Origin of the sequence: Phytobacter diazotrophicus (assembly GCF_052061655.1) — a bacterium.
Lineage (GTDB): Bacteria > Pseudomonadota > Gammaproteobacteria > Enterobacterales > Enterobacteriaceae > Phytobacter > Phytobacter diazotrophicus.
In genome coordinates this window covers 3084296-3199638 of sequence record NZ_CM125428.1, presented here as the reverse complement: position 1 = coordinate 3199638, position 115343 = coordinate 3084296, and the positions used below count along the sequence as shown (strand labels likewise).

The following is a 115343-nucleotide window of genomic DNA, read 5'->3' as shown; positions in this document are numbered from 1 at the left end:
TTACGCAGAAAACGACAAGTCGTTTCCCCCGGATACAGGCAGAGAGATGTTTAATGCCTATCAGCAGGGTAAAAGCCCGGCCCGGTTCGCCGTCATGCCTCCTTATGGGAAGGATGGTCATGTCTTTATGGATTCTGCGCCGGAGAGTTTCTGGTGGAATACCGTTGCCACTTTTCTTGAGCAGTACCATCAGCCGTTTCAGGAGATAATCAGGCTTCCCGTCGTAAAGCTCATTGAACCGCCAGCCCTCAATGCTGCCGGAAAAAAAGCCTTTTCCGAGTATGAAACAACGCAGCGATATGAAAAAGCCTTTGCCACCGATCCGGACGGAGACTGGGGGGCTGCATACTGGGCCAGAAACAGTCAGGAAGCGGCCGCAACGGCACTTAATATCTGTACAAAGGAACAACGCAAAGGGGCACCTCAATGCACTCTGTACGCTATCAACAATAATTACGCCGCAGAGAAAAGACACTGAATTAAGCGGATAGAACCGCGGTCCTGGACCAGCGTGGCTGACACCAGTCTGTTTGCGTTATGCATAAAAATCAGGTTTCACTCTGAATTAACGCGATGGTGTCGTTTTTTTCCCGGCTGCCTCATCGAAGGCTTTTCGGGACGCCTCAATATCCTGCCATGTATCCCTGATCCAGTCGGTGAATCCGGCGAAGGGTTTTAGCATCGAATGACCACGATCAGTGAGCTGATATTCCACCCTGGGTGGAAGCTCCGGGTAATAATAACGGTTAACGAGGCCATCTCGTTCCAGGTTGCGTAGCGTCAACGTCAGCATACGCTGTGAAATATCGGGGATGCCGCGTCGGATGGCGGCAGGCATCACGCTTGCCGTCGGTAATCTTTTTGACAGGGCTTCCATTGAACGGGCAATGGTAGGCATCACGGGGGTTTTCAGTGTTCAGACCAGCTCTCCGCAGGGAGAGATAAGTGATGAGCAGGAGATCATTCAGGGAAAAGCCATTGCAGACAGCGCTCTGGAGGCTGGTGTCAGCCATCTTGTTTATTCTTCGTCCGGCGCGGCGGGGAAAGGCCCTACAGGTATGGGGCATTTCGACAGCAAGACGGAAATAGAAAATTATGTCCGCTCTTTGCCACTTGGCTGGACGATCACGCGTCCGGCCAGCTTTATTGAAATGCTGATGCTGCCCGGTATGGGGCTGAACACCGGGAATTTTTCCTTCTTCATGCAGCGTAACCAGCCGATGCAAATGATTACGCTGGACGATCTCGGGCGTATCAATGCCCGTATTCTGTGTAACCCGCAACCGTTCGCCGGAAAAGTGCTGGAAATCTCCAGCCAGACGCTGACAGGGGAGGATCTGGAGCGTGCTTTCTCAAACGCCGCAGGTTTCCCCATCCACTATCAGCGCTTTCCCGACGCACTATTAACACAAAACAGCTTCCTTCGTCGGCTTACCGAACTGGTAGATAATGGCATTGTCGCGGGCGTTGCCGATATTCCGGCACTGGAAAAGGTATTTGGTGACATGATGAAATTGGATCAATGGCTTGCGGGACCAGGAAAACAACACTTTCAGGCTGCACTTAACGCTCCACAGGCTGAAATCGCGCTACGATAAACCTTTATCGGCAACGCTCTGGCTCACCGGCCACGTTATTCCAGCGTGGCCTTTGCTAACGGCACATCCGAAGTCGCGCCCCCCGTCATCTGAGCCGGGACGGCGCGAAAGGGATTCATTGAGATTGCATAGCCATAAGTTTGCCGGAAACGCACCGCGAACAGCGATCAGAAACGGTATGTCACCTTCAGGCTTCCGGTGGGCGATGTTTTTCGCTGAACAATGGGGCTATTACGTGCATCCCCCGTCAACTGCATAAAGCCCGCTTCGGTAATCACGCTCCAGTCCTGATTAATCTTGTACGTCCAGTCAATATTCGCAGACCAGGCATAAATGCCGGAACCGGCATCATATCGTGTAAAGCCCGATGCGGCCGACTGCGATGCGCTTACCCCGTAGTATGTCTGCATATACTTGCTCGTCCCCCAACTGCCGGTTAGCGCCAGCGTCACGGCATTGCTCGATGACTTATAGAGCGGGCTGACAATGCCGAAATGCAAGGCCGTACCATTGTCTCGCTCAGAAAGGGGCACCTCAGCCTGCAATTGCACATTAAGCCAGTCGGTCACCTCATACCCCAGGGTCGGAACACCGATAGCTGAACCTTTGATATTGCCCATACCGCGCAAATAGTCGCTGCCGCCGTTTATCGAGTCGCTGTCCACGTCACGATCTTTACGGCCTGCACGGTAGCTCACCGCTGCGCTGTAATTAAATTTGCCGATGTTGTTGCCGTAACCGAGACCGCGCGTGGTGCTGACGAAGAAGCCATTTGCCATAGCGTAATCAACTACCAGGGCAGTGGTGACACGACTTTTATCCGAACCCGAATAGTAGGGCGCAACATCCACACCTCCACCCAGGGTCAATTCGTTGCTCTGTTTCTGTTCCGCCGCCAGTACCGGGGTGGTCAGTAATGCCAGGACAACGCCCGGCACCATTTTTTTCAGGCTGCGGCACGAAAATGAACAGGGGGGCTCAGGATGCAGGTTTCTGTTTTTCATTAAAGAAGTCCTTGTGGATTCAACTGATTACAAGACAAAAGGTTGTTAATCGCCAGAATGCTCAGTGTGAATGCTTACCCTAAAGTTCTCATGAGCCAAAAATGAAGAAATGCTGAAGCAAGTGCCAGTGCTGCAAACCTGATGGATTTCCTGCTACCGTCTGTTCTTCAGACGATCTTCATTCACTGTTGATACAGTAACCATTGTGAAAATTCTCCTAATCGAAGACGACCTGGATCTGGGCAACGGCGTGCGTATCGCCCTTGCAGATCAAGGGTTTGATGTCATATGGGTTCGCCGCAAAGAGGATGCGCTGCATCAGATCGATGCCTGCGTGCCGGAACTCGTGTTGCTTGATCTCGGGCTGCCCGACGGTGATGGCATGAGCCTGATGACGTACATGCGTCAGCAGCTCAAAGGGATCCCCGTCATCATCCTCACTGCGCGAGGTACGCTGCAGGATCGCCTCAGTGGACTGGATGCCGGTGCAGACGACTATCTCGTCAAACCTTTTGTTCTGGCCGAATTGTTGGCCAGGGTGAGGGCGCTTGCGCGCCGCAGTTACGGTTTTAAAAATGAGGTGATAGAGATTCGGGGGTTAACGCTTCATGTGCCGACCCGACGCGTGACAGTGAGCGAACGTCATATTGAATTGACGGCCAGTGAATACGCGCTGCTTGAAATTTTAATGTTGCGCACCGATCGCGTGCTGACACGCAGGTTTCTGGAAGAGAGGGTATTCGGCTCAAAAGAAAATATGAGCAACGCGCTTGATGTGCATATGGGCAATTTGCGTCGCAAAATTGGCGAAGGCTATGTGCGAACGGTGAGGGGCGTAGGGTATGTCATTGATACCGTGTCGATCCAGAAAGGGGAAGGTTGATGCGAAATTTCTGGCGACAACTGAGAACCCCAACGCTCGTGCGGCGAATTATGGTCGCACAGATGCTCCTGCTTACACTGCTTTGGTCTCTATTTCTGACCTTCGTCTTGTGGGAGGACTTGCGCAGCCCCTCAATACTCACGGGCAGTAAGACCTACGACGCCGTTTTTACCCTGGTTCAGAGTATGGACGAGCGGCCACAGGAGCGAACCGTCGTGCTTGACGCGTTCAGCAAGGCGTTGCGGGAAGGTTATGGCGGCGGTGAAGATCCTGAGCTCTCAATCAGCCTGATTGTTCGCAAGAATAAAGCACTCATTTATTCATCGGCTGGCGCGCCGACCGGGGTGATAAATACCCGGTTTGGGGAGATTCAGCGTATCCAGAGCGAAGGGCGCGCCTGGAGTGGCCATACGCTCAGGTCAGACAACGCTGACGTGGAGGTAACGCTTGTTACCCCTGCCGCAGGCTGGAATTTCTTTTTTTATCTGAACTCGCGTGGCTACTACATATTGCCGCTGCTGGTGTGCATTCCTTTTCTTTTGTTTCCAGCGTGGTTATCCATCCGTATTGCAATGCGCCCGTGGAACAAAGTGGTTAATGAAGTTTCCTTACGACCATCAGACGATCTCTCGCCCTTAAAAGAAGTGCCAAAGCACAAGGAGCTTCGCCGGATGGTTGATGCGATCAATGTCTTTCTTGCCAGGGTGCGGGAAAGCACGGAACGGGAACGGGTATTTATTGCCGATGCCGCTCACGAGTTACGTACACCGCTCGCGGCGATGCGTATCAATGTTGAAGCGTTACAGTCCTATGTCAGCAGCGGCAGGCAACAGGAGTTGCTGGCAGGGATTATTCGCAGCAATAGCCGTGCGGCGCGTCTCGTTAATCAATTGCTATTGCTGATGCACAGTGAAGCGCGCATTGACACGGTAATGGCGCCTGTGCCGCTGACGACGCTCATACAAGAGCGTATGGCGGCGTTGTCACCGCTGGCTGCTGAACGCCGGATTGAGCTTGAGTTTTATTCCCATGACGAAACCTGGGTGACCGGCGTCAGGGAACGCCTGATGTCGCTTATCGACAACGTCATTGAAAATGCCGTGAAGTACAGCCCGCAGGGCGGACGGGTTGAGGTAGAAGTCCGAACACGCGATGAATCCACGCAGCTACGTGTCTCAGACGCCGGCCCCGGCATTCCTGTTGAATTGAGGGAGCGCGTATTTGATCGATTTTTTCGCGATCCCAGGCAGATGCAAAGTGGAAGCGGCCTGGGCCTGGCCATCGTCAACGCGGTTGCGCAGCAACACAACAGCAGCGTAAGCCTCAGTACATCTGCAGAAGGTGGACTGATGGTGACGATTGACTTCCCAACCCCCAGGGACGCCTGAAACACAACATCTGCTCCCTGCCTGGCGGAGGGCCTCTACCAGAACAATGGAGTTGAAAGTGAAATACCTGTCTGTGACAACACTGTTCTTTTCAATCTTAATGAGCGGGTGCGCCATCACTGTCAGTGATTTAAAAAGCAGCCAGTCATCTTTTGATGGCAGTTTTACCAGCCAGACGGGGCCCTCCGATACCTATCGAACCTTACGGCTCATGGCAAGGCAGTGCCTGGAATATGAGGCCTATTCAGGAAATCCGGTTATCGTATTAAGTGAGTTTGACGCGGAGAACAAAGAAGGTGAGATCAACCAAAAGTTCCTTGCGGATGGACTGTTGATTAACAACACGCTTATTCAGGTGGAAAGTCAGGATAGCGACAACGCGAAGGTCAGCTTATATACCACCAAGAACATCCTGAGTGTGGGGATCCGGTCGCCAAAAATAGGTGATATCAAGCGCTGGACCGGCGGGGATAAAACGTGTTAGCTCAACACGTTTGTAGAGATTCAGGTTCGTACTCTCAGATGGCGTGGCGGGTCGTCATGCTGTGTTGACTTAATTAAACTCAACGGATTAACCCCGCCAGCTATATCAGGATCGCAAGATGTGTCCGGTTAATGAAAACAGATTTTGCCTGTGCTGGTATTTCAGGAAGAAGAAAAATACCCGCAGAATATCCGCTTCTCGCTCATTTCTCCGCTGACATACGCCGGGCCAGCCAGGCACCCCAGAACAAACTGGAAAAGAAGCGAATCGGGGCCTCAAATCCGGCGCCAAAGAGTAAGGCAAAGACATCATCTTCTGATCGGGGTGGCTCTGCGCCCTGCAGAATTTTGTTCATTTTAGACCGGACCTCTTCGGGTTCAGCGCCATTCATTCGCCAGCGATTTGCCCATGCGGCCATCAGCACGGGTTGTGATGCGTAAGCGCGATAGTTTCCAGCAACGACCAGCGGGGCATTCGGTTTCAGGCGCATCGCAATTTGGGTCAGAATATCGTGCTTTGCCTCATCGCCTGGTAGATGGTGCAACACGCCAGTCATGATGGCGGCATCGAAGGAGGGGGAAGTATCCAAATCAGAAACCGCACCGGGAACAGCTTCAACCCGGTCGGCTATTCCGGCACTGGCGATATTGGTACGGGCAAGATCCAGCATTGGTTGAGAGGGATCGACGGCGACAAAAGACCAGTGTGGCTCCAGTGTGGCAGTGGCGATGATCTCTCCGGCTGTTCCTCCGGCCCCCACCACCAGCACACGCGCAGGCTTCGCTTCACCCAGCGCGGCAGCGAGCATACATGCAGAAAGTTCGTGGCAGGCATCATATCCGGCCAGCGCAATCCGGCTTTGTTGTGCGTATTCCCCAGCGCGAGTGGCGTCGAATTTAGCAGCAGAATCTTGTGTCATGGCATCTCCAGGCAGTCATCCAGGTAATAGGTCATTCTCTCTCGTTGACGTAGAATAAAAGATTCTGGGTAATAAAGTTCGGGAAAGACATGATTGAAAGTCTGAATCTTCCACGAAGATATGATCGGTTGACGGCCTTCCTGCACGCTTTTCCGCTCCATGTGGAACAGTGCGATTCGCCAACGTCGGCAAACCTGCTGATTATCAATGTGAATTGCTCAGGCGGGCCGACCCATTTGCTCTACCGCGCCAGAACATCGGGTGGCCTGCCTGCCGGGGCGACGCTGTGTGCCGCCGCAAGGGTTGATTTTGGCGGCAGTGCGAACCCACTGGTTAGCGCATTACCGGACGAGCTGTGCTTTTCCATGGCGGAGATGCCGCAATTACTTGGCCTGGCTGAACTGATCGTGGCGGAGTACGATGTGAATCGTTGCGGTGGCGGTGCCGTCCAGACCCGGTTGTGCGAAGTCGTGGTGGTATTAGCCATTCGTCGGGCCATCGCGCAGGGAACCGTGGATGCAGGGCTGTTAGCGGGACTTGCCCACCCTAAACTGCACAGGAGCCTTGTCGCTATACACGATGATCCGGCGCGGAAATGGCAGATCCCCGACCTGGCTGCGATTGCCGAAATGTCCCGCGCGCAATTTATCGAGGTGTTCAGGAAAACGGTCGGCGCCTCGCCGGGGGCGTACTTGACGAACTGGCGGTTAGCGCTGGGCGCGGCCAAATTACGATCCGGACGGAGCGTTAAATCCGTCGCCGCGATGGTGGGCTTTGGCAGCGCTGAGGCATTCTCGCGCGCATTTATGCGTAAATTCGGCTATTCGCCTGGGAAGTGCAAAGTGCAAGGAAACCATAACGACGCGGCATAATCAGGCTGGTCTGCTGCAAACCGCTATTGTGGTCTGCTACTGGCTGGTTTATTCACATCTTTGAGGGACTGTAATGTCTCAAATGACGTTTCACTTTCAGTGAGCCAGTCAGACCGCGTCATCCGGTACGGCTGGTGGGCTATCCGGCTCCCAGGAAATAATATCGCCGGGCTGACACTGCAGCGCCTCACAGATTTTTCCCAGCGTATCAAAACGAATACCTTTAACCTTCCCGGACTTGAGTAGCGAGAGATTCTGCTCGGTGATGCCCACAAAGGCTGCCAGCGCTCTGGACGTCATTTTCTTCTCTACCAACACTTTGTCCAGATGAACCACGACAGCCATAATCAGATAAACTCCTTATTTTCTTCTTCCGCTCTGATCCCCTCAACCAGGGAGTGAAACGTCACAAGCAGCAAGCCGCCCGCTAATAACAGAACAATATCGCCAATCAGCAGAGTGACCTGGTAGAAATGTTCCGGCCACCAGACGACCAGAGGGATCAAAAAGCGGCACACTGGCAGGACGATCCCAAGACTTAGCATCACTATCGCAATTTTACGTACACTGTGCGCCAGCGCCTGAGTGAGGATCTGTTTTTGGCGTACCAGTTGCGTGACTTTCATACCTTGCCAGATAGCAAAAGCAAACAGCCCCGTCGGGAAATAGAGAATCACCAGCAAAAGTAGCTGGTTAAGTGACGATACCGTCGTGGTTGGCAAATTATCGCCCTGAATCTCGGCGAGCCTGAGCATACTGGAAATAAAAAACGACGAACCCGTGAAGTACATCCACAGCGGTGTAATTACCTCCAGGATGAGAAATAGCGGTAGCACGCCGGTGATGAGCGCCAGGCTGATTTTATTTCTCGCACCTTTCACATTGAACCTTCCTGAATAATACGCACTATTTTAAGACCAGTATGCTAAAGCATGACATAAGCATCAGCGCGATAGCAATCTTGCTGGCGTTCAGACCTTTAGCGCCGCGTTTTAGCCAGGGATTTGGCCATACGCGGTAGACACCAAAAGCGATATATGATGCCTGAATCGCCCAGGTCAGCATTCTGAATAAGTAACCTGGCTTACTGAGATGCGTTATTGTCTGCAGCATCTCCACGCAGTAAATAATAATGCCAACGGTCAGGATATAATTGACTAAGCGAAGTTTGTAATGCGAAGCCCAGTTTCCGCACACAAACAACATGGTCGAAGCAAAGGCGAGTATTGCCCAGAGAATATCAATCCAGTTCACGGTGTACCTCTGTTTCAGACGATGGCTGGGTGAGTAACAGCCGAACAGCCGGACCAATCACCGGCCATCCGGTGTCGGAGAGGATAACCACGGCGCTTTTACGCTGCGGATCCAGGGCGATAGCGCTGGCAAACCCCGAGGACTCGCCGTCATGCCAGGTGATATCGCGCCCATGTATGCGGGTTGTAAACCAGGCATAACCAATCCGTGAATCGGGATCGTCGGTGGCAAATCGTGGCGGCATCGCTTCGCTTCCTGCGAGTTTTCCTGCCAGTAATGCCTGCGCATAATTTGCCATATCGACAATGGTCGATCGTACCCCCGCGGCGGGGGTAAATGCGTGCAATACCCACGGCGCTTCGCTGAATCCGGAAACTGACCAGCCGTGGCTGAATGTGGAGGTGACGGGTGTCGAATCATCTGCGATGACGGAGCTTTCCATTTGCGCTTGCGCAAAAACCCGTGTGTGCAACAACGTGGCAAAAGATTGATGTGATGCGCGCGCCAGCGCCAATCCCAGCAGGGCATAACCGGTATTGGAGTAATCAAATACGGCGGATTTTTCAACGCGGGTGGTGTTCACCATCTCTATTAATGTCTCGTCATCGTAATCCCAGAAATTGTCACGCAGGATGATGGCCTTAATCACCTGAATTTTCTGTCGTAATGATGTCGCCAGCGGCGGCAGGCCAGAGCGATGTGATGCCAGTTGCTCAAGTGTTATCTCGCTCGCCGGGCCAGTGATTTCCGGGACGAGTTCTCCTACGCGGGTTTGTGCCGTTGCTTCGCCGCGTCGCTGCGCTTCAATCAGCAGGCTGCTGGTCATGGTTTTGGTCAGGCTGGCAATTTCATACTGTTTTGCATAATCACTGTTCCACAGCGCATATTGTACGCCTCGCGGGGTGATGAAGGCGGCGGCAACGCTGCCTCTTGATCCTTTCAGCAAAGGGGTTAAAAACGAGGCTACCGTTGCATCTCCCGTCTGATGCAAAGACGGTGAGCTAAATCCGGGTTGCAGGTAGATCCCCGCCGCTATCAGCGACACAAAAGCTGTACCGGCGGCTAACAACCGCGTACGACTGCGCACAGAGTGCTTCTTCATTGTTGTTCGCCTCAGAATTCATACTGAATCAGTGATGACAGGGTGTACTGCATTCGGCTTTTCACTAACGGACTTTTACCCGCCTCATCAAACAGGTATGCCGCGCGACCGCTCACCCCTGCGGCTACGTTTTCGCTAATGTGCCAGACCAGCCCGGTAGACACGCCACCAAGCTGGAAACCCGATGACGGGCGATAGACAGAAAAATCAGTGCGTTGCGCCTGGCTTGTGGTGACACCGTAATGGCGCTGCTGATAACCGCCGTTCGCCCAGGTGATATCGCCAGCGACTGAAAAATCGACATCCCGCCAGTGCCATAGCGTTGCCTTCACGCCACTGTTTAACGTCATGCCCGGATCTTGCGTTTCGCCCCCGTATCGGTGCTTTTGTGTTGCACTTAATGCGCGCAACCATACCATCCAGCCCTCACGTTGATACCGCAATTCCGCACCCGCCATGATGATGTCGGAAAGGTCTCCCATCCCTTGCAAGTCACGGTTTGTTCTGCCGGAAAATGGGTAGTTGAACACCTCTTTTCGCCCCTCATCCGGTGTTAACAGCAGGCTCACGGCAAACGGGGAATCCGCTGGCAGCGTCCATGTCAGACCGTCTGTAGACAGATCCCAATATCCCCAGCCATCACTCTTGAGGCTTACGCCACCTTTGAGTAACGGACCTGGCGCAGCGTGCTGTGACCCCGGATAGACGGGGCTGACTGCAACGCCGAGACCCGCGTACCCGGACAGATCCGCACTGTGTAAAGGAACGCAAAGCACGATTCCCGCAAGCGAAACGCCATATTGCAGACTTCTTTTCATTCGATGCCTCTCCTGGCAAAGGGTAGGTTGAAGTGTGTGCAGGCTAGCCTGGTGTTTATCGTTTTACAATAAATTTTTATTGTTTTATATTAAGTCAACTGAGCGGAAAGATGATTTCAGGAAATGGCGATGGCAGGGTGCACAGGTAAGAAATGTGTTGTGACAGGCGCGACGCTCAGCATTGCGCCTGGCGAGGCCCATTTGACGGTGCAGTGAGTGTTATCGCTGAAAACCGGTAGCTTAAAAATGGCTAACTATATGATCCAGAAAAGCGCGTACCGCAGGATTGGAACGTCGACTTTCATGCCACACAGCCGACATATCATGCCGCTCCACCGCGAAATCACAGAGCAGCGGAACAAGCTTTTTGTCGCTTACCCGGGACGCCGCCATAAAATTCGCGGCCATACCGATTCCGGCACCGGCAACAATGGCGGCAATGACGGCTTCGCTGGTATCCGCAATGATCGTTGACGACGGCACAATGTCTATCTCGCGCTCCCCGACGCGAAACGGCCAGCGAAAAAGCTGCCCTGTATTTTGATAACGCAAATTAATCGTGGTATGCCCGGATAAATCATTGGGATGCAGCGGAGGGACGCAGCGGGCTAAATAATCAGGCGAGGCATAACAACCTATCTGATAGGGCGGAAGGCGACGCAACAGGAGGTTGGAATCCGCGAGCTCGCCAAGTCGAATGGCAATATCAATATTCTCGTCAACGAGGCTTACTCGCTGGTCGCTCAGGCGTAGATCAATGGTCACTTTTGGATGAAGTGCGCAAAAGGCGGGAAGGAGAGGGGCAATTATATGGATACCCACCGGTAGTGACGCCGCAATGCGTAATATCCCAGCGGGCTCCGCGCGAGCGTGTTTCGCTATCTGTTCAATCTCCTCCGCATCCCGTAGCAACCGCAAAGCCCGCTCATGCAGTTCGCGCCCTTCGGCAGTTAACACCAGTGAGCGTGTCGTTCGGGTGAATAAGGTAATGCCGAGCTGCTTCTCAAGGCGCTGAATACTTTTACTGATGGCTGAGGGGGAAACAGAAAGCGAACGGGCAGCGGCACTATAGCTACCCAGAGCGCCTGCGCGAGCGAATGCAATAAGACCCGTGAGTCTCTCAAAACCGATTTGTTCCTTCATGGCATAAGTAAAGCGAAATTCAGCCATATTATCAACCTGGGTTATTGATCCTATGCTCTGTCACCTGAGGTCTTTTAGAGCGAGATGATGATGACTAAGATGATGAAAGCGGTACAACTCCATGCGTTTGGCGGGCCAGAAAACCTGCTTTATGAAGATGCACCCAGACCACATGTGGGTAACGATGATGTCCTGGTGCATATGCAGGCGGCCAGCCTTAACCCGCCGGACTGGTATCTGCGCGATGGCTTTCGCACACTGCCACCGGAATGGCGCCCCGATCCCGTTTTTCCCCTTATTTTGGGCACTGACGTATCAGGCATCGTTGCCGGCGTCGGTAAAAATGTGACGGCGTTTCGCCCCGGAGATGACGTCTATTCGATGGTGCGTTTTCCTGAGAAGGTGATGACGGGCAGCGGCGCCTATGCAGAATATGTCAGTGTGCCTGCATCCGAACTGGCACTCAAACCCCAGAGGATTGGGCATGTAGAGGCCGCCGCCGCGCCAATGTCGCTGCTTACCGCCTGGCAGTTTCTTGTCGACACGGGGCATGACGCGGTTAATCCCTTCCAGCCTTTTCCTCATAAAGCCGTGCCATTAAATGGCCGGACGGTGCTGGTCAATGGCGCTGGCGGCGGCGTGGGGCACCTTGCCGTGCAAATCGCCCGCTGGAAAGGGGCGAAGGTTATCGCTGTGGCCTCTTCGCGTCATGAGGCGCTGTTGCGTGAGCTGGGGGTCGACAAATTTATCGACTACACCACAACGGCAGCCGAGGAGGTGGTCAGTAATGTGGATCTGGTTCTCGATGCGGTGGGCGGGGCGCATATGGAACGCTTTCTGCGCTGTATAAAGCCAGGCGGGGCACTCTTTCTGGTTAACCCTTTGGGTTTTTCCGCAAGGGATGAGGCCGCGCAAAAAGCGATTACGGTCTCTTCCACCCAGGTACGCTCCAGCGGCGCGCAATTAAATGAAGCAGGCCGTCTTCTGGAAAATGGCCTTGTCCGGGTGGTTATAGACAGTACCTATCCGTTAGCCCAGGCCTGCGCTGCCCATCAGCGTGCTGCGATGGGCGGGATTCAGGGTAAAATTGTGCTGACAAACCTCTGATAATGACTCCCCTGGCGAGTTAATGAATACATCGCAGGGCTATGCGCCACAGGGGCATGACCCTATACTTATCAACGGTTCAGGTCAGGCTATACCGGGTCTCTGTATCGCCTGGCCTCCTTGCGGTAAAAATGGCTTTTCCAGCATACAGTGTGTGTGATGGTGAAAAACAGAAGATCTCAAGACTATGATAACAACCGATGAGATTCACTTTGCTGAATGGCAACTCTGGCCCCAGCTAAGGATTCTGTTGCACCGGGGTAAGCCGGTAAAAATTTCTGCCAGAGCATTTGATGTTCTGGTGGCTCTGATAAGGGCCGACGGTAAAGCGGTCAGTAAAGCGTCTCTCCTGACCCAGGTGTGGGGAAATGAAATCGTCGAAGAGAACAATCTTCAGGCGCAAATTTCAGCGCTTCGCCGCCTGTTGGGGCGAGACCGGCATCTCCTTGTTACTGAGTTTGGCCGTGGCTACCGCTTTAACACCAAGAATGAACCGTTGCAGGCATCTCCCGACCCGGAAATACCGCTTCCGCCTGTTACCCCCTTTCTGAGCTCGATTTTAGGGCGCGACCAGGCGGTGCAGGAACTCTGTGCCCTGCTAAATCAGCACCCTCTGGTGACGATAACCGGTCCAGGCGGCGTGGGTAAGACGCGTCTGGCATGGGAAGTGGTTAACCAGGTGCACCCGCAATTTCCCGATGGCGTCTGTGTGGCGGAACTGGCCCATATTACCGACGCATCCAGCGTGCTCTCCGTTATTTCTCAGGCGTTACATCTTCCCTTAGCCGGTCTTGAGCAGGATACCGATTTACGCCAACAGCTCGCGCGACGTCAGTGTTTGCTGCTTATTGATAACTGTGAGCACGTGACGAGCGAACTGGAACCGCTGATGACGCGGCTTCTGAGACTGGCTCCCCGGATCAAACTGTTATTGACCAGCCAGGTGGCGCTACAGGTTGCTGGTGAACAACAATATTTACTCCCGCCGTTGCAAGTCCCGCACGAAGAGGGTGCCGATAACGCCACGTTAATCTCTTTTGCCAGCGTCCGTCTCTTTATTGAGCGTGTCCAGGCCAGTGCGCATGATTTCCATCCCTCAGAGCATGAACTGGTGTTGATTGGCGAATTATGCCGTCATCTTGATGGCTTACCCCTGGCTATTGAACTTGCGGCCTCCCGTCTGCCCTTTATGAGTGTGAGTGAGATTTATCATCGGCTTGAGGACCGCTTCCCGTTATTGAGCAATACCCACCGTTCGCTGGAGCCCAGACATCAGAAAATAGTGACGACGCTGGAGTGGACTTATCAGTTACTCAACGCGCGTGAGCAGCGATTATTCAGGATGCTGGGCATTTTTACCGACACGTTTAGCGTAGCATCCGTCAGTGATTTTCTGCGTTCAAAGGACAACCATAGCTGGCAGGTTATTGACGATTTGCAGCGCTTGTTGTCTCTGTCGCTGATTCAGGTCAGTAGCCAGGCGCCTGTTACGCGTTTTCGCCTGCTGGAAACCATGCGCCAGTTCGCCTGCGCGAAGCTCCGCGAACAGGATGAATATGTTGCGCTTGCAGCCGATTTTGCCCATTACAATAGCGTGCTGGTGGAACAGGCGCAGAGTGACTGGCTTAGCTTGCCAACGGAGCAGTGGCGGGAGCGTTATCGTCCCATCCTTAATGATTTGCGCCGCGTTTTACAGCAAACATTAACTGAGGGGGGCGATCCCTCTACAGGGCTTGCGATCTTACAGGCGATGACGCCGTTCTGGATTGAATATTCACTCTATGATGAGTGTCAGCGTCATATTCACCCTCTGCTCAATGAAGATAACGCGCGGGTCGAATTAACGTTACACCAGAGAATGCATCTGTGCGCCGCAGCAGGTAAGGCATCGACCTGGGCAAAAGGCCCCACATCTGAAACCCATTTGGCCTGGCAAACCGCATTGACGCTGGCAGAAAAGCTCGATGACAAAGAGATACGTTTACAGGCGCACTATGGGTTATGGCTGTATTGCCTGCGCACGGGCGCTCCTGGTAAAGCGCGTGAACATGCGCAGTCTATGTGCGAACTGGCGCGATCCATCAATGATGCAGAAGCCCATGCCGCCGGGCTGCGTATTCTCGGTGTCTCCCTGCATTTTTTAGGTCAGCATAGCGAAGGCCGCCATTATCTGCTGCAATCTTTGGCCTGGTACGCGCAGGAAAGTATGAGCCACTCCTTCCGTTTTGGTCTCGATCAGGAGACCGCCGGCATGGCTTTTCTGTCTCGCTTACTCTGGGTTCAGGGGGAGTATAAGGCCGCAAAACAGATGGCGTTGCGCGGCGTTAAAAAAGCCGCGCGTTTGCAGCATGCCTGTTCCCTTTGCTGTGCGCTCGCCGAGGGCGCCTGTATGACAGCGGCGCTGGAACGCCGTCCGCGTTGGGTGGTCAGGGCCGCGAACTGGCTTGTTCAACTGGCAGAAAAACATGATTTGTATTTCTGGAAGACCTACGGAGAGCTGTTTCTTGTCTGGTCCCAACAGTTCGGTCATACCGATGTCAGTCAAACCACACTGTTCAGTTCGCTGCGGGCGACGGGATTAGACTGGCAATACTCCCCTTTATTGTCAGAAATTGATGGCGCGCTGGCGCAGAAAACCGCCAGCGAGGGGCAAGACAACTGGTGCGCGCCAGAATTGATGCGTCTTTGTGCCACGCAATCACCAGCCCAGGGGCGACGTTTATTGCTGACACAAGCGTTGAATAAAGCGCGTCAGCAGCAGGCCCACGGCTGGGCTCTGCGTATTGCCTGTTCACTGGCAACCGTTCAGGCCGAAGTAGGGGAAAACGGGGCGGCTAAGCAGTTAATTCAGAATGCCTTAAACGATGTCGATGGTTCACACCGGGCAACAGAGGTAAGAAATGCGCTGGCCCTGTGTGCCCGAATAGGGCGTTAACCTTTACGTCTTACGGCAATAAGCATCCCACAGAGTACGAGAGCGGCCCCCGCCGCAGAAATCAGCGTCCGGCTCTGCGTTGCCTGCCATAACCCGGTGGCTGTCAGGGAACCACAGGCGCCACCAATAAACATAACGCACATAAAGAGGGTGTTCAGACGGTTTCTGGCATCCGGGCGCAAAGCGTAAATGGTGTGCTGGTTCGCAATCAGTACACATTGTTCGCCCGCATCCAGCAAAAGAATGCCCACCACCATCCCCGCCATACTGTTCCAGCCCCAAAAAACAATCCAGGCCAGCAGCATGAGAATGACGCCCAACATTACCATCCTGAAGGGCCCCTGACGATCGCTGAAACTACCCGCCAGAGGGGCACACAGAATGCCGATTAACCCCAGCGCCGCCAGTGTTCCGGTTACCCCCGCGCCGTAATCGTAGCGATGGGCTAACCAGAATGGGAGTACGGTCCACAGCACGCTGAACGAGGCAAACAGCATGGCTTGTGTCAGCGTTGCTTTGCGCACCTGTGGTTCGCTTTTCCACAGTTGCCCGAGCGAACGCAAGACCGCCAGATAGTTAAATGTTGGCGCAGGCAGCGACTGCGAAGGCAAAATGCGCACGATAAAAACGACGGCCAGCAGCGTCATGATCGCGCCGAACAAAAAGACACCCCGCCAGTCGAAATACTGACCGATAAGACCGCCAATCGCCCGCCCGGCAAGGATACCGGCGAGAACGCCGCTCATCACGGTACCCACGATTTTACCCCGGCATAATGGCCCGGCGAGAGAGGCGGCCAGCGGCACGATTTGTTGGGCCACGGTTGCGGACATGCCCGTAATAAAAGAGAAAAACACCAGCACGGTCGCCGTTGGGGATAACATCATGCCGAGCAGCGCCAGGAAAAGCACCTGGGCCTGGCGCAGGATAAGCCGCTGACGTTCTATATAATCGCCTAATGGAATGAGAAAGAATAACCCCGCCGCATAGCCTAACTGGGTCGCCATGGGGATCAAAGAAACCGCATTCCGTTCATTGGGAAAGGCACCCGCAATCAAATTCAGAACGGATTGATTAAAATAAATATTCGCCACCACGATACAGCAAATAATAGCCAGCATCAGGATCCTGGCAGAAGAAAGCGCGTGGTTATGGGTCTGCATTGACCACTCCTTACCCTGAATAAAATGTTGCCGCAGTATAAGAAGAGGTGCTGCTTAACGCTTTGCGCGTTTTTTTCAGACGTCTGAATTCTGCTGCGCAAGCCCCTGAATGCGTTATTTGTTACTCATATTCTTCATCTGGTCATTGTGTTTAATATGAGGAACAACACATGGATTTAAAATTGACAGGAAAAGTGGCGCTGGTCACCGGAGCCCGAACCGGCATTGGTTTTAGCATTTGCGAAGAACTGGCGGTAAACGGGGTGAATTTAGTCATGGTATCCAGACAAGAGTCTGCCCTGATCCTGGCCGCGAAGAAGATTGCCGATAAATATGGCGTTTCGGCGCTGCCTGTTGCTGGTGATGTGACCGATCCCCACCTCCCTGCACGGGTGGTTGAACATGCAGAAACGGTTTTTCAGGGAATTGATTTACTGGTCAATAATGCCGGAAGAGCGCATGCAGGTACTCTGCTCACCACGTCAGAAGAGGACTGGCAATTAATGACGGAGACCAAATTCTCTGCCATGCGGCGCTTTTGTAAGGCGGTTATTCCCGGCATGCAGAAGCGAAACTGGGGGCGCATTGTTAATATTTCTTCCATCGGCGGTATTTATCCTAACCCGCAACTTACCGTCTCACATGCCCTGAGTGCGGCAATTAACAATCTGACCCGGAGCTTAGCGTTGAGCGTGGCGCCGGACGGTATCCTGGTCAATGCTATTGGTGTGGGCGCTGTCGCGACCGATAACTGGGCGCAGAATATGCTGCCGAATGTCCGCCATCGGCGCCCTGAACTGGCTGAAAAAACGGACGACGAGGTGATGACACTGCTGGGTAAAGAGAAAACCCCGGTGGGGCGCTTTGGGCTTCCTGAGGATATTGCGGCAATTACGGCTTTCCTGCTTTCAGACAGAAATCAGTTTGTTACCGGCCAGACAATTGAAGCGTCCGGTGGGGCAGAGCGATTTATGTGATTTTTTTCCACGTTTGGCTGAACCGCACCGCAAAGCCGGGGCGGTTCGTCAGCCGGATGGAGAGCAGTCAGTGCAATGTGAATAAAGAAAATGGCTGAGGATTAAAACCAGCGCGGGAAATAGCTGAGACAGTATGTGGTTTTAAATATGGCTACAATCGCAGACGCTTCTCTTGCATGACTGGCACGATAAACATTTTCGATAGTGATCAGCAAAAAGCCTGAGTAATGATAATTAATAACATGCCGAACAGTAACCATCGCAATATACATAGTTAGCGGAATATATTATATCTTTTAATTTTACGCAGTGGCAGTTGTATGAATAACTTTGCAGGCTCATGATTATCACGGTAAGAACACCGTGATATGCAGCGTTGTTCACATTATTTATGCAACGTTATTCATTTTTCTGAAATATATTCTCCACAGGTCTTTTTTTTGATTTTTCTATTAAATTAAATGACGCAATTGACGATAAGTAACGTGATGGCCCACTTTTTCTGACTCATTAAAAGAAATGAAAAAAACCGCAATCGTATAAGAAGTAAAAATGAAACCATTTTTTAAATATTAAAAAAGAACACTGAGGATACTGCTATGTCAAAGCTGTTACCGTCAATAAAAAATCTGCCTGTGGCTGCCAAACTTTTTGGCGGGTTTGCAGTTTTAATCGTCATTATTGTTTTGTCCTCACTTATCAGCATCCAACAGTCCGCGAGTATCCGTGAGCATGCCTTAAAAGGTAAATTAATCAATGAGATCAGCACCGAGCTCAATACGGCGCGACGTAACCGTTTAACTTATCAATTAAACCATGATGAAAAATCACTGCAGGCGAATAGAGTCGCCATTGATAAGATGGATCAAAAAGCGATTACGGGTCTCGACTTTACCTGGGACAGCGATGCCCGTGTTTTGTTTGATGAGCTGCGCACGACTATTCCTGACTATGCCACCCACCGTGATACGTTCGTTAAACTCGAACAGGTGACCGTCGCAAAATCACAGGATTTAACCTCTCCTGCTCTCAAAACCCTGCTCGATAAATTCAGTACCCGCCTTGAGCAACAGGAAACCATTTCAAAAGATGAAGTCGCGTTGCTCAATCGCCTCAATAACATCTGGGCTGCCGCTTATCAAATTCAGTCCTCTGCCGGTAAGCAGGGGATGGATATCTTTAAGGCTCAATACGATGAGGCGGCAAAGCTTATTCATTCCGAAAATGTCACTTTTACAGCCGAAGACAAAGAGATGGCTCAGACATTCCTGAACGGAATACAGGATAATGTTGCCGCTTATACGAAAGCCCAGAAAGAGTCGCAGAATGCCGCGACAGAGCTCACCGGCGTTGCAGAAAAAATTAATACTATTACGAATGATTTGGTAACTGGTCAGACTCAGAAAAATATCGATATTATTCAACGTGTGATGATCATTATGGGCATCGTCGCCGTGTGCGCAGTGCTGACAGGGTTACTGGTTGCCTGGCTGCTTACCCGCCAGATGACCCGCCAGATTAAACACAACCTGACGCTGGCGGAACGTATTGCCGAAGGCGACCTGACTGCGACCATTGAGCCGCAGTCAACCGATGAACTGGGCCGCCTGACAATGGCAATGGGCGTCATGAACGACAAGCTTCGTGACATGATCACCCAAATTAAAGAGTCAGTCATTCACGTGGCGAACGCCTCGTCGGACATCTCCGCAGGCAACACTGACCTTGCTTCCCGCACCGAAGAGCAGTCAGCCGCGGTGGTCGAAACGGCGGCAAGCATGGAAGAGTTGACCTCAACGGTTAAGCGCAACGCAGACAATGCGCGTGAGGCCAGCCAGCTTGCAGGCGTGGCGGCAGAGCATGCGCGTTCCGGTGGCAAAATTGTCTGGGATGTTGTCAACACGATGGAAACCATCACCGAAAGCTCCAACAAAATTACCGACATTATCAGCGTCATAAATGGTATTTCGTTCCAGACCAACATTCTTGCGCTTAACGCAGCCGTTGAGGCGGCACGCGCCGGTGAGCAGGGGCGCGGTTTCGCGGTGGTAGCGGGGGAAGTAAGAAGCCTTGCCCAACGTAGCGCCCAGGCTGCCAAAGAGATCGAAGGATTGATAAAAGAGTCCGTACAACGCGTGACGACCGGCTCAGAAATGGCGAACAAAGCCGGTACCACCATGGAGCAGATTGTCTCTTCGGTCACCAATGTGAGTGGGATCATGAACGAAATCTCCAGCGCCTCGGAAGAGCAGAGCAGGGGTATCGATCAGATTGGTAAAGCGGTAACGGAGCTGGATTCCACAACCCAGCAGAATGCCGCGCTGGTTCAGGAGTCGTCTGCGGCGTCATTATCACTGGAACAACAGGCCGAACAACTGGCGCAACTGGTTTCCGTATTCAAACTGAATTCAGAAACGGCTAAGCCGAAATACGCCCCAGCGGCAGCGCGCGCCAAGGTTAGCCTGCGACCCGCAGCATCAACAGCGAACGGCTCTGACTGGGAATCGTTCTGATAACCCGCCAAAAACGGTGCCCTCTAGAGCGAAGAGGGCACTGCTTAACACACAACGAGAGGCCCGGAAAACGCCGGGCACTTAACTACTGCACTGCATCCATGCATTCATTGGCTGAACATTCAGCCGGAATTCATCTCAGCTCGTCGGGCCACGCAATAGCGTAGCCAGTATCATTCCTGACAATGTTCGCAAACCCTCTCTGTCCCAGATGCATGCCAGCAATAAGCAGATTTTCACGCACGGCTTGTGCGAGGATCCTTTTGCGCGTGTCTTCGGCCTGTGCGGGGTCGGCATCAAACAAAATCGTCACGGCGGGCTGTGCCGTCTGAATATGCGGATAATGGACAATGTCGCCCCATATCAGCAGGCTTCTTTCATCCGCGTCAATGCGAAACCCGCAATGCCCCGGCGTATGACCCGGTAACCAGACCGGGGTAATGCCCTCTGCGATGTTGTCTGCGCTAAAAAAACGCATATTCTCTGCATAGGCATCCAGCGTTTGTCTGGCCAGACGGAAATTACGCTGACCGTGCGCACTCGCTTTTTTAAATTTGTCATCATCCCGCCAGTGACTCGCTTCGAGAGGATGCAAAAAGAGTTTCGCATGTTCAAATACAGGCCGTCCTTCGGCATCAAGCAGGCCGCCAATATGGTCCGGATGGCCGTGTGTCAATAATACGCTGTCCACATCGTTATGATTGACGCCGATAGCCGCGAGCCTGACTTTGAGCTGTCCCCCCGCGTTGTTCAACCCGCCTGTACCGGCATCAACCAGCATGGTTCGCCCCCGGCCGCGAATAAGATAGCAGTTGATATGGATATTGCCGGGCTCAGTCATTCCGGCCTGGCGCTGAATGGCTGCGGCATCCGCTGCTGCAATGCCTGACAATAAATCCAGGCTGACAGACATATCGCCATCACTCAGCGCCGTTACCTGAAAATCGCCAATCTGACATGATGGAAAGGAGGGCGCGTTCATCAGTATCTCTCCTGAGGATAAAATTCATCCCACTCTTGCTCGCTCTTTGGATCGGTATATGAGCACACCACGAAATACAACATTGTTCTGCCTCCGCATGAGTAACAGCAGACAACCACTCACTCTGCTTAATGATTTTTTATCATGCTATAAGGTGTTTTGTGGCCTGGAAATCGATAATATTTCATTGCTCAGTGACATTTACTCACTAAATGGCATGGTCAGTTGCGAAAGAGAGCCCTTTTTATGCGCAGAAAAATACCCAGTAGCACTTCCCTGCAGGCCTTTGATGCCGCCGCACGACACGGCAACTTTGCCAGGGCTGCCGAGGAACTCTCGCTGACGGAAGGGGCTATTAGCCGCCAGATAGCGCGCCTTGAATCGTTGCTCAACTGCAAATTGTTTGACCGGACAGGAAGCCGCGTAAAGCTTAATCCTGCCGGAGCACGCTATGCCCGGCATGTTCACGAAACGCTGGAGCGGCTCGAAAGAGACACCCAGTACATCATGGGATTACCCGATGGGGGCAAGAGTCTGGATATTGCCGTCCTGCCGACCTTTTCCAGTCGATGGCTGATCCCCCGTCTGAATAGCTTCACGTCGTTGTACCCGGACATAACCTTAAATATTGCCGCCAGCACCGACCCGTTTATTCTCACCGGAAGCGGCTTTGACGCCGTGGTTCATTTTGAACATCCCGCGTGGGCCGGTATGCGTACGCAGTTTCTGTTTCAGGAAACACTGATTCCGGTGTGTCACCCTTCGCTGTTATCGCAACAGGATATTTTTGAACAGTTAAACGCACTGCCGCGCATTCACCGACGGCAAAATCCCGAGGCGTGGCACCTGTATGCCCGGGAAAAGGGGATACACCTGGATAACCCAGGTCAGGGGGTTCGCTACGATCTGCACGAAATGGCAATAGCCGCCGCGATGGCAAGGCAGGGCGTGGCGCTGGTGCCGAGGATGTATGTTGAAAATGAATTGAAACATGGCCTGCTGGCTTCACCCTGGCCGGAATCCGCAACCCTCAGCAAACGTTTCTGTTTAGTCAAACCGAGCGAAACGGGAGCGAATAACGCCGCATTAGAGGATTTCGAGCGCTGGTTACTTGGCGAAATAGCACCCCATCCAGAAGAATTGGTGAGAAAGCCTTAATGGCAAAAGTTTCTGTCAGAAAGCATGCAGGGCCGGTCACTTAGCGTTGTGACACTACAAATATTAGGGATCGGGTGCGGATAGCTGACTGTTGACCTCAAGTGAACTTGAGCTTTTATGATGACTGCCACGGACCAAGAGGGAGTTATTCTGGATATGAAAGAAATTGATGTTGGATTCACCCATGTTGCTTTTATGGTCAGGGATCTGGAGAAAAGTATTGCGTTCTATCGCCGCTATGCAGGCATGGAAGTCGTACATCAGCGTGAACCCGGCATTCCGGATGCGCGCAAGGTCGCGTGGTTAAGCGATCATACCCGCCCGTTTGCGCTGGTGCTGGTTCAGGCGGACACCGTAACAGATACGCCGCTGGGCCATTTTGGTCACCTTGGCGTTGCCTGTGCAACCCGCGAAGAGATTGACCGTAAAACCGAGATGGCAATCGCGGAAGGTGTCTTAAGAAAAGCGCCGGAAAACCTGGGTGACCCCGTCGGTTACTATGTGTTTTTTGCCGACCCGGACGGCAATACGTTAGAACTGTCATTCGGCCAACGTGTTGGGCTTGAAGCGATCGCCTCTGTAGACCGTGGCACCCAGGCGCAGGAACGATAAACACAGAGCATACCGCCTCGCAAATTTTCGTTTGCGGGGCTTGCAACATATCGATGCGGCTCATCGCCCGGATGATTAACGATAAGAGAGGATGCATGACACAGGCGTTGCCGCTACTCACCCCGCGATTATTATTGCGCAAACTGACACCCGCTGATTTGCCGCAGCTTGCGCACTACCGCAACCTGCCCGAGGTCGCCCGGTTTCAGAGCTGGGATCATTACACTGAGCATGATGCGCAGACATTATATGCGCAGCAGTGTTCGCTGGCGTTCAACAGCGAGGGGACCTGGTATCAACTGGCCGTCGAGCGGCTGGACGTGGGGGCGCTCATCGGCGATATCGGTATCCATTTCTTTGATGAGGGAAGACAGGCTGAACTGGGTATGACCTTTGATGTGGCGTATCAGAAGCAAGGTTTTGCCAGGGAGGCAATGGCTACCCTCATCGCGATGCTGTTTAATGATTTTGCAAAGCACCGACTCACCGCTGTTGTTGATACCCGCAATACAGCGGCTGTGAACCTGCTGGAAAAACTCGGTTTCCGCCGCGAAGCACATTACCGGCAGAATATTTTCTTTAAAGGCGCGTGGGGTGATGAGTATCTCTATGCGCTGTTACAGAGCGACTATACCCAAGCTTCTGTTGCATCGCCCGTGTAAATCATCACCACGTCATCGTTTTGCCCGGCACGCGTCTTCGATGCCAGTTCGTTGCCGGGCACCCTGCTTACCGGCGCGCTGGGTTGCGGGCCTGTTATTTCTCTGGCACAGAGATGCGTCGCTATGGTCATATGAGTCATTACTCATTAACAGAGCGAAAAGCATGCGTAACCTTCCACCCACTGCCACCTTGCGCGCGTTTGAGGTCGCCACGCGCCATGCCACCTTTACCTCTGCCGCCGAAGAACTTTTCATTACCCAAAGCGCCGTCAGCCATCAGCTAAAAAATCTGGAGGAACTCTGGGGGTTGCAACTTTTTCAGCGTGGTAAAACCCTGAGCCTGACGCCTGCCGGTGCAGCGCTCGCGCCGCTGGTGCGCGAATTTTTCAGCAAACTGGATACGACTCTTGCCGATCTGCGTGAACAAAATGGTCGGGTAAGATTGCGTGTCAACACCACTTATTCGTTTGCGCTGAAATGGCTGTTGCCGCGTCTGCCAGCCCTGGCGCGGTTACACCCGGAGATTCTGGTGTCGCTGGACAGTTCGGACAAAGCCATCAATTTTGCGGGGAGCGAGTCCGATGTGGCCATTCGCTTTGGTCACGGTAATTATCCTGCGCTCTTTACCGAGTTTTTGTTTCGCGAGCAGATATTTCCGGTCGCCAGCCCGTCACTTTTGCAGCGTTTTGGTACGCCTGCTGAACCCGCCGAACTGCTGCGCTACCCGCTGCTAACGCGTGACGGCGCTGACCTGGTGCCAAAATGGGACGCCTGGTTTGAGCAAACTGGCGTCAATATCAACGTCCTGCATGAGAGCGTGCGCTTCGCGGATACCAATATGACGATTGAAGCCGCGCTTCTCGGGCAGGGTATTGCACTGGCGCGCAGCGGACATGTAGAAAAAGAGATTGCCGGGGGGACGTTGACGCGGCTTTTTGATATCCGGTTTCCTTCACCGGCCGCCTATTACTTTGTCTGCCCGCAGGGGATTGAAACCCAGCCGCATGTTGTGAAATTCCGCCACTGGTTACTGGATGAGTCACTGCAGGCGCAGCGGCGGTATCGTTAAGGCATGAGTATTTATTCATGCCGGGATGACAACACTTCACTGTTCATCGTGGTCAGGGCTGTTTAGCATCAGTGCATGCCTGTAACGATGATTTCGCTGACGCTATTTGCAGCCTTGCTGCATGCCACCTGGAACGCGCTCTTACACGGGGGCGCAGACAGGCTATGGTCGATGACCATCATGTGCGTTGCCATTGCGCTGACAAGCGCAGCCGCTGCCCTGTTTCTGCCGCTACCCGCTCGCGCAAGCTGGACATATGCGCTGCTGTCCGCGCTGCTGCATGTGGGCTATAACTGGTGTCTGGTACGCAGTTATCAGAGTGGCGAGCTAAGCCAAACCTACCCGGTTGCACGAGGCTCTTCGCCACTGCTGATCACCTGCGCGGCGGCGCTGTTCGCCGGTGAAAAAATCGCCTTTCATACCCTTGGTGGCATCGTACTCGTTTCGTCCGGGATCCTGATGCTGGCATTCAGGCAGCGTCGGCTGGCAATGCCGGGGGTAAAACAGGCTCTGGCGACCGGGGTTTTTATCGCCGCCTACAGCGTGGCTGATGGTATGGGGGTACGGCTTTCCGGCAATGCGCTCTCTTATACCGTGTGGATGAGCATGCTCTGGGGGCTGCTGATGCCGGTGCTTTATATCATCCTGCGTGATAGCCAAAGTTTGCTTCGTTGGCAGCCAGGCTTGCTGAGTGCGGCGGCAGGCGGGTTGGTATCACTGCTGGCTTACGGCATCATTATTTTTGCCATGGCCGCCTCACCGATGGGCGCCGTTTCCGCGCTACGTGAAACCAGCGTGCTGTTTGTGGCGATGTTCGGTTACCTGTTTTTCGGCGAAGCGTTGACGTTTAGAAAACTACTGGCGTGCGCGGTGATTGTCACCGGCACACTGATCATGGGCTAAGTGAATCAGGAGAATCAACGATGTCAGAAAATCCGACCATCGCATTAATTGGCCCCGGTGCAATCGGCACAACCATTGCTGCCGTGTTGCATGAAGTAGGCCGCGCGCCGCGACTTTGCGGACGTACTGCACATCCGAAGTTAGTGTTGCGTCACGATGAGGGTGAAATTGTGGTGCCGGGGCCGGTATTGACCGAGCCGACGAAGATCGATCATCCCTGCGATCTGGTTTTTGTGGCGGTAAAAACAACCCAGAACGCTGACAGCGCAGGCTGGCTGAGCGCGTTGTGTGATGAAAATACGGTGGTCTGTGCGCTGCAAAACGGCGTGGAACAAAAAAACCAGCTTGCGCCCTGGGTCAATGGCGCAACGGTACTGCCCTCAGTGGTCTGGTTCCCGGCGCAGCGTGAAGCGGATGCCTCCGTCTGGCTGCGTGCCAGCCCGCGGCTGACGCTGCCGGATGTCCCACAGGCAAAACGGGTCGTGGAGGCTTTGCAGGGGACGCGCTGCGCGGTTGAGTTGTCGGCAGATTTCTCCTCTGTCGCCTGGCGTAAGTTGTTGCAAAATGCGGCGGCCGGTTTGATGGTCCTTGCCAATCGCCGCGCCGGAATGTTCTCCCGCGAAGATATCAGTGAACTGACGCTGGCGTATTTGCGCGAGTGCCTGTCCGTTGCCAGGGCCGAGGGTGCGGCGCTGGACGATGTGGTCGCGCAGGAGATTCTGGCGGGTTTTAAACGCGCGCCAGCCGATTTAGGAACCTCGATTCTTGCTGACCGTCAGGCTAACCGGCCAATGGAGTGGGATATTCGCAACGGCGTCATACAGCGCTATGGTCACCGTCACGGTATTCCCGTTCCCATCAGCGATGTGCTGGTCCCTCTGCTGGCGGCGGGCAGCGAAGGGCCGGGCTGAACCGCGCCGAATTGATGATTGACCTCTGCGAGCGCCGCCTCTTTTAAGCCGTCTTCCCCGAAGACGGCCTCGTCGCGCGTCCTCAGCGTGAGCTAAACGGCGCATAATCCATCCCGCTGAGACGACCCTCAAGGACAGCAGAACTGAACCTGCGCAGACAGGCGTTATCGCCTTCCCCAAAAACTATCCTTTTCCTTTAAAATAAACTGGATATTTAACCAGGTAATTGTATACTAAATCTGCAAGTTGGTTGTTTTTTAGCATAAGTGGTGAACGCTATGGTGATTCCTTTGGACACTCTCAATTTGAACGATCGGTCGCCGAGGATGAGCAGCCGTGAAATCGCAAAGCTGACAGGGATAGCCCACAACGAAGTCAAACGCATGGTCAAAAGCCTCGAGACAACGCAGCGTTTGTCGCAACCGGTACAGATGCAGCTCTATGAACGGGAAGGGGAGATGCGTCAGGAGTTCCTGCTTAACAAGCGGGACTCCGTGTTGACCGTTGCGCGTATCTCACCCGGTTTTACCGCCGATATCCTGGACAAATGGCAAGAGCGCGAGCAGACCATGAATCTGCCGGACTTCACCAACCCTGCGGCGGCGGCTCACGCCTGGGCCGAACAGTATGAAAAGCGTCAGCAGGCAGAAGCGCAGCTCGCGCTGACACTGCCGAAGGCTGAGTTTTTTGACTGGTTCGTCAATGTTGATGAGTCGCTGGGTTTCCGCCAGCTTTGTAAAATGCTCAAGGCAAAAGAGCCCGAGTTTCGTCAGTTTTTGCTGGAGCGCAATATCATGCAGCGCGTCAGCGGGACGTTACTGCCGGCGAAGCAGTATAGCCAGGCGGGCTATTTTACGGTGCACGATGGCGTCGGTGAAAACCAACGCACCTGGTCACAGGCGCGCTTCACCGCGCGGGGCGTGAAGTGGATTGCCGGACTGTGGGCCGGGCATCTTGCCTCACGTCAGATAGATCTGCGCCCGCCTGAACGTACTGAACCCACCGCGCCAGGCCGCAACTGGCTATAGGTGCTGCGCTGAGGTGTCCGTACTTTTGTGAATGCCCATCGCCATTACCTGCGCCGGGTGGAATAGCGACAAGCTTTCCACCTGCGACAGAAGCAGGACTTTGCGAAAATCTACCGCCGCGCGCACGTCGATATCATGGGCGTCGTACCATGCGCTGTAGTTGTGCTCAACGTGCAGGTCCAGGGTTTCGCGGTCACGATAACCGCTCAGCATTGGGATCAGCACAATGTTATTGGCATCCGCGCTGTCGAAGGTGGCGGTGTGGATCATGCCAATATAGATGCGCTGCGACGTCAGGGTTATCCAGGCGAGATCGCCTTTCTCCATACACTGATATACCAGCCCCTCAACGCCGTTGGCGCGGGACAAATGCTTATACAACTCCCTGCGCCCGCTGGTATCAAGGCGGGCGGTTGGCGACCAGTTAGAACGCCACAAGCAAAAAACGACGGCGAAGGTCAGCATAATGACTACCGGTGCCTGGATGCCTAAAAAGGTCCAGTTCATAAACGTCATATGCCAGTGGTGATATTCCGGGCCAAAAATGCCGGGTAACGCATTGGTGACGAGTGAGCCTGTCAACAGCGCCAGCCATAAAACGGCGGTAGCCAGCATACCCTGCAAAACGAACACGCAGCCATAGAGGGCGACAAGGAAATAGACATCCCAGCCAAAGCTACGTTTGAATTTGAAACGGGTGGAGAGGTCGTGCGAGCTGTACCAGTAACCACAGACCATCAAAACCATAAAAATCGCTGTGCCCATCCCTAAGCCCTCTTTAACGCATCGACATGCCGTTTGAAATCATCCTGCACCTTCTGGCAGTGGATATTCACCGACGTGTTACCATCTGCGTCAACAACGATCCGCTCTCCATCCTCAATGGCGTCCTGAATTTCACTGTGGCTCATCACCTGCAATAAGGCGTCCGGGCTGGCAAATAAAGATTTAAAAAACGTTCTCATCAAAAGACCTCCGGCATTAAGTATAGAGGCAAGTGAAAACTCTTCTGGTTGCAGCAGGCGTGAAGAAGAGGATGAGAAGAAAATCCAGATTATCGCTACCCGGCGAAAACACCGCTTTACTGGTCTTCTTCACGTTTGTGGCGCAGCGCCAACAAAGGCGTCACCGATATGCCATGGATAAATACGCTGAGGGTAACAACCGTAATGGCAATATCCACCATCCTGTTTGCCTCGATTCCCGCCAGGCCATTAACCCAGGCATAAGCGATATAGTTCAGACTCCCGATGCCCCGGATACCGAGCCACCCGAGGCTTATGCGATGAAACAGCGATTCGTTTGCGCGCCATGTCAAAATGAATACCGCCAGTGGCCGGACGACCACAAAAATAATCAATGCCAGCATCAGGGCAGTGGCGTCCCAGTGTAATGCAAAGGTCACCCCCAGAACGATGACCAGCGTCGCCGCCAGCAAGCGCTCCACCGTATCGCCAAAAGACAACGCATCGCCGATGACGAGACCGACTTGCTTTATTGGGTTGCGCTCTTCCAGCGCATGTCGGGTATGGGGATTCACCTGCATTTCCGCAGGCAAATCATGGTTGTCCTCCTCAGAATGGCGTTTTTGCACGCTCACTTCCGCACTACGCAAGCCGACACCTGCGGCAAACGCCGCTAAAAAACCGGACGCACTCACCGACATGGCCAGCGAGAAGCTCAGACAGATAAGGGAAAGCGCGATGAAATCACTGGGGGCGACTTCCCCTTGCGCATGGCGGGAATGTGTGGCTGCAAGGCCAATGACTCTGCCAAGAAGAAAGCCGATCGCTAACCCGCCAATCAGCGCCCAGACCAGATCGACACTCACCCAGCGTAACCATTCATCGGCACCGATCGGACCGCCTGCTTTATACCAGACCAGCGCCAGCATCAGAAACGGCAGGGCGGTACCGTCGTTCAGACCGGCCTCGCTGGATAACGCGACGCGCAGCCGGTCGCCGTCGCGGGCGTCGTTGATTGCCACCAGACTTGCCAGCACGGGGTCGGTGGGGGCCAGGATAGCGGCTAATGCCAGCGAGAGGGGCCAGGAGAGATCTGCCAGAAAATGTGCTGCGACCATAATGCCTGCGATAGTTAACAGCATACCGGGCAGGGCCAGCATCCAGCCCATTTTCCAGTACGGGGAGCTGAGCGGCAGGCGAATTTTAAGGCCGGTAATAAACAACGATGCCGCCATCGCAATCTCGGTTATTCGGCTGGTTAAGGATGCGTGTTGGACGATATCAAGATTAATCAGGCCAAGACCCCAGGGGCCACAGCCGATACCGACGATAAGATACAGCCCAAAGACGGGGACCGGTACGCGGCTAATCCACCCATAGGACAACGACATCAAAAGTAATAAACCACCGGTTGCTGCGGTCCACGCCAGATATCCCATACACCTCCTCAATCCTCAGCACAGCATTTGTTCATCGAAAGGGTATAGCCCTTAACCGGGCGTTCTTCCAGCTCGGACAGTAAGTGCAAAGAACAAGCAGAGAGTTCATCTCTTTGAAAGTAAAGGGATTATATGCCCCTGATACTCCCGATTCTGGTTTTAAATACGCCTTATGTGAAATTTCCTAAGCTTTATTGACGTGAATTTACAAAAGAGGTGGGTTGTGTCACAGACTACATCGCCTTTATGGGCGCGAGTCACCGGTGTTCTGGTGGCCCTTTTCGGGCTCGCATTTTTGCTGCCTGGCGGCTGGCTGGCTTTTATTGGCGGTTCGCCCGGATATCTGCTTTTTGGCTGCGGCTTCCTGTTGAGCGGCGTGTTGTTGTGGCGAAAGCGTCTGGCCGGGGTCTGGATTTATCTTTTCACCTTTGTCCTGTGCGTCATCTGGTCTTTGTGGGAAGTCGGCCTGGATGGCTGGCAACTGATGCCTCGTTTACTGCTGCCTGCGATTTTGGGCTTGTGGGTAAGCATGCCCTGGGTGGTTCGCCCTCTGACGCGCTCTGCGCCAGGCAGACGAAATGGCAGCGCCATCGCTTTGGTGTACGTTGTCGCGATTATCGGCATTTTCTGGAGCGGCTGGCAGATTTCGGACGCGCGTTTTGTCCATCACCAGCCATTTCCGGCGGAGAAAACGCCCACCCTGACAGACGGCGAAAAGGACTGGAAATATTACGGGCGCACTGCTGAGGGGCAGCGATATTCACCGCTGGCGCAAATCACGCCTGAGAATGTCGCGCAACTGAAACTGGCGTGGCGCTTTGACTCAGGCGATGTCATGCAAAAGGGGGAGGACAAAGCCGGGCGTGAATTTAACCTTGAAGTGACGCCCATCAAGGTGGGTAATGCGCTCTATATCTGTACGCCCCATCGCCAGGTGATCGCGCTTAATGCCACGACGGGTAAGATGCTGTGGAGGTTCGACCCGCAGAACGATACCTCGGCCAATGAGTATCTGGCCTGCCGCGGTGTGGCATGGAGCGAAAATGCTGACGATACGATTTGCCCGCAAAAAATTATCACGACCACGGCGGATGCCCGTATGGTGGCGCTCAACGCACAGACGGGTAAGCCCTGTGCAAACTTCGGTAAGAATGGCTTTGTCAGCCTGACCGATCATCTGGGCGATGTGCCGCCCGGTTTCCATTTCATCACCTCACAGCCGATGGTGATGGATGGACGCATTGTGCTGGGGGGCTGGATATACGATAACCAGTCTACCGGCGAGCCCTCCGGCGTTGTCCGGGCCTATGATGTCAACAGCGGTGAACTGGCCTGGGCCTGGGATATGGGGCGTAACCCGCCCACCGCGCCGCTTAACCCCGGTGAGAACTATACGCGCGGGACGCCGAACGGTTGGGGAACCTATACCGCGGATGCTCAACTGGGGTTGATTTATATTCCGTTGGGCAATGCCACGCCCGATTATTATGGTGCGGGTCGACGCCCCTTTGATGACCGTTACTCCAGCGCCATTGTGGCGCTGGATATCCGCACCGGGGCGGAGCGCTGGCATTATCAGACGGTACATCATGATGTCTGGGATTATGATGTGCCCATTGGCCCAACGTTAATTGACCTGCCCGGTGAGGGGGGTGAAACGGTACCCGCGTTGGTGCAGACCACCAAAATGGGACAGTTGTTCTTGCTCGACCGTCGAACGGGCGCACCGCTGGCGCAGGTTAACGAAAAGCCCGTTCCACAGCATCCCTCGCTGCCCGGCGAGCGTTTATCGGCAACACAACCTGACTCCGTGGGAATGCCGGATCTCTCTCCGGCTGATTTGCGCGAAACCGATATGTGGGGTGCCACACCCTTTGATCAGCTCTGGTGTCGCATCCAGTTCCACCGTTACCGCTATCAGGGTAAATTCACGCCGCCTGCAGAGGGCACGTCCATTGCCTATCCGGCCTTTGACGGCGTGATTGACTGGTACGGCGCCTCTGTCGACCCGCGCCATCATGTGCTGATTGCCAATACCAGCTATATCCCGTTCACCATGCAGATAATGAAGAGTGAAGAGGCCATTAAGCAGGGATTAATGCAGAAATGGGCCGGTTGGGGAAGTGGAAAACCCTACCCCAAACCGAAGGAGTTTTCCGTCGGGCCGCAATATGGCACCCCCTGGGCGGCCATCGTTAAACCCTGGCTGGGCGCGCTGGATGCCCCATGCAACGCGCCGCCGTGGGGGAAAATCTACGCCATCGACCTGGTGAGCAAAAAGATTATCTGGGAGCGTCCGGCGGGAACCACCCGCGATATGAACATTTTCGGCACCCATACCAATCTGCCTCTGCCGACCGGGATTTTCATGATGGGGGGAAATGTCATCACCCAAAGTGGGCTGATTTTTACCGGCGCCACTGCGGATGATTACCTGCGTGCGTTTGACGAGGCCAGTGGCAACGAACTCTGGCGCGCACGGCTTCCGGCAGGAGGACAGGCAACGCCGATGACCTACCAGGGTGATGATGGCAAACAGTATGTGGTTATCGCTGCCGGTGGGCATGGGGGGCTGGGAACCCGCTCCGCAGACGCGTTAATGGCGTATGCCTTACCCTGATTAAACGCTGTCCTGGCCGTCATCCCGACGTCCTTGATTTTAATTTCTCAGACCTGCTTATTCGGCAGGTCTTTTTTATCGGGCCAGAAAAGGGGGAACTCTTAATGTAACCCTCTTTTCTGTTGGCCTTATTTCCACGCTATCTTCATGCAATACTTCAACAAGCGTAACGGTATTTTGGATTTAACATGGTGCTGCCGCCTGGCTTATTTTCCGTGAGGTCGTCTAGAGTTAATCTCTTATTGAAAACAGGAGGCGGTTTTTATGCTGTATATTGAGAAAGATGATCCCCGTGAAGCACCGGAGTCTGGTGATAAAAAACCTGATCCGGATAAAAAATAGAAGAGTCTAAAGGCCACGCTGTGTGGCCTTTTATATTTTATAGTCAATGAGTTGTGATTTTGTCGTGAGCGGGAGTCTTACGCATTTTTTGAGGGTGAGCCTGTCTGCACCATTTAGCTGATTCGGGTATCTATAATCAGATGCATTAACGCGGGCGAATAAACGGCATATTGATGCCATTACCGAAAGCCATTTTCTCTATCGCTCTGGCACAATTTTACCGCTTCGTTTTGTAACGTTTGCTCATACTCTTTTTTAGAGCGACAGTGTTTTTTTCACTACGATTTTTTAACAACAAACAGACAGACGGAATATTCCCGGCTTTGCCACTCGGTTTAGAAAAACTCTTTTTAACTGCCATAACAGATACGTCACCCATGGCGTGAGTAAAAACGCGTTATTCATGAGGATAAGACGTAACGCATTTTACCAAACGGGAGTGCGCGTACATGACTGGTCTGAGGAAGCAAAATGAGCCTGCAAAAATGTACCGTCATTTACGACGGCAAGGCCCTTGTCGGCCCGGCGGACATGCCGCTTATCGATTTTCTTGATGCCTGCCATATCACCTTGCCCCACGTCTGCTATCACCAGGCGCTGGAACCGCTGCAAACCTGCGATGTCTGCTGGGTTGAACAGGAGGGGACGCTGGTCAGAGGCTGTACATTGCGTAGCCAGGATGGGATGGTCATCAATAGCGCCGACCAACATGCGAGTGCCGCCAGAGAGGAGGGGATGGATCGCCTGCTGGCAAAGCATGAACTCTATTGCACCGTCTGCGAACACAATACCGGTGACTGCACGCTGCATAACACCATGGTGGACATGCATATCCCTATCCAGCGTTACCCTTTCCAGCGCAAGCCTTATGTGAAAGACGAATCCAATCCGTTTTACACCTATGACCCCGATCAATGCATCCTGTGCGGGCGCTGCGTGGAGGCCTGCCAGAACGTTGAAGTCAACGAGACGCTGAGCATCGATTACACGATGGAACATCCGCGCGTGTTATGGGACGGCGGTAACCGCATCGCGGGCTCAAGCTGTGTCAGTTGCGGTCACTGCGTCACGGTCTGCCCGTGTAACGCGCTGCTCGAAAAAACCATGCAGCCCGATGCCGGTCCGTTCACCTCTATGCGCCAGTCCCTGAAACGTCCGCTGATTGATGTTATCAAAACGCTGGAGAATGCCACCGGGGCAGAAATTATTTCCGGCATTTCGGTTATTGATACCCATCTGCGACAGCCGGAGATCAAACGCACCAAGACGGTCTGTACTTACTGCGGCGTGGGGTGCAGTTTCGAAATGTGGACCCGCGACCGGCATCTCCTTAAAGTGCAGCCGGTGATTGATGCGCCGGTGAATGGCATTTCGACCTGTGTGAAGGGCAAGTTCGCGTGGGATTTCATCAATAGCCCGGAACGCCTGACCACGCCGCTTATCCGCGAAAATGACCGTTTTCGCCCGGCAAGTTGGGAGGAGGCGCTCACCCTCGTCGCGCAACGCCTGCTGGCTATCCGTGATGAAACAGGGCCGGACAGCATTGGCTTTATAGGCTCCAGTAAAGGCAGCAATGAAGAGGCTTACCTGACGCAAAAAATCGCGCGACTGATCATCGGCACGAACAGTGTCGACAACTCATCGCGCTATTGCCAGAACCCGGCGACCGAGGGGCTTTTTCGCACGGTAGGTTATGGCGGCGATGCAGGCACGATACACGACCTGGAACAGGCGGAACTGATTGTGATTGTGGGCAGCAACACGGCAGAGAACCACCCGGTTATTGCCTCGAAACTGAAATCCGCCCGCAAACACCGTGGACAAAAATTGCTGGTTGTCGATCCGCGCCGTCATGAGATGGCAGAACGCGCCGATCTGCATTTGCGTATCCACCCAGGCACCGACCTGGTATGGGCATCCGCGATGTCGCGCTACATGTTTGACCACGGTTATGCCGACGAGGCGTTTCTTGCCGCACGCGTGAATGACGTGGAGGCGTATCGCCATTCGCTGGCCCCGTTTACCCTGGACTATGCCGCGCAAATTACCGGTATCCAGGAAAACACGCTGCGCGAAGCGGCGGAACTGATAGGCCTGGCGGGAAGCATGTGCATCCTGTGGGCGATGGGGATAACGCAACACAGTCATGGCGCGGATACCAGTACGGCGTTGTCCAACCTGCTGCTGGTGACCGGTAACTATGGCCGCCCCGGAACGGGGGGCTACCCGATGCGTGGTCACAACAACGTACAGGGGGCCAGTGATTTCGGATGCCTGAAAAATTTCTATCCGGGGTACGAATCGGTCAGCGACCCGCAGGTGCGCGAGAAGTGGGCGCGGGCATGGGGCGTGGCACCAGAAAAACTCTCACTCGACGTGGGTGAGGACAATTTTATGATGGTCAAGCTGGCGGCCAGCGATCAACTTCGCGCGATGTATGTTATCGGTGAGGAGACCGCCTTTTCTGACGCGGACACAACCAATGTGCATCAGGGCTTTACGGAGCTCGATTTCCTGGTGGTGCAGGATCTCTTTCTCAGCCGCACGGCGCAGTTTGCCGATGTGGTATTGCCGGGGTGCCCGAGCGTGGAAAAAGAGGGCACCTACGTCAATACCGAGCGACGCATCCAGCGGTTTTATCCGGTGATGCCGCCGCTCGGCGACAGCCGACCGGACTGGCTTATCCTCACGCAACTGGCCGCGAAAATGGGGTATGACTGGGGTTATACCCATCCGGGGCAGATCATGGACGAAGTGGCAAAGATTGCCGAAAGTTTTGCCGGGGTCAGCTACGCGCGCCTGGAAGGCTGGAAATCACAGATTTGGCCGGTGAGCCCTGAGGGCGTCAGTACGCCATTACTTTACACCGAGCGCTTTAAATTCCCCGACGGACGTGCCCGTCTTTATCCCCTGAGCTGGCAGCCGCCTGCGGAAGAGGCTGACGCCGAATTTGACCTTATCCTGAACAATGGCCGCATGCTCGAACACTTCCAGTCGACCAACCAGAGCGGCAGAGGGGGGCGGACGATCAGCCTCTCGCCCGAATGGTATGTAGAGGTGAGCCCCGAACTGGCGGCGGGACGCAGCCTGAATGAGGGCGACTGGGTGAGGCTGAGCTCGCGCAGGGGAACGCTTGATGTCCCGATTGTCGTGACGGACCGGGTGCAGGGTAACGTGCTTTTCATCTCTATCCATCAGGGCAAGCCGGGGATTAATCAACTGACCGGCGAGCATCACGATCCGGCGGTGAATACGCCTGCCTATAAAGAAATCGCCGTTCAGTTGCAGCCGCTGCAACGGCCTGCTCACCCTGGCCCCTTACCCGCACACAATTTCCGCCACGGCAAGCGCACCCCATTAACAAAGTGCCCGTGGAGGAGAAATGGCGTCGTGATGATTATGACGAGCCACCGGCGCATGAACCACATCCGGAGAGATTCTGATGGCGAAATCGATAGAGTATCAGCCGGAACCGGCAAAAATCGGGCCGGACGCCCACGACGAACTGGAACGTCTGCTGGAGACCTTGCACCAGCATGGTGTATTGCGTTTAGTCAACGATCTGGTGGCAGCGAATAACGAGGTTGCGCAGGTTCTGGTGAAGGGGCTGCAACGGGAAGGCACACTCAATGTCATCCAGAATGTGTCGGTCATTGTTCTGGCGCTCTCCTCTCTACCGCCGGATCGGGTCTATAAACTGGCTTTTGGCCTGCGGGATATGGCAGATGCGCTGAGCCAGCCTGAACAGACCCGCGAGCAAAAGGCGCCCGGCGTGCAGGGAGTCTGGAAAATGTTGCAGGATGACGACCTGTGGCGCTCGTTGCAGCCTGTTCTTAACGGGCTTAAAGCCTTTTCCCGCCGGATGGAGGAGCAGGTCGATAAGCCCATCTCTTCATATACCGGCAAACCCAGCGACGCCTAGCATGAGCCCGGAAACCGCACTGCTGCTGGCTCGTGGTCAGTTTGCGTTTACCATCGGCTTTCATATTGTGCTGGCCGCCTTTACCCTTGGGCTGGCGCAATTTTTGATGGTGCTTGAAGGTCTGTGGCTCTGGCGAAAGCAGCAGGTCTGGCTGAGCCTGTGGCGCTACTGGAGCAAAATATTTGCCCTGAATGTGGCGGTTGGCGTGGTGACGGGTGTGGTGATGGAGTTTTCCTTCGGCACCAACTGGAGCGGGCTTGCCAGCCGCACGGGGGCCGTGCTGGGCCCGATGCTCTATATGGAAGTGCTGGTGGCCTTTTTCCTTGAGGCCGGATTTATGGGGGTTATGCTATTCGGGATGGGCAAGGTACGCCCGTGGGTCCACTTTATGGCGACCTCTATTGTGGCGCTGGGATCGTTTTTCAGCGCCTTCTGGATCCTCGCGGCAAATTCATGGATGCAGACACCGGATGGCTTTGTGATAGGTGCAGAGGGGCGTTTTGAGCCTGTCGACTGGTGGGCGGCGATTATCAACCCTTCGTTTCCGTGGCGGATGGCGCATATGGTCGCGGCCGCCATGCTCGGCACCGCCTGCCTGGTGGCGGCCTGCGGGGCGTGGCATTTGTTGCGCGATGCACGCCATCCGGCGGCACGGCATATGTTTTCTCTCGCCATGTGGATGCTGGTCGTAATGGCCCCCCTGCAAATCGTATTGGGCGATCTGCACGGTGAAAACACGCGCGATCATCAGCCGGTGAAACTGGCGGCTATTGAAGGCAACTGGAACCCGCCGCCGCCCGGCGAGGGCGAGCCGATGCGCCTGTTTGCCATACCGGATATGGCGGCCCGCCGCAACCACTATGAGGTGGCGATACCGGATGTGGGTTCCCTGTACCTGCGCCACAATTTGCAGGGAACAATTCATAGCCTCAATCAGTACCCCCAGGATACGTTGCCCTGGGTTCCGTTGGTCTTCTGGTCGTTTCGGGTGATGGTTGGGTTGGGGCTGCTGATGACTTTTGCCGGGGTTGCCGGCCTGGTGGTGCGCCTGCGCCGCCGTCTGTTTCACACACGCTGGCTGCTTCGTCTGATGGTGCTGATGGCCCCGGCGGGGTTTGTCGCCATGCTGGCCGGGTGGGTGGTGACCGAAGCCGGGCGACAGCCGTGGACTGTGTACGGTCTGCTGCGCACGGCTGAGAGCGCCTCGCCCGTATCGCCATCGCTGGTGCTGGGTTCTCTGGTATGTATTGTGACGGTCTATCTCGCGCTGTTTGGGCTCGGGCTGTGGTTTTTGCTGCGCATTGTGTCACGCCCGCCGCAACGGGACGAAGAAGGGGCAATGCCGGATGTCGCCAGGCGTACAGGGCAGGGGGGCGCAGAATGAGTGAACTTCTGGGGCTGCCCTGGTTACAGACCCTCTCCGCTACGGCGCTGGCGGGGAGCCTGTGGGTCTATGTTTTACTTGATGGCGCCGACTTAGGTACGGGCATGTTATGCGCATTCCAGCGCGATGCCGACGCCCGCCATCAGCTTAATCTCTCCTTGTTGCCCGTATGGGATGGTAATGAAACCTGGCTGGTGCTGGCGGCAGGGGGCCTGCTGGGGCTGTTTCCGCTGGCCTATGCTATTACGCTTAGCGCGCTGTATGTGCCGGTCTTTATGATGCTGCTGGCGCTTGTGGCGCGTGGCATGGCCATTGAATATCGGCACTATGCGCCACGCCTCTTCGACACGATGCTGGTGGGCGGTTCATTACTGGCAAGCATCTCTCAGGGCGTCATCATTGGCAGTCTGATTATGGGGATCCCCAACGACGGTCAACAGTTTACCGGGACGGGGTGGGAATGGCTGAGCCCTTTCCCTCTCTTTTGCAGCATTGCCCTGATTACGGGCTACTGCCTGATGGGGGCAGGATGGCTGAACTGGCGTTGTACGGGCAGTCTGGAATACCGGGCAAGGCGCGCTATTCCCTGGCTTAGCGCACTGACGCTGGTTCTTGTGACCGGGTTACTGGTCTGGACCTTTTTTCTTCATGAGGCCTGGCGGCAGCATCTTCTGAACCCCTGGCTGTGGGGGCCGCTGTTAACCATTGCGGCTGCCGGGCTTGCCGTGCTGTGGATCGGTCTTTCAGGGCAACACCTGTTCTTGCCGATGGCGGCAATTCAGATACTGGTCAGTTGTGCGTTCGCGGCGCTGGCCTTTACGTTGTTCCCTTTTATTGTGCCCGTGAATCTCCTGATTCAACAGGCGGCGGCGCCGGTGCAGACGCAACAGTTTCTTCTCCTCTGTTTTGGCCTGCTGGCGCCGATAACCTTAGCCTATAACACCTGGGTCTTTCGCGTATTTAGCGGCAAGATACATTAGCTGCCTGCTAATAAAAAACAGACATTTTCGCTATGGTGAATAAATAGACTGATTTTTTCAAAACATATTCCGCTACGCTTGTTGTTTTTATTTTATTGTCTACGGGGAGGAACTATGAATGGAAACTTTATTTTTGTTCTATCCTTTATATTCTTAATGGGTAAATAAGATGGAGCGTAATCGATGCAGCCTTAATAAAAGGCGGCAGATAATTCAGATTAATACCTAACATTTACCGTTCTGTTTATTCAAAGCCGTTAATCAGGAGACGCGCCTATGAAAGCACTCGCCTATCATGGACCTCATAACGTTAAAGTGGATACGCTGCCCGACCCAGGTCTTGAGGCCCCGGATGATATTATTCTGCGTGTAACCGCAACGGCTATTTGCGGCTCAGATTTGCACCTCTATCACGGTAAAATACCGGGCACCCATCATGGTGATATTTTTGGTCATGAATTTATGGGCGAAGTGGTTGAAGCGGGCCCGGAAGTCAAAAATGTCAGTAAAGGGGACCGCGTTGTTATCCCGTTTGTGATTGCCTGCGGCGACTGTTTTTTTTGCCGACTGCAGCAATACTCCGCCTGCGAAAACACCAACAGCGGGAAGGGCGCCGCACTGAACCGTAAGAGCATTACGCCGCCCGCGGCCCTGTTTGGCTACAGTGACCTCTATGGCGGTATTCCTGGCGGGCAGGCGGAGTATGTTCGCGTCCCGAAAGCCAATACCGGGCCGTTTAAAGTCCCCGCACACTTGCCGGATGAAAAAGTGCTTTTCCTCTCCGATATCCTGCCAACGGCCTGGCAGGCTGTGAAAAACGCGGAGATAAAAAAGGGGTCAAGCGTGGCCATCTACGGCGCAGGACCGGTAGGACTACTGACGGCGGCATGTGCGCGACTGAATGGGGCCGAGCAGATTTTTATCATTGATCACAATGATTATCGGCTGGCGTATGCCCACCAACGCTATGGCGCCATTCCCATTAATTTCGATAAGAATGATGATCCCGCCGCCTGGATCATTGAAAACACGGCGGGGCACCGTGGTGTCGATGCGGTGATCGATGCGGTTGGCTTTGAAGCGAAAGGCAGCCTGACCGAGACCGTCATGAGCAACCTCAAGATTGAAGGCAGTAGCGGCAAGGTCCTCCGGCAAGCTATCGCAGCCGTGCGCCGTGGCGGTATTGTCAGCGTGCCCGGCGTCTATGCCGGATTTATCCACGGATTTATGTTTGGCGATGCCTTTGATAAAGGGCTGACCTTCAAAATGGGGCAAACCCACGTCCATGCTTTCCTGCCTGATTTACTTGAACTTATCGACCAGGGGCACCTCTCCCCGGAAGAGATTGTGACCCATCATCTTCCCCTTGAAGAGGCGGCGCGGGGCTATGAAATCTTCGATAAGCGCCAGGAGGAGTGCCGTAAGGTTATTCTGGTGCCGGGCATGAGCGCGGAGAAAGCAACCCTTTGATGGAAAACGGCGGTCGCCTGTGCAACCGCCATTTGCTATTTCAATGACAGGAGGAAAATAATGACAACACCCGCTTTATCTATCGCCAATGAACTGGGGCGCTTGCTCACTGAAAAGAAGTTACGATTGACGACGGCTGAATCCTGCACCGGTGGGTTAATCGCCTCGGCGCTCTGTGCTTCTGACGATACGCCCTCGTTTTATGGCTGTGGATTTATCACCTATACGGATGGCGCGAAGATCACGGTGCTGGGCGTCAAAGAAGAGACAATTTCAGCCCATACCGCGGTAAGTGAACAGACGGTGAAGGAGATGGCATGCGGCGCTATCGCCCATTCCGGCGCGGATGTCAGCCTGGCCGTCAGCGGTTATGCCGGGCCGGATGGCGGTGAAGATGGCACCCCGGCCGGGACGGTCTGGTTTGCCTGGCAACTTCCTGACAATGTCATTGTCGCTAAAGTAAAACATTTTGAAGGTGACAGTGAATCGGTTATAAAACAGGCCGCCAGTTATTCATTAGGCACCTTAATTATGCTATTAGCGGATGATCAGTAAGCGCATTTCTTTCGTCAGGTATGCAGACCTGCCATCGTCATCAATAATTTAATCAGTGTGCTGGCGATAAATAACGCCAGCACACTGCCAAACCACAGTAAAATAAACCACATCACTTTTTTCACTGCGCCGCTTTGTTTACTGTTCATCAATGATAACCCTCCCCATGTTCAATTTTCCCACGGAACACATAATAGCTCCAGAAGGTATAGACAAGGATGACGGGAATAATCAGTAGCGCCCCCACCAACATGAATCCCTGACTTTGCGGCGGTGATGCCGCCTGCCATAGCGAAATATCAGGCGGAATAATATTTGGCCATATACTGATGCCGAGTCCGCTAAAACCGAGGAAAATTAACCCCAGGGTCAATATAAAAGGCAGGGTATGGTGTTGCGGGTTATGTAAGGTACGCCATAACCCCACGCTTAAAATCAGTACCAGCAACGGAACGGGCGCAAAAAACCAGAGATTAGGGAAGCTAAACCAGCGCGCCGCGATCGCCTCGTGGGTGAGCGGTGTCCAGAGACTGACAATCGCCATGGCCAGCAGTAAACCGAGAAGTAATGTCCTGGCGGCCACCCGCATTTTTTGCTGCAACGCGCCCGCGCTTTTCATCACCAGCCAGCTTGCGCCAAGCAAGCCATAGGTAATCACCAGCCCAAGACCGCAAAACAGGTTGAATGCCGTAAGCCAGTCCAGCGCGCCGCCGCTAAAGGTGCGGCCCGTGACGGTAAAACCATTGATCACCGCGCCAACGACTACCCCCTGCGTAAAGGTGGCAAGCAGAGAGCCTGCGAGAAAGGCTTTGTCCCAAAAGGGCTTATGGTGGGGTGTCGCTTTAAAGCGAAACTCAAAGGCCACGCCGCGAAAAATAAGGCCGATGAGCATCAGCGTCAGGGGAATAGCCAGGGCGTCGGTGATCACCGCATAGGCGAGGGGGAACGCCCCAAAAAGCCCGGCGCCCCCCAGCACCAGCCAGGTTTCATTGCCATCCCAGACCGGTGCGACGCTATTGACCATGACGTCCCGTTCCCCTTCGTCCGTGATCAGGGGAAAAAGAATGCCAATGCCAAGATCAAAGCCGTCCATCACGATATACATCAGTGTGGCGAAGACAATAATGACAAACCAGATAAGCGATAAGTCGATACCCATTATTTTCTCTCCCCGGTCTGTAAGCTCTCGCCAGCCGCAGAGAGCGGGCGTGCAGGTCTGCCGTCGGTGGGGTGTTCATCCCACGGCTGCGGGCCTTTTTTAATCAGGCGTGCGATATAGCCATATCCCACACCGAAGACGGAGGTGTAGACGATAATAAATGTCGCCAGACTCAGGCTCATCTGCAATGTACTGTGTAACGAGACGGCGTCAATCGTACGCAGGAGACCATAGACCACCCAGGGCTGGCGGCCTGATTCCGTTGTCACCCATCCGGCAAGCAGGGCGACAAGACCAGCCGGCCCCATCCACAGCGCGAAATGCAGAAAAGGTCTTGAGGTATACAAGCGGTGTCGGTATCGCAGCCACAGCGACAGAATACCCAGTGCTATCATCAGCAGCCCCATCCCGACCATCAGGCGGAAAGACCAGAAAACAATAGTGGAGTTTGGCCTGTCAGCCTTCGGGAAGTCTTTTAGCGCCGGAACCTGGTCATGCAAGGAGTGAGTAAGAATCAGACTGCCCAGCGCGGGAATGGCAACGGCGTAACGTGTGCGCTCTTCCTCCATATCCGGCAGGCCGAAAAGTAATAAAGGAGTGGCTTCGCCTGGCGGGTTTTCCCAGTGTCCTTCAATGGCGGCTATTTTGGCCGGTTGATGCTCAAGGGTGTTAAGCCCATGCATATCGCCCACAAAGGCCTGCACCGGGGCGACGACCAGCGCCATCCACATCGCCATCGATAACATCTTTCTGATGGCGGGGGTGTCATTGCCCCGCAATAAGTGCCAGGCCGCAGAGGCGCCGACAAAGAGGGCGCTACTTAAAAAGGCGGCAATCGTCATATGCAGTAAACGGTAAGGGAAAGAGGGATTGAAGATGACCGCAAACCAGTCGGTGGGCACCACCTGACCATTTACAATCGAAAACCCCTGTGGCGTGTGCATCCAGCTATTGGACGCCAGGATCCAAAAGGTGGACATCAGCGTGCCGAGCGCCACCATACAGGTCGCGAAGAAGTGCAGACCGGGGCCTACCTTATTCCAGCCAAATAGCATTACCCCTAAAAACCCGGCCTCAAGGAAAAAGGCCGTCAACACTTCATAGGTCAGTAAGGGGCCGGTAATACTCCCGGCAAATTGCGAAAAACCGCTCCAGTTGGTTCCGAACTGATAGGCCATGACCAGACCGGATACCACCCCCATCCCAAAGTTAACCGCAAAGATTTTTAACCAGAAATGATACAAGGCACGCCAGTCAGGGTTTTTGGTCTTTAACCATAACCCCTCCAGCACCACGAGATAGCTGGCAAGCCCAATCGTGATAGCCGGAAAGAGAATATGAAAAGAGACCGTAAAAGCGAATTGTATTCTTGCCAGATGAAAGGCATCTAATTCAAACATCACGATCCCCTTATCAAAAAAACACCCCTTGGCTAAGGGGTGAATAACACAGGCATGCGACTGCTGATGTTATTTGGGTTGTGGTTCCCCATTTCCGAGCTCGGCTCCGGTAAGGGGGTCGACCGAAGGGTCAGATTGGGTACGTTTAGCCATGGCTTTCACCAGCGCCTGCTGCTCTTTGCTGAGCGTGACAGAGGCTAAACCATCGCCGCCGTCAACGGCAGGCTGCGGATCGGCAACGTACTCAAAGTTTTCATCACTATTCCAACTGCCACGCGGGTCGTCCCCTTCGGACATGTTGTAATAGACATTGGTGTACTGTTCGATAGGCGGCAATTTACCCGGCGGGAAATTGTTGCGAATCGAATAGAGCGCTTTCTCAAAGGAGAGCATATGCGCGGCTTCACGGGTCATTAAGAAACTCAGCGCGTCTTTCACTCCCGGATCATCAGTGACGTTAATCAGGCGCTCATAGATAATTTTAGCACGTGCTTCGGCAGCGATATTCGAACGCAGATCCGCCGTCACTTCACCAATGGTGTCAATATACGCCGCGGTCCAGGGATAACCCGCAGAGTTCGTTAAAGCCGGGCCGCCGCCGTAGAGCAGGGAGGTCACATGGCTGTCGTTCCCGTTCTGCGTTAACGAACGGTAAAGCTCTGCTTCGTTCTCCGTCCCCTCTGCAAGCTCGCCTTTTGCGCCTTTATTAAGCATTCCCACGAGAGAGCCGATGATTTCCAGGTGGCTCAGTTCTTCGGTAGCGATGTCCATTAGCATCTCTTTGCGACCAACATCATCATCCCCCAGCCCCTGGGTAAAATAACGGCAGGCTGCGGCTAATTCGCCTTGCGGGCCACCGAACTGTTCCAGTAAAAGGTTGGCCAGACCGGGATTCGGCTCACTGACGCGAACGGTATATTGCAGCTGTTTAACGTGTCGAAACATAGTCTCTCCTGATGTGTCGTGTTATTTTTTTGCTTCTACGCCGTCGGCGGCGTCACGCAGTAAAAATTGTTCGGTCACATCCGGCAGATGTTTAAGTGCCCAATCGGCCATGGCCTCTTCCTGGGCGAGGATTTGCTCAAAGGTCGCGACGCTTGCGGTGTCGCCAACCTTTTTGGCCGCGCTGATTAATGAGGTATAACAGGCGATTTCGAACTGCTCGAAAACGTAGCTGCTAATTGCGCCTTTTACGATCTCATCAGAGGCGAACATGCCGCCTGCGGCCTGACCCATGGCGCTCATTTTACTGGTGGCATCTTTCATGATGGAGCGGTTGATGCCGTTGCGATCAAGCACCTCTTCAAGGAGGGTGATCTGCCCCTGAGTCTCCGTCAGGTGTTGTTCAATTCGCGCACGCAGATCCGGATAATTATCGATACGCTTGCTCATGGCGCTGAGCATTGACTCGGCCTGTTTTTCCATCGCGTGGGCATCGCGCAACCAGTCGTGATAATTCTCTTGTGGGGTCATGTTCTTTTCCTTTCATCGTCGTCATTTTTACTTACCAGTAAGTGAAATTAAGCGAATGCATAACGAGGGCGTCTATTTGCCTTCGGCTTTTTTATTAATCGATGAGGTGGCAATTTTAGTGAGAAGATTATCGGTGGTTTTTTCTTCTTCAAGCGTCGCGGAAAGCAGGTCATAGGCTTTTTTAAGCCCTAATTGATTTGCCAGCGTACAGAGCGTGCCGTAAGAAGCAATTTCATAATGTTCAACTTTTTGCGCAGCGGCAATAAGCCCGGCATCACGAACACTGCCTTTTTCTGTGGCTTCGATAACTTCATTTGCTTCGTCAATAAGCCCTTCCATCGCATGGCATTTCATACGCTTGAGCTTGATATTCGGTTCGGCTTCAATGAGCTGGTCGAGACGCTCAATTTGCCCCTGCGTTTCTTCATAATGTTTTTTAAACGCGTCAGCGAGTTCAGCATTCGACGATTCGCGGGCAAGTTTCGATAATGCACGAGTGAGCTGCTTTTCTGCACTGTAAATATCAGACAGGCCATGGATAAAGAAATCAGTCAGTGAATTGATCTGCATAAATATTACCCTCGAGGTCAGCGAAAATAATAGCGAGCCGAAACCGACTCGCTATCTGTATCGCTATTAAACCAAACGTGAAATTTAATAAATCGGTGAAAAATTAGTCACCCGATTTGCGGCCGCCGCCATGGCTTTGTTGACCGCCTTTTTTACCTGCTTCAGAAGCGCGCTGCGGATCATTTTTAAAATTACCGCCGCTATGTTGACCACCTTTACGACCTGCTTCGGATGCTTTTTCACGATTTTCTGCGAAATTACCAGAACCGCCACGATGTTCAGCCATGTTATTTCTCCAGTTTCGTTGTTTAAATAAAACGACATATTTTGCATCTCATGTCGTCGGTGTTCGTATTCAAAACTAGCCGAGTACTGAAATTAGTCAAAGCGAAGCGGTAAACTTATTATCGAATAAAAATTAACCTCGTGGTTTTATTTTAAGCGGTAGTGGTATTTAGCATATATCTTTTCAAATAAGGGGGTTAAGTCAATGTTCAATGCAAAGTCATTAATAACGGACGTTACTATCTATTAAAACCAGGGATCCAGGTGACTTTTCTTGACATTAATTGACATTTCTCGCCTGTTTTTTGTCTGCGATTGATAACGTATTTTAATCATTTTAAGACTTATCTCAGTAGAGGGGGTGCCCAATAAATTACTGATAAATGACAAAGATACCTCTTTAGGGGTGGTTCATATCCTGCTCCGCAAAGTAAGCGAAACAGCAGAATTGGGTACGATCGCTAATAGAGGCACACAACCGCAGATGCAGAGGGATTTCCCCTGCATCTGGTGGTAATGACATGTTCCTTATGCTGATTAAGCAGGAAACTTACTAGCTGGTCGCATTCGGACAGTGCCTGAACCGGTCAGTAAGAGATAAATAAATGCGTGATGAGGCGCTAATCTGGTCCGGTATGCAATAAAACCAGGCCGTTACAGAATAATAAGGAGAAAGGGGGTGAGAAGAACGCTGAAAACCTGTTGCTTTTATTCTTCTTCATTCGATAGCTTACGATTGGCTAAACATTTCACCAGACGTAACTGCCATGGGGCAAGACGAAGCGGTATATCGTCGTTGTCGGAGTAGTGAATAGTGATGATAGCGGGTGAATTAACGGCGGTATTATCTGCGCTTATCAATTCATCTTGTGGTGGCGTATCTTTTGCAGGCATGAAAAGCCCTCTTGTTTTTTACGGTTTGGCTGCGTGTACATTGCAGTATCAGAGTCAATGACTTCATCTTATAAATTCCTTGCTTGCAGAGGGTTAAGTGTTATCAGTAAAGTCGTCAGTAAGCTTCTAAAAAAAGTAAACGAGCCGTTACCGACTCGTTTATTGACGCTCAATGAGTATTAAGCGTGGTGATAAAATAAACACTATTTTTTATCACCGCTGTGGCTGTTCTGGCCACCTTTTTTACCGGCTTCAGAAGCACGTTCAGGGTCATTTTTAAAATTACCCCCACTGTGCTGTCCGCCTTTTTTCCCTGCTTCGGATGCTTTCTCACGGTCTTCTGCGAAATTACCTGAGCCGCCTCTATGTTCCGCCATTCTATATCTCCCGTATGGGTTTTTGATATAATCGATACGACAACAAATACCGTATCAATCGCGTTCAGGAATTAACTCTAGCTGTTCGTGTAAATTCGTCAAAGCGCAACGCAGAAACATTTTGTCGCAAAGAGAGGAGAGTAATTTATTTGATTTCTAAAAATAAAAAGATGCAGCAAAAATAAAACGTTATTGAATCAATAGAGTTGGCGAGAAATTTAATTCAGGAATATTCATTACATTCGTTATTTGTTGTGGGATGTTACTGGTTTTTTCTGCCATTAAATCTGCATATATACAAATCTTTACAAATGTTGTGCGCACAAATTCTACGCTCAGTAAGAACTGTGTATTAAATCGATGGCTTATTGAATATGCCATTTTGCGTTTTTGACGTGTTACGCCTTTTTAATACGCCGTGGCTGAGTGTGACATCGGAACATAAGAAGTTGATTTTGCGTGAGAGGGCGAATGTCAGATGACGTGAGTCGCTTACCAACATGAGGAGACGAATATGCATTCCGAACATCAAGACTGTATCGATGCCTGTTATCAGTGTGCCATCGCCTGCGAGCATTGTGCCGCAAGCTGTCTGAACGAAGACGACCTTGCGATGATGCGAAATTGCATCAAGCTGGATGTGCAGTGTTCCGCGCTGTGTCGCCTGGTGGCTCAATTTATGACGCTGGAAAGCGACCATATTATGCCGCTTTGCCGAATTTGCGTGGATGTTTGCAGAGCCTGTGCGGAAGAGTGTGGCAGGCATCAGCACGCACATTGCCAGCAATGTGCACAGGCCTGTCGGGCCTGTGCGCAAGCGTGCCTGCAAATGGTCGCCTGAGATCCCGATATTAAGTTACTCGGGAACTGTGCCTTCCCCTTGTTGGGAAGGCCATTTCCAGTTTTGCACCTCAGGAAGATCCTCACCATATTCCCGAACATATTGATGGTGCGCGGCAATCTTCTGTTGTAACGCCTCCAGAATATCTTCCACATTTCCCTGCAAAGACGGTATGCGCAAAAGTGCCTCCTGTGCCAGATGGAAACGGTCGAGCCCGTTAAGTACCGTCATATCAAAGGGTGTCGTGGTGGTGCCTTCTTCCATAAAGCCGCGAACATGAAAATTTTGATGATTGTTACGCAGGTAAGTGAGACGGTGAATCAGACTTGGATAGCCGTGAAAGGCGAAGATAACCGGTTTATCACGCGTAAAAATCGCATCAAAAGCCTGTTCACTCAGGCCATGCGGGTGTTGCTCCTGCGTCTGTAGCGCCATTAAGTCCACCACGTTCACCACCTGGATACGCAGTTCTGGCAGATAACTACGCAGAAGGTTGACGGCAGCAAGTGTTTCCATTGTCGGCACATCGCCCGCACAGGCCATGACCACATCCGGCGCTTCGCCTTCCGATACCGTACCGGCCCAGTACCAGATGCCCATCCCGGCGGCACAGTGTTTTGCCGCACCATCCAGCGTCAGCCACTGCGGGGCGGGCTGTTTTCCGGCCACAATGACATTAATGCGATCCCAGGTTTGCAGGCAGTGCCCGGCTACGCACAGTAACGTATTGGCATCCGGCGGCAGATAAATACGGACAATCTCGGCTTTCTTGTTGGCGACATGATCGAGAAAACCCGGATCCTGATGGCTGTAACCGTTATGATCCTGCCGCCAGACATGGGAAGAGAGCAGGTAGTTGAGGGACGATATCGGCGCGCGCCAGGGCAGATGGCGTGACACCTTCAACCATTTGGCATGCTGATTAAACATGGAGTCGACAATATGAATGAACGCTTCATAGCAATTGAACAGACCGTGACGTCCGGTCAGCAGATACCCCTCAAGCCACCCCTGACACTGATGTTCGCTGAGGATTTCCATAACACGGCCATCGGGCGCAAGTTGCTCATCATACGATTTAAGCGGTTCCAGCCATGTACGGCTGGTGACGTCAAAAACGCGGCTTAGCCGGTTCGATGCGGTCTCATCCGGGCCGAACAGGCGAAAATTATCCGGGTTACGCTGAAAAATACCTGCAAGCCACGCTCCCAGTGCGGCGGTGGATTCTGCCTGGCTATCGCCCGGAGAGGTGACCTCTACGGCGTACGGCGCCAGCTCAGGTATGATCAGGTCTTTGCGCAGCCGACCGCCATTCGCCCAGGGCGAGGCTCCCATCCGTTTATCGCCTGTCGGGGCAAGGGCACGCAGTTCTGGATGCAGGCGTCCCTGCTCATCAAAGAGATCGTCGGGATGGTAGCTGCGCATCCAGTGTTCCAGGATGTGTCGGTGTTCTTCATTTTCGCGGCACGATGAAACCGGAACCTGATGCGCGCGCCAGAAATTCTCCACTTTTTTACCGTCAACCGTTTGTGGACCGGTCCATCCTTTGGGGCTGCGAAGGATAATCAGCGGCCAGCGCGGCACGGACGCTGCGGCACCGCCGTTTCGCGCCGCGTGTTGGTAATCACGAATGGTATCCAGCGCGTCGTCCAGCACCTGGGCCATTTGGTGGTGCATGATTTTTGGCTCGTGGCCGCTAACCAACAGCGGTTCGTAGCCATAGCCACGGAATAACTGGCGCAGGTCTTCATCGCTGGCGCGACCGAGAATGGTCGGGTTAGCAATTTTATAGCCATTGAGATGCAGTATGGGTAGAACTGCGCCATCGCGGGCGGCATTGAGGAATTTAATACCGTGCCAGCTTGAGGCGAGTGGCCCGGTTTCTGCTTCACCATCACCAATGACACAGGCGGCAATCAGCGTTGGGTTATCGAACACGGCACCGAAAGCATGGGAAAGTGAATAACCCAGCTCGCCCCCTTCGTTAATGGAACCGGGCGTTTCCGGTGCCGCATGGCTGGGGATCCCGCCGGGGAAGGAAAACTGGCGAAACAGCTTTTTCATGCCTTCGCCATCGGGGGTAACGTCGGGGTAGATTTCGCTGTAGGTGCCTTCAAGCCAGGTATTGGCCACCATACCCGGCCCGCCATGTCCGGGGCCGCACACATACAGCATATCGAGATCGCGCTGACGAATGGCACGGTTCAGGTGGGCATAAATAAAGTTCAGACCCGGCGTGGTTCCCCAGTGTCCCAGCAGACGGGGTTTGATGTGTTCTGGTTTGAGGGGCTCGCGTAAGAGCGGATTGTCCATCAGGTAAATTTGCCCGACGGAGAGATAATTGGCTGCTCGCCAGTAACGGTCAAGCAAGGTGAGATCATGGTCGGTAAGTGAGTTTATCTGGGTCATGCAATTCTCCATGCAAGGGGTTATGCGTGCCACGCAGATTCAGACGCAGTACAGGCCAAGTATAGACAGGGTGATTTTGGCGACGGCATCACGCCGCAAGGATGGAAACATCCGCACCGGCGTGCGGATTTGAACGAGGAGGGTGAGCGGTGGGGGAGCTTCGGATTGACAGCGGTCAGACGATACTCTGAAAGCCCACCTGCTGTATGGCCTGATCCCCGGTATTAAGCTGCTGTTGCACCGCATCGATATCCTTTTTCACGTCGCGGTCATCCTTGTCTTCATCGCGCATTTTGCTTTTGATCATCGACAACAATGAGCGCAGTTCACGCACGACATCTTTTAATAGCTGCGCATCTTTATGCCGTGAGTCGCTCTCCTGCAACTGTTCACGGATACCACTATAAAGCGATTGCGTCGGGCCAGTGCTATCACTGGTTTCGCTGTCATCACTCGCTGACTTGTGGTTTTCCTGGCCGTCGTCGGCGGCGTGTGCAGCGGCCACAGCGTCAGTTTTGCTCCCGGCATTGCCGTCTGTCAGGGACTGAATAGCACTGTACGCCGCCGTACCGCTGTTCGTTGTGTCGGCGCTATTGCTTGTACTGGTGCTGTCACTTTGCCCGAGTTGCGATGCCGCCTGACCCATCTGGGCCGAGAGTTGTTTAAGCTGTTTAAGGACGTAAGCAGAGGCATTGCCAAAACGCATCAGCATGGCTTTAAGACGTTCAATTTCTCGCTTTATCGCTTCCAGTTTTGCGCGCGCGTCGGCTTTGCGTGAGGCGGCGCTGAACTCATTCAACCGGTTAACGGCTTCAAGGTCGTTTTGCAGATTAGTGTAGTAATCTTTCGCCTGTTGGCTTAACGAGACCGTGCTATCCGCGGTGGCCGTTGTCTGCTGTGGCTGCGCGGACACTGGATTTTGTTCGCGGTTTCGGGACGTCGTGTCCGATGTCGCGGTGGATAACGAAAAGCGGGCATTACCTGTGAGGGTTGGTCGTAGCATGCGTATCACTCCGGAGGTCCATTCTTTCTGTTAACGGCACGCTTAACGGAATGCTTTAACACTATTCACACCCTCTCAGGGCGTTGCGCCAGGAGAGGATGCGAAAAGGCGGGGGAGTCAGGGTTGTGGCGGAAACTGACCTAACTGCATGAACAGACCGAGCCAGTCTTCCATATGCCAGGTGGTCGTAATCCGCTCACCGTTAAGTTGATGCATCTCATGCAGGCGAATGCTCACTTTTTTACCCGTCGCGGCAATCCCCATAAAGGTGCCTTTATGCGTACCGGTTATCTCGGCGCGCACGGCAATCTGCCCCGGAACCTGGATTAAGTCATGAATAACGATACGAACATCCGGGAACGCCGCGGTAAACATCGCTATGATTGGCTTGAGTCCTTCCGGTCCTGGTTGCTGGCCGGGCGCTAACGGGATATCGGACCAGTCTGCGGTAACGGCCTCATTAACTAAATCCGGCTGTTGCAGGCTAAAGGCCTGGTAGAGCGTTTCGACGGCTTTACGTTCTGTCAAAAGGCGATGGGCGATTTCTTCATGGTCTGACATGGTTTTACCTCTGGCTGGGACGCTTTTTGGGGAAATGCTTTAATACGCCGCCAGTATCCCACCGGTAGATGGTATAAATGAAATAGATAACAGATATAGAGGAATATTCGTTCTATGGATTTTAGAGGGCTTGATCTGAATCTTCTGGTGGCCTTTGATGCGCTGATGGAAGAGCAGAATGTCACCCGCGCGGCTATTCGGGCCTCGGTGAGTCAGCCTGCGATGAGCGCGGCGCTGTCGCGCCTGCGAAGCCATTTTGCCGACCCGCTCTTTATTCGCAGCGCCTCTGGTCTGGTGCCGACGGCCAGGGCGAAGGAGATTGCAGTCCATGTGACGAAAGCGCTGCAGGAGCTGACAAACCTGCTGACGCCGGATGACGCCTTCGCGCCGCAGGAGAAAAAAATCGCCTTTACGCTGGGGATGTCCGAGTACCCAACGCTGGTGTTGCTGCCGGGTATTATGCGCGCCATCAGCCAGCAGGCGCCTGGGGTGACGATCCATGTGCATACGTTTGTTGATCGTGATGAAGCGGTGTCGATGCTGGATGCCGGCAAAGTTGATCTGGTCATCGGCATCGCGCCGACCCAATCAGAAAGCCGCATCCTCTCACAGCCGCTTTTCAGCGATGAGTTTGTCACCCTGGTGCGGCGTGACAGCGATGCGGCACGCGATGGCATGACGCTCGAAACCTATCTCAGCATGGGGCACATCCTTGTCTCCCCGGAGGGGAGCCACTATGGCCTTGTGGACGAGTGGCTCAGGGCCAAAGGGTTACGCCGGGAGATCCGCCTGACCTTACCGGTCATGGTTGCTGTTTCCTCCATTGTTCAGCAGACCCATTATGTCGCGACGGTACTCAGGCGTAGCGTGCTCGCCAGCGAGCAGAGCAGGGATGTGGTGATGCTGACGCCGCCTGTCGCACTGCCCGCCATTGAGTTCAATTTGCTCTGGCACCGCCGTTCCGACGGGGGGAGTGCGCAAAAGTGGCTGCGTAAGCTGATATGCGCCTGTGCCAGCGAACTGATGTAACAAAAGGGGGACTAACCCCAGTCCAGCCCGCGCGGTGAGCTCGAAAAACCGACCTCCCGCAGCAGGGTAAAGAGCGGCATCTGGCGTACAGGCGTGTCGTTAATCTCCTCCAGCGTGAAGTGCAGACGCGGCTCCCGGTGCAGCGCAACCGCCAGCGCGCGGAAGACCTGCCCGGCGATGGCCTCGTCATCGTCCATCCAGACAATCATTTTTTTGCCGCCCTGAGCAAGGTAGAGGCGCAATATGCCCCCGGCAATCACAATCAGCGCGCCATTGCGGCGAGTCGGCACCAGCGAGGAAGGATGAGCCGGCCACGGCAGTTGCGTACCGAAGGGGGTCGCCGGATCACTGGCAGACAGCGCGACAGGCGTGAAGACGGCTTTTTCAGGTTGTGTCGTCGACAGTTCGCGCAGACGGTCAATGGTCAGCCGTTCGGCAAATTGCGTGCCGCCCATCCCTTCTACAAAACGCCCGCGCAGAATACGCCCGGCATCTTCCATATTGCGATAGACGGTCTGCATCGCCGGAAAACCGCCAGGCAGGTTCTCCATCATCACCGCCCGTCGGCTGACTATGCCGTAGCGGTCGAGCATATTGTCTGCCAGCGCAAGTAACCATTCGGTGTCACTGAGTTTATCGGCGAACAACAACGACCAGCGCCCGGCAAGTGTCGGCGTACTGAACGACATGTGCACCACCCTGGCCGGGTGGGGCGCCAGCGCCGGACGCCCGCGTCGGCTTCGAACGCGACGCTGAGATGACGGGCGGGACGTGCTCCCCATGCGGGATAACGCGCGCAGAGGCGACCAGATATCGGTGGTGATATACCCCAGCCAGACCAGCCCCCACAGCGCTTCATGCAGGGCATCCGGCGTCAGCGTCTCATCGTCTGGGGCGCGGTGCGAATCAATAAGCGCGCTAAGCTGATGGGCGAACCAGGCTCCGCCGTTGGCAAGTGCCGCCAGAATGTCCCGCTGTAGCGGAGAGAAAGCCGCGCTGTCTGCGTGCGGCACGCTCAGGGTTTCCGCTGCATACTCCTGGATATGCAGGGCGACCAGCCCGTCATCGTCACCGAGTTTCTTCTGCCCGGACCAGATCACTTCGCCCGTTGAAAGCAGCTCATCAAGCATCTCCGGGGCGTAGTCCCGCACGCGTGCGGGTAAAATCTGGCTTTCCCACAGCGTAGCCGGTAAGCCCAGTCCGGCCAGTTGCTCGATAACGCGCAGGACGCCGTCAACGCCTTCAAACACGCCGCCGGATAAGTTGCTATGAAACGCCGGGCTGCCATCAGACCCGGCAAGCAACCCCTGGCGCTCCAGCAGCAGGCGGGTAAAAGCCGTCGCCGGGACCGGGCGTGTCGCTTCGCGGGCCGCCTGCAGCGAGCGGATACGCAGGCGACGGAAAATCTCTTCACCCACCCAGTCTGAGGGGGAGCGCGCGTCTGGCTGTGCGGGTTTCCCGGCGCGCAGGCGCATCACTTTGCCCTGGCCGCGCAATTTTTCCAGCGCCTCTTGCGCCACGGCGACGCCAAGGCCGAAGGCGTGGGCGATCTGCTGGACGGTAAACAACGTGTGGGTCTGAACATAGCGCAAAAATAAGTCAGCGAGCGGGGTCGCCACCGGATTAAGCCAGATGTCGGGCAGATCCGCAGGCAACCGTACCCCCAGCGCATCCCGAAGCCGTGCGGCATCGTCCATACAGGCGATGCGCTGGCTTTCGCCAATCGTGACCACAAAGGCGCGCCGTTCCGCCAGCAGTTCCTCCAGCCAGAGGTTAACCGCATCCTGGCTCTCCCGGTGGCGCGCGGCGAGATCGTCTGGACTCATCGGGCCCAGTTCGCGCAGCAGGTCAAAAAGGCCTTCTTTGCCACGGGCTTTGCGATCGGGGGCCAGACGCTGCAACTCATCGTCGATCTGTCGAATGACCAACGGATCGAGCAGTTCACCTGGATCGGCCTGGCCCAGCAAGTTTCCCAGCAGTTCGCTATCCAGAGACAATACCGAGGCCCGGCGCTCGGCGAGCGGGGCATCGGACTCATACATAAATTCTGCCACATAGCCAAAGAGCAGGCTGGCGGCGAAAGGTGACGGAGTGGTCGTCGTCACCCCGGAAATCTGCACTTCCCCGGTGTTCAGGCGGCGCATCAGTCTGTCCAGCGCGGGCAGGTCGTACACGTCCTGCAGACACTCGCGTACGGTTTCCAGCAAAATGGGGAAATCCGCATAGCCGCGTGCGATCTCCAGCAACTGACCCGCACGCAGGCGCTGTTGCCAGAGGGGGGAGCGACGGCCAGGTGTACGCCCTGGCATAAGCAATGCGCGTGCGGCGCACTCGCGAAAACGGGCGGCAAATAACGCAGAGTTGCCTACCGCATCCCGGACAAGTCGGCCTAATTTTTCGGGTTCGAAAAGAAAAACGTCGGCGTCCGGCGTTTTTCCCTCGGTATCCGGTAGCCTGGCGACGATACCGTCATCACTGGCGACAATTGAGGCGTCTGCCCCCCATAACGCGTGAAGACGTCCGGCAATCGCCAGCGCCCAGGGCTCATGTACCCGACGGCCATACGGCGAATGCAGGATGACGCGCCAGTCGCCCATTTCATCGCGACAGCGCTCCAGCACCAGATGTCGGCTGCCCGGAATGATCCGCGTGGCACTACGTTGCTCCTCAATGAGCCCTTTGATGTTGGCAAGCGCGTTTTCATCGTGGCTTAACCCCGGCAAGGCGAGTGCATTGGGTGAGGCGAGAAATGCCTCGTCGGCAAGGGCATGCAGAAAATCGCCGATCAGTTCGCCGAGTTCGGCGGGACGCCCGTTCCCTTCGCCGCGCCAGAACGGCAGCCTGGCGGAGCGACCGGGGGCCGGGGTCACAATCACCTGATCGTGAGTAATTTGCTGGATGCGCCAGGAGGTGGCCCCCAGGGTGATGATGTCATTGACGCGTGACTCGTAGACCATCTCTTCATCAAGCTCGCCCACCCGCCGGGCACCTGGCTGTTCTTCCCCTTCCGGGAGCAGGACGCTGAACATTCCCCGGTCAGGGATGGTGCCGCCGCTGGTCACCGCCAGCAGATGCGCGCCGGGGCGGGCGGTGAGCTGGCCGCTCTCCCGCTGCCAGATAATCCGTGGCCGGAAAGCAGAGAAATCACCGGAAGGATAGCGTCCCGCCAGCATATCGAGCGTGGCGTCAAAGACATCCCGCGGCAGCTCTTTCCACGGCGCTGCGCGACAAACGGTGGCATACCAGTCATCCACATTCAGCGCATCCATGGCGACGGCGGCGACAGTTTGCTGGGCCAGCACATCAAGGGGATTTCGCGGCGGGGTCAGGGTCTCAAGTTTACCCGCCAGCATACAGTCGACCACGACCGTGGAATCAATCAGCTCACGCCGGGTGCGCGGATAGAAAAGGGCTTTCGATGTACCGCCCACCTGATGTCCGGCGCGGCCGATACGCTGCAAGCCGCTGGCAACAGAAAGGGGGGAGGCAATCTGAATCACCAGATCCACTGCCCCCATATCAATCCCCAGTTCAAGGCTTGATGTGGCGACCACGCAGCGCAATTCCCCGGATTTCAGCGCCTGTTCCGTGATGGCCCTTTGTTCTTTTGATACGGAGCCATGATGCGAACGGGCGATAAACACCTGCCCGGTTTGTGCACGGTTGGATGTCGCCCCGGAGGACGAAACAAAGTGCGCAGAGTCGCTTTGTTCTTCGGGCGCTTCTGCCATGCGTGAGGCATAGAGCTCATTGAGCCGGGCAGTCAGTTTTTCCGCAAGACCACGGGAGTTGGTAAACACAATGGTTGAGTTGTGGCTGAGTACCTGGTCGAGGATACCGGATTCGATATGCGGCCAGATGGAGCCTTCTCTGCCCGCGTGGCTGATTTCCCCGGTTCCGGCGCTGGTGGAGAGGACGTCATCCAGATTGGCAACGGGCACCACAATACGAATGTCCGGATGGCGAAGGGCTGGTGGGTTGACCACGGTAACAGGACGATCGCCCCCCAGAAACTGCGCAACATCGCCCGGTGAACGCACCGTCGCGGACAGGCCAATACGCTGGGCTGGTCTGGCAAGCAGGGCATCTAACCGCTCCAGGCTGAGGGCCAGATGCGCGCCGCGTTTGTTGCCCGCCACCGCATGGACTTCATCGACGATAACCGTTTCGACACCGCGCAATGTTTCACGTGCCCTGGAGGTGAGCATCAGGTAGAGCGACTCCGGCGTGGTGATGAGGATATCAGGAGGATGGCGTACAAGTGTTGCCCGCTCCTGAGAAGAGGTGTCGCCTGTGCGCATCGCCACGCGGATTGCCACTTCCGGCGCGCCGTGTTTTTTCCGCTGTTCGCTGATGCCCTGTAACGGGATCTGTAAGTTGCGCTGTATGTCGCTGCCCAGGGCTTTTATCGGCGAGATATAGAGAATGCGCGTGGTTTTTTTTCTCTCGACGGCCTCCTCAGCGGGGGCGTCACCTTCACGATAAAGCTGGTCCAGGGCGTAGAGAAAGGCCGCCAGCGTTTTACCTGAACCGGTAGGCGCGATGGCGAGCACATGTTCCCCGGCATTGGTTGCCGCCCATGTTTGCGCCTGTACCGGCGTGGGGTGCTGAAAAGCGCTGACAAACCAGTCGCGGGTGGCGGGCGAAAAGATCTCAGCCAGTACGGAGGGTAAAATGGTTTTCTTTGACATCTTTCCTGCTCCCTGTGATGTCTGCCGCGGCCGGAATAGTGATAAGGATAGAAGGATAAGTGTAACGCAGACGCCGGGGGTTGAGCCGATGGGTTTTTGCCCTTAATAACAATGACGTGATGGTTTACGCAGAATTTAATATACCCGGATAGACATTGCGGATATCGTAAATACGGCGTTTATTCGGGATGAGGGTTGAGATGAAGATCTACTGGAGTGGCAAAGATATTCCGGAGCTTGCGGGGCTGCCTGCCAGCGTCGGCCATAAAAATTACAAAGAAGCCCGATCGCGTGCCAACAGTCATGTGGAGACCTGGCTGGGGGGTGTTGTTTATTTGGGGGTGATGGTGGGGCTTTCTGTCGTTTTTGATCGCGTTTTCCCTGGCAAAGGGACATTCGCACACAGTTTTGTGACCATTATTTGCGCGTTGCTGCCCGCCATCTTTATCTGGAATCAGATCACGATTTATGTCATGCGCAAATATTACACGCATATCCTCGTACGCAGGTCGGCGGCGTGCGGAGAAGTAGAGAAAGCGGCGGAACGGCTGATGGATGAAGCTAATGAGCGTGAGTTTCAGCAATGGCGCGTGCTGCGGCGGTTTGGTCGGGGTGTGATGTTTATTGTGATGCTGGCGGCTATCTGTAGTCTGGCGACATTGGTGTAGCGATACGGCACCCGGATGGCGGCGCACGCGCCTGGTCCGGGCTATCACAAGCGTGAAGGTGAGCGAGTAGCCCCGGTAAGCGGTAGCGCCACCGGGGAGTGCCTTGCAGGGCGGGGTTAGTGGCCAACCAGCAGAGCGGAAAGACGCGCCTGCACATCGACGCAACCGGCCAGCACCAGATTGCCATTGATCAGCCCGTTATCGGCGAGAAACGCATTACTGGTGCCGCCTGCTTCAACGATAAGCAACAACCCCGCCAGCGCATCCCAGCTATTCATATGCTCCTCATAATAGGCGTGCACCTGCCCGGTGGCGACGTGGGCCAGCATCAGCGCCCCGGCACCAAACCGGCGATACTCCATACCGGCATTGATCACACGGGCAATCGTGCGGGTATAGTTTTCCACCGGCGCGCGGCTGGAGCGCCCCATCCCAATAACCACCGTATCCGGATCCGGTTCGCGTAGCGTCAAACGCTGCTCGTTAAGAAACGCTCCCTTGCCACGGCGGGCAAAGAAAAACTCATCACGATCCGGGGCATAGACAATCCCCAGTTCAATCACGTTTTGGCGAACATAAGCCAGCGAAATACACCAGTAATCCATCCCTTGAATATAATTGGTGGTCCCGTCGATAGGGTCGAGTACCCAGGTACCTTGCTCACCCCCTTGCAGACCACTCTCTTCCCCGAGGAAACCATCCTGTGGGCAGTGGCTGTTCAGCCAGCTTTTGATCTCTTTTTCGACAAACAGATCCGCATGAGAGACAAAATCCTGGCGGGCTTTTTTATCGACCTGTAACCCCGCATTACGTAATGCCTGCGCCTGTGCGCCCAACTGGCGAATCAATGCACATAATGACTGCTGCTGTTCTTCCGTCATGGCCTGCTCTTATTGAGATAATGGCGACGTGCGCCGATGAATTAATTGCACATCCACCCATGTCGTGCGCGAAGGCTGTTGCGGATCGTCGGCCCGTTCCAGCAGGCGGGTTAAAGCCTGGCGGGAAATTTCCGCAACATCCTGATGCAGGGTGGTCAGTTGATAACTGTATTGCGCCGTTTGTGGCGTATTGTCAAAACCAATGAGCTGAAAATCGTCCGGGGCGTTTCTGCCGCGCTGGCGCATCCCGTCAAGAAAACCGCAGGCGAGCTGCGCATTGGCACAGAAGATGCCCTCAAGATTCGCATCTGCACTTAAAGCCGCCTGAACACCCCCGTCGTACCCCTCCGTCGGGGCGATGAGCGACTGCAGATCGCGTGTGGTATCCACACCGAGCGCCTGCAACGCCTGATAAAACGCATCGCCACGCATCCGCCCGGCCCAGGTAGAGTGAGACGTATTGAGCCAGCCGAAACGTCGGCAGCCATTGCCGACCAGTTGCCCGGCGGCGAGCGTCGCACCGCAGACATTGTCGGAACAGACATAATCCACAAACGGGATATCCGGCTGACGGTTGATACCCACAACCGGGATCTGTTGCGAAACGCACTCGTTGACCAGTGATTCCGGTGGTTGCCCGGAGGTAACGATGACCCCGGAGACGCGAAACTGGGCAAAGCGGCGCAGCGTGCGGGCCAGATCCTGCTCGCTGCGAATTTCGCTCACCAGCGCCTGAAAACCGCGACGCTGGATCTCGCCAAGCAGAGCGTCAAGCAAACTACTGCGAAACGGATCGCTGATGCGCGAGACCATGACACCAATCAAATGACTGCGGCGGCGATTCAGCCCCTGGGCGAGGAAATTGACCTGATAGCCGAGCTCCTCTGCCGCGCGCAATACACGCTCACGGGTGTCGGGAGAGATACTGCCGTTATTGCTGAGCGCGCGGGAGACCACCGCCCGCGAGACGCCCGCCCGGAGGGCGACATCCTGCGCGGTCACGCTCTGTTTGCGAGGCAGTGCGCTCATGCCGGGCGTTCCTCACCGTCAATCTGAGGCGTATCCAGTGGCAACTGGAGGCCGTCGCGACTGACGAACAGGCCATCCCAGGGCTGACAGGCGGCCTTAAGATCATCGAGTATCGCGTCATAGCAGTGGTAGAGCCCAAAAGCCGGGATAGCCAGTTGCCGGAAAAGTGCCAGACAGGAGGGAAAATCGCCGTGGGAGGCATCGTCGCTGAGCGCAGTTAGTGAAGCACACTCCTGAAAGGCGAGGTCGGCCCCGGCCATTAACGCGATGGACGCCGCCGTTGGGCGACCGTCGCCGCTATAAAACAGCGTCCGCCCGACAAAGGTTATGCGAATGGCGCGGTTGGTCAGTTCATGCCGGGTTTCGGCGGTGCGAATATGCCAGTCGTGCCAGTGCCATGCGTCGGTGGTGTCGCGCCAGTCGAGATCGAAACTCAGGGTGGTCTGCGGCCAGTTAGCCAGCGCCGCCAGTTGCATCAGTACCGGGCGCTGCTGTGGCTGACAATAGATAACCAGCGGTTTCTGGCGCGAGAAGCTTTTCCAGTAGTTCAGCAGAGCCGTCAGCCCGACGCAGTGATCCGGGTGGACATGGGTGAAATAGATAACGTCGATATCGTTGATATCCCCTCCGCGCTGCCAGAGTGCACGGGGAATCGTGGGGCCGCAGTCAATCAACCATTGCCGGTTCGCCTCGTCAATGACTCGCAGCGCAGAGGTATTTTGTTCACGGGAGAAAGCGCTACCGCAGCCAAGAACATCGATTTTCATTTTTCCCTCACCAAAGATTTTTTAGGCTTCTGAGCACTGCCCTGGGCCAAACGGACAAATAAAATAGCCTGATGACCAGAGTCTTAATTAAATTGTCACAAATACCCGACAAAGTAGGCTCACATAATGTCGAGTCAACATTGCATTTTTTTTACATTCGAATGAACACGTGTTCATCGGCGTAAAAAAATAAGCAGCGATTTTTTGGGTAGCGAAAATGAGTTATTTACAGATAGGCGGTCTTAAAATTAGCTATGGCGATAAAGTCGTGCTGCATAATATCGATCTGCAGGTCGAAAAAGGGGAAATGATTGCCCTGCTGGGCCCCTCGGGCTGTGGAAAAACCACACTGTTAAATGCGCTGTGCGGTTTTATTCCGGTACAAAGCGGGGAGATTGCCGTTGCCCATCGCGATATTACTCACAGCGCGCCAGAGCAGCGCAATATCACCATGGTGTTTCAGAACTACGCGTTGTGGCCGCATCTGACGGTGGCGCGCAATATTGGCTACGGGTTAAAGCTGCGCAAATGGCGCCGCGACGACATTGACCGCCGGGTTACGGATCTGCTGAACATTGTCAATCTCAGCGGCCTTGCGGATGTGAAGGTGACAGAACTCTCCGGCGGTCAGCGCCAGCGTGTCGCCCTGGCCCGTGCCCTGGCGATCGAACCCGACGTGCTGGTGCTCGATGAACCCCTGTCGAACCTTGATGCCAAAGTCCGCCTAAATGTGCGCCATGAAATTAAGGCGCTGCAAAAACGCCTCGGATTCACCTCATTAATCGTTACTCACGATCAGCAGGAAGCGCTGGTCATGGCCGATCGCATTGCGGTGTTAAATAATGGCCGAATCGAGCAAATAGGCATCCCGGAGGATATTTATCAGCGTCCGGCAACGCCTTTTGTCGCCGATTTTATGGGAGCCGATAATAAAATTTCCGCAAACGAACTCTTTGCTGTGCAGGATATTTCCCTGCGTACCCAGGGGAAATATTCAGCCGACGATTTTCGTGACCGCACTCTTTATTTTCGCAGCGCCGATGCGGCACTCAGTGCATTAAGTACGGGCACCCCAGAAGAGGGGTTAACGCTCAATGGCGTTGTCGAGCAAAGTGCGTTTCTTGGCAATTTATATCGCCACAGCGTGCGCTGCCATGATCGACTGTTACTGGCGGATTCAACACAGTGCTGGCCCGCGCAGTCAACCGTCCGGCTCCACGTCCCGGCACCCGCGTTACATATTTTTCCATCATCACAAGCAAGTTGACATCATCGTGTTCATTTTGGGGATAGACCATGTTTATTAAAACGAAAGCTGCGGTAGTGACTGCATTGTTTCTGAGCTACGGCGCACAGGCCGACACCATCCTGAACGTTGCCACAGCAGGCGATCAGAATATGGTGGATTACGTAAAAACCTGGCTGGGGCCGAAATTTGAAGCGGCGCATCCTGGCGTCAAAGTTCAGGTGGTGGGCACCGGTCCTGGGGATGCCGGTTCGAACAAAATCATTGAGAAACTGACCGCGCAAAAAGAGAGCGACGCGAAGACCTGGGATATTGATGTGGCGGTCGTTCACCAAAAAGCCGGTGGCGAACTGGTGGAAAAGGGGCTGCTTGCGAAATACCGTCAGCAGATCAGCACCGGCAGCATGGTGAGCGCGGATAACGCGAAAAATGCCCTCGGCGTGAATGTCGACGGGTACGTCATGCCGATGTTTTTAAGCCAGACCGCTATCGCCTGGAACAGTGAGGCGATCAAAACCCCGCCTGCCTCCTACGATGAACTGGTGAACTGGGCGCAGAAAAACCCGCAGGCCTTTGGCTATAACGGGATCAAGAACGGCATGTCCGGCGTGAGCTTTGTGGTGGGCTGGATGTACGCCTATGGCACGGATGCTCAGCGTCTGTCCGCACTGCCTTACGACAAAGGCGTGGAGAAAAACTGGAGTCAGGCGTTCGAGAAGTTAAAGGCATTCAACAAGAACGTGACCTTCACGCCAGGCAATGCCGGGACCCTCGATATGCTCAGCCGTGGCGAGATCACGATGGGGCCGGTGTGGGTGGATATGTTCTATAGCTGGAAAGATCAGGGCAAACTGCCGCCGTCCATCAAACTGACGCTGCTTTCGCCGGGTATGCCAGGGCAACCGATGTACTACGTCACCCCGGCAAAGGCGGCAAATCCGCAGCTTGCGCGTGAGTTTATCGAGCTGGCAACCAGCCCGGACGTACAGGCGCAAGGCATTGTGAAACAGTTTAACTGGTATCCGGGTATTGATGCCGAACATGTGAAGCCGAAGCTGGATCCGGCGACCTGGCAGAAACTGTTTGCGGAAATCTCGCCGAAAGCGCTGGCGGATTATGGCAAAAGCTTCCCGATTACCCCTTACTTTGACGACATAAAAGAGGGCTATGAAAGCCAGGTCGCCAATTAACATGCCCGTCATACTTCAAGCTGCAGGTGCGTTGGCTACACGCGTTCACCCGAATCACTTACCGGCGTAAGCTCATCGGGATTTACTCGTTTGCCGCCTGCCTGCAACTGGAATTATTCAGGGTATACCGTCAATGTTCAGGCGCGACACGGCGTCGCCCTGAACTTTTTTTCTGACACCAGGTTTGCTATGCGCCCTTCGTTGAAATATCTGTTACTGGTAGCACCCGCCGCGCTGATGATCGCGGTACTCTTTTTATACCCGCTGGGGTTTTCGCTGATTGCCGCGTTTACTGACGATGCCCGAAAGCTAACGCTGGCCCATTTCAGTAAAGTCTACGCGCTCTATTCCAGCGATATCGCTTTTACGCTGGTGATTGTGCTGGTTTCAGTCGCGCTGCTGGCGGTGATTTCCATCACCCTCTCGGCGGTGATCACCTTGTCACCCTGTCGGCCCATTGTGCGCATGCTGGGGTTTTTGTACCGCCTGCCGCTGTTTATCCCCTTTATTGTGGCCGCGCAGATGATGCGCACGTTTCTGGCGAAAAACGGCCTGATGAACAATGCACTGGTGGCAACCGATCTCTTTACGCCGCTGGAGACCGTCTCCTGGCTGGGCTGGAAAGGGATCATCATCACCTTTGTCTGGAAACAACTGGCGTTCGCCACGCTGCTTATCTGCGGCGCGATGGCGGCGCTGGAGCAGTCACAGATACTGGCCGCACGAAATCTTGGGGCCTCGCGTCCACGTATTCTGTTCGACATCATCCTGCCGCAGGTATTACCCGCCATCGGCGTGGCGCTGGTGCTCTCCACCGTGACCATGATGTCGGTGCTGTCCGTGCCGTTGATGATCGGTGTGGGGACGCCAACGATGATGACCGTGGATATGGCGTTTCGCGTTAACTCCTACGGTGACTATGCCGTGGCAAACGCGCTTGGCGTGGTGTCGCTACTGATTTGTGGTGCGCTGTCGTGGTTCTATCTGCGCCACAGTTTGCAACAGAAGGGAGGCGAATGATGAAAGAGGCAACAATGACATTACCGGAAACATGGCTTGCGAAAGGGCGCAGGAAACTGAGCGCCAGCCTGCCTCTGCAAACGTTGCTGTTACTTTTTATGTTGCTGGCGATGTTTGGCCCGTTATTGAATTTACTTATCTGGACGGTGGCTGAGAGTTGGTTTTTCCCTCATGCGCTGCCCAGTCAGTGGGGACTCAAATACTGGTATCAGGTGTTCAGCCCCTACAGTGATGTCTCCGGCTCACTGCTCACCAGCGTGTTTATCGCCGTGTTGTCGGTGGCCGTCTGCCTGCTGATTTCGGTCCCGGCGGGGTATGCGCTCTCACGGCGCGGGATGCCGCTGCGGGTGCTGTTTATGCTGCTGTTTTTGATTCCGCAGGCGTTCCCGAACCTGACGGTATATATGAATATCGCCCGGCTGTTCTATCAGTGGGGGCTCAATGGCACGGTAGCCGGCGTGGTGCTGGTGCACAGCGTACACGGCCTGATGTACTCAGTATGGATCTGCGTGGCGGCGTTTTCCGCCGTGGATCCGCTGCTGGCGAGGGCGTCACGGAACCTCGGGGCCGGGCCAGTCTACACCTTCTGGCATATCGTGCTGCCGCAGGCCTCGCCGGGCATTATCGCCGCCAGTATTTTTGTCTTCCTCGAATCGCTCGATGAGTTTACCGGCACCTTTTTCGTTGGCGCGCCGGACATCACCACCTTACCGCTGCTGCTGTATAACGCCAGTATGTCGGGGAATTATCAGGTGTCGTCCATTACCGCCCTGATTTTGCTGGTGCCGTCGCTGCTGTTTATGCTGGTCATTCATAAATTTATGCGCCCGGAGATGTTGTCAAAACTGGGGAAAGGGTAAGCCCGAAATGGCCGGGCGGGAAACGGCCCGTGCCATTGCGCCTTCATCAAATAAATCACTACAATGCAAAATTATTATCGACGACAAATTGAGAATTTATGGAGCGCATCAGTGACATTTCGCTTTTCCTGCGGGTGGTGGATTTAGGCTCCATCAGCGCCGCCGCACGCAGTGAAAATCTCTCGCTGGCGGTGGCCAGCAAGCGAATACAGCGGCTGGAGGAGAGCCTGGGGGCCAGGCTCCTCAACCGTACAACCCGGCGTCTTTATCCCACCCCGGAAGGGGAATTGCTGGCATCACAGGGGCGGCCGTTGATTGAGGCGTTAAATGCCCTTGGCGAGAGTTTGCATACCAGCCGCTCCGAAGTGACCGGGACCATCAGAGTCACGATGTCAGCGTCCTTCGGGCGTTTATACATTTCGCCGCTGCTGGCAGAATTTCAGTCGTTACATCCGGATGTCAATTTTGTGGCGCACCTCAGTGATGAAGTGGTCGATCTGGTAAAAGGGGGGTACGACCTCGCTATCCGCATCGGCAACCTTAAAGACTCAAGCCTGGTAGCGCGACGGATCGCGCCAAACCGGCGCGTGTTGGTGGCGTCGCCGTCCTATCTGGCGCAACGCGGTGTGCCGCAGCATCCTGCCGGGCTCGAAGCGCATGACGGATTACTGATGACGGACGCCGACGGCAAGCGGGATATCTGGACATTGCTCACCCCTGGCGAGGGAACGTTTCGGGTAAAAATAAACAGTAAGATCGAGAGCAACTTCGGTGAATTGTTACGTGACGCGGCGGTCTATGGAAGGGGGATCTCACTCCAGTCTGTCTGGCATGTTGCCGATGATCTCAAGGCCGGGCGCTTGCAGATTGTCCTGCCTGATTATCCGGTGCAGGAGAGTTTTATTCACGCCGTCACACCCACACGCCTGATGCAGACGCCGCGCATTAAGGCCTTTATTGATTTTCTGCTGGAGAAGTTTGCCGAACCTGCCCCCTGGGAGCGATAAGTCGGGGGCGGCAACGCAGACCGGGAATGGCGCCTTTGACCCGGGCGGGCGTGCAGACTTTAGCGTTCTGTTGTCGCCCACCCGGTAGCGTTCATTTTCTGCTGGCCACGCGTTTTTCACCGTCACGGTGAGAAGGTGAGTTTTACAATACCTGGCCGGCAAAAATTATGTTGCGTCATTACAGACAATAACGGCATGCTTTTTATTAACGATTGGGTAATTCCATAATCTCTAAATTTTGTGATGTGTGTCGGTAATACAGTAAATGATTCCCTCCCTATAAAACGATTGCGCATGATATGTGGCAATATCCCTTTTTTCAGTAAACTGTTAGCAAAGAAGCCCACAATTTCAGGTGCTGAAACGTGTAATTCACCAGCCCCGGAATGAATAATCCACCTGCTGTGCATAGCCACCGGTAATGCCCTCATCACCATGACCTGGGCAGACTGCCTGCGCTCCCGGTCCGTCTGGGTTTTGAAGCAATCGGCGTTATTTCTATTATGGCGTAATGATATTTTTTTTATTTTCTTATGGCAAAATTAAAATAGTGAAGCTAACTTTTGTAAGCGTTTTTATTTATTTTATTGCTTGCCATAGCTGGAATTTTAATAAATAAAAATAGGAGGAAAGTATGATATTTTTTTATTTAGCCATGCATTTGTAGGTCTGGTGTGTTTATTAATTTTTCGTCATATTGCGGCAATAAATTAATGAAATGCTCACTTTCGATATAAAAGGTGCAGGGATGGTTATGGTTACTCTTCATCGGCGTGTTAATTCAGTGAAACGGTTTAAATCAGGAACCTGCTTATTTGCGGTGAGCATGATATTGCCATTTTTCGCCTATGGCGCGAACCCTGCCTACGATGAGCTGATTATTCAGGCACGAAAAGGGGATCGCCAGCCGCTGCTGACGTATCTCACTGCCCGCGAGCAAACTGCGCCGCTGACGCCAGAGCAAGTTGCCGACTGGCTACAGGTATCCGCGTGGGCAGATAACGATGCACAGACGCTGGAAGTATGGGGCCGCTATCAGGACAAAATGACCATTCCGGTCCGCGGACAAATCGCCGTGGCACGCGCCTTGCGCAATCTGAAAAAGTGGGATGAATCACTGAATGTCTGGGAGCGCGTTTTGCGTGAGGAGCCCGACAACAACGACGCGCGAACAGGATGGATAATGACCCTCGCAGATGCCCGGCGTAACGAAGAGGCCATCACCGCCGCACAGCAGTGGGCTGCGCAGGCTCCGGGGCCGGAACGCGATGCGCTGTGGGCTTATGTTTACAAGGCGCAGGGTAAAAACTGGGATGCGTTACTGGCCGCGACCCGCGTTGATTCGGATTCACCGGCAAGCAAAAATGTAGTGCCGACACTGCTGTCCGCCATGACGGCTAACCGGATAGCCGGCCCCGCGCTGTCCCTTTCCGAGCGCAACCCGCAGTCCGATGCGATCACCCGCCAGCTTGAACTCGATGCCGCCGCCCAGACAGTACGCGCGGCGTTTACGCCCGCCCGCAACGAAGAAGAGCGCTATCTGGTGGCCGATCAGGCGCTTGCCCGCTATGACGCCTTCATCGCTGCCTGGAAAGATAATCCCGAGGCGCAAAAGGATGTGCGGCGCGCCAGAATCGACAGACTGGGTGCCCTGGTGATTCGCAAACGCAGTGCTGAGGTCATTGCCGAATATGAAGCGCTGGAGGCCGATGGACAACACGTCCCCAATTATGCCCGGCGCTGGGTTGCCTCTGCCTGGCTTGCCGAGCGACAGCCTGATAAAGCGGAATCAATGCTGGAAGCGGTTTTCTACCCGCATGGCCCTGTCGCAGTGATGCCGCTCACCATGGATGACCAGCAAGACCTTTTCTATGCACGTCTCGACAATAATCACTTCGATAAAGCAAAGCAGCAACTGGACACCTACATCAGTAAAAGCCCTTACTTAATCTATTTCGAAGGTTCACCCACACCGCAGCCTAACGATAACTGGCTGCTCGGTCAGTCATTGCTTATCGACTATTTCACGGCAACCAATGACTTAGCTGCCGCACAAAAACAAGCGCAAACGTTGGTGAGTAAGGCCGCGGGTAATCAGGATCTGCGTATTGCTTTAGCGTCGGTTTTGCTGGCGCGGGGCCTCCCGCACGCGGCAGAACGCGAACTTAAGCTTGCTGAGGTCATTGAACCCACCAACCTGGCGCTGGAGAGACAGCAGGCGTCGACGGCGCTGGAATTGCAGGAGTGGCGGCAGGCCAATGAACTGACCAGTGATGTGGTCGCACGCAGTCCCGATGATTTCGCCACCCGTCAGCTTGAACGCCTGCTGGCGGTACACAATAAAGCGGAGCTGCGTATCAGCGGCACGCAGGGGATTTCGTCGGACAGCCCCATTAGCGGCAAACATGATTTCACCCTGAACACCACCCTGTACAGCCCGCCCATAAACGATAACTGGCGACTCTTTGCGGGCTATAACTTTGCCAGCGGTGAGTTTGAAGAAGGCAAGGGCATTAACCGCGATATCGGTGCCGGTGCGGAGTGGACCTCACGTGATAACTGGGCCGAACTGGAGGTGTCCGGGCATAACTATGGCGACGGGCAGAAAGTCGGTGGACGCCTGTCTGCCTGGCACGATTTTAATGACAACTGGCGGGTGGGTGGTTCGGCGGAGCGGTTGTCGCGTAATACGCCGCTGCGTGCGTTACGCAATGGCGTCAATTCCAACGGCGGCGACCTCTGGCTGCGTTGGTATCACAACGAACGTCGCGAATACCAGTTTTCACTGGCGGGCGCTCATTTTACGGATGGCAATGATCGCCTGGAGTACGGCATCAGCGGCAAAGAGAGGCTATGGACCCGGCCGCGTTTTACGCTGGATTTCATCCCCGCCATCAACGGTAGCCACAACAGCAAAGACAATGCGCCTTATTACAACCCCAAACGTGACGTTTCAGCCGTTGCAGGCCTGCGTGCGGAGCATGTGATGTATCACCATTACGATACCGTCTGGAAACAGCAGTTTATCGTCGGCGCGGGGGGCTACTGGCAACAAGGACACAACAGCGGTGCCATTACTCAGCTTGGCTACGGGCAGCGCATTCAATGGAATAACGTAGTGGATGCCGGGGTGACGCTCTCCTGGGACAAACGTCCTTACGATGGCAAGCGTGAGCGAAATATCGCCCTCGCTTTTGATCTGAATGTCAGATTTTAAGGACACGCATGTTTAAACACTGGCTACACATCGTCATTGTGATCGCAGGGTGGATACTGGCAAACGTGTGTGCAAGCGCGCCAGCGCCACGCTACCTTTCGCCCTCCGCGCGGGCGCCACTCTACGCGGAACAGCCCTGGCCAAAAAACAGCTTTCTGGTGCTGGCGTACCACGACGTGGAGGATAACGCGGCGGATCAGCGCTATCTTTCCGTGCGCACCAGTGCGCTTAACGATCAGTTTGCCTGGCTGCATGTTAATGGCTACCACCCGATAAGCGTGCAGCAGGTGCTCGATGCTCACGCCGGCAAGAGTGTCCTGCCGCCGAAAGCAGTACTGCTGACCTTTGATGACGGTTACAGCAGTTTTATCACGCGCGTCTTACCGCTGCTCAAATCCTATCAATGGCATGCCTTATGGGCACCTGTCGGTATTTGGGTAGATGCGCCAGCCAATGTTCCGATTGATTTTGGCGGGCTAAAGACGCCACGCGATAAATTTGCGACCTGGCAGATGGTACGGGAAGCCAGCCAGTCATCGCTGGTGGAGATTGGCGCGCACACCTGGGCTTCGCACTATGGGCAACAAGCAAATCCGCAGGGCAGTCGCGAGCCTGCCGCGGCAAATCGCGGATTCAATGACGCCACGGGGCAGTACGAAACCGATAGCCAGTTTGAGCAACGAATGACCGCTGATCTTATGCATATCAGCCGGAAAATTACCGAGGTGACCGGACATTCACCGCGCGCGTGGGTCTGGCCGTATGGCGCGGCGAGTGGCACCACGTTGAGGCTGGCGAAGCAGCAGGGTTATCAGATGGCTTTTACCCTCAATCAGGGACTGGCCAATGCGGCAAATCTGGACAACATTCCCCGGATGCTTATCACCGGTAATCCGTCGCTTCGTGAGTTTGCCGATCAGGTCGCGCAGGTCAGAGAGCCTGAGTCTATGCGGGTTATGCACATCGACCTGGACTATGTGTATGACAAAAACCCCGCGCAGCAGCGTAAAAATATCGATGCGCTCATTCAGCGTGTTTTTGATATGCACATCACGCACGTATTTTTGCAGGCCTATGCCGACCCGAAAGGGGATGGCAATGTGCAGGCGCTCTATTTCCCGAACCGCTGGCTACCGATGCGCGCCGATTTATTCAACTTTGTTGCATGGCAACTCCAGACCCGCGCGGCAGTGAGTGTCTATGCCTGGATGCCGGTGTTGGCTTTCAACCTTGATGCCTCTGTTCCACGCGTGATGGCATGGTCGCCGGGCGCCGGGCGTACAGCGCCTGACAGCAGGCACTATGGGCGCCTTTCACCCTGGAGCCCTGTGGCCCGTAAGCGTATCAACGATATCTATGAAGATTTGGCTCGCCATGCCAGCTTTCAGGGCATTTTGTTCCACGATGATGCGTTTCTGACGGACTATGAAGATGCCTCTCCGGCAGCGCTGGACGCGTATCGCGCCGCCGGTTTTCCTCACGACATTGCGCAAATTCGCGCCAATCCCCTGCTACTTGAGCGCTGGACGCGCTTTAAAAGCCGGGCGCTGATTGATTTCACCGAACAACTCACGCAAACCGTTCGATCCATACGCGGCCCGCAGGTGAAAACGGCGCGCAATATCTACGCGATGCCGGTGCTGGAGCCAAAGAGCGAAACCTGGTTTGCCCAAAATTTGAATGATTTCCTTGGCACCTATGACTGGACGGCACCGATGGCGATGCCGTTGATGGAAGATATTTCGCCGAAAGACGCGAACGACTGGCTGGACAGGCTGGTCGGGCGCGTGGCCCGTTACCCTGGCGCAATGGAGAAAACGGTCTTTGAGTTGCAGGCGCGTAACTGGCGCAAAGGGGCAGGGCAGGACGGCATCAGTGATGAAATGCTTATCGGGTGGATGCAACAACTTCGGTTGAGCGGCGCCAAAAACTACGGCTATTACCCGGATGACTTCATCAACGATCAACCCCGGATGGCGGAGATACGCCCCGCTTTCTCATCATACTGGTATCCACAAAAATGACCGATCGCATCATCGCATTCCTGATCCTTTGCCTGATGTTCAGTTTTCCGCTCGGTGTGGCGGTGGTCTTTACGGGTGAAGTGATTCTGGATTTCGTCTTTTTCTGGCCGCTGTTTATGTCTGCGCTTTGGATGAGCGGTGGCCTCTATTTCTGGTTTCATCGTGAGCGTTACTGGCCATGGGGAGAAGGGACACCTGCGCCAACGCTTGCGGGAAATCCGCTGATTTCCATTCTTATACCGTGCTTTAACGAAGGGCTGAATGCGCGGGAAACCATCGAAGCCGCCCTGGCCCAGCGCTACGACAATATCGAAGTCATCGCCATTAACGATGGTTCGAAAGACAACACGGGCGCCGTGCTGGATCAATTGGCCGAAGAGTATTCGCGGCTGCGGGTCATCCACCTGGCGGAAAACCAGGGCAAAGCGGTAGCGCTTGCGGCCGGAGCCGCCGCGGCGCGCAGTGATTTTCTGGTCTGCATTGATGGCGACGCCTTGCTGGATAAAGATGCGGCGGCATACATGGTCGCGCCACTGTTAAATCATCCGCGCGTGGGCGCGGTGACCGGTAACCCGCGTATTCGCACGCGATCAACACTTATCGGGCGGGTGCAGGTCGGTGAGTTCTCATCAATCATCGGCTTAATCAAGCGAACCCAACGTGTCTATGGGCAGGTTTTTACTGTTTCCGGTGTCATTGCCGCGTTTCGCCGTCGTGCGCTGGCAGAGGTGGGCTACTGGAGCCCGGATATGATCACCGAAGACATTGATATCAGTTGGAAGTTGCAACTGCGCCACTGGTCCATCTTTTTTGAACCCCGTGCGCTGTGTTGGATCCTGATGCCTGAGACGTTAAAAGGGCTCTGGAAGCAGCGTCTGCGCTGGGCACAGGGCGGTGCCGAAGTCTTTATTGTCAATATGCGTCGCCTGTGGGGCTGGGAATATCGACGCATGTGGCCGTTGTTTATTGAGTTTTGTATGTCCAGCGTGTGGGCATTTGCCTATGCGATGACGATTGTGCTGTTTCTCATCGGGCTTGTCGTCCCTCTGCCTGATTCACTGCATGTTCAGCATCTCTTTCCACCCGCATTTACTGGCCTGATGCTTGGCGTCGTCTGCCTGCTGCAATTCGCGGTCAGCCTGTTTATTGAACGGCGCTATGAAAAAGGCATTGCGGCGTCGTTGTTCTGGGTTATCTGGTTTCCGGTGGTGTACTGGATGTTGAGCCTGTTCACAACCCTGGTGGCTTTCCCGAAAGTGATGCTGCGGCGCAAACGCAGCAGAGCGCGTTGGGTCAGCCCCGACCGCGGTATCGGGAGAATTGAACCATGATCGAACCGTTAATTTTTACTGAACAGCGTCTGTTTCCGCGCATGCTTGATGTGTTTTTAACGCTTATTGCCTGGCTGGGATTTTGCTGGCTGATCTATAGCGGGTTGGTGGTGGCGATAAAACACGATCCCTTTATGGGCGTCCGGCCGTTTTATACCACGCTCAGCACCCTGAGCGTCTATCTGCTGGTGGCCTGTATGATCAGTCTGACACTTATCGGCTGGGCTAAATATAACCAGCTACGTTTTCGCGTTGAGCGTCGTCGGCGTCGCCCCGGCCTTGAAGAGCATGAAGTGGCGGCAAGCTTTAATATCACACCTGAACTCGCGCAGGCGATGAGTCGGGCCCAGGTATTTACCCTTGCCCATTATGACACCGGTGCAATTGACCGTGTGTGGATGGCAAAAATGCTGGCAGGAAACTAGGGCAGTCTTGTCGGGAGAAAGATCCACGCCGGGCGTGGATCTTTCTCAGTGGCCTGGGCCGTTATACGCAAAATACCGCTATGTCAGAGCGCGCCTTCGCCTTCGTAAGCCTGACGATAAAGCTCGATGACCTGCTCTTTCGTCGCTTTTCTTGGGTTGGTTAACTGGCAAACATCTTTTTTGGCGTTCTCCGCCATAATGGCGAAGTCTTCCGGTTTAACCCCCAGGCTTTTCAGATCGGCAGGGATACCGACCTGTTTGCTCAGACGACGAATGGCGGCAATCGCCCTCACGGCGGCTTCATCGGTCGACAGACCGGCGACTTTCTCACCCATGGCTTCGGCGATATCACGGAAGCGATTAAGGTTGCCGATAAGGTTAAATGATTCAACATAGGGCAGAAGAATCGCGTTACACACGCCGTGAGGAAGGTTATAGAAGCCGCCTAACTGGTGCGCCATCGCATGAACATAACCCAGTGACGCGTTGTTAAACGCAATCCCGGCGAGGTACTGGGCATAGGCCATATTGTCCCTTGCCTTCATATATTCACCGTTGGCTACCGCTTTGGGCAGGTATTGCGTGATCATTTTAATGGCTTGCAATGCGGCGGCATCGGTTAACGGATTCGCCATTGTCGACACGTAGGCTTCGATAGCGTGCGTCAGCGCATCCATACCGGTTGCAGCGGTAAGGGAGGGGGGCATGCCGACCATTAATTCCGGGTCGTTGATGGAAATTTGCGGCGTGACGCGCCAGTCGACGATCGCCATTTTCACCTTGCGTTCCGTATCCGTAATAATACAGAAGCGGGTAATTTCAGAGGCAGTGCCTGCGGTGGTATTAATCGCCATCAGCGGGATCATATCGTTGCTGGATTTATCCACCCCTTCGTAATCGCGAATATTCCCGCCGTTTGCCGCAACCAGGCCAATACCTTTGGCACAGTCATGGGAGGAGCCGCCACCGAGTGAAACAATCCCGTTACAGCCATGTTCACGATAACATTCGATGCCTGCCGCGACGTTTTTGTCCGTGGGGTTTGGCTCTGCGCCGCCAAAAATATGTACATCGATACCGGCTTCTTGATAAATCTTCGCAACATTATCAGCCATGCCGCTTTTTGCCAGAAATGCGTCCGTGACAATAAGGATTTTTTTCACATTTAGCGTTTTTGCCAACGTACCGGCTTCCTGAACACTACCTTCACCAAATACATTGCGTGTTGGTAGAAAATAATATGTCGACATTGATCATCCCCTGTTCATAAATGTGATTGTTAGAGTGTCCATGACTGCTTTTAAGCTCCTGGCAACGTATTCCTGCCGCAGAATAACGATACTCTGCTGATGCGAATAAAAGCGCTGACTGAACATGCGCAGGCAATGTTAAGGAAAAGCTGACAGGGAACAGTGAACAACCTCACAAAACACAAGGTTTTTTAACAATAAGCATCAAATTTATTTACAGAGGGGGTTTCTAATTATCACTTTATGTTATTAAATTGTTGTAAAAGAACGGGGTGAAAATGGCCATTAACCGGGGCGACCGGGCGACAGGCGTGGTGATGTAAGGGTTGGAATTATCCAACTGGCTGCCTGCTTTAAGCTGCTGAGAGGCTCTTTCGTGATCTGCATAAAGTGCGCCTGGTCGCGTTTAAGCCAGCGTTAAGACGTATGTTTTTATCGCTAAGTAGTGAAAGGCGCTAATTAATGCAAATGAGCGCTCTTAAAGAGGAAAGACATTTTCAAACAACGCTAAAGAATACATGATGTATACATTGAACGAGATAAATCGATTCTGTTATTTTTTTGCGTAATAAGCCTGTTCGTTACCGATGACCATATTGAGCTTGCTTATATGGCATGGAGGTGAAACGGTGATTGCGCGCTGAGGGAAATTCACCGTTTTTATTGATCGTGGCGGGGGCAATATGAATAAAACTCACTGGGATGAAAGTGGCTTATTTCAGGCAATCCTCGACAAATGTCCCGTCGGAATAGCGGTAATTGATTATGACGGGCTTTATCTCACTGTTAATCCGGCTTATTGCGATATCTATGGCTACACCCAAAGTGAGATGCTGAATCACTCCTTCACCATGATTTTCCCTGCCGCAGATAAACAGGCTGTTCTGGAACGTCATCATCAATTTATCAAAGAAGGCACCCGCCTTGGCGGAGAGTGGCCTGTTCTGCATCATGATGGATCGCAGATGACGGTCTTTTCGGAATCCGTGACATTTTATCCTGCCCAGGGACTGCCGGCCAGGCTGGTCTACGTTCAGAACATCACCGAACGTAAAAAAGCGCAGGAGCAAATGAAAATTGCGGCTGCCGTGTTTGAGGCGAGCCAGGAAGCCATTGTCGTGACCGACTGCGAAAATAATATTATTAGTATTAACCCTGCTTTCACCATCCTGACGGGGTGGTCTTTGGAGGAGGTGAAGGGGCACAATCCTCGAGAATTTAAATCGGGCCGCCATCCACGTTCTTTTTATACCGAGATGTGGCAGGCATTAAACGACAGCGGACAGTGGATGGGCGAGGTATGGGACCGGCATAAAGATGGCACTGAATTTCTCAAAGAGCTGAGCATTTCGGTGATAAAAGATCCTGCGGGTAATGTAATTAATTACGTTGGTATGTTTTCCGACATTACCCTACGTAAAAAACAGGAAGAACTCATCTGGCAACAAGCGAATTATGATGCGGTTACCGGTTTACCCAATCGTCATTTGTTTCAAAGTAAACTTGAACAGGCTGCCCGCCACGCCTCGCGCACCCACCGTATCATGGCGCTGATGCTCATCGACCTCGATCAATTTAAATCGGTAAATGACAGCATGGGGCACAGGGCGGGAGATGAATTATTAGGCCGCGTCGGAATGCGTTTACTTGAATGTGCCAGTAACGCCGAATGTATCGCGCGCCTGGGTGGCGATGAGTTTGCCATTATTATCTCGGATATTAACGATCCGTCCGAATGCACGGATATCGCCCGCAATATTCTCAGGAAACTGGAGATGCCTTTTACAATTAACGGCGAGTCTATGTTTGTCTCGGCCAGTATTGGCATTTCTCTTTATCCCACTGATACAGAAAACCTCGAAGATTTATTCAAGAACGCCGACCAGGCGATGTATGCGGTTAAAAATGCGGGTCGTAAAAATTTTCGCTACTACTCACGTGCCCTGCATGATGCGATTCATGCGCGTCTGCGAATGATGAGAAATTTAAGAAAGGCGCTCGAAGAGAACCAGTTTGTGGTCTATTACCAGCCGATTGTCTCGCTCACCACGGGGCAGATTACCCGAATGGAAGCACTGGTTCGCTGGCTCCACCCGGTACAGGGGATTATTAGCCCGGATGTCTTTATCCCGCTGGCTGAGGATACCGGTCTTATCGTCCCCATGGGCAACTGGATCGCAAACCAGGCCATCACACAACTGGCTTACTGGCGGCAAAAATATGATCCTCAACTCAAAATGGCCATCAATCTGTCACCGATACAGTTACGCAGCCAGGAATTTGAAGAAATCCCCTGGATTCGGGATCTACAGAACCACAAACTCAGTGGGGATGCTGTCACCATTGAAATCACCGAAGGGTTGCTGCTTAATTCAGAAACACGCGTCAACCATAATTTAAAAATGATGCATCAGATCGGTATTCAGATTGCCATTGATGATTTCGGCACCGGCTATTCATCGCTGGCCTATCTGAGAAAATTTAATATTGATTTTCTCAAAATTGACCGCTCCTTCGTGGAAGATTTAAAAGGCGTGGGCTTTGAGCTCTGTACGGCCATTATTGCGATGGCGCACAGTCTGGGACTTGGCGTGATTGCGGAAGGTGTTGAAACAGAGGAGCAGAAAAAATTGCTGATGGAACTGGGGTGCGACGCTATGCAGGGGTATCTGTGTTCGAAACCCTTGTCCGCCAATGAGATCGAAAAACTCCTGGTGTCATCGTATGTCCGATAACGCTTCTGTTTCAAAAGGGGCCGCATTACGCTCACCCCCCGCAATGTGAGGAATCTCCACAAAAATGCGAGCACGAACGGTCCCCTCTCCCTGAGGGAGAGGGCCTGGGTGAGGGGGGAAAATGCGGCTCGGGAGGTGGGTTCCGTTCACCTTATGTTCCATGCTTTTCTGTCGCAAAAGTCTATGTGTCACGGCTGATAAACGGCCGCGATACCCTGAGCATTATGATTTAACGTAGTCGCTGTAGGCGTTCTGCAAAACAATATGATCGGCAATATATTTTGCGTCATGCCATACGCCGTAAATAAACGAAGAGGCACGGTTGACCAGATTCGGCAGGCCAAGGAAATAAATGCCACGTTCTGCTGAAATACCGCGTTTATGGAACGGCAGACCTTTTTCATCGAAGGCATCCACCTGTAGCCAGCCGAAATCAAATTTAAATCCCGTCGCCCAGATAATGGTGGTAATACCGGCAGCGGCAATATCTAATTGCGCCAGCGGGTTGAGCAGGCATTCCGGGTCCGGCAGTAACGCCCACGCCTGCGGCTCCGGTGGCAGATCCAGTCCGTTGCGTTCGATATAAGCGTCCGCATCGCGCAGTACATCAAAATAGGCGTTATCGCCCGCGGCGATATTCTCCGCCAGACCCTCGGCAAAGCGCAGTACACCGTTATCCCAGCTTTGGGTGATGCCAACAAGAGTAATACCGGTATGCGCCAGGCGTCGGAAATCGACGGTTTTGCCCCCTTCATAACCGCTCACGGCAAAGGCAACATGCTCTTTCTTCGGCTTTATTTTCACCTCATCCCACAGACCCAGCGCGCCCAGCCACCAGCAGTAATCACGGTCGCGGTAAGTGCGCGGTGGACGATAATGTTCACCCACCGACAGATAAACGTCACGCCCCGACTGGCGCAGCTCTTCGGCAATTTGCGTACCGGACGCGCCTGCTCCAACAACCAGTACGCCGCCTGCGGGCAGTTGCTGCGGATTTTTATAGACCGAGGAGTGGATCTGATGCACCCCGGCGCTTTGCGGGACGATCTGCGGAAACGACGGTTTTTGAAACGGGCCGGTGGCGGCGACCACATTGGCGGCTTCAAATTCTCCGGCAGAGGTCACTACGTTGAATCCGCTGCGTCCTGCCAGGCGAGTAACCTGATGCACGTCAACGCCCGTGCGCACCGGGGCATTAATCATCCGCGCATAGTCTTCAAAATACTGTGCCATGCGCTCTTTGGGTGGGAAAGCTTCCTGGGAGATATTGTCGAATTGTAGCGACGGAAAGCGGTCGTGCCACGCAGGCCCGTTCGCCACCAGCGAATCCCAGCGTTCAGAGCGCCAGCGCTCAGCAATACGGCTGCGCTCCAGCACGACATGGGGCACGCCCATCAGTGTCAGATGCTCGCTCATGGCAATACCGGCCTGACCTGCACCGACAATCACAGTATTTATTTTTTCTGTTGGCATAGTGAATCCCTAAATATAAGCGACCCTCGATATTTTTATCGCTACGCGGCATCGGGGCGGTATGAATGATAATCAGGCTTTTTAAATGCAGCGTGGCGCAATAGCCCGCGTGTATTTATTCATGGTTTATTAATGTCTGGCTTCAACATTTAATATTTTCCCCAGACCTAAAAACCTATTGGCGATAATTAACATCGTGGCGGTGACGGCAATATAGATGACCGACAGGGCGGCGAGTGTTGGATCGGCAAATTCACGCACATAGTTGTACATCGCCACCGGCAGGGTCTGTGTTGCCTGGGTCGTAATAAACAACGATGCGGTAAATTCGTTAAAGGAGAGGATCGCGGCAAACAGCCAGCCGCCAAACAGGCCCGGTAAAATCAGCGGCACGGTAATGGTCCATACCACGCGCAGCGGCGACCCCCCCAAACTTGCCGCCGCCAGTTCAATGCGCTGCTCCAGGTTTTTTAACGACACATAAACACTGCGCAACACAAACGGCAGTACCAGGACGATGTGGCAGAAAATCACCAGTGGGTAACCGCGCCCGAGGTTGAGTTGCGACACCAGCATCAACAGCCCCAGGCCAATGGTGAAGTGGGGGATAAAGAGCGGTGACAGCAGAATGCCTTCCAGCACCTGCTTGCACGCAAAGGAATAGCGTTCAATGGCAATGGCCAGCGTGGCGCCGATGACCACCGCCAGCGACGACGCCCACGCGGTGACTATCAGCCCGGAGTAAAAACCGTGGCGGAAATCGTCATAACTCACCGCCCGCTCGAACCAGCGCAGCGACCAGCCTTTTGGCGGGAAAAACAACACGGCGGTGCTGCTGAACGAAGAGATAAACACCACGATGGTCGGCAGCATGACAAAAACCAGAATAGCGGCGACCAGCAGGCGGCCTGCCAGCACTGTCAGTTTGTCGTTAAGTGAACGGGTCATATCAGTGTTCTCCCATCGCGTGCAGAAATCGAGTCATGCGTTTTAACGCCATTAACAACAGGATGGTCAAGATTAAACCGGCGATGCTCAGCGCGGCTGCAAACGGAAAGTTCATCGAGGAGAACCCCAATTGATAGACCATTGTGGCGACGGTGCTGACGCGTCCCCCGCCAATCAGTTGCGGTGTGGCAAAAGCGCTAAACGTCCAGGCAAAAGCGGTAGTCAGGCTGGCGACGATGCCGGGGATGGACAGGGGGATCGTTACGGTCAGCAGGGCGCGGATTGGCCCCGCGCCAAGGCTGGTGGCGGCTTTCTCATAATCGGGATTGATGTGCGATAGCGCGGTTGCCAGCATCAGCACCATGATCGGCATGGTGACATGCACCAACGCCAGAACCACGCCCGTTTGCGTAAACATAAACTGAATGGGGGTGGAGATAACACCCAGTGCCAGCAGCAGGCTATTGAGGAAGCCGCTGTTACCCAGGACGATAATCCATGAATAGGTGCGCACCACTTCGCCAAGAAACAACGGCGTGATCGCAATAATCAGAATCGTGGATTTGATCCATATTGTGCGGGTGCGCACCAGGGCAAACGCCAGCGGATAACTCATCAACAGGCCAAAAAAAGCGGTTTTGGCGCTCAACATAACCGTGTTGATAAACGCATCGGCATAGACGCTTTTGAACAGACCGCTAAAGTTTGCCAGTGTAAATCCGCCCACGTCGAGCGAACCGGGGATATAAGCGCGCACGCTGAACTGCATCACCGCCAACATCGCGATAACCAGCCCGACGGCGGTCAGCGTCGCGGGAATAATGAACCAGGGTAAAAATGTCGGTTTTCTCGTCATAACGTGCTGCCTGAGTAATATGCTGCCGCCAGAACCTGGGCGACGTACTCGTCGCCCGGCAAATCAATGAGACATGATGTTTTCAGAGAACCACTGACGCCACTGCGCGGTTTTCTCCGCACGCAGTTGTGGATCGGTATTGATGGTGGCATTCCACTGGGCGGGTGTGGTCAGCATGCCCGGCAGTTTTGCCAGTTCAGGATCGATATGGGCGTTGGTTACCGTTGGGCTACCGTGATAAATCTTCGCCACCTGCTCCTGTATTTCGGGCTGTAAGGCAATATTGATAAACTTATAAGCGAGTTCGCTGTGTCGGGTGCCTTTATTGATCCCGATGGTATCAACGCCCAAAATCGCCCCCTCTTTTGGCATCGCCAGTTTGACGTCCACCCCTTCGGCCATCATGTTGTAGGCGTTCATCGAGAGCATTACCTGTACCGGTGTTTCGCCAGTGGAGATCAACTGCTGACTGTTGGCATCATCGGTATAGAAGGATTTGATATTCGGGATCAATGCCTTGAGCTTCGCCTGGCCTTGCTCCCAGTGCGCTGCGTCGCTGCCGGAGAGTTTGGCGGCCACTGCAATGATGTGGCTCGGATCCCAGTCAGGCAGCGCCAGCGTGCCCTTGAGCTCAGGTTTCCACAGATCGTTCCAGCTCTCGAAGGTTTCGCCTTTGGGGACTAAATCCGGACGGTAACCGATGGTGTAAACGTAACCCCAGACGCCGAGGTGATAGGGGCTGACTTTGGCCTGTTGTACAAGGTTCGCGGCGTTGGGGATTTTGCTCATATCGAGTTTTTCAAACAGGCCGGAATTGGCATACAGATAGCCAACGTGCGCAGTTGTAAAGGTCACGTCAGTTTCCGGTGACCCGCCGGCCAGTTTGGCTTTATTAAGGCGATCGATGGTGCCGCCGGTAACAAACTGCACTTCCACGCCGGTCTCTTTAGTAAAGGCTTTCGCGATGGTTTCATCGATCAAATCTTTGAAGCCGCCGCCCCAGGTACTGACAATCAGTTTGTCCGCGGCCATCGCATTTCCTGCGCTTAGCACACATGTGGTCAACAACGTTAAGGCACGAATCTTACGCAACATATTCTTATCCCCATCTATGAAATGGCTGTTGTGGCAGTCTGAAACCCGGCGCGCCAGAACGGTGCAAGCGGTGTTCCCTGGTGTGAAAGCGATAATGACGTGGTGAACGGATGGCGTAAAACAGCCTTTTCCTCGCCGTTGCATCGGAATTTCTGAGGCTAAAAAAGGCGCTGCTTTGCAACGGATTTTCTTAACCAGTGATAAGGATGAAGAGAAGAAGGGCACAACAAAAGCAGGGGATTATGCTGTTATTTTTCATTTGGCATGATAACTGCATAAAAATTAGCACTATTAGAATGACTGGCGCGACATGATCGCGTCGGCGATCTCAGGAGAACCTGCATGCTCAGTCGCATTACCCAGCGTCAGCTGGAATATTTTGTCGCCTCCGGGGAGGCGGGCAGCATCATTGGCGCCTCAGAACGTATCCACGTTTCATCACCGTCGATCTCTGCTGCCATCACCCATATCGAATCTGAACTGGGCGTACAGCTCTTTGTGCGCCATCATGCGCAGGGCGTTTCGCTGACTGCCATCGGTCATCAGGTTCTGAAAGAGGCAAAGCTCATTCTGGAGCAGATGATGAATCTTTATACTATTGCCTCGGAGTCCATGAACAATGTGCGCGGCCCGCTGCGGGTAGGCTGTCTGGATACGCTTGCGCCGATGCTGACGCCTGAACTGGTATTCGGTTTTGGACGCGCCTTTCCCGGCGTGCGCATTACGCTTGTGGAAGGCAACCATGAACAGTTGCTCAAACAGTTGCGCACTGCCGATATCGACATTGCGCTGACTTACGATTTAGTCCCCGCCAGTGATATCGACTTCACCGCACTGGCCCAATTGCCGCCCTATGTGATGGTGGGAGAACATCATCCGTTCGCGACGCACTCAGCGGTGACCATTGAGGATCTGGCGACCATGCCGATGGTCTTGTTGGATATGCCGTGGAGCCGCGAATATTTCCTGGGGCTGTTCAGCGAAGCGGGCGTTACGCCCAATGTGGTGATGCGCTCCAGTAATATGGAAGTGGTGCGCTCGATGGTGGCAAATGGCGTGGGATTTGGTATCGCCAACGTGCGGCCAAAAGCCCATTTATCCCAGGATGGCAAACGTCTGATTCGTGTGCGGCTGGCAGGGGCGAACAGGCCGATGCAACTGGGTTACGCGACCGCAGCCCACACCCAGCATTCAATGGTGGTTAACGCTTTTGCTGAGCGCTGCCGCATTTTTATCTCCGATCAGTATATTCCCGGCATGGCGGCACCGAGCTACTTCGATCCGCAGGTGGTACGGGTGGCGTGATACCGCGCGTGGCGACAACTTAGTAGCCACGCGCCGGGAAGACCTGGCCGGTCACCGGTTCGCCGCGTGCGGCGCGCTGGATGTTGTCCGCCACCTGTTGTGCGGCGCTGGCCGGAATGGCAACCGAGGCCAGATGCGGCGTGATGAGCACGTTGTCCATGCGCCATAACGGATCGCCCGGCGGCAGCGGCTCCCGCTCAAATACATCCAGCGTAGCCTGCGCAATCTGTCCTGAGCGCAATGCCGCTGTCAGTGCCGCCTGATCGACAATCGCACCGCGTGACACATTGATAAACGCGGCGCCACAGGGGAGGCGAGAGAGTCGGTCTGCGCTGAGCAGGCCCGCCGTCTGTGGCGTGAGAGGCAGCATCACCACCAGAATGTCGCTCTGGCTGAGAAAATCATTCAGCGAGGCCAGTCCGCTGCGACAGTGAATACCGTCGATGGCTTTAGGTGTCCGCGACCAGCCGCGCACGTCGAACCCCTGGCGTGCCAGTTCCCGTGCCGTATACGCGCCCAGCTCCCCCAATCCCAATACCCCGACGCGAATACCAGAAGGGCTACGCGGGTGGAGGTAATGCCAGCGCTGTTCACGCTGTGCACGCTCGAATGCCGGGATATCACGCGCGTAACGCAATACTGCAAAAAGCACGTAGCCTGCCATCATGCGCGCCATATCAGGATCGGAGAGACGAACAATCGGAACCGGAGGCAGATCGTCGCGCCCCACCAGTGAATCGACCCCCGCGCCGAGATTGACCAGTAACTTAAGATGGCGGTAGGGCGCAAAGAACCCGTGTGGCGGCTTCCATGTCAGCGCATAGTGCACCTCCTCGGGGTTTTGCACTGTTTCGGCGCGGCAAATCGTCACGCCGGGCAAACGTGGCGCAAGGAGGGCCGACCATTCTTCGAAACTATCGAATTCGCTGTAAAACACTAAGGTGCTCATGCGCTGTGTGTCCCCATCAGATTGACCACCGCATCAATGGCCAGCTCGTAGCCCACCGCGCCCAGTCCGGCAATCACACCGGTTGCCGCTTTGGAGACAAGGGAGTGATGGCGAAATGGCTCACGCTTCCAGATGTTGCTCATGTGCGTTTCAATGATCGGGCCATCAAACATCAGCAATGCATCCAGAATGGGGACGGAACTGTAGGTTAACCCCGCGGCGTTGATAATTAACCCTGCGGCGTGCTGACGCGCCTCCTGGATCCAGTCAACCAGCACGCCTTCGTGGTTGCTCTGGCGAAAATGCAAAACCACACCGTGTGTCCCGGCGCGGCGCTGGCAGCGTTCGCCAAGACTGGCAAAGCTTTCGCTGCCATACGTGCCGTTTTTATCCAGGCCATATAAGTTGGCGTTCGGCCCATTAAGAAAGTAGATCTGCTGTGACATGCACACTCCTGATTAAACGTGCGGATGGGTAGCGGTCATCGCCGGATGCGCATCGAAGAGGGCGAACCATGCGGCGGTAAGCGGGTGGCTGGCACGCCAGTTGAGTTCGGCAAAGCGAAAGTCGAGATAACCGAGCGCACAGCCGATGGCAATAAGGCCGATATCGTCGGGTTGAGCGCGAAAACTGCTGACCTGGTTTTCAATCTCCGCCAGCGCGGCGGTGACTTTTCTCAGTTGGGCGTCGGCCCAACCCTGCCACTGCTTTTCAGGCGGGCGCGCGGTGAACTCGTAGCGCGCCAGTAATGCGGCATCGATAATGCCGTCGCCCAGCGCCTGGCGTGCCAGACTTTTCCAGCGTGCCTCTGCGTTTTCCGGGTACAAATGGCCCTGCGCACGTGCGTTGAGGTATTCACAAATGACCCGGCTGTCATAGAGACAGAGCCCGTCTTCGGTACGCAGCGCCGGGACTTTTGCCAGGGGGTTAAAGAGGGCGATACGTTCGTCGCGCACCACAGGGTGCGCGGCGGAATCCAGCCGTTCTATCTCCTCAGCAAGCCCCAGTACGGTTGCGCACACCATCACTTTGCGAACATAGGCGGAGGTGGTGGCAAAAAAGAGTTGCATCATGACGCCACCTGCAGCAGCACTTTGCCAATGTTGGCATTGGCTTCCAGAATGCGATGGGCCTCTGCGGCCTGGTCTAAAGGCAGGGTTTGATAAATGCGCGGCGCGATTTTCCCGGCGGCGATCAGTGGCAGCAGATGTTTACTGATGCCCTGCGCCAGGCGTGTTTTCTCGGCCAGGCTTTTGGGGCGCAGGGTGGAAGAGGTGAGGCTCAGCCCTTTGCGCATCACCTGTTGCAGGTCCAGCTCAATCTTTGCCCCCTGCATAAATGAGAGACTGACGTGGCGTCCACCCGGCGCTAACACGCTCAGATTGCGTGCCACGTACTCGCCCCCCACGTTATCCAGCACCACATCCACACCACGCTCCCCGGTTGCCGCCAGAATGACGTCGACGAAATCCTCGCCGTGGCGGTCAATGGCGCGCCATACTCCGAGTTGTTGCAGTGCGGCAATTTTTTCCGCGCCGCCCGCGGTTGCTATCACACGTGCGCCGCACGCCTGTGCGCACTGAATGGCAAATGTTCCTATGCCGCTGGCAGCCCCGTGAATCAGCACGGTTTCCCCCGGCTGTAAGCGACCCAGTTCAAACAGGTTATGCCACACGGTAAAGGCCGCTTCCGGCACGCCTGCCGCCTGCGGAAGAGGCAGATTTTCGGGAACGGATAAACAGAGTTCGGCACGCGCCACACAATACTCTGCATACCCTCCGCCGTTGAGCAAGGCCATGACCGGGGTGCCTGGCGCGGGGGCGTCAACGCCCGCACCCAGCGCGATGACGGTGCCTGAGACCTCCAGCCCCAGCACATCGGTGACACCCGGCGGCAGCGGCAGGCCGTTGCGTTGCAGAATATCGGGGCGATTGACCCCGGCACTGGCAACGCGAATCAGCACTTCACCTGCGCCCGGTTGCGGTATCGGGCGCTGCACCTGTTCTAAGACCTCCGGGCCACCCGGTCTGCCCGCAATTATGGCATTCATCATTTCAGGTATCATGCGCGTTTATCCTGGCCTGCCGCGCTAAATGCGCAGACACCTTCATCATCAACGTTAATACCCACCAGGCTACCGACGGGCCAGCGTGTCAGCGCATGAAGACCGGACTGGCGTGCAAAGAGTGTGGCGCTACCCAGCGCAGGCACATCGAGATGCACATCGACATGATCGCCCTGAAAGACATGGGCAATCACCGTGGCGCTGAGCAGTGACTGCGGGCCCAGGGTTGCCAGTTGAATATTTTCCGGGCGAACAAAGACATCAAGGCGTTCGCCAATCGAGGCATGTACGCGCTCCGCTGGCAGGCGAAGCACACTGCCGCCCAGTTCCAGCATCGCCGCGCCATCGCGACCGGTGTAGCGACCCGGCAGAATGTTCACATCACCCACAAACCCTGCAACAAAGGGATCCTGCGGACGACGATAAATCTCATCCGGCGTGCCTATCTGGCGAACATGCCCCGCAGACATCACCACCACGCGATCGCTCATGCTCAGCGCTTCGCCCTGATCGTGCGTCACGAAGACAGTGGTGACGCCAAGCTTGCGCTGAATGGCTTTCAACTCAACCTGCATCGACAGGCGCAGGTTTTTATCCAGCGCGGAGAAAGGTTCATCAAGCAACAGGACTTTGGGGCGGATCACCAGCGCTCGCGCCAGCGCCACACGCTGCTGCTGTCCACCCGAAAGCTCGCGTGGTTTGCGATGGCCGTAACCGGCAAGTTTTACCAGCGCCAGTGCCTGCTCAACACGTTCAGCGATTTCGGCTTTGGGCACACCGCGCATGCGCAGACCGTAGCCCACGTTCTTTTCGACCGTCATATGCGGGAACAGGGCGTAATTCTGAAACACAATGCCGATTTCACGCTGCCAGGGCGGGGTATCTGTCACCAGATCACCATCAATGAAAATTTCGCCGCCATCCGCCCCGGCGAAACCCGCCATCAGATTCAGCAGCGTGGTTTTACCGCAGCCGGACGGACCGAGCAGCGTGATAAATTCCCCTTCTTCAATCATCAGGGAAATTTTGTGTAAGGCGATGGCGTCGCCAAAGCGTTTGAGTACGCCATCGAGCCGTACAGCAACGTGCCTGTTGCTCATGTCGGGTTGCAGCGTTGCATGCTGCGGGAACGGGGTGACTTCTGCACTGACCATGTAATCTCCAGAAAGGGGCTATCAAATGCCTGAAACCAGCATACGGCTTAAACGCCTAAGACGCGGTTAGTGGTTCCCGAAGCTGGTGTTTGGAAAAGGTAAAGCAGAGATAACGCGAAGCAGATTGATGCAGGGCGAGCCGGTGCATGCCCTGCAATTAAGAGAACCTCAGAGATAATGATGCCGCGATGCTGTCAGCTTTTTTGACACATCCAGGTCGCAAGACGGCGTAGCAGGGCGTCACAGGCGTTTAGCTGTTCGATGGTAATGAACTCATCCGGCTTATGGCCCTGCGCCATACTGCCTGGCCCGCATATCACGCTGGGAATACCGGACTGATGGAACAACCCGCCTTCGGTCCCGAAGGCGACGGTGCTGAATTTTTCGGATCCGGTGAGATGGGCGACCAGCCGTGCGGCGGCGCTTTGCGCGGCGGTGTACAAACCGGGGTAACTACTGATGGGATAAAAGCGGATCGCGGCGTCACGATTTACCGCGCGCATTGTGGGCAGGAGTTCGCGCTGTGCGTAACTTTCCAGCTCACGGGCCACCTCCTGCGCATCATCCTGCGGCAATGTTCGCACCTCAAAGTCAAAGGTACAGTCGGCGGGCACGATATTCAGCGCCCGGCCCCCCTGGATAAGACCCGTTTGCACCGTGGTAAAAGGGGGATCAAAACGCCCATCATGATGCTCCGGCGCGGCCAGCCGCTGGCCGATTAGCGTCAGATGATGGATAAGTTTTGCGGCATATTCGATGGCATTAACACCCTGCGGCGCATAAGCCGAGTGGCAGGCGGCGCCCTGGACTTCACAGCGCACGCCGAGTTTGCCTTTGTGACCAAGAATCGGTTGCAGTTCAGTGGGTTCGCCAATCAGGCAGATAGCGGGCTTGTCCGCACGAGCGGAGAGCGCATCCAGCAATGTTCGCACGCCGAGGCATCCGACTTCCTCATCATACGAAATCGCCAGATGCAGCGGTTGCGCCAGCGGCTGCGCAAGAAAGTGGGGTATGGCGGCGAGAATGCAGGCAATAAAGCCTTTCATGTCCGCGGTGCCGCGACCATACAGTTTGCCATCGCGCTCCGTCAGGGCGAAGGGGGGAACGCTCCAGTTCTGCCCGTCAACGGGCACCACATCGCTGTGGCCCGATAGCATAACGCCACCGTGGCCAGGCGGGCCAAGCCGCGCATACAGATTAGCTTTGCTGCCTTCGGCATTATGAATCAATTCGTAATCGACGCCGAGCCCGGTTAAATAGCACCCGACAAATTCGATCAGCGCCAGATTAGATTCTCGGCTGGTGGTGTTAAACGCCACCAGTTGTTCCAGCATTTCACGGCTGGTCATCATCAGATCTCCTTGCCGTTACTCATCGCCGGGTACGCCGTAACCCGGCGCGCTACGGGGATCGAGCGCCCGCGTTAAATAGTCCTGCATCTGGGGTTGATAAGCGTGCCAGAGTTTGCCAAGTTCATCGATGGGATCGGCGTCAGCCCAGTCGACGCGCAAATCCACTATCGGCCAGACGTGAGAATCCACGATCGACATCGCCGCCGAATGCAGCGGACCGGCTTCCCCGCCAGCGCGCAGGCCCGCTTGCATGGCGGCAATAAGCCTGTCAGCAAGATGGCCGGATTGCTGTTCGAATGCGTTTATCATCGCGACAATGACATTGGGATCCGCGAGCATATTGCCCGCCGCCACGCAGTTCTCGCCGCTCAGGGCGTTGTTAACCCCCAGAGTTTTTTCGCCGCTGTAGAAGGCGCTTTCACCCCCGGCGGTCAGCACGGTCACCTGCCGGTACAGAGAATAGTCATCCGTGTCCAGGCCGCTTTTCAGCGCGGTTTCGACGCTCTCGCCCTGTTGTAACCTGTCAAGAATACGCGGCCCCAGCGCCGGTAAGGTGATGTTTTGGGTTGAGACCGCGCCAACCTTGCTGCGCAGCCAGGGGCAGCGCGCGCCCACCGCGATACTGGATGAGCTGATGGCAATGCCCAACTGGCCGGTTTGCGCGCAGCGACCAATAATCGATATCGTCATGATCTTATTCTCCTCCAGGGGTTTGCCATTCGTCCGGAATCACCGCGATAACATCAATTTCCATCAGCCACTGCGGCTGACCCAGCGCGGAAATAACGAGCCCGGTTGAGATGGGATAGACCCCCTTTAGCCATTTACCAACAACCTGGTAAACCGGCTCGCGATAGCGGGGGTCGATGATATAGGTGGTCGTTTTGACGATGTGCGACAGATCGCTGCCCGCCTCTTCAAGTAGCTGTTTTACGTTCTTCATCGCTTGCTCAGCCTGGGCTGCCGGATCGCCAAGCCCCACCAGGTTGCCGTCGAAATCGGTGCCAATCTGGCCGCGTACGTACACGGTATTGCCTGCACGAACGGCCTGGCAAAGATCGTTATCCAGTGACTGATTGGGGTAGGTGTCTTTGGTATTAAATTTGCGAATGCGGATATGTGTGCTCATCGTGTCCTGCCAGTAAATGGGTTCCCCGCAAGGTATACCCGCTCAGGCAAAACAAACAAAACAGCATAAACCGAGGCTTTAGTTTAGAAAATGCGAACACCCGTCCAGGCCTTGAGCGACGGGTGCCAGGGAGACAGTTTTCGTCACTTACTGCCCGCTATACCTGGTTGCGCTTCTGATGGGAATGAGCAAAGGCAGGATGCAAAGCACCAGTAGCGCGACAAGAATTAAGGTTTGTTGTACCCCCATCACATCGCCTGCCATACCGTAGATGACGGGCATCAGGGCACCACACCCCAGTGACGCGGTATAGAAAATCGCAAACGCGCGGGTTTGCTGTTGCGGGCGGGATAGCTCGGCAACACTGCCATAGAGAATCGAGGAGGTGCCGTTCAGCGCCACACCCAGAGGAATCAACAGCAACCAGATGACGTGCAGCGGGGCATACGCCATCCCCAGCACGATAGCGGAGGTGATTATCTCACTGGCCGCGACGCTTTTGATGATACCAGGCCGGGTCGACAATATTCCGCAAACCAGTTTACCAAATGCCCCGCCAATAAAGATCAAGGTCAGCGCAAAGCCAATTTGCGTCGCCGATGCCCCGCGTGCGGCCATTAAAAAAGGCAGAAACGTCAGCGTGCCCGTGCGCGTTGCGTTATCAATACTGCCGATCACGCATAACGCGGCGAAAGCTCTTCGACGCAAGGGTTCGGGAAGATTTAGCGCCTGTTGATGAGGCTGGCTGTGTGTCTCTTTGGCGGCGAGCGGCTTTGCCTGCGCGGCCTTGCTGCCAACAGGCAAAAACAGGTACAGGCCCAGGGTGACGAGGAAGCCAAAGAGGGCAATCCACTGCAGGGCGCTTCCCCAGGAGATGATGAGCAGGCAGGCCGACAGCGTACTGGGAATCACCCCTTTGCCGACATCGCCAAAGAAGTTGTATGTGCTAAGCGCAATACGGGCCTGCTTCGCGGAATAATATTGCGTAATAAAACTGGACGATAAAGGATGCTGAACGCTGGCGCCCAGCCCACCGATGACAATCAGTACCATGAGCTGTATCAGCGTTGATGAGGTGCCGTAGAGGAGTAGCGCGACGGTCAAAAGCAGGGTGTCAGCCATTAAGACTTTACGTTCGCCGTATTTTCGACCTAATTCTCCTGCGGGGATCTGAAAGGCGGACATCGCGCCGGAGAACAGCATTTTAAGCAGGCCAATCTGAGCCATGGAAAGCCCGAATTGCTGCTGCCAGATAGCAAAAAGGACATAGTGCAGGTCGGTGGCGCCGTCATGGAAAAGGTGAGCAAGACTGGTTGCCCCCAGGACTTTGCGACTTTGTGACTTTTCGACGCTAACCGGATGGGTGTTATCGGGGGAACCGGACGTCAGGCTCATGCATTCGCTCCACGGTACAAAATAGTATCTTTACATTAAATTTCCCCTGGCGAAAATAATGTTTGAAACTTTATTTTGCATAAGCATTCAGGGTTCTGCTCTGTTATGGTGGCTTTTTATTTTGTCGCCGCGTGTTCCACTCTTTTTTGCAGACATCACAAGGTTAAGATTCAGAACGGCTAAACAGGTTTGTATTCTGGCTTATTCACTATTTTAAATAGGGTTACTATATCAATTTAAATATTAACCAGCGTGTTACTTGAATTTCCTCGCGACAAGTTAACAGCCGCGATTCCCTTATCGCATTTGTAATGTTGCGTCACGCAAACTTATTGCAAATTCGCCGTTTGTTGCGCAACTTGCCAGCGAGATGATTTGCCTGCTTTTTTGATGAAATTGAGAATCGATACAGTATGCGGGTACTTAACCGGGGGCATCAGGCGCCGGTTTCACAGCGCACTCTCGATATTGTTACGATGCATGTTCCTATTTTATTTTGCCTTTTCTGATGACATACTATGCGCGTATGTGATTGGACAGATTTCTGAATGCTCTGGTGTTTTTTAGTTGCAGGTATGGGTAAGCAACATGAAGAAAAAGAAATTATTTATATCACTGGTGGTCACGGTTGCTTTCCTTATCGCTTCAATTTTATTGACATTCCAGATGTTCTCAGCGCGTACTCAGACTATAAATGAGCTTAATATAAATGTCATAAACTTAAGCCGCACGCTTGATACTTATTCGGAAGGCATTATTCGTCAAGGTGAGATGCTTATAAAAACTATTTCCAGCATGACAGAAATCTATGGGCTAAATTATCAGAATATCTCACGCATTCGAGCACTTTTATCGGAACAAACAATATTTCTTGAACAACTGAATAATATCGTTATTTACGATGAAAATGGAGGGGAGATTCTTGCCATGCGTGATATCCCCAAGGGAAGCAGAAATGGCGCAGACAGGTCTTTCTTTATCTATCATCGTAATAATCCCTCTAAAAATATTTTTATTGGTCCTCCTGTTGTCAGCAGAACAACAGGTAAATGGGTTATTACCATCAGTCGTAGACTAGAGGATGCTAATGCCCTGTTCAGAGGTGTGATCGTTTTAACGCTGAACGTTGAAAATTTCCTGGAAACATACGGCAAATTAGATATTGGCAAAAATGGTTCAATATCGCTCATTAGCGACTCGGGAACGCTTATGGTGCGTTTTCCGTTCAGAGAGGAATATATCGGAAAGGCTTTTTCGGATTCGCTTTTGTTCACACATTATCTGAAAGAGAGTGACTCAGGAACGGCAACTGTGGTTTCTCGTGTTGACCATATTGAACGTATTTTCGCTTTTCAGAAAAATAAGCGTTATGGGTTAGTCACAACGGTTGCGGTAAGTACAGATGAAGCCTTAAATTCATGGCGGCATCACGCTGAGATTCTGAGCGCGACGATTATATTCCTTGTTGGATGTGCTTGCTTTTCAGGCGGTTATGTTTTTAAAGAAATGAGCAGGCGTGTGCAGCTTAATAAAGAACTTACCAATGCAAAAGAGTCATTGATGTCTGCAAATGCGCAATTAAAAGAGATGGCTTCGGTTGACAGTTTAACAGGTCTGGCTAATCGCAGGGAGTTTGATGATATCTTCCCTCAAACAATTTCAGAGTGTGCGAAAAGTAAAAAATCGATATCGCTATTGCTGATCGATGTTGATTTTTTTAAAAATTATAATGACAAGTATGGCCATGTGGCCGGAGACGACTGTTTGCGCAGTGTGGCGGCAATAATAAAAGCGAGTTTAACAGAGTTTAATGCTGTGACAGCCCGGGATGGCGGCGAAGAGTTTGTAGTTATCTTACCCGAAGCAGAGCCAGAATTAGCAAAGAAAATTGCCGGGTCGATTACGCGTAATATCATCAGCGAAAGAATAACCCATGAAGCCAGCCCCTTTGGGGTGGTGAGTGTCAGCATTGGTGTTTCCCATGCACGCGCGACTGATCTGGACGATGACGGAACGTCACTTATTGAAAGTGCCGATACGGCACTTTATCGTGCGAAGTTTTCTGGCCGCAACCAGATTAGCATGATCTGACAGCCTCTTACTGAACCAGCTCGCTTTTCTGGCTTATTTTAAAACCGTTGAATAAATACTATCGAGCAAATAGATTAACGGTTCGTGGTCATCACAGGGTTGGTCTGACTTCCCCGCTGTAATGCTTTTCCTTCACCCAAAGACGATACTGCCCAGGCGTGCGATGATAATGTTCGCGAAACGCACGACAGAATGTTGACTGCTGTCGGTAACCCAGATGCATGGCAATATCGGTGATAGAGTGACGGCTATCGTGGAGTAAATCGCGGGCAATAACCATTTTTCGATAGCGTATATACACACCAGGAGTCATACCCGTTATTTTTTTAAATCCCCGCTGGAAATGCCAGGCAGAATAACCCGATTTTTGCGCCAGCACCTTGAGTGGCAAAGGCGTTGCAATATTGCACTCTATCCAGTCGATAATGTCCTTTATCGTTAACCTCATCAGGCATAATGCACTTTCCTTTGTCATTTCAACACCTTTTATTGGCAGCATCAGGGGAGCCACCGTCATAGAGCAGCGTCCCCCGACGGAAATAATAATCGCTTTCTCCGGGCCGACTGAGAGCAAATCTCCGTGTGCCCGTTTATTGCATCAGCAGTCTTCAATAATCAAATAGATTGCGTTCAGCGGCCCGTGAACGCCAACGACTTTAATCAGTTCAATATCCGCCGTTGAACTTGGCCCGGCGATGAGGTTGATACAAGAGGGCAGTGTTTCGCCTGACTGCACCCGCTGGCGGAGGATCTCAGCCAGTTGCGTGACGCCAGCCAGTAACCGGCTCTTGTAGATAACAAACAATGTCGTTGGGGGAAGCAGGCTGATGGCACGCCCCTGCAAAGGAGAGGAAAAGAGCACGACGCCGCCTGTTTCACAAAGACCGTATTCGGCAAAGACCACACCGATGTTTGCCGCAGCGGCGTTACGTAAGTTGTCTTCTCTTCCCGACGAGGCCCAGCAGTGTGTCGGGAACGTCTTCTGCAAGTGCGCCGTAATACCCGCGTTTACCAGCCGGGCATCGCCGCTTATCAGTACCGGACCGCCGCCATAATGTTTACAGAGACCTTCGGCAACCTGTGGCAGGGTGGCAAGGGAGGCCCGTTCGCAGTGAGCCTGCATGACCTGTGTGGCAAAGGCCATAAAACTGTCGCAAGGTTGCTGTGCTATCTTTTCGGCATATCGGCTTCTTAGCGGCGCTGCATGCGTCGTGGGCAATGGCTGAGGGATGCGGCGCGGTTCACGGCCAAGCTGTCGGGCAATGTTTAGCATGAAGGCATCACGGTTTTCCATTATGCGTCCTCCCCATTTTTACGTTGCTTTTGATGCGTTTTGAACCAGCTTCGGAAACTTTCTCCATCCGCCTGTGGAAGATCCCGTGCTTCCGTCCATTTGCGGATAGCGGCGATGCTAAAAGGCATCTTCCCGTTGCGAATCATCAGTTGCGCGGCGCGTGCGCCCGCCACCATACCGACCTTCCACAGAGCGTGATGACGGTTAGCGTAATTGAACAGATGGACGGTCTGGCGTTCCATCGCGGGGGTCATTCCGTTTTCAGCCAGCGTCCGGCGGTGCTCAAGAATTAATGAAGACAAGGGGATACGAACCGGACAGACGTCATCGCAGGCCGTACATAACGAGCAGGCATAGGGCAGGTTTTTGAAATCCTTATAGCCACCGAGCAGCGGCGAGAGTACCGCGCCAACAGGGCCAGGATAAATGGAACCGTAGCCATGTCCACCAATATGGCGGTAGGCAGGGCAGGTGTTCATGCAAGCGCCGCAGCGTATACAGCGCAAGATATCCTGAAAAGGCGAGCCCAGTACCTGCGAACGACCATTGTCGACAATCACCAGATGGAACGCCTCAGGCCCGTCGCTTTCTGCGTGACCACCGGGGCCCGTAAGCCAGGTGTTGTAGCCGGTCAGGCGGGCGCCCACGGCGCTGCGAGCCAGCATGGTCAGCATGATGTCCAGTTCTGCAAATGAGGGCACCACGCGCTCCATCCCCATCACGGCAATATGCGTTCGCGGTACGCTGGTGCAGAGTCGGGCATTGCCTTCGTTGCTCACCAGGCTCAGCGTCCCGGTTTCCGCGACCGCAAAATTGCATCCGGTAATACCGATATCGGCGGTGAGGAAATCTTCGCGGATCTTCTGGCGAATAAAGCGTGTCATCGCTTCCGGGGTTTCGGCGCCCTCGTAACCCAGTTTTTCCCGCAAGACGCGCTGAATTTGATGGCGGTCTTTATGTATGGCAGGAACAACCACATGGGAAGGGGCGTCGTTGGCCAGTTGCAGGATATACTCGCCCAGGTCGGTTTCGACAACCTCAATGCCTGCCGCCTCCAGCGCGGCATTCATGCCGATCTCTTCGGTCACCATCGACTTCGATTTCACGATTTTGCGGGCCTGCTTCTGCTGCGCAACCTGCAAAATGTAACGGGTGGCATCTTCGCGCGTATTAGCAAAGAAAACGGTGCCGCCATTCGCGGTGACTTTTTCACTGAGCTGATAGAGATACGCATCCAGATTCTCGAGAACATGGGCGCGAATATCCGCAGCGCGGGAACGCCAGTCGGGCCAGTTCTCAAGTTCGTCGATCATTTTCTGGCGATTAATGCCAATGCGATCCTGCGCGTTCGCGACCGCATGGCGCATCACCGGATCGTCGATTTGCTGCTGTACCCGGTCATAAAAGGGCAGGTTACTGGTTTTAAGAAACATAGGGATTCCTTAGCGGCTCATCAGCACATCGGCGATGTGGAGTACACGAACGTTGTGGCCTTCGCGCTGCAAGCGCCCGCCAATATTAATCAGGCAACTGGCATCTGCGCCGATCACATAATCCGGCCTGGCTTCCATAAGATGCGCCACCTTTTCCTTCACCATCTCCCCGGAGATTTCGGCCATCTTGACCGAGAAGGTGCCGCCGAAACCGCAACAGGTTTCCTGAGCGGCAAACGGGATGATTTCAAGTTCGCGAACGCTACGTAACAGGGCCAGAGGTTCATCGCGTACCCCAAGCTTGCGAAACAGACTGCACGAAGGATGATAGACAGCCCGTCCCGGCAGGCGCGCACCTACGTCCGTGACACCAAGCTGGTTTACGATAAACGAGGTCAGATCAACCATTCGGCTGGCAATTTTCGCCGCGCGCATTGCCCAGTCTGGTTCATCGCTCAGCCAGTCCTGATAGTGGCGGATTGCGTTCATACACGACCCGGCGGGTGAAATAATGGGATCGTCGTTGATCTCAAGGGCGGTAATCTGCGCTTTCATGCCCGGCAAGGCATCGGTAATGTAGCCGCTATTGATAGCCGGTTGACCACAGCACCCCTGATGTTCAGGAAACTGGACACGACACCCCAGTTGCTCAAGCAACAGAACACTGTTTCGGGCCATCCGTGATTTAAGCGCGTCGCCAATGCAGGTGACAAAGAAATTAACGTTCATATTATTTTGCTTCCGGAAAATGAAATGACTCGCGTCTTTTTTAAATAAGACAGTCAGTGATGGTGTTGTTAGTCACCTTATTAAATTATGTATTTAGCGAGCCACGCGCAGCCCGCCGGAGACGCCACGGCTTAGTACCAGTTGCCAGAGTTGAATATTTCTGGCGCGAAATGCGCCCGCACAAGCGGTGAGGTAATAGTTGAACATACGCTGAAATTTCAGGGAGTAGTTTCCTGACAATTGCGGCCAGGCCTTATTGAAGCGACTATGCCATGCCATCAGGGTCTTATCATAATCAGCGCCGAAATTATGTAAGTCTTCTATGACGAAATAAGGTTCACAGGCCTGCGCGACTTGTTTTACGGAGGGCAGGCAACCATTAGGGAAGATATATTTATTGATCCAGGCATCAACATTATATTGGGTTTTATTCGAACCGATGGAATGCAGTAAAAAAAGACCATCAGGTTTCAGGCAGCGATCTACCGCCTTAAAATAGGTGGCGTAATTTTTCGGCCCTACGTGCTCGAACATACCGACAGAAACGATACGATCGTACTGTTTATCCAGATCGCGGTAATCCTGGAGCAGAATGCGAACGTCCTTTCCGGCACTGAGACTCTCGGCGTAGGCTTTTTGCTCTGCGGAAATCGTAATACCTTCCACCCGCACGCCATAGTGGTGCGCCGCATACTCTGCTAAACCGCCCCAGCCGCAGCCAATATCCAGCATTGTCATGCCGGGTTTAAGCTGTAATTTTTCGCAAATCAGCGCCAGCTTGTTTTCCTGGGCGACAAATAACTCATCGGCGTCTTTCCAGTAGCCGCAGGAGTATTGCATGTGGGGATCGAGCATGCGGCTAAAGAGATCATTGCCCAGATCGTAATGCACTTCGCCGACTTGCCAGGCGCGTTTGCGTGACTGTGGGTTAACAAGGCGGGCAAACGCGATACGCAGAAGATCGGATAAACGGGCGGGGCGTTGTTCGTCCAGGTGGGCATGGAGCAATTTATCAAAAAAGATATCAAGCCGTTTGCAGTCCCACCAGCCTTCCATATAACTTTCGCCAAGACCGAGCGAACCCTGCTGTAAAACGCGTTTAAAAAAACGGGTATCGTGCACCCGGATATCCCAGGGTTCAGCCCCATTAATTTCAATTCCCGCCTGTGATAGCAGTTCTTGCACAATGCGCAGCCAGTGGTTTGGTTTGCTGATCACATCGACGGTACATTCATTAGCCATCATCTCTCCTTTAACGTAGCGTGCAGCCAGCCAGAAAATATCCCTGTCACGCCAGTCAATGTTTGCGAAAAGGCTTATCCCTCAGGCAGATGGCTGGTAAATTATTCATGACGGGTGAACCAGATTTATGACCGCTTCATTATTCAGTAAACCCGCCTTGTCTGCGCTGTGCTATCAAGACAAACTTCATCGAATAGAGGCCAGGTGCTTATGTGCTCTACGTTAGTGTTACCGCCGAGTCAGCCGGTGAACGGCCAGCCCGCCCCGGTGCTGATGGCATTGCCGCGCGCGGTTTACTTTCGCAGCTACCCTTTGATGGGCGATACGGGCGTGGACATGCATGAGCACCCCTTCGCTGAATTTCTCTATGCGCGCAACGGCAGTATGCGTGTGGAAATCGAAGGCAAGACGCTGGTGGTTCCCGTTCTCTATGGCGTGTGGATCCCGGCTCATGTGCCGCATCGTATTCTTGCTACGAGCGACGTGCTGCTGGAAAGTCTCTACGTTGAAGCCGATTTCGCCACCATCGCTTTCAGTGGCAGCAAAGTGGTGGTGGTCAGCGATTTCGTGCGTGAGTTTATTCACTACGCGACACAAAATGTGCCGGAGCTGTATGACGATAAAGGGGAGGATGGGCAACTTGTGCAGGTGCTGATTTCGTTGCTCAGACGGTTGCCGGATGCCGGTCTGGCCATATCATGGCCGGGCTCACCTTTACTGATGAAGGTCTGCCGCCAGATCCAAAAAACACCGGGTGACGCGCACAGCATTGAGAAGTGGGCCTCCGATAGTGGCATGTCGGTGCGCACTTTTTCACGTCGCTTCAAAAAAGAGACCGGCGTGGCGTTCAGTGAATGGAAAAAACGTGTGCGCTTGCTGGAATCCGTTGTGATGCTCAAAAACAAGCGTAGCGTTACACAGGTTGCCCTTGACCTGGGCTATTCAAGCCCGGCCGCATTCACCTTTGCTTTTCGCGCCATGTTCGGCGTACCGCCGACACGGTATTAGGTTATTTCCTGGGTAAACCGTCTTCACTCAGCATCGACAAAAAACGTTTCACCGTTCTTGAGCGTTCAAAACGTCGCCAGCACAGCGCGATCTCGGTATAGAGCGTCGGTGAGATAAGTGGATGATGAGTGATGTTCGGCGGAGAAATGACCACCATCGACTGCGGCACCAGGGCAAAGCCGCTGCCTGCGGATACCATGCTGATGGACGACGAAAGCTGTGAGCACTGTAGCGCGTTTTGCATATCAATCCCGCAACGTGCACAGCAGGAGTAAACGCGATCATATAAACACGGGGCAATCTCCTGTGGGAACAAAACCACTGGCGTATCCCGGAGCTGCTCAAGCGACAGCGAACCGCTTGCTGCGAGAGGGTGATCGCGATGCAGTACCACCACCATTGGTTCCCGGTCCAGTATTTTCAACTCGAACGCTTTACTGCTCTCACAAGGCAGCCGGACGAATGCAATGTCCAGTTCCCCCTCCGCCAGCATCGTTGTAAGAGAGGACATGTTGGCTTCAAGTTGATGAATCTTCACCGCCATGTTCTGCAACTGAAAATGGCGAATAAGCGTGAAGATCATCGGATGAAAAGCGTCTGAACTGGTAATCCCGATCGACAGATTGCCGTTTAGCCCACGAGCAATACCCCGAACTTTTTCGACTGCTATGTCGCTCAACGCCAGGATCTCACACGCGTCTTCATAGAAGGCTTTTCCCGCTTCGGTCAGCTCCACGCCACGCGTCAGGCGTCTGAACAGCGGTGTACCCACTTCTTCCTCAAGCCGTTTAATTTGCTGGCTCAGGGGAGGTTGCGAAATTCCCAGCGTTTTAGCCGCCTTAGTGAAATGTCTCTCGCGTGCAACCGTGACGAAATACCGCAGATAACGAAGTTCCATATCTAAAACGTCTCAAACCAGCATGGTTTCTATATTGGAACTCTCGGCTGAATCGGGTCAACATTTATTTAACCTTTCTAAAAAAAGTTGAAGAGGACGAGCATAATGATGCATTCATCGGCATGCGACTGTGAGGCCAGCCTGAGCGAGACCGTACGTGGGTTCTCTACCCGGCACCCTGACAGCGTGATCTATCAGACATCGCTAATGAGCGCCCTGCTAAGCGGCGTATATGAGGGAAACACCACCATCGCCGATTTGCTGGCACAAGGTGATTTTGGTCTGGGCACCTTTAACGAACTGGACGGCGAACTGATTGCCTTTAGCAGCCAGGTGTACCAGTTACGCGCCGACGGTAGCGCCCGCGCCGCGAAACCAGAGCAGAAAACGCCGTTCGCCGTGATGACCTGGTTCCAGCCGCAGTATCGCAAAACCTTCGATACGCCGGTCAGCCGTCAGCAGATCCACGACGCGATCGACCAGCAGATCCCTTCCGATAACCTGTTCTGTGCGTTGCGTATTGATGGCAACTTCCGCCACGCCCACACTCGCACGGTTCCGCGCCAGAAGCCGCCTTACCGGGCGATGACCGACGTCCTGGACGACCAGCCGGTGTTTCGCTTTAACCAGCGCGAAGGGGTGCTGGTCGGCTTTCGCACGCCGCAACATATGCAGGGTATTAACGTGGCCGGTTATCACGAACATTTCATCACCGATGACCGTCAGGGTGGGGGCCACCTGCTCGACTACCAGTTGGAGAACGGCGTGCTCACTTTCGGTGAAATTCACAAACTGATGATTGACCTGCCCGCCGACAGCGCGTTTTTACAGGCCAACCTTCACCCTGGCAATCTGGATGCGGCTATCCGTTCCGTTGAAAACTAACAGGAGAACCATCGTGAACAGTGATAAACAGGTTCGCCAGTGGGCGCACGGCGCCGATATGGTTGTCGGCCAACTGGAAGCGCAGGGCGTTAAACAGGTTTTCGGTATTCCGGGTGCGAAAATCGACAAAGTCTTTGATTCCCTGCTGGACTCCTCCATTGAGATCATCCCCGTACGCCATGAGGCGAACGCGGCGTTTATGGCGGCAGCGGTAGGACGGTTGACCGGTAAAGCCGGGGTAGCGCTGGTCACCTCCGGACCGGGTTGTTCAAACCTGATCACCGGCATTGCTACCGCCAACAGCGAAGGCGACCCGGTTGTGGCGCTGGGCGGGGCGGTGAAGCGGGCGGATAAAGCGAAACTGGTGCATCAGAGCATGGATACCGTCGCGATGTTCAGCCCGGTCAGCAAATATGCCGTCGAGGTCAGTTCCCCGGACTCGATTGCCGAGGTTATCTCAAACGCGTTTCGTGCCGCCGAGCACGGCAGACCGGGGAGCGCGTTTGTCAGCCTGCCGCAGGATATTGTCGACCAGCCCGCCACTGGCACCATTTTGCCTGCCAGCGGCCCGGCGATGATGGGCCCGGCACCCGAATCGGTGATTAACGATGTGGTGAAGCTCATCGACAATGCCAAAAATCCGGTCATTCTGCTGGGTCTGATGGCGAGTCAGCCTGCCAACAGCACGGCGCTGCGTAAGCTGTTAGAGAAAAGCCGTATTCCGGTGACCAGCACCTACCAGGCCGCCGGGGCGGTAAACCAGGAACACTTCACCCGCTTCGCCGGGCGCGTCGGCCTCTTTAACAACCAGGCGGGCGACCGGCTACTGCATCTGGCGGATCTGATTATCTGTATTGGCTACAGCCCGGTGGAGTATGAGCCGTCCATGTGGAACAGCGGGGATGCCACGCTGGTGCACATTGATGTACTGCCCGCGTATGAAGAGCGTAATTATGTGCCCGACATCGAACTGGTGGGGGATATCGCCGCCACGCTGAACCAGCTTGCCAGTCGGATTGACCACAAGCTGGAGCTGAGCCAGCGCGCGTCAGAAATTCTGGTCGACCGCCAGCATCAGCGGGATCTGCTTGATCGCCGCGGCGCCTCGCTCAACCAGTTTGCCTTGCATCCGCTGCGTATCGTAAGAGCCATGCAGGACATCGTAAATAACGACGTGACGCTCACCGTGGACATGGGCAGCTTCCACATCTGGATCGCCCGTTATCTCTACAGCTTCCGGGCGCGTCAGTTGATGATCTCCAACGGTCAGCAAACCATGGGCGTCGCGCTGCCATGGGCGATTGGCGCCTGGCTGGTGAATCCGGGGCGCAAGGTGGTTTCCGTCTCCGGTGACGGCGGCTTCCTGCAGTCGAGTATGGAGCTGGAAACCGCGGTGCGTCTTAATGCCAACGTGCTGCATATCATCTGGGTGGATAACGCCTACAACATGGTGGCCATTCAGGAAGAGAAAAAATACCAGCGACTTTCCGGCGTGGAGTTCGGCCCGGTCGATTTCAAAGCCTACGCCGACGCTTTTGGCGCGAAAGGTTTTGCCGTGGAGAGCGCCGATGCGCTTGAGCCCACACTACGTGCGGCGATGGATGTCGATGGTCCGGCCGTGGTGGCCATTCCCGTTGACTATAGCGATAACCCGCTGCTGATGGGCCAGCTCCATCTCAGCCAGATTTTATGACTCACTATAAGGACAGAAAAATGAAAAAAGTTGCTCTCGTAACTGGTGCAGGCCAGGGGATTGGTAAAGCGATAGCGCTTCGTCTGGTAAAAGACGGCTTTGCTGTTGCCATTGCCGACTATAACGATGAGACGGCAAGCGCCGTTGCCGATGAAATCAACCGTAACGGCGGCAGTGCCATTGCCGTGAAGGTGGATGTCTCTGACCGCGATCAGGTGTTTGCGGCGGTCGAGAAAGCCCGCACAGCGCTGGGCGGTTTCCACGTTATCGTCAATAACGCCGGGGTTGCGCCTTCCACGCCCATCGAATCCATCACATCGGAGATTATTGATAAGGTTTATAACATCAACGTGAAAGGGGTGATCTGGGGGATTCAGGCGGCGATTGAGGCGTTTCGCAAAGAGGAGCACGGTGGCAAGATCATAAACGCCTGCTCTCAGGCGGGTCACACCGGTAATCCGGACCTGGCCGTCTACAGTTCCAGTAAGTTCGCGGTTCGCGGTTTAACCCAGACTGCCGCACGGGATCTTGCTCCGCTTGGGATCACCGTTAACGCTTACTGCCCGGGAATCGTTAAAACGCCGATGTGGGCGGAGATTGACCGCCAGGTGTCTGAGGCTGCGGGAAAACCACTCGGCTACGGTACCGAAACCTTTGCCAAACGCATTACGCTTGGCCGCTTGTCCGAACCGGAAGATGTTGCCGCCTGCGTCTCGTACCTTGCCGGGCCAGACTCCGATTATATGACCGGCCAGTCTCTGCTCATCGATGGTGGGATGGTGTTCAATTAAATTCGACGATACCCGTCATGCTTCACGTTGCCTGTGCGCTGGCCTGGTCACGTACTTATCTACGTTATTCAGACTCGCTGCGTTCATGCAACACGAATTAGTGAGAAAAAAGCTCTGACATGAGTTTTCCCCTGCACCCGTGCAGGGGCTTTTTTTGCAATAAAATAGGGGGGGCAGACACAATGCAGGCGTGGTGTGCATGGTTATTGCGACTAAACCCGTAGCTTTGTCGCCATTAAACGAGGCGCTGTAGGCCATATGTGAAATGCAGCACGGGTATGGGGCAGATAATCACCAGGCAATCATCTTATATTTGAATGCCTGGCACGCCCGGCCAGACCACCTCGAATGATTAAGTCATTATTAGCGTGCTTACGGGCCGCTTTCCAGGCGTTCTAAACAGGCGTAATGGCTTAGAGATATTGTGTCCCCTTCGCTGCGGCTTCCGCAGCACAAAATCCGCGGGCTGTAATGTCAAAAAGAAACTCAATATCCGTTTGCTCAATATTCATCTTTTGACGGAACAGCGCCTCAGTGTATGCGATACGCCATGTATTCATAATAATGGTGGCGAGTAGATGCGCCGTTGGATCCGTCTCTGGCTGCCCGACATTTGACGCCAACATTTTTCCAAGTTGTTTGCAAATAATATCAAACTGCATAATGCCGAAGGTACTCAGCGTTGTGCTGTCCGAAACAACCTGCCAAAATTTAACGACATTCTGGTTAATCATAAAAACTTTATGTTTTTGCTCAAGTAATTCAGCCGTCAGCCCCTTCAATTTGGCGAGCGGGGACCGTTCTTTACGGTTCTTAAGGCTTTCCTCCAGTAATTCCGTTATCTCGCCCATGCGGTCAAACAACAGTTCTTCCTTACGCACAAAATAGTTAGACACTGTCATCTTCGATACATTTGCCGCCTGCGCAATATCACTAATGGTTACGTTATCAAAACCATATCGGATAAAAAGCTTGGTGGCTTCATTGGAAATATGTTGCCGGGTAAGTCTCTTCTTCTGTTCTCTCAGTCCTTCCGGTTTGTTTGTCTTCATTGTTTTCCTCTCTCACCGATCAGCGGACAAATTCCCCTTGATCTTTTATTTGTTATAAATTTATACTCGATACAACTTTTTATCAAGTAAAACTAATGGTCGAAATCAATTATGGACACCATCATAAACCCAGGTTGTCTGGTTAACTCACTGTTTTCTTTCACATCCATCTATCTGGGAAGCCGGGTCGATACACATCGGAGACTACCATGCTATTGATAACATCAGCGATAACGTCTGCCTCTGTAGCCCAGGGGAACGGTGAACATGCCAGTCCTGGCGCTGTGAGCCGAAAACGGGGCATTTTGCGTATGGCCTTTCTTATCCTTATTGTTTTTGCTGGCATTTGTGCCTGGTGGATAGTCAACGGTTGGTATATCGAAGAAACCGATGACGCTTTTATCAAAGCGGATAGTGTCTCCATTTCATCAAAAATCGGCGGATATGTTGAGGAAGTTCTGGTGACGGATAATCAAGGGGTACATAAAGGAGAGCCACTGCTTCGTCTTGATAGCCGCCATAGTCATGCAGCGATCGATAAAAAAGTAGCTGATATTGTCAGGTTTGAAGCGGACAAAGCACAAGTGCAGGCGCAAATCGCGCAACTGGAAGCGCAACTCATACAGGCCGATGTGCAGCAACAAGCCGCTCGCCTGGCCGCACAACATGCAGAAAATGAATGGGCCCGCTATCAACCACTCGTAAAGACAGGGGCGACTACACCACAGCAACTAGCTGACAAAGATAACGCCCGTCAACAAGCCTGGGCGCAATTACATGCACTTGAGGCGGGAGTAAAAGTTGCCCGGGCAAAAATTGTCGAGTGCCACGCTCAAGAAAAAGGATACGAGGCCCAGTTGCAGGGCGCTAAAGCTGACCTGCAAAGTAGCAACCTGGATTTAGAAGATACCGTTTTGCAAAGTATGCAGGATGGCACGGTGGGAGATGTAGGGGTCAGAGCAGGACAGTACATCCAGGCGGGTTCACGTTTAATGTCGATAGTGCCAACCAAAAGCATTTACGTTATTGCCAACTTTAAAGAGACCCAGGTTGGTCGCATGCGGCCCAATCAACCCGTGCGCTTACGTATAGATGCTTTTCCAGGAAAGACCTTTGCAGGCCATATTGAAAGTCTTGCGCCTGCAACCGGATCGGAATTCGCATTATTGCCACCGGAAAATGCGACCGGCAATTTCACGAAAGTTGTGCAGCGGGTTCCGGTTCGAATTCGTTTCGATAAACAAAACATGCCATCCACAATGATGACAGGCCTGTCAGCAAAAGTTGAAGTTGATACACGCCAGGAGCCTCAACATCATGGATGAGCAAATCAAACCCCAAAATAACGCAACACTGACGGACTGGATCGCTGTTGCAGCAGGCGCGGCCGGTGCCCTTATGGCGACACTCGATGTCTCAATTACTAACTCGGCATTACCGCAAATTCAGGGCGCAGTAGGTGCTACGGGAACAGAAGGAACCTGGATTACCACCGGCTATATGATGTCCGAAATTGTGATGATACCGCTGGTGGCATGGCTGACAAAATGGCTTGGGCTACGTAACTTGCTGGTTATGAATGCAACACTGTTTATTGTTTTCTCTTTTTTGTGTGGCTTTTCATCCAGTTTGCCGTTTTTGATTGCGGCCCGCGTGGGGCAGGGGTTCTGTGGCGGTGCCATGATCCCTACCGCGCAATCGATCGTCCGAACGCGTTTACCGTTACATCAGCTTCCAGTCGGGATGACTGCATTTGGCCTGACAGTCATTATGGGGCCATTGTTGGGGCCTGTTGTGGGGGGCTGGCTTACCGAAAATGCAAACTGGTCATGGTGTTTTTTTATTAATGGGCCAATCTGTCTCGTCATGTTAGTCATGCTGCTTTGCGGGTTACCTGCAGAGAAAATTAAATCGCACGAGTTTGTTAAAGCGGATTGGTTAGGAATCGCGGGTCTGGCGCTAGGCCTCAGTACATTGATAGCGATTCTGGAAGAAGGACAGCGAGAAAACTGGTTTGAATCAACAATGATTTGCAGGCTTAGCGTGATTTCGGTTACAGGCTTGTTGATGATTATCATGTCGCAAATATATGTTGAAAAACCCGTTTTAAACCTCAGGCTATTCAGGAATAAAAGTTTCTCCTCAGTCATCATCATTATATTCGTTACCGGGATTGTCCTTTATGGCATTGCTTACCTGGTGCCGCAATTCCTTTCACATATCGCAGGTTATAATGCTGAGCAATCCGGTGGCGTATTATTGCTTGCCGGGATACCCGCCTTATTATTAATGTATATTTTGCCCCGTCTGGTGACGAAAGTGGATATCAGGCTGATCGTTATTCCTGGCCTGGTGCTTTTTGCAATAAGTTGCTTTATGGATACATCGCTTAGCATACAAAGCTCAGGAGATAGTTTCGTCTTTTCACAACTGGTTCGCGGCACCGCGCAAATGCTCTGTATGATGCCACTAAACCAGGCGGCAATGGCAGCGGTGACGAAAGAAGAGTCGGGTGATGCCGCTGGTTTATATAATATGGCGCGTAACTTAGGTGGGGCAATAGGTCTTGCGCTGATAGGGACATTTTTAGATAGGAGAGAAGTCTTCCATAATACTGTACTCAGAGAATCTGTACATGCCAGTTCTCCGGTGGCTCAGTCTAAGTTCGAGGCGCTTGCAGGAGCCTCCGTGGGCGGGGATAGCCACGTAATATCGGCGGCTCAACTGGTAAAAATGATCGCGCAGCAGTCGTCTGTATTGGCCTATAATGAAACATACTTTGTGTTGATGGTGTCGATTTTGTTGTGCATACCGATGGCGTTTTTGTTAAAACGGCCGCAGAAAAAGTAATCGCCACTCTATTGTCATTATTATCTTGTTTTATCGCTTAAGTATCTTTGAGACTATCCTGGCAAAATATTTTGTCTAATGTTATCGGTTGAAACTATAAATTTAACGCCAGGCTTATGTGTTTTTATCATCCGCTCGCACACTATTTCCATGGAAGGAGATAGCTTTCTTGTCTTTGCCAGAAGAACCAGTAACCAGCATTCCCGCTTGAGAGGTAGAGTACTTAACTTTTATTATTTCGACGAATTACGCAGAATATCGGTTATCCGTATCATTGCTTCAAGATCATCTTCGCTAAGCCATTTTGCAAAATGTTCATAAATCCCGTTTTGATGCACGGGCTGGGCTACGGAGAGCTGAAGACGACCTTTATCTGTCATGCTGATAAATGAACTATTCCCACCCTCGCTTTTTTTCTCGATTAATCCTCGCGTTTCCATGCGGGACAATTGATGAGACAAACGCGTCTTATCCCATTCAAGGAAAGTCTGTATATCACACTGGCGCTGTTGTTTATCGCCATTCATGCTGAGTTGCATCAGGATCGTAAAATCAGCGGATGATAAACCCGTTTTTTGTGTTATTTCGCGGCCTATACGAGAGGCAATCACTTCGCCCATTCGGCGAAACCCCCGCCATGCATTGATTTCACTTTGGGTCAGGTCTTCTTTTTTCATAGGGTAGCTACCGTTAAACAAAGTTGACATATCAACTCTGCCACTGTAAAGGTTGATATGTCAACTTAAACCATCACTAAGATGTATCAGGTCACCATAACGTCGACGGATTTATGGTTCGACCATGCTCACGTTGCCTTGGGTAACGGGAGATCTTGCGTCCGTCCAGGACCTTTCTCTCTTAATTATTGACTATTTATTTGCCTGATTTTAATAAATAAAGAGGAACACAGTATGACCGAATCGCATGAAATCGCCATTGTGGGTGGGGGTATTGGTGGACTGACACTGGCTCGCATTCTTCAACAAAACGGCTTAGACGCTGTGGTCTTTGAACGGGATACATCACGCTATGCACGTGACCAGGGAGGGACACTGGATATCCATGCTGATTCCGGGCAGGTTGCGATAAAAGCGGCGGGTTTAGAAGAACAGTTTCATGCCCTTGCAAGACCGGAAGGCCAGCAAATGCGCATTGTGGATAAAACGGGTCACTGTTTTTGGGAGGAATCGGTTGCGGAAGATAACTTTGATCGTCCAGAAATAGACCGCAAGCAACTGCGGGATCTGTTGATTGATTCTCTGGAGCCAGACCGCATACGCTGGGATCATCGACTTGTCAGTACGCAACCTGCGGCAACGGGTAGCCATTCGCTCTTTTTTGAAAATGGTAGGCAGGTCCAGGCAAATATTCTTGTCGGCGCGGATGGTGCGGGCTCGCGGATCCGCCCGTTATTGACCTCTGAGGAGCCTTTCTATTCAGGTGTAAGCTTTATAGAAACAGAAATACTGAATCCAGACAGTGCATACCCGATTATTTCTGCAATGGTGGGTAAGGGGAGTTTTATGGCGCTTTCTGACAATAAAGGACTGATTGCGCAGCGTAATGGCGATAATAAAATCCGTCTGTATATCGCTTTACGATTACCTGAAAATCGCGGTCAAAGAAATGTCCAGTCACTCTGCCCGACAGAAACACGTGAGGCGCTGGCGACCCTCTTCGCTGACTGGGCCCCTGCGCTGAGAAATTTCATTCATGCGAGTGAAGGGGCATTTTTACTGCGCCCCATTAATATGCTTCCTGTAGGGATCCAATGGGAAAATAATGCCAATATTACACTGCTGGGGGATGCTGCACATCTTATGTCACCCTTTGCGGGTGCTGGCGCCAATCTGGCTATGCTCGATGCATCAGAACTGGCCTGCGAGTTAGTGTCGGGTAACAATCCTGCTGAGGCTATCAAGCGCTATGAGGCAAGAATGTTCGTGCGTGCACATTCCGCAGCACAAGAAAGTGCACGTAACCTTGAACTTAGCATTGCGATGAACGGCGCGGAAAATATGGCAAAATTGATGAATTCATATTTAACAGATTGTTAAGACTCGCCTGGTTTTCTGGGTAGCGGCTTCTGAATTAAATTAAAGTTTATTGTTGCGATAATTTAATTAGCATTTCTTCAGTAACCTCATATCCAAAGGCAACGTCAATGTCTGGAATACATGTCAGGATTCAGACGGTTATTTAATTCTCTGTCTGACCTGAGGTTAAACTTCGATTACCCGAATGCCAAATTTTTGCGCCATTTTTGTACACTCCGCTGTGTCCTCTCCGCCAGGAAAGGCCAGCAGCACGTCAGGGCGACTGTCTTCCAACATAAACAGATTACGCCTGGTTTCCGCATATTTTCCATGCAGCATCCAGTTTGCCGGGTAGCGAATAACATGAACATCGGCCTCGCGTGCCCAGGTTTCAATGACGATGCCCAGCGCCTGGTGACCTCCGTGGATAAGCACATCTATCGTCTGCGTTCGGGCATATAAATCCAGTACGCGAGTGAGGGTATGGATGTCGGCATAAAACCGACCTGAGCAGATTAGAACTCTCACTATTTTCTTCCTTATGTTGTTTTTCTTGATAAGGCAGGTATGCACACCATAGCGGCCCTGTTCTACAGGGCCGGAGGCGTTTTAATAAACAGTGGGGACTCATCACCAAGGCGCTCAATGACCGGATATGCGACGGCGGCGATGTGGTGATGCACGCGGCGGTAATCCCGTAAAACGCGCTGGAAGATATCGCCGGATTCCGCCCAGGCATTTTTATCCTCACGCAGCTTTTTGAAATGCTCGCGGCTGGCGGCAGCCTCGAGCTGACGAACGGTTTCCTTACGCTGCACCAATTCATAGGCGGCCGATAAGTCTTCACGCATAAATGCAGCTATACCGAGGCGCAAACTGGTAAGGATCTCTTCGTGAAACAGGCGGATATTGTGTAACTCAAAATAACTAAACACCTCCCCACGGCGTGCGCGGCGAGTAGCCAGTTGGGCCAGATTGCTGGAAAGAATATCTCCCGCATGTTCAACATTGATAATGAACATCAGTATCTCCTGCGCACGGTCGGCATCTGCATCATTCAGTCCATCCTGACCAATATCAGCGAGGTAGGCGCGAACCGCCGCGCCGAGCAGATCGACCGATTGATCAAGCTGACGGATATCCTCGGTAGCCTGTTTCTCCTGTGTCACGAACAGTATCAGCAGGCGGTCCAGCATGGTCGATAGCATATCTGCAGCCCGTAGTGACTCTCGAACCGAGTTTGACAGGCCTATATAGGCGACCTCCAGTCCTGCGGCGTCCAGATACATCGGCATGCCAGGGTCATCAGGTTGCTCTTTTTCCGGGAAAATTCGCTCCAGGATGTGGGCCATTTGTGGAGTCAGGCCAATAAAAAGCAGTGCGAGCACGGTGCTAAAGGCTGTGTGGAACCAGACCACCAGTTGCGGTGTGCTCAGTCCGGATTCTTGTACATAATCAGTGAGCAGTGGCAGCAGCAGTAATGTCAGAACACATCCAGACAGGCGAATGATCAGGTTGCCAATCGGCAGACGACGCGCCACGCCAGAACCTGCGTTCAGAATCGGTGGCAGCGCATTACCTATGTTTGCTCCAAGCACTAACACCATTGCTGTCGCTGGTGTCATCGCGCCGGTGGTGGCAAGAGACGCTATCAATAACACAATGGCTACGCTGGAGTGGCAAATCAGTGTCAGCAGCGCGGCGACCAGTAGAGCGATAAAAATATCTCCCTCCAGCCCCTGCATGACAGCATGGAAAACCGGTGTGACTTCAATTTCTGCCAAAGCACCGCCAAGCAGATGCAGGGCGAGCAGCATCAAACCAAGCCCAATTAGCGCGCAACCCACGCTCTCGAAGTTGGAATGGTCGCGCAGTTTAAAGACCACAAAGCCGATCAACAGAAGCAATGGAATAGCGATTTCAGTGTTAAAACTCATCACTTGCACGACGAGCGTGGAGCCAATGTTGGCGCCCAGCATCACGGCAAGTGCGGGGGCCAGGCTGAGCGTTCCGGCGGCGGTAAATGATGTGGCCATCATACTTACCGCAGTGCTGCTTTGCAGAATACCGGTAATGCCAATGCCTGATAGCAGGGCGGTGAAGCGGTTAGTGAGGTGGCGCCCCATCCAGTTGCGTAGCGGCGTGCCAAAGCCACGCTGAAGTGCTGTAGCGATCATATGGCTGCCCCAGAGCAGCAAAGTAATGGCACCAGCCAGGTTAATTAACAGCGTCGTTCCGGACATCATTAACTTTCCTTCTTATTGACGGGTGTAGTAACAAAACGCAGTAGCCTTATCGAAAAACGATTCAGGGTACTGGCGAAAGTGAGTAACAATTTTGTGTGTCGGTAGCTAATTCTCCCCCCGGCATACCATGCCAAAGCATGTATTCGCGAGGCGTGGGTTATTTTCATTAAAAATAAGGTCATCAATACAATGGTCTTATTTTTAATCAGGAAAATAAGGGAAGGTTGTTTTTCCATAATGCTTTCCAGCTTGTGTTGCCTGCCTGAAAAGTGCCGCCGAAGCGGCACGGTACTACTCTGGTTAACGCAGCGTCAGTGCCACTGTTTAAAGCGACGCATGTAGATCACTTTCATGCTCTGCGCCACGCAGCAGTAGGCAAGCAGGGTGCCTGCCAGCCATGGGAAGTATTGCCATGGTAGCGCCTGGAGCCCAACCAATGGCCCAAGCGGAGAGAAGGGCACATAAATACCAATCGCCATAATTAATCCGGTCATCATCATCACCGGCCAGGCTGCGGTGCTCTGAATAAACGGTATTTTCTGGGTGCGCAGCATATGGACCACCAGTGTCTGTGACAGCAATCCTTCAACGAACCAGCCAGACTGGAACAGGGTCTGCATGTGCTCGCTGTTGGCGCTGAACACAAACCACATCAGGGCGAACGTGGTCATGTCGAAAATGGACGATGTCGGGCCAATCCAGACCATAAAGCGTCCAATGTTTTTTGCATCCCACTTGCGCGGCTTGCTCAGGAACTCTTTGTCTGTTTTGTCCCACGGCAGCGCGAGTTGGGAGATGTCGTACATCAGATTTTGCAGCAGCAATTGAATCGCAAGCATGGGCAAAAAAGGAATAAATGCGCTGGCGACGAGCACCGAGAACACGTTGCCGAAGTTAGAGCTGGCGGTCATGTTCAGATACTTCATGATATTGCCAAAGGTCTCCCGGCCTTTGATTACGCCTTCTTCCAGTACCATCAGGCTCTTTTCAAGCAGGATGATATCGGCGGACTCTTTGGCGATATCGGTGCCGCTGTCGACCGAGATGCCTACATCGGCATCACGCAGGGCGGGAGCATCGTTAATACCATCGCCAAGGAAGCCGACGGTATGGCCATTGGCTTGCAAGGCTTTTAGTACCCGCGATTTCTGCAGTGGCGTCAGTTTGGCAAACACGGTGCGCTCTTCCACCAGTTGCTGGAGAGACGTATCGTTAAGTTGTTCAATCTGCGTGCCGAGTACCGGCTCACCGGGTTCCAGCCCAACCTGGCGACAAATGCGCGTGGTGACGATGGCGTTATCGCCAGTCAGCACTTTTACCGCTACACCAATGTCCATCAGTGCCTTGATAGCAGGGCCTGCGCTCTCCTTCGGTGGATCGAGAAAGGTGAGGAAGCCACGGATGATCAGGTCGTGCTCATCCTCAGTACTGTACTGTTTTTTCGCCTCGCCATGAGGTATGTCGCGCGTGGCCACAACAAGTACACGAAAGCCGTCTTTGTTGTAGTCGTTTGCCATCGTAAGCATCTCGTCACGGCGCTGGTTATCCAGTGCCATAACCTTGCCGTTTTCTTCCACGTGCGTGGCGATGCTCATCATCTCTTCTACTGCGCCTTTGCATACCAGCAGATGATTGCCCCGGCTGTCCTTCACCACTATTGAAAGGCGGCGGCGGACAAAATCAAACGGCATTTCATCGACCTTACTGTAGCCTTGAGGTTTGACGAAATCCGGCTCATTTTCAGAGAAGTAAATCACCGCCTGATCCATGAGGTTCTTGATGCCGCTTTGATGGTGGCTATTGAGCCAGGCCAGCGCCAGCACAGACTCGTTTTTCTGACCGTGCGTGTCGACGTGATGTTCGAGGATGATTTTGTCCTGCGTCAGCGTACCGGTTTTGTCGGTACACAACACATCCATGGCCCCCAGGTTCTGGATAGCATTGAGACGCTTCACAACCACTTTGCGTTTCGCCATGGCCACCGCACCTTTGGCGAGGTTTGCACTGACGATCATCGGTAGCATTTCCGGCGTCAGGCCAACTGCGACCGCCAGAGCAAACAGCAGAGCATCCCACCATTCGCCTTTCAGCAGGCCGTTAATCAGGAACACCACCGGCACCATCACCAGCATAAAGCGGATCAGTAACCAACTGACGCTGTTAACCCCGCGGTCAAACGCCGTTTTCGCCCGGGTACCGACAATAGCTTTTGCCAGCGAACCGAAATAGGTTCGTGGCCCGGTAGAAACCACCACAGCCTGCGCAGTGCCGCTAACCACATTGGTCCCCATAAAGCAGATATTAGGGATATCAAGAAGATTTTCGGTTTCGCGCGCTTCGTCATGTGCAGACTTTTGTGCAACGGCGCCGAGGGTATCGTACTTCTCAATCGGCAGCGCTTCACCAGTCAGGACAGCCTGGCTGATAAACAGGTCGCGTGATTCAATCAGGCGAATATCCGCCGGGATCATATCCCCCGCATAAAGCTGCACAATATCGCCCACGACCAATTCACGCATCGGGATCTCACGGGGCGTGCCTTTTTGCCCCGCGTGGTCGCGACGCACTACCGTTGCGGTTGTGCGCACCATCGCTTTCAGCGCTTCGGCAGATTTCGCTGAGCGGTGTTCCTGCCAGAAGCGCACCAGACCGCTGAGGGCTACCATGGTGCCGATGATGATAACGGTGGTGAGGTCACCTTCCTCGCCGTGGCTGGTTGGCAACCAGTAATCGGTAAAGAAGCTGATCCCTGCCAGAATAGCCAGCACATAGATAAACGGGTTATTGAAGGCCATCAGCAGTTGGAGCAGCGCGTGAGGCGGCTTGTCGTGAGCGACTTCGTTCATGCCATCCCGCGCCAGGCGGACACTGGCTTCGACTTCCTGTAGCCCTTCCCGGGTGGTGTTGAGGTTGACCAGGGTTTGCGCAATGCCATTTTTGGCTTCCTGGGCGGTACGCAGAGAATGCATGTTTTTTTTATTACGGTTCTTGGTTTGTACTGTCATGGTGGTGCTCCTGTCGCCGGACGGCAGCAAGCTTTTTACGGTGAATGCCGGATTATGGGCAGCCGGAAATAGCCCGATGTCGCATAAACGATCGGTTTTAAATTAATTTCGCACAGGGCTTCCCTCTATTTATTTTCATAAATAAACAGATGAGAAATTTATTTTTCTTTTAGCTGGACGTGATCATTCCGGATGATGTTTCTGTTTGCACACATCAGGAAATAAACAGGTACCAATAGCAATGCAACTCAGCATGACACTCGGGCACAGGCCGCGACATAGCGCACCGATACCCTGAACAGCATCACGGCTGAATCAGGCGATGGAGGGTCTACTTTGTGGGTCTTCGCTTTCAGAAAAGCTGCAACGACGCTCCAACTGACCGGTGACAGGACTGACACGCCAGTTAGTGATGCGCTTGTTCAACTCACTGATTTTCGCAGAGAAAATTGAGCTGGATGTTTTTTTACGTGCAGACGCTACCCTGTCGTGGGGCGTTCGGACACGCAGTGTTGATGTCGCGGTTTTGACATCGGGTAAAAGGGTAGATTTGAAGTTCATAACACACCTCGGGACCGTGACGACTCTGGTCGAGGTGGCACAACACAAGAGCCTCAGGCTCCGGCGAGACACACCAAAACGAAGAAGTGATCACAATCGATTTCATGTTTACTTACCCGAACAGCCACGGTGGCATTATTCGGGCAGCGACTAAATTCAGTATCCATTTGTCTCTTATGTCAGGTTAGGAAAGGCCTCAACTTAGGCAGGTGAAATCTACCCAGAGCAAATATTATTGTCAACCCGTCAATAGAAATTAAATTTCCTCGTTTATATTCTGTATAGAAATATTCATTTTCAAGAT

At 53.7% G+C, this 115343-nt stretch carries 102 protein-coding genes and 1 pseudogene (1 of these 103 cut by a window edge); 46 read left to right on the top strand and 57 right to left on the bottom strand.

What is annotated here, in order from left to right; genetic code table 11:
• Positions 1–478, top strand: the 3' portion of a protein-coding gene (locus tag ACS0RQ_RS15585) for a dienelactone hydrolase family protein (RefSeq protein ID WP_499079331.1). The gene continues 473 nt to the left of window position 1, outside the view; the window shows 478 of its 951 coding nt (coding positions 474–951); the start codon falls outside the window, past its left edge; the stop codon is at positions 476–478.
• A gap of 87 nt (positions 479–565) precedes the next feature.
• Here the strand turns inward: ACS0RQ_RS15585 and ACS0RQ_RS15580 are convergent, their stop codons facing one another.
• Positions 566–898, bottom strand: coding sequence for a winged helix-turn-helix transcriptional regulator (locus ACS0RQ_RS15580; protein ID WP_271849548.1), 333 nt, complete (start codon positions 896–898; stop codon positions 566–568).
• On the opposite strand from ACS0RQ_RS15580, the gene ACS0RQ_RS15575 reads away from it, so the two are divergent.
• A complete protein-coding gene (locus tag ACS0RQ_RS15575) occupies positions 888–1598 on the top strand; it encodes an NmrA family NAD(P)-binding protein (RefSeq protein WP_271849455.1) in 711 nt (236 codons plus the stop codon). The two genes, ACS0RQ_RS15580 and ACS0RQ_RS15575, sit on opposite strands and share 11 nt — an antisense overlap.
• A gap of 167 nt (positions 1599–1765) precedes the next feature.
• Here ACS0RQ_RS15575 and ACS0RQ_RS15570 read toward each other — a convergent pair whose 3' ends face one another.
• Entirely contained in the window at positions 1766–2602 is an 837-nt protein-coding gene (locus ACS0RQ_RS15570) for a MipA/OmpV family protein (protein WP_271849456.1), read from the bottom strand.
• A gap of 205 nt (positions 2603–2807) precedes the next feature.
• Here ACS0RQ_RS15570 and ACS0RQ_RS15565 point away from each other — a divergent pair, with 205 nt between their 5' ends.
• The 3 genes from ACS0RQ_RS15565 to ACS0RQ_RS15555 are packed head-to-tail and all read left to right on the top strand — an operon-like array spanning position 2808 to position 5357.
• A complete protein-coding gene (locus ACS0RQ_RS15565) occupies positions 2808–3485 on the top strand; it encodes a response regulator (RefSeq protein ID WP_271849457.1) in 678 nt (225 codons plus the stop codon).
• Positions 3485–4873, top strand: coding sequence for a sensor histidine kinase (locus ACS0RQ_RS15560; protein WP_271849458.1), 1389 nt, complete (start codon positions 3485–3487; stop codon positions 4871–4873). The genes ACS0RQ_RS15565 and ACS0RQ_RS15560 overlap by 1 nt, the downstream gene beginning before the upstream one ends.
• A 46-nt stretch (positions 4874–4919) precedes the next feature.
• The gene (locus ACS0RQ_RS15555) at positions 4920–5357 is read left to right on the top strand and encodes a hypothetical protein (protein ID WP_271849459.1); all 438 of its coding nucleotides are present in this window, start codon (positions 4920–4922) and stop codon (positions 5355–5357) included.
• Between the two features lie 202 nt (positions 5358–5559).
• Here the strand turns inward: ACS0RQ_RS15555 and ACS0RQ_RS15550 are convergent, their stop codons facing one another.
• Positions 5560–6276, bottom strand: coding sequence for a class I SAM-dependent methyltransferase (locus ACS0RQ_RS15550; protein ID WP_271849460.1), 717 nt, complete (start codon positions 6274–6276; stop codon positions 5560–5562).
• Between the two features lie 89 nt (positions 6277–6365).
• Here ACS0RQ_RS15550 and ACS0RQ_RS15545 point away from each other — a divergent pair, with 89 nt between their 5' ends.
• Positions 6366–7148, top strand: a complete 783-nt coding sequence (locus ACS0RQ_RS15545) for a helix-turn-helix transcriptional regulator (protein WP_271849461.1) — start codon at positions 6366–6368, stop codon at positions 7146–7148.
• Between the two features lie 108 nt (positions 7149–7256).
• On the opposite strand, the gene ACS0RQ_RS15540 is transcribed toward ACS0RQ_RS15545, so the two are convergent.
• The 6 genes from ACS0RQ_RS15540 to ACS0RQ_RS15515 all read right to left on the bottom strand — a co-directional run bounded on the left by ACS0RQ_RS15540 (position 7257) and on the right by ACS0RQ_RS15515 (position 11465).
• A complete protein-coding gene (locus ACS0RQ_RS15540) occupies positions 7257–7493 on the bottom strand; it encodes a helix-turn-helix domain-containing protein (protein ID WP_271849462.1) in 237 nt (78 codons plus the stop codon).
• Between the two features lie 2 nt (positions 7494–7495).
• On the bottom strand, positions 7496–8029 hold the full coding sequence (locus tag ACS0RQ_RS15535) for a DUF2975 domain-containing protein (RefSeq protein WP_271849463.1): 534 nt from the start codon (positions 8027–8029) through the stop codon (positions 7496–7498).
• 25 nt (positions 8030–8054) lie between these two features.
• A complete protein-coding gene (locus ACS0RQ_RS15530) occupies positions 8055–8402 on the bottom strand; it encodes a hypothetical protein (protein ID WP_271849464.1) in 348 nt (115 codons plus the stop codon).
• Positions 8389–9504, bottom strand: a complete 1116-nt coding sequence (locus ACS0RQ_RS15525) for a serine hydrolase domain-containing protein (protein WP_271849465.1) — start codon at positions 9502–9504, stop codon at positions 8389–8391. Before ACS0RQ_RS15525 ends, ACS0RQ_RS15530 begins: the two co-directional genes overlap by 14 nt.
• Before the next feature lie 11 nt (positions 9505–9515).
• A complete protein-coding gene (locus tag ACS0RQ_RS15520) occupies positions 9516–10322 on the bottom strand; it encodes a MipA/OmpV family protein (protein WP_271849466.1) in 807 nt (268 codons plus the stop codon).
• Positions 10323–10562: 240 nt separating this feature from the next.
• On the bottom strand, positions 10563–11465 hold the full coding sequence (locus ACS0RQ_RS15515) for a LysR family transcriptional regulator (RefSeq protein ID WP_271849549.1): 903 nt from the start codon (positions 11463–11465) through the stop codon (positions 10563–10565).
• 90 nt (positions 11466–11555) lie between these two features.
• Between ACS0RQ_RS15515 and ACS0RQ_RS15510 the strand changes: the two genes are divergently transcribed.
• Both ACS0RQ_RS15510 and ACS0RQ_RS15505 read left to right on the top strand, forming a co-directional pair.
• Entirely contained in the window at positions 11556–12572 is a 1017-nt protein-coding gene (locus tag ACS0RQ_RS15510) for an NADP-dependent oxidoreductase (protein WP_271849550.1), read from the top strand.
• Positions 12573–12759: 187 nt separating this feature from the next.
• On the top strand, positions 12760–15507 hold the full coding sequence (locus tag ACS0RQ_RS15505; protein ID WP_271849467.1) for an ATP-binding protein: 2748 nt from the start codon (positions 12760–12762) through the stop codon (positions 15505–15507).
• Here ACS0RQ_RS15505 and ACS0RQ_RS15500 read toward each other — a convergent pair.
• Positions 15504–16670 (bottom strand): MFS transporter, encoded by a 1167-nt coding sequence (locus ACS0RQ_RS15500; RefSeq protein WP_271849468.1) that lies wholly within the window; start codon positions 16668–16670, stop codon positions 15504–15506. The genes ACS0RQ_RS15505 and ACS0RQ_RS15500 overlap by 4 nt on opposite strands.
• Positions 16671–16840: 170 nt before the next feature.
• Here ACS0RQ_RS15500 and ACS0RQ_RS15495 point away from each other — a divergent pair, with 170 nt between their 5' ends.
• Positions 16841–17647: an SDR family NAD(P)-dependent oxidoreductase gene (locus tag ACS0RQ_RS15495; protein WP_271849469.1), complete on the top strand. Its 807-nt coding sequence runs from the start codon at positions 16841–16843 to the stop codon at positions 17645–17647.
• 599 nt (positions 17648–18246) lie between these two features.
• The gene (locus ACS0RQ_RS15490; RefSeq protein WP_271849470.1) at positions 18247–20160 is read left to right on the top strand and encodes a methyl-accepting chemotaxis protein; all 1914 of its coding nucleotides are present in this window, start codon (positions 18247–18249) and stop codon (positions 20158–20160) included.
• 133 nt (positions 20161–20293) lie between these two features.
• Here ACS0RQ_RS15490 and ACS0RQ_RS15485 read toward each other — a convergent pair whose 3' ends face one another.
• Complete coding sequence (locus tag ACS0RQ_RS15485) at positions 20294–21142, bottom strand: MBL fold metallo-hydrolase (RefSeq protein WP_271849471.1); 849 nt, start codon at positions 21140–21142, stop codon at positions 20294–20296.
• Positions 21143–21388: 246 nt separating this feature from the next.
• On the opposite strand from ACS0RQ_RS15485, the gene ACS0RQ_RS15480 reads away from it, so the two are divergent.
• The 7 genes from ACS0RQ_RS15480 (at position 21389) to ACS0RQ_RS15450 (ending at position 27485) form a co-directional block, all read left to right on the top strand.
• Positions 21389–22300, top strand: a complete 912-nt coding sequence (locus ACS0RQ_RS15480; RefSeq protein ID WP_271849472.1) for a LysR substrate-binding domain-containing protein — start codon at positions 21389–21391, stop codon at positions 22298–22300.
• Between the two features lie 156 nt (positions 22301–22456).
• The gene (locus tag ACS0RQ_RS15475) at positions 22457–22912 is read left to right on the top strand and encodes a VOC family protein (RefSeq protein ID WP_271849473.1); all 456 of its coding nucleotides are present in this window, start codon (positions 22457–22459) and stop codon (positions 22910–22912) included.
• Between the two features lie 95 nt (positions 22913–23007).
• Complete coding sequence (locus ACS0RQ_RS15470) at positions 23008–23574, top strand: GNAT family N-acetyltransferase (RefSeq protein ID WP_271849474.1); 567 nt, start codon at positions 23008–23010, stop codon at positions 23572–23574.
• Between the two features lie 163 nt (positions 23575–23737).
• Positions 23738–24643 (top strand): transcriptional regulator GcvA, encoded by a 906-nt coding sequence (gene gcvA, locus ACS0RQ_RS15465; RefSeq protein ID WP_271849475.1) that lies wholly within the window; start codon positions 23738–23740, stop codon positions 24641–24643.
• Positions 24644–24718: 75 nt separating this feature from the next.
• Complete coding sequence (locus ACS0RQ_RS15460; protein WP_271849476.1) at positions 24719–25546, top strand: EamA family transporter; 828 nt, start codon at positions 24719–24721, stop codon at positions 25544–25546.
• Between the two features lie 20 nt (positions 25547–25566).
• Positions 25567–26457 (top strand): oxidoreductase, encoded by an 891-nt coding sequence (locus ACS0RQ_RS15455; protein WP_271849477.1) that lies wholly within the window; start codon positions 25567–25569, stop codon positions 26455–26457.
• Between the two features lie 278 nt (positions 26458–26735).
• Positions 26736–27485 (top strand): phage antirepressor KilAC domain-containing protein, encoded by a 750-nt coding sequence (locus ACS0RQ_RS15450; RefSeq protein ID WP_271849478.1) that lies wholly within the window; start codon positions 26736–26738, stop codon positions 27483–27485.
• Here ACS0RQ_RS15450 and ACS0RQ_RS15445 read toward each other — a convergent pair.
• The 3 genes from ACS0RQ_RS15445 to ACS0RQ_RS15435 all read right to left on the bottom strand — a co-directional run bounded on the left by ACS0RQ_RS15445 (position 27480) and on the right by ACS0RQ_RS15435 (position 29889).
• Positions 27480–28250 carry a hypothetical protein gene (locus tag ACS0RQ_RS15445; protein WP_271849479.1) on the bottom strand — a complete coding sequence of 257 codons (771 nt, stop codon included), beginning with the start codon at positions 28248–28250 and terminating at the stop codon, positions 27480–27482. The genes ACS0RQ_RS15450 and ACS0RQ_RS15445 overlap by 6 nt on opposite strands.
• A 2-nt stretch (positions 28251–28252) precedes the next feature.
• Positions 28253–28450 carry a hypothetical protein gene (locus ACS0RQ_RS15440; protein WP_039079301.1) on the bottom strand — a complete coding sequence of 66 codons (198 nt, stop codon included), beginning with the start codon at positions 28448–28450 and terminating at the stop codon, positions 28253–28255.
• Between the two features lie 116 nt (positions 28451–28566).
• Complete coding sequence (locus ACS0RQ_RS15435; protein WP_334632855.1) at positions 28567–29889, bottom strand: cation:proton antiporter; 1323 nt, start codon at positions 29887–29889, stop codon at positions 28567–28569.
• Positions 29890–30112: 223 nt separating this feature from the next.
• On the opposite strand from ACS0RQ_RS15435, the gene ACS0RQ_RS15430 reads away from it, so the two are divergent.
• The 7 genes and pseudogenes from ACS0RQ_RS15430 to ACS0RQ_RS15400 all read left to right on the top strand — a co-directional run bounded on the left by ACS0RQ_RS15430 (position 30113) and on the right by ACS0RQ_RS15400 (position 41162).
• Positions 30113–32509, top strand: coding sequence for a membrane-bound PQQ-dependent dehydrogenase, glucose/quinate/shikimate family (locus tag ACS0RQ_RS15430; RefSeq protein WP_271849481.1), 2397 nt, complete (start codon positions 30113–30115; stop codon positions 32507–32509).
• Positions 32510–33322: 813 nt separating this feature from the next.
• Positions 33323–36294: pseudogene (fdhF, locus tag ACS0RQ_RS15425) on the top strand (formate dehydrogenase subunit alpha).
• Positions 36294–36773: a helical membrane plugin domain-containing protein gene (locus ACS0RQ_RS15420; RefSeq protein WP_039079297.1), complete on the top strand. Its 480-nt coding sequence runs from the start codon at positions 36294–36296 to the stop codon at positions 36771–36773. Before fdhF ends, ACS0RQ_RS15420 begins: the two are co-directional and overlap by 1 nt.
• Position 36774: 1 nt before the next feature.
• On the top strand, positions 36775–38157 hold the full coding sequence (locus ACS0RQ_RS15415; protein WP_271849482.1) for a cytochrome ubiquinol oxidase subunit I: 1383 nt from the start codon (positions 36775–36777) through the stop codon (positions 38155–38157).
• Complete coding sequence (locus tag ACS0RQ_RS15410) at positions 38154–39137, top strand: cytochrome d ubiquinol oxidase subunit II (RefSeq protein WP_271849483.1); 984 nt, start codon at positions 38154–38156, stop codon at positions 39135–39137. The genes ACS0RQ_RS15415 and ACS0RQ_RS15410 overlap by 4 nt, the downstream gene beginning before the upstream one ends.
• A 276-nt stretch (positions 39138–39413) precedes the next feature.
• Complete coding sequence (locus tag ACS0RQ_RS15405; RefSeq protein WP_271849484.1) at positions 39414–40607, top strand: zinc-dependent alcohol dehydrogenase; 1194 nt, start codon at positions 39414–39416, stop codon at positions 40605–40607.
• A gap of 60 nt (positions 40608–40667) precedes the next feature.
• Positions 40668–41162: a 2-oxo-tetronate isomerase gene (locus ACS0RQ_RS15400; protein WP_271849485.1), complete on the top strand. Its 495-nt coding sequence runs from the start codon at positions 40668–40670 to the stop codon at positions 41160–41162.
• Positions 41163–41176: 14 nt separating this feature from the next.
• Here ACS0RQ_RS15400 and ACS0RQ_RS15395 read toward each other — a convergent pair whose 3' ends face one another.
• From ACS0RQ_RS15395 to ACS0RQ_RS15355, 9 genes are all read right to left on the bottom strand, one after another.
• Complete coding sequence (locus tag ACS0RQ_RS15395; protein ID WP_083381231.1) at positions 41177–41311, bottom strand: DUF2474 domain-containing protein; 135 nt, start codon at positions 41309–41311, stop codon at positions 41177–41179.
• On the bottom strand, positions 41311–42321 hold the full coding sequence (gene cydB, locus ACS0RQ_RS15390; protein ID WP_271849486.1) for a cytochrome d ubiquinol oxidase subunit II: 1011 nt from the start codon (positions 42319–42321) through the stop codon (positions 41311–41313). The genes ACS0RQ_RS15395 and cydB overlap by 1 nt, the downstream gene beginning before the upstream one ends.
• Positions 42321–43721 (bottom strand): cytochrome ubiquinol oxidase subunit I, encoded by a 1401-nt coding sequence (locus ACS0RQ_RS15385; protein ID WP_271849487.1) that lies wholly within the window; start codon positions 43719–43721, stop codon positions 42321–42323. Before ACS0RQ_RS15385 ends, cydB begins: the two co-directional genes overlap by 1 nt.
• 69 nt (positions 43722–43790) lie before the next feature.
• Positions 43791–44666, bottom strand: a complete 876-nt coding sequence (locus ACS0RQ_RS15380; RefSeq protein WP_039079290.1) for a manganese catalase family protein — start codon at positions 44664–44666, stop codon at positions 43791–43793.
• Between the two features lie 21 nt (positions 44667–44687).
• On the bottom strand, positions 44688–45194 hold the full coding sequence (locus tag ACS0RQ_RS15375; RefSeq protein ID WP_090084865.1) for a ferritin-like domain-containing protein: 507 nt from the start codon (positions 45192–45194) through the stop codon (positions 44688–44690).
• 72 nt (positions 45195–45266) lie between these two features.
• Positions 45267–45764, bottom strand: coding sequence for a YciE/YciF ferroxidase family protein (locus tag ACS0RQ_RS15370; RefSeq protein ID WP_271849488.1), 498 nt, complete (start codon positions 45762–45764; stop codon positions 45267–45269).
• Positions 45765–45867: 103 nt separating this feature from the next.
• Entirely contained in the window at positions 45868–46050 is a 183-nt protein-coding gene (locus ACS0RQ_RS15365; protein ID WP_271849489.1) for a con-10 family general stress protein, read from the bottom strand.
• Between the two features lie 707 nt (positions 46051–46757).
• On the bottom strand, positions 46758–46943 hold the full coding sequence (locus ACS0RQ_RS15360; RefSeq protein WP_271849490.1) for a hypothetical protein: 186 nt from the start codon (positions 46941–46943) through the stop codon (positions 46758–46760).
• 203 nt (positions 46944–47146) lie between these two features.
• Complete coding sequence (locus ACS0RQ_RS15355; protein WP_064572407.1) at positions 47147–47320, bottom strand: con-10 family general stress protein; 174 nt, start codon at positions 47318–47320, stop codon at positions 47147–47149.
• Between the two features lie 514 nt (positions 47321–47834).
• On the opposite strand from ACS0RQ_RS15355, the gene ACS0RQ_RS15350 reads away from it, so the two are divergent.
• Positions 47835–48161: a four-helix bundle copper-binding protein gene (locus ACS0RQ_RS15350; protein WP_079496594.1), complete on the top strand. Its 327-nt coding sequence runs from the start codon at positions 47835–47837 to the stop codon at positions 48159–48161.
• 15 nt (positions 48162–48176) lie between these two features.
• On the opposite strand, the gene ACS0RQ_RS15345 is transcribed toward ACS0RQ_RS15350, so the two are convergent.
• The 3 genes from ACS0RQ_RS15345 to ACS0RQ_RS15335 form a co-directional block, all read right to left on the bottom strand.
• Positions 48177–50570: a phosphoketolase family protein gene (locus ACS0RQ_RS15345; protein WP_271849491.1), complete on the bottom strand. Its 2394-nt coding sequence runs from the start codon at positions 50568–50570 to the stop codon at positions 48177–48179.
• A gap of 175 nt (positions 50571–50745) precedes the next feature.
• Entirely contained in the window at positions 50746–51573 is an 828-nt protein-coding gene (locus ACS0RQ_RS15340) for a hypothetical protein (RefSeq protein WP_271849492.1), read from the bottom strand.
• 117 nt (positions 51574–51690) lie between these two features.
• Positions 51691–52134 (bottom strand): ester cyclase, encoded by a 444-nt coding sequence (locus tag ACS0RQ_RS15335; protein WP_271849493.1) that lies wholly within the window; start codon positions 52132–52134, stop codon positions 51691–51693.
• Positions 52135–52248: 114 nt separating this feature from the next.
• Between ACS0RQ_RS15335 and ACS0RQ_RS15330 the strand changes: the two genes are divergently transcribed.
• Positions 52249–53163 (top strand): LysR family transcriptional regulator, encoded by a 915-nt coding sequence (locus tag ACS0RQ_RS15330; protein ID WP_271849494.1) that lies wholly within the window; start codon positions 52249–52251, stop codon positions 53161–53163.
• 11 nt (positions 53164–53174) lie between these two features.
• On the opposite strand, the gene ACS0RQ_RS15325 is transcribed toward ACS0RQ_RS15330, so the two are convergent.
• On the bottom strand, positions 53175–57854 hold the full coding sequence (locus ACS0RQ_RS15325; RefSeq protein WP_271849495.1) for an ATP-dependent helicase: 4680 nt from the start codon (positions 57852–57854) through the stop codon (positions 53175–53177).
• 200 nt (positions 57855–58054) lie between these two features.
• On the opposite strand from ACS0RQ_RS15325, the gene ACS0RQ_RS15320 reads away from it, so the two are divergent.
• A complete protein-coding gene (locus ACS0RQ_RS15320) occupies positions 58055–58522 on the top strand; it encodes a hypothetical protein (RefSeq protein ID WP_271849496.1) in 468 nt (155 codons plus the stop codon).
• A 116-nt stretch (positions 58523–58638) separates the two neighbouring features.
• On the opposite strand, the gene ACS0RQ_RS15315 is transcribed toward ACS0RQ_RS15320, so the two are convergent.
• From ACS0RQ_RS15315 to ACS0RQ_RS15305, 3 genes are read right to left on the bottom strand one after another with little or no spacing between them, the layout of a single operon-like run.
• On the bottom strand, positions 58639–59403 hold the full coding sequence (locus ACS0RQ_RS15315) for an inositol monophosphatase family protein (protein ID WP_271849497.1): 765 nt from the start codon (positions 59401–59403) through the stop codon (positions 58639–58641).
• Between the two features lie 9 nt (positions 59404–59412).
• Positions 59413–60432: a LacI family DNA-binding transcriptional regulator gene (locus tag ACS0RQ_RS15310; protein WP_271849498.1), complete on the bottom strand. Its 1020-nt coding sequence runs from the start codon at positions 60430–60432 to the stop codon at positions 59413–59415.
• Positions 60429–61199 carry an MBL fold metallo-hydrolase gene (locus ACS0RQ_RS15305; RefSeq protein WP_334632846.1) on the bottom strand — a complete coding sequence of 257 codons (771 nt, stop codon included), beginning with the start codon at positions 61197–61199 and terminating at the stop codon, positions 60429–60431. Before ACS0RQ_RS15305 ends, ACS0RQ_RS15310 begins: the two co-directional genes overlap by 4 nt.
• Before the next feature lie 217 nt (positions 61200–61416).
• Here ACS0RQ_RS15305 and ACS0RQ_RS15300 point away from each other — a divergent pair, with 217 nt between their 5' ends.
• The 5 genes from ACS0RQ_RS15300 to ACS0RQ_RS15280 all read left to right on the top strand — a co-directional run bounded on the left by ACS0RQ_RS15300 (position 61417) and on the right by ACS0RQ_RS15280 (position 66522).
• Complete coding sequence (locus tag ACS0RQ_RS15300; protein WP_271849500.1) at positions 61417–62466, top strand: ABC transporter ATP-binding protein; 1050 nt, start codon at positions 61417–61419, stop codon at positions 62464–62466.
• Positions 62467–62495: 29 nt separating this feature from the next.
• Positions 62496–63635 carry an ABC transporter substrate-binding protein gene (locus ACS0RQ_RS15295; protein WP_039079275.1) on the top strand — a complete coding sequence of 380 codons (1140 nt, stop codon included), beginning with the start codon at positions 62496–62498 and terminating at the stop codon, positions 63633–63635.
• A 189-nt stretch (positions 63636–63824) separates the two neighbouring features.
• Complete coding sequence (locus tag ACS0RQ_RS15290) at positions 63825–64655, top strand: ABC transporter permease (protein WP_271849501.1); 831 nt, start codon at positions 63825–63827, stop codon at positions 64653–64655.
• Positions 64655–65515: an ABC transporter permease gene (locus tag ACS0RQ_RS15285; protein ID WP_271849551.1), complete on the top strand. Its 861-nt coding sequence runs from the start codon at positions 64655–64657 to the stop codon at positions 65513–65515. The genes ACS0RQ_RS15290 and ACS0RQ_RS15285 overlap by 1 nt, the downstream gene beginning before the upstream one ends.
• A 98-nt stretch (positions 65516–65613) precedes the next feature.
• Complete coding sequence (locus ACS0RQ_RS15280; RefSeq protein WP_271849502.1) at positions 65614–66522, top strand: LysR family transcriptional regulator; 909 nt, start codon at positions 65614–65616, stop codon at positions 66520–66522.
• A gap of 122 nt (positions 66523–66644) precedes the next feature.
• Here ACS0RQ_RS15280 and ACS0RQ_RS15275 read toward each other — a convergent pair whose 3' ends face one another.
• Entirely contained in the window at positions 66645–66953 is a 309-nt protein-coding gene (locus ACS0RQ_RS15275) for a hypothetical protein (protein ID WP_271849503.1), read from the bottom strand.
• A 323-nt stretch (positions 66954–67276) separates the two neighbouring features.
• Here ACS0RQ_RS15275 and pgaA point away from each other — a divergent pair, with 323 nt between their 5' ends.
• From pgaA to pgaD, 4 genes are read left to right on the top strand one after another with little or no spacing between them, the layout of a single operon-like run.
• Positions 67277–69739, top strand: a complete 2463-nt coding sequence (gene pgaA, locus ACS0RQ_RS15270; RefSeq protein WP_271849552.1) for a poly-beta-1,6 N-acetyl-D-glucosamine export porin PgaA — start codon at positions 67277–67279, stop codon at positions 69737–69739.
• A gap of 8 nt (positions 69740–69747) precedes the next feature.
• Complete coding sequence (gene pgaB, locus ACS0RQ_RS15265; RefSeq protein ID WP_334632840.1) at positions 69748–71763, top strand: poly-beta-1,6-N-acetyl-D-glucosamine N-deacetylase PgaB; 2016 nt, start codon at positions 69748–69750, stop codon at positions 71761–71763.
• Positions 71760–73094, top strand: coding sequence for a poly-beta-1,6-N-acetyl-D-glucosamine synthase (gene pgaC / locus ACS0RQ_RS15260; RefSeq protein ID WP_193795931.1), 1335 nt, complete (start codon positions 71760–71762; stop codon positions 73092–73094). The genes pgaB and pgaC overlap by 4 nt, the downstream gene beginning before the upstream one ends.
• Positions 73091–73519: a poly-beta-1,6-N-acetyl-D-glucosamine biosynthesis protein PgaD gene (pgaD, locus tag ACS0RQ_RS15255; RefSeq protein ID WP_271849505.1), complete on the top strand. Its 429-nt coding sequence runs from the start codon at positions 73091–73093 to the stop codon at positions 73517–73519. The genes pgaC and pgaD overlap by 4 nt, the downstream gene beginning before the upstream one ends.
• An 83-nt stretch (positions 73520–73602) precedes the next feature.
• Here pgaD and ACS0RQ_RS15250 read toward each other — a convergent pair whose 3' ends face one another.
• Entirely contained in the window at positions 73603–74769 is a 1167-nt protein-coding gene (locus ACS0RQ_RS15250) for an iron-containing alcohol dehydrogenase (protein ID WP_039079269.1), read from the bottom strand.
• Positions 74770–75452: 683 nt separating this feature from the next.
• Here ACS0RQ_RS15250 and ACS0RQ_RS15245 point away from each other — a divergent pair.
• Positions 75453–77504: a sensor domain-containing protein gene (locus tag ACS0RQ_RS15245; RefSeq protein ID WP_271849506.1), complete on the top strand. Its 2052-nt coding sequence runs from the start codon at positions 75453–75455 to the stop codon at positions 77502–77504.
• A gap of 222 nt (positions 77505–77726) precedes the next feature.
• On the opposite strand, the gene ACS0RQ_RS15240 is transcribed toward ACS0RQ_RS15245, so the two are convergent.
• The 4 genes from ACS0RQ_RS15240 to ACS0RQ_RS15225 form a co-directional block, all read right to left on the bottom strand.
• Positions 77727–78977, bottom strand: coding sequence for a flavin-containing monooxygenase (locus ACS0RQ_RS15240; protein ID WP_271849507.1), 1251 nt, complete (start codon positions 78975–78977; stop codon positions 77727–77729).
• Between the two features lie 129 nt (positions 78978–79106).
• Complete coding sequence (locus ACS0RQ_RS15235) at positions 79107–79925, bottom strand: ABC transporter permease (protein ID WP_271849508.1); 819 nt, start codon at positions 79923–79925, stop codon at positions 79107–79109.
• A 1-nt stretch (position 79926) separates the two neighbouring features.
• Positions 79927–80781, bottom strand: a complete 855-nt coding sequence (locus ACS0RQ_RS15230) for an ABC transporter permease (protein ID WP_271849509.1) — start codon at positions 80779–80781, stop codon at positions 79927–79929.
• A 63-nt stretch (positions 80782–80844) separates the two neighbouring features.
• Positions 80845–81876: an ABC transporter substrate-binding protein gene (locus ACS0RQ_RS15225; protein ID WP_079496581.1), complete on the bottom strand. Its 1032-nt coding sequence runs from the start codon at positions 81874–81876 to the stop codon at positions 80845–80847.
• 342 nt (positions 81877–82218) lie between these two features.
• On the opposite strand from ACS0RQ_RS15225, the gene ACS0RQ_RS15220 reads away from it, so the two are divergent.
• Positions 82219–83181, top strand: a complete 963-nt coding sequence (locus ACS0RQ_RS15220) for a LysR family transcriptional regulator (RefSeq protein WP_039079263.1) — start codon at positions 82219–82221, stop codon at positions 83179–83181.
• 19 nt (positions 83182–83200) lie between these two features.
• Here the strand turns inward: ACS0RQ_RS15220 and ACS0RQ_RS15215 are convergent, their stop codons facing one another.
• From ACS0RQ_RS15215 to ACS0RQ_RS15175, 9 genes are all read right to left on the bottom strand, one after another.
• Complete coding sequence (locus ACS0RQ_RS15215; RefSeq protein ID WP_271849510.1) at positions 83201–84130, bottom strand: 2-hydroxyacid dehydrogenase; 930 nt, start codon at positions 84128–84130, stop codon at positions 83201–83203.
• Positions 84127–84576, bottom strand: coding sequence for a type II 3-dehydroquinate dehydratase (locus tag ACS0RQ_RS15210; RefSeq protein WP_039079261.1), 450 nt, complete (start codon positions 84574–84576; stop codon positions 84127–84129). Before ACS0RQ_RS15210 ends, ACS0RQ_RS15215 begins: the two co-directional genes overlap by 4 nt.
• A gap of 12 nt (positions 84577–84588) precedes the next feature.
• Positions 84589–85203, bottom strand: a complete 615-nt coding sequence (locus ACS0RQ_RS15205) for a glutathione S-transferase (RefSeq protein ID WP_271849511.1) — start codon at positions 85201–85203, stop codon at positions 84589–84591.
• Positions 85200–86183, bottom strand: a complete 984-nt coding sequence (locus ACS0RQ_RS15200) for an NAD(P)H-quinone oxidoreductase (RefSeq protein ID WP_271849512.1) — start codon at positions 86181–86183, stop codon at positions 85200–85202. The genes ACS0RQ_RS15205 and ACS0RQ_RS15200 overlap by 4 nt, the downstream gene beginning before the upstream one ends.
• Before the next feature lie 8 nt (positions 86184–86191).
• A complete protein-coding gene (locus ACS0RQ_RS15195; protein ID WP_271849513.1) occupies positions 86192–87349 on the bottom strand; it encodes an ABC transporter ATP-binding protein in 1158 nt (385 codons plus the stop codon).
• A 194-nt stretch (positions 87350–87543) separates the two neighbouring features.
• On the bottom strand, positions 87544–88701 hold the full coding sequence (gene argE, locus ACS0RQ_RS15190) for an acetylornithine deacetylase (protein ID WP_271849514.1): 1158 nt from the start codon (positions 88699–88701) through the stop codon (positions 87544–87546).
• A gap of 15 nt (positions 88702–88716) precedes the next feature.
• Positions 88717–89391, bottom strand: coding sequence for a DUF1028 domain-containing protein (locus tag ACS0RQ_RS15185; protein ID WP_271849515.1), 675 nt, complete (start codon positions 89389–89391; stop codon positions 88717–88719).
• Between the two features lie 4 nt (positions 89392–89395).
• A complete protein-coding gene (locus ACS0RQ_RS15180) occupies positions 89396–89830 on the bottom strand; it encodes a RidA family protein (RefSeq protein ID WP_271849516.1) in 435 nt (144 codons plus the stop codon).
• 147 nt (positions 89831–89977) lie between these two features.
• Positions 89978–91225 (bottom strand): MFS transporter, encoded by a 1248-nt coding sequence (locus ACS0RQ_RS15175; protein ID WP_271849517.1) that lies wholly within the window; start codon positions 91223–91225, stop codon positions 89978–89980.
• Positions 91226–91813: 588 nt separating this feature from the next.
• Between ACS0RQ_RS15175 and ACS0RQ_RS15170 the strand changes: the two genes are divergently transcribed.
• A complete protein-coding gene (locus tag ACS0RQ_RS15170; RefSeq protein WP_334632834.1) occupies positions 91814–93316 on the top strand; it encodes a sensor domain-containing diguanylate cyclase in 1503 nt (500 codons plus the stop codon).
• 91 nt (positions 93317–93407) lie between these two features.
• On the opposite strand, the gene ACS0RQ_RS15165 is transcribed toward ACS0RQ_RS15170, so the two are convergent.
• The 5 genes from ACS0RQ_RS15165 to cfa form a co-directional block, all read right to left on the bottom strand.
• Positions 93408–93791, bottom strand: coding sequence for a helix-turn-helix transcriptional regulator (locus tag ACS0RQ_RS15165; protein ID WP_271849519.1), 384 nt, complete (start codon positions 93789–93791; stop codon positions 93408–93410).
• Between the two features lie 123 nt (positions 93792–93914).
• Complete coding sequence (locus ACS0RQ_RS15160) at positions 93915–94610, bottom strand: LutC/YkgG family protein (RefSeq protein ID WP_271849520.1); 696 nt, start codon at positions 94608–94610, stop codon at positions 93915–93917.
• On the bottom strand, positions 94610–96043 hold the full coding sequence (locus ACS0RQ_RS15155; protein ID WP_125124786.1) for a LutB/LldF family L-lactate oxidation iron-sulfur protein: 1434 nt from the start codon (positions 96041–96043) through the stop codon (positions 94610–94612). The genes ACS0RQ_RS15160 and ACS0RQ_RS15155 overlap by 1 nt, the downstream gene beginning before the upstream one ends.
• A gap of 9 nt (positions 96044–96052) precedes the next feature.
• A complete protein-coding gene (locus tag ACS0RQ_RS15150; RefSeq protein ID WP_271849521.1) occupies positions 96053–96772 on the bottom strand; it encodes a (Fe-S)-binding protein in 720 nt (239 codons plus the stop codon).
• A gap of 93 nt (positions 96773–96865) precedes the next feature.
• Entirely contained in the window at positions 96866–98014 is a 1149-nt protein-coding gene (cfa, locus tag ACS0RQ_RS15145) for a cyclopropane fatty acyl phospholipid synthase (RefSeq protein WP_271849553.1), read from the bottom strand.
• A 210-nt stretch (positions 98015–98224) separates the two neighbouring features.
• On the opposite strand from cfa, the gene ACS0RQ_RS15140 reads away from it, so the two are divergent.
• On the top strand, positions 98225–99022 hold the full coding sequence (locus ACS0RQ_RS15140; protein ID WP_193795939.1) for a helix-turn-helix domain-containing protein: 798 nt from the start codon (positions 98225–98227) through the stop codon (positions 99020–99022).
• A gap of 1 nt (position 99023) precedes the next feature.
• Here ACS0RQ_RS15140 and ACS0RQ_RS15135 read toward each other — a convergent pair whose 3' ends face one another.
• Positions 99024–99920, bottom strand: a complete 897-nt coding sequence (locus ACS0RQ_RS15135) for a LysR substrate-binding domain-containing protein (RefSeq protein ID WP_271849522.1) — start codon at positions 99918–99920, stop codon at positions 99024–99026.
• A 105-nt stretch (positions 99921–100025) separates the two neighbouring features.
• On the opposite strand from ACS0RQ_RS15135, the gene budA reads away from it, so the two are divergent.
• From budA to ACS0RQ_RS15120, 3 genes are read left to right on the top strand one after another with little or no spacing between them, the layout of a single operon-like run.
• Positions 100026–100805: an acetolactate decarboxylase gene (budA, locus tag ACS0RQ_RS15130; RefSeq protein WP_271849523.1), complete on the top strand. Its 780-nt coding sequence runs from the start codon at positions 100026–100028 to the stop codon at positions 100803–100805.
• A 58-nt stretch (positions 100806–100863) separates the two neighbouring features.
• Positions 100864–102498, top strand: coding sequence for an acetolactate synthase AlsS (gene alsS / locus ACS0RQ_RS15125; protein ID WP_499079330.1), 1635 nt, complete (start codon positions 100864–100866; stop codon positions 102496–102498).
• A 20-nt stretch (positions 102499–102518) separates the two neighbouring features.
• Positions 102519–103289 (top strand): (S)-acetoin forming diacetyl reductase, encoded by a 771-nt coding sequence (locus ACS0RQ_RS15120; RefSeq protein ID WP_039079245.1) that lies wholly within the window; start codon positions 102519–102521, stop codon positions 103287–103289.
• Between the two features lie 413 nt (positions 103290–103702).
• On the opposite strand, the gene ACS0RQ_RS15115 is transcribed toward ACS0RQ_RS15120, so the two are convergent.
• Complete coding sequence (locus ACS0RQ_RS15115) at positions 103703–104341, bottom strand: TetR/AcrR family transcriptional regulator (RefSeq protein WP_271849525.1); 639 nt, start codon at positions 104339–104341, stop codon at positions 103703–103705.
• Positions 104342–104652: 311 nt separating this feature from the next.
• Here ACS0RQ_RS15115 and ACS0RQ_RS15110 point away from each other — a divergent pair, with 311 nt between their 5' ends.
• Positions 104653–105666, top strand: coding sequence for an HlyD family secretion protein (locus ACS0RQ_RS15110; RefSeq protein ID WP_271849526.1), 1014 nt, complete (start codon positions 104653–104655; stop codon positions 105664–105666).
• Complete coding sequence (locus tag ACS0RQ_RS15105; protein WP_271849527.1) at positions 105659–107191, top strand: DHA2 family efflux MFS transporter permease subunit; 1533 nt, start codon at positions 105659–105661, stop codon at positions 107189–107191. Before ACS0RQ_RS15110 ends, ACS0RQ_RS15105 begins: the two co-directional genes overlap by 8 nt.
• 233 nt (positions 107192–107424) lie before the next feature.
• Here the strand turns inward: ACS0RQ_RS15105 and ACS0RQ_RS15100 are convergent, their stop codons facing one another.
• Complete coding sequence (locus tag ACS0RQ_RS15100) at positions 107425–107868, bottom strand: MarR family winged helix-turn-helix transcriptional regulator (protein ID WP_271849528.1); 444 nt, start codon at positions 107866–107868, stop codon at positions 107425–107427.
• 234 nt (positions 107869–108102) lie between these two features.
• Here ACS0RQ_RS15100 and ACS0RQ_RS15095 point away from each other — a divergent pair, with 234 nt between their 5' ends.
• On the top strand, positions 108103–109248 hold the full coding sequence (locus tag ACS0RQ_RS15095; protein ID WP_271849529.1) for an FAD-dependent oxidoreductase: 1146 nt from the start codon (positions 108103–108105) through the stop codon (positions 109246–109248).
• A gap of 165 nt (positions 109249–109413) precedes the next feature.
• On the opposite strand, the gene ACS0RQ_RS15090 is transcribed toward ACS0RQ_RS15095, so the two are convergent.
• The 4 genes from ACS0RQ_RS15090 to ACS0RQ_RS15075 all read right to left on the bottom strand — a co-directional run bounded on the left by ACS0RQ_RS15090 (position 109414) and on the right by ACS0RQ_RS15075 (position 115039).
• Positions 109414–109755: a DUF2493 domain-containing protein gene (locus tag ACS0RQ_RS15090; protein WP_271849530.1), complete on the bottom strand. Its 342-nt coding sequence runs from the start codon at positions 109753–109755 to the stop codon at positions 109414–109416.
• A gap of 62 nt (positions 109756–109817) precedes the next feature.
• A complete protein-coding gene (locus tag ACS0RQ_RS15085) occupies positions 109818–111470 on the bottom strand; it encodes a Na/Pi cotransporter family protein (RefSeq protein WP_334312436.1) in 1653 nt (550 codons plus the stop codon).
• Between the two features lie 314 nt (positions 111471–111784).
• A complete protein-coding gene (mgtA, locus tag ACS0RQ_RS15080) occupies positions 111785–114478 on the bottom strand; it encodes a magnesium-translocating P-type ATPase (protein WP_271849533.1) in 2694 nt (897 codons plus the stop codon).
• 315 nt (positions 114479–114793) lie between these two features.
• Positions 114794–115039 carry a hypothetical protein gene (locus ACS0RQ_RS15075; RefSeq protein WP_271849534.1) on the bottom strand — a complete coding sequence of 82 codons (246 nt, stop codon included), beginning with the start codon at positions 115037–115039 and terminating at the stop codon, positions 114794–114796.
• Between the last annotated feature and the right edge of the window lie 304 nt (positions 115040–115343).

Bases quoted from the DNA above. Each gene is read 5' to 3' on its own strand.
- ACS0RQ_RS15575 (WP_271849455.1), top strand. From the start codon at position 888: ATGGTAGGCATCACGGGGGTTTTCAGTGTTCAGACCAGCTCTCCGCAG.
- ACS0RQ_RS15580 (WP_271849548.1), bottom strand. From the start codon at position 898: ATGCCTACCATTGCCCGTTCAATGGAAGCCCTGTCAAAAAGATTACCG.
- ACS0RQ_RS15570 (WP_271849456.1), bottom strand. From the start codon at position 2,602: ATGAAAAACAGAAACCTGCATCCTGAGCCCCCCTGTTCATTTTCGTGC.
- ACS0RQ_RS15560 (WP_271849458.1), top strand. From the start codon at position 3,485: ATGCGAAATTTCTGGCGACAACTGAGAACCCCAACGCTCGTGCGGCGA.
- ACS0RQ_RS15555 (WP_271849459.1), top strand. From the start codon at position 4,920: ATGGAGTTGAAAGTGAAATACCTGTCTGTGACAACACTGTTCTTTTCA.
- ACS0RQ_RS15550 (WP_271849460.1), bottom strand. From the start codon at position 6,276: ATGACACAAGATTCTGCTGCTAAATTCGACGCCACTCGCGCTGGGGAA.
- ACS0RQ_RS15545 (WP_271849461.1), top strand. From the start codon at position 6,366: ATGATTGAAAGTCTGAATCTTCCACGAAGATATGATCGGTTGACGGCC.
- ACS0RQ_RS15540 (WP_271849462.1), bottom strand. From the start codon at position 7,493: ATGGCTGTCGTGGTTCATCTGGACAAAGTGTTGGTAGAGAAGAAAATG.
- ACS0RQ_RS15525 (WP_271849465.1), bottom strand. From the start codon at position 9,504: ATGAAGAAGCACTCTGTGCGCAGTCGTACGCGGTTGTTAGCCGCCGGT.
- ACS0RQ_RS15520 (WP_271849466.1), bottom strand. From the start codon at position 10,322: ATGAAAAGAAGTCTGCAATATGGCGTTTCGCTTGCGGGAATCGTGCTT.
- ACS0RQ_RS15515 (WP_271849549.1), bottom strand. From the start codon at position 11,465: ATGAAGGAACAAATCGGTTTTGAGAGACTCACGGGTCTTATTGCATTC.
- ACS0RQ_RS15510 (WP_271849550.1), top strand. From the start codon at position 11,556: ATGACTAAGATGATGAAAGCGGTACAACTCCATGCGTTTGGCGGGCCA.
- ACS0RQ_RS15505 (WP_271849467.1), top strand. From the start codon at position 12,760: ATGATAACAACCGATGAGATTCACTTTGCTGAATGGCAACTCTGGCCC.
- ACS0RQ_RS15500 (WP_271849468.1), bottom strand. From the start codon at position 16,670: ATGCAGACCCATAACCACGCGCTTTCTTCTGCCAGGATCCTGATGCTG.
- ACS0RQ_RS15495 (WP_271849469.1), top strand. From the start codon at position 16,841: ATGGATTTAAAATTGACAGGAAAAGTGGCGCTGGTCACCGGAGCCCGA.
- ACS0RQ_RS15490 (WP_271849470.1), top strand. From the start codon at position 18,247: ATGTCAAAGCTGTTACCGTCAATAAAAAATCTGCCTGTGGCTGCCAAA.
- ACS0RQ_RS15485 (WP_271849471.1), bottom strand. From the start codon at position 21,142: ATGAACGCGCCCTCCTTTCCATCATGTCAGATTGGCGATTTTCAGGTA.
- ACS0RQ_RS15480 (WP_271849472.1), top strand. From the start codon at position 21,389: ATGCGCAGAAAAATACCCAGTAGCACTTCCCTGCAGGCCTTTGATGCC.
- ACS0RQ_RS15475 (WP_271849473.1), top strand. From the start codon at position 22,457: ATGAAAGAAATTGATGTTGGATTCACCCATGTTGCTTTTATGGTCAGG.
- ACS0RQ_RS15470 (WP_271849474.1), top strand. From the start codon at position 23,008: ATGACACAGGCGTTGCCGCTACTCACCCCGCGATTATTATTGCGCAAA.
- gcvA (WP_271849475.1), top strand. From the start codon at position 23,738: ATGCGTAACCTTCCACCCACTGCCACCTTGCGCGCGTTTGAGGTCGCC.
- ACS0RQ_RS15460 (WP_271849476.1), top strand. From the start codon at position 24,719: ATGCCTGTAACGATGATTTCGCTGACGCTATTTGCAGCCTTGCTGCAT.
- ACS0RQ_RS15455 (WP_271849477.1), top strand. From the start codon at position 25,567: ATGTCAGAAAATCCGACCATCGCATTAATTGGCCCCGGTGCAATCGGC.
- ACS0RQ_RS15450 (WP_271849478.1), top strand. From the start codon at position 26,736: ATGGTGATTCCTTTGGACACTCTCAATTTGAACGATCGGTCGCCGAGG.
- ACS0RQ_RS15445 (WP_271849479.1), bottom strand. From the start codon at position 28,250: ATGGGCACAGCGATTTTTATGGTTTTGATGGTCTGTGGTTACTGGTAC.
- ACS0RQ_RS15440 (WP_039079301.1), bottom strand. From the start codon at position 28,450: ATGAGAACGTTTTTTAAATCTTTATTTGCCAGCCCGGACGCCTTATTG.
- ACS0RQ_RS15435 (WP_334632855.1), bottom strand. From the start codon at position 29,889: ATGGGATATCTGGCGTGGACCGCAGCAACCGGTGGTTTATTACTTTTG.
- ACS0RQ_RS15420 (WP_039079297.1), top strand. From the start codon at position 36,294: ATGGCGAAATCGATAGAGTATCAGCCGGAACCGGCAAAAATCGGGCCG.
- ACS0RQ_RS15415 (WP_271849482.1), top strand. From the start codon at position 36,775: ATGAGCCCGGAAACCGCACTGCTGCTGGCTCGTGGTCAGTTTGCGTTT.
- ACS0RQ_RS15410 (WP_271849483.1), top strand. From the start codon at position 38,154: ATGAGTGAACTTCTGGGGCTGCCCTGGTTACAGACCCTCTCCGCTACG.
- ACS0RQ_RS15405 (WP_271849484.1), top strand. From the start codon at position 39,414: ATGAAAGCACTCGCCTATCATGGACCTCATAACGTTAAAGTGGATACG.
- ACS0RQ_RS15400 (WP_271849485.1), top strand. From the start codon at position 40,668: ATGACAACACCCGCTTTATCTATCGCCAATGAACTGGGGCGCTTGCTC.
- ACS0RQ_RS15395 (WP_083381231.1), bottom strand. From the start codon at position 41,311: ATGAACAGTAAACAAAGCGGCGCAGTGAAAAAAGTGATGTGGTTTATT.
- cydB (WP_271849486.1), bottom strand. From the start codon at position 42,321: ATGGGTATCGACTTATCGCTTATCTGGTTTGTCATTATTGTCTTCGCC.
- ACS0RQ_RS15385 (WP_271849487.1), bottom strand. From the start codon at position 43,721: ATGTTTGAATTAGATGCCTTTCATCTGGCAAGAATACAATTCGCTTTT.
- ACS0RQ_RS15380 (WP_039079290.1), bottom strand. From the start codon at position 44,666: ATGTTTCGACACGTTAAACAGCTGCAATATACCGTTCGCGTCAGTGAG.
- ACS0RQ_RS15375 (WP_090084865.1), bottom strand. From the start codon at position 45,194: ATGACCCCACAAGAGAATTATCACGACTGGTTGCGCGATGCCCACGCG.
- ACS0RQ_RS15370 (WP_271849488.1), bottom strand. From the start codon at position 45,764: ATGCAGATCAATTCACTGACTGATTTCTTTATCCATGGCCTGTCTGAT.
- ACS0RQ_RS15365 (WP_271849489.1), bottom strand. From the start codon at position 46,050: ATGGCTGAACATCGTGGCGGTTCTGGTAATTTCGCAGAAAATCGTGAA.
- ACS0RQ_RS15360 (WP_271849490.1), bottom strand. From the start codon at position 46,943: ATGCCTGCAAAAGATACGCCACCACAAGATGAATTGATAAGCGCAGAT.
- ACS0RQ_RS15355 (WP_064572407.1), bottom strand. From the start codon at position 47,320: ATGGCGGAACATAGAGGCGGCTCAGGTAATTTCGCAGAAGACCGTGAG.
- ACS0RQ_RS15350 (WP_079496594.1), top strand. From the start codon at position 47,835: ATGCATTCCGAACATCAAGACTGTATCGATGCCTGTTATCAGTGTGCC.
- ACS0RQ_RS15345 (WP_271849491.1), bottom strand. From the start codon at position 50,570: ATGACCCAGATAAACTCACTTACCGACCATGATCTCACCTTGCTTGAC.
- ACS0RQ_RS15340 (WP_271849492.1), bottom strand. From the start codon at position 51,573: ATGCTACGACCAACCCTCACAGGTAATGCCCGCTTTTCGTTATCCACC.
- ACS0RQ_RS15335 (WP_271849493.1), bottom strand. From the start codon at position 52,134: ATGTCAGACCATGAAGAAATCGCCCATCGCCTTTTGACAGAACGTAAA.
- ACS0RQ_RS15330 (WP_271849494.1), top strand. From the start codon at position 52,249: ATGGATTTTAGAGGGCTTGATCTGAATCTTCTGGTGGCCTTTGATGCG.
- ACS0RQ_RS15325 (WP_271849495.1), bottom strand. From the start codon at position 57,854: ATGTCAAAGAAAACCATTTTACCCTCCGTACTGGCTGAGATCTTTTCG.
- ACS0RQ_RS15320 (WP_271849496.1), top strand. From the start codon at position 58,055: ATGAAGATCTACTGGAGTGGCAAAGATATTCCGGAGCTTGCGGGGCTG.
- ACS0RQ_RS15315 (WP_271849497.1), bottom strand. From the start codon at position 59,403: ATGACGGAAGAACAGCAGCAGTCATTATGTGCATTGATTCGCCAGTTG.
- ACS0RQ_RS15310 (WP_271849498.1), bottom strand. From the start codon at position 60,432: ATGAGCGCACTGCCTCGCAAACAGAGCGTGACCGCGCAGGATGTCGCC.
- ACS0RQ_RS15305 (WP_334632846.1), bottom strand. From the start codon at position 61,199: ATGAAAATCGATGTTCTTGGCTGCGGTAGCGCTTTCTCCCGTGAACAA.
- ACS0RQ_RS15300 (WP_271849500.1), top strand. From the start codon at position 61,417: ATGAGTTATTTACAGATAGGCGGTCTTAAAATTAGCTATGGCGATAAA.
- ACS0RQ_RS15295 (WP_039079275.1), top strand. From the start codon at position 62,496: ATGTTTATTAAAACGAAAGCTGCGGTAGTGACTGCATTGTTTCTGAGC.
- ACS0RQ_RS15290 (WP_271849501.1), top strand. From the start codon at position 63,825: ATGCGCCCTTCGTTGAAATATCTGTTACTGGTAGCACCCGCCGCGCTG.
- ACS0RQ_RS15285 (WP_271849551.1), top strand. From the start codon at position 64,655: ATGAAAGAGGCAACAATGACATTACCGGAAACATGGCTTGCGAAAGGG.
- ACS0RQ_RS15280 (WP_271849502.1), top strand. From the start codon at position 65,614: ATGGAGCGCATCAGTGACATTTCGCTTTTCCTGCGGGTGGTGGATTTA.
- ACS0RQ_RS15275 (WP_271849503.1), bottom strand. From the start codon at position 66,953: ATGAGGGCATTACCGGTGGCTATGCACAGCAGGTGGATTATTCATTCC.
- pgaA (WP_271849552.1), top strand. From the start codon at position 67,277: ATGGTTACTCTTCATCGGCGTGTTAATTCAGTGAAACGGTTTAAATCA.
- pgaB (WP_334632840.1), top strand. From the start codon at position 69,748: ATGTTTAAACACTGGCTACACATCGTCATTGTGATCGCAGGGTGGATA.
- pgaC (WP_193795931.1), top strand. From the start codon at position 71,760: ATGACCGATCGCATCATCGCATTCCTGATCCTTTGCCTGATGTTCAGT.
- pgaD (WP_271849505.1), top strand. From the start codon at position 73,091: ATGATCGAACCGTTAATTTTTACTGAACAGCGTCTGTTTCCGCGCATG.
- ACS0RQ_RS15250 (WP_039079269.1), bottom strand. From the start codon at position 74,769: ATGTCGACATATTATTTTCTACCAACACGCAATGTATTTGGTGAAGGT.
- ACS0RQ_RS15245 (WP_271849506.1), top strand. From the start codon at position 75,453: ATGAATAAAACTCACTGGGATGAAAGTGGCTTATTTCAGGCAATCCTC.
- ACS0RQ_RS15240 (WP_271849507.1), bottom strand. From the start codon at position 78,977: ATGCCAACAGAAAAAATAAATACTGTGATTGTCGGTGCAGGTCAGGCC.
- ACS0RQ_RS15235 (WP_271849508.1), bottom strand. From the start codon at position 79,925: ATGACCCGTTCACTTAACGACAAACTGACAGTGCTGGCAGGCCGCCTG.
- ACS0RQ_RS15230 (WP_271849509.1), bottom strand. From the start codon at position 80,781: ATGACGAGAAAACCGACATTTTTACCCTGGTTCATTATTCCCGCGACG.
- ACS0RQ_RS15225 (WP_079496581.1), bottom strand. From the start codon at position 81,876: ATGTTGCGTAAGATTCGTGCCTTAACGTTGTTGACCACATGTGTGCTA.
- ACS0RQ_RS15220 (WP_039079263.1), top strand. From the start codon at position 82,219: ATGCTCAGTCGCATTACCCAGCGTCAGCTGGAATATTTTGTCGCCTCC.
- ACS0RQ_RS15215 (WP_271849510.1), bottom strand. From the start codon at position 84,130: ATGAGCACCTTAGTGTTTTACAGCGAATTCGATAGTTTCGAAGAATGG.
- ACS0RQ_RS15210 (WP_039079261.1), bottom strand. From the start codon at position 84,576: ATGTCACAGCAGATCTACTTTCTTAATGGGCCGAACGCCAACTTATAT.
- ACS0RQ_RS15205 (WP_271849511.1), bottom strand. From the start codon at position 85,203: ATGATGCAACTCTTTTTTGCCACCACCTCCGCCTATGTTCGCAAAGTG.
- ACS0RQ_RS15200 (WP_271849512.1), bottom strand. From the start codon at position 86,183: ATGATGAATGCCATAATTGCGGGCAGACCGGGTGGCCCGGAGGTCTTA.
- ACS0RQ_RS15195 (WP_271849513.1), bottom strand. From the start codon at position 87,349: ATGGTCAGTGCAGAAGTCACCCCGTTCCCGCAGCATGCAACGCTGCAA.
- argE (WP_271849514.1), bottom strand. From the start codon at position 88,701: ATGATGACCAGCCGTGAAATGCTGGAACAACTGGTGGCGTTTAACACC.
- ACS0RQ_RS15185 (WP_271849515.1), bottom strand. From the start codon at position 89,391: ATGACGATATCGATTATTGGTCGCTGCGCGCAAACCGGCCAGTTGGGC.
- ACS0RQ_RS15180 (WP_271849516.1), bottom strand. From the start codon at position 89,830: ATGAGCACACATATCCGCATTCGCAAATTTAATACCAAAGACACCTAC.
- ACS0RQ_RS15175 (WP_271849517.1), bottom strand. From the start codon at position 91,225: ATGAGCCTGACGTCCGGTTCCCCCGATAACACCCATCCGGTTAGCGTC.
- ACS0RQ_RS15170 (WP_334632834.1), top strand. From the start codon at position 91,814: ATGAAGAAAAAGAAATTATTTATATCACTGGTGGTCACGGTTGCTTTC.
- ACS0RQ_RS15165 (WP_271849519.1), bottom strand. From the start codon at position 93,791: ATGACAAAGGAAAGTGCATTATGCCTGATGAGGTTAACGATAAAGGAC.
- ACS0RQ_RS15160 (WP_271849520.1), bottom strand. From the start codon at position 94,610: ATGGAAAACCGTGATGCCTTCATGCTAAACATTGCCCGACAGCTTGGC.
- ACS0RQ_RS15155 (WP_125124786.1), bottom strand. From the start codon at position 96,043: ATGTTTCTTAAAACCAGTAACCTGCCCTTTTATGACCGGGTACAGCAG.
- ACS0RQ_RS15150 (WP_271849521.1), bottom strand. From the start codon at position 96,772: ATGAACGTTAATTTCTTTGTCACCTGCATTGGCGACGCGCTTAAATCA.
- cfa (WP_271849553.1), bottom strand. From the start codon at position 98,014: ATGGCTAATGAATGTACCGTCGATGTGATCAGCAAACCAAACCACTGG.
- ACS0RQ_RS15140 (WP_193795939.1), top strand. From the start codon at position 98,225: ATGTGCTCTACGTTAGTGTTACCGCCGAGTCAGCCGGTGAACGGCCAG.
- ACS0RQ_RS15135 (WP_271849522.1), bottom strand. From the start codon at position 99,920: ATGGAACTTCGTTATCTGCGGTATTTCGTCACGGTTGCACGCGAGAGA.
- budA (WP_271849523.1), top strand. From the start codon at position 100,026: ATGATGCATTCATCGGCATGCGACTGTGAGGCCAGCCTGAGCGAGACC.
- alsS (WP_499079330.1), top strand. From the start codon at position 100,864: ATGGTTGTCGGCCAACTGGAAGCGCAGGGCGTTAAACAGGTTTTCGGT.
- ACS0RQ_RS15120 (WP_039079245.1), top strand. From the start codon at position 102,519: ATGAAAAAAGTTGCTCTCGTAACTGGTGCAGGCCAGGGGATTGGTAAA.
- ACS0RQ_RS15115 (WP_271849525.1), bottom strand. From the start codon at position 104,341: ATGAAGACAAACAAACCGGAAGGACTGAGAGAACAGAAGAAGAGACTT.
- ACS0RQ_RS15110 (WP_271849526.1), top strand. From the start codon at position 104,653: ATGGCCTTTCTTATCCTTATTGTTTTTGCTGGCATTTGTGCCTGGTGG.
- ACS0RQ_RS15105 (WP_271849527.1), top strand. From the start codon at position 105,659: ATGGATGAGCAAATCAAACCCCAAAATAACGCAACACTGACGGACTGG.
- ACS0RQ_RS15100 (WP_271849528.1), bottom strand. From the start codon at position 107,868: ATGAAAAAAGAAGACCTGACCCAAAGTGAAATCAATGCATGGCGGGGG.
- ACS0RQ_RS15095 (WP_271849529.1), top strand. From the start codon at position 108,103: ATGACCGAATCGCATGAAATCGCCATTGTGGGTGGGGGTATTGGTGGA.
- ACS0RQ_RS15085 (WP_334312436.1), bottom strand. From the start codon at position 111,470: ATGTCCGGAACGACGCTGTTAATTAACCTGGCTGGTGCCATTACTTTG.
- mgtA (WP_271849533.1), bottom strand. From the start codon at position 114,478: ATGACAGTACAAACCAAGAACCGTAATAAAAAAAACATGCATTCTCTG.
- ACS0RQ_RS15075 (WP_271849534.1), bottom strand. From the start codon at position 115,039: ATGAACTTCAAATCTACCCTTTTACCCGATGTCAAAACCGCGACATCA.